Here is a 108,730-nt window from a genome sequence, read left to right as displayed (position 1 = left end):
CAGCGTCGCGAAGATGATGCTGACGGCGACCAGCGTCAGCACGGCCGCGATCGCGGTCCGCTTGATGAGGAATCGTCGGAAGCTCATCTGTCAGGAGAAGTCCTGCTGGTCCAACTCCGAGCGGGTGGCGTGGCCGTGCTCGACGCGCTCGGCGAAGGCGTCCCAGGCGTCGCCCTGGGGCCAGACGAGCATGTCGTTGCCGTCGAAGGTGTACCCCGCCTGCCGGAGCATCGTCCGCGCCCGGTCGACGTTGTACTCGTAGGGCTCGGTCTCGGCGACGTACGGCGTCAGCAGCGGCGAGAGGAGCCGCTGACCCTCGATGGCGGAGCCCCGGCCGCCGAGCACGTCGTCGACGAAGCCCTGCTTGTCGACGGCGTGGCTGAACGCGACGCGGAACGTCTTGTCGCGGAACAGCGGGACGATGTGGTTGAGGTGCACGTCGGTCGGGACGTAGTTGTCCGTCGTCTGCTTCTCGACGCCCTGGGCGTTGGCGGCGCGCTCGGCCTGCTGGTTGGAGACCGTCGTCCCGATGGCGTCGATGTCGCCCGACTGCATCGCGCCGATGAGCGTCGAGACGTTGCCGACGTTGGCCTCGACCATCTCGTCGATCCCGTCGCCGGCGACGAAGTGGTCGCCGAGGATCTCCTCGCGGGTGTCGTCGTCCCACAGCCAGTGGTTCTCGTGTTTCGAGAGGCGCAGTTCCTCGCCCTGCGACCAGTTCTCGAACTGGAAGGGGCCGGTCCCGACGGGGTTGTCGGGGTTGTACTCCCCGGGGCTGTCAACGTCGCTCCAGCGGTGCTGGGGGATGATCGCGCTACGGACCGCCCGCTGGGTGAGAAACGAGGCGTCGGGCTCGGTGAGGTTGAACCGCACGCGCCCGCCGCCGTCGTTCGAGAGCACCTCGACGCCCTCGATCGGCGTGTAGAACGGCCCCTGCTGGGGCGCCGTGTACTGCTTGTACATCTCGACGCTGAACTTCACGTCCTCGGGGCCGAACGACTCGCCGTCGTGCCAGGTGACCCCCTCGCGCAGGTCCATCTCGACGGTGGTGTCGTCGACGACCTCGTGGCCGGTCGCCAGCGCCGGGACGATCTCCAGTTCCGGCGAGGCGTCGTAGAGCCCGTCGTAGACGTTCAGCAGCCGCTTCTCCTCCTGGCCGCCCGAGGACCACGGCAGGTTCGTCCCCTGCATCCCGGAGGTGACGCCCTTGACCCACGTCGTCGAGTCGCCCTGGGGCTGGAGGTTGACCTGCGTCCAGATGAACGAGTCGCGGGTCGTCCCGTTGCCGGGCGTCGGGACGTACCCCTCCCAGTCGGCCGTGTTGGCGACCGTGATCACGTCCGGGAAGTTCGAGGCGATGAGGTAGGCGTCCTCGTTGAGCAGCTCCTGGACCTCCCGGCAGATCTCCGCGCGGGCCTCCGTGTCGCCGATTGTCTGGGCCTGCTCGTCGAGCAGCTCCGTGATCTCGTCGTTCTTGTAGTTGTAGTAGTTCCCCCCTGTCTCCGGGTGCGCGCGCATCAGGAACGGGTTGGGGTCGAGCCCGCGCTGTGGGTCGGGTCCGTGGAGGTTCATCGTCACCGGCACCGGGTGGCCGATGTCGGCCCGCCAGTACTCACCGTACCGGGTGCTGGGCTGGACGTTGATCAGGTTCGTCGGGACGCCGACGCTGTTGAACGACTCCTGGATCATCAGCGCGTGCTCGCGCATCCACGGCGTCTCCGACTGCGCGAAGTGCATATCGACCTCCGCGACGGACTCGCCCTCGACGGCCGCGTACTCGAACTGGACGGCCTCGTCGTTGACCGACGAGCCCTTCGTCTCGACGGGCCACTCCTCCCAGAACTGTGACTCGATCGAGCGGCCGTCGCCGCCACCACCGCCGCCACCGCCGCCACCGTCTCCGTCATCGCCACCGCCATCGCCGCCATCGCCACCGTCGCCGCCGTCGCCGCCCTGGTTCCCCGGACAACCGGCCATCCCCGCGAGCCCCACTGCGCCCGCGATGCGGATGAACCGTCGCCGCGATGTCTCACCTGTCTCGATCTCGAAGGGTTTGTCACGCGCCATGACATCACCTGCCTTTCCCCCTTACCCGCCTGAACCTACCCCCGATGCCGGCCAATCATAATCATTCTTTATGTGGGTGTGGATACCACGGGCCCCGATCACCCGATCCACACCCGAGAAAATAACGTACGATAGTTATAGAAACATACTTACATAAATTTCGATACCACTGTGTCGGGGTGGGCGAAACGGGCCCGGCGAAACTGGCGATTACCGGTCCCCGGTGTCCCCGGGGCCGGTTCCCTCGCCGGAGAAGACCAGGTCGAACAGCTGTTTCTCCGCGAGGCGGAGCCGTTCACTGAACGTCGACTGTGCGATCTCCAGCTCGGCGGCGATCTCGTCGGCGGAGGCCTCCCGGGGGGCGGCGAAGTACCCCATCGCGTGGGCGGTCCGGAGGACGGTGAGCTGCTCCCGGGAGAGTTCGTTCCGGACGACCCGTCCGAGCTGGCCGCTCCCGAGCGGTGCGCCGGTCGTCTCGACCTGGTTGACGCTCAGCAGTTCGAACCGCCCGAACTGTTCCTGGATCCGGTCGGCGAGCGTCCGGAAGTTCTCCCACTCGGCGACGGTGGCGACGCCGTCGAAGTGCCCGTCCGACAGCACGAGCCGGTTGGGGATCGCCTTGCCGCGCAGGATGACGCCGAGCAGGAACGGGTACGGTTCGTGAGCGACGACGGTCAGCCGGTCGGTCCGCTGGGCGGACCCGTCGTCGGAGATCCGCTCGTGGTGGAACAGCTCGACGCGCGACAGCGCCGCCACCGCCGTCTCGGGGTCGACGGTGCTCTCGGAGGTGACCAGCAGCGACTCGATCCAGTCGCCGTCGTCGGCGTAGAAGGCGTTCTCGAACTCGATACGCCGCACCGCCGGCAGTTCCGTAGCGAGTTCACCGACGACGCCCGACGGGACGGTCTGGAATTCGATGCGGAGTATCGTTGATCACCCGGTTCCCCGTGGCGCCTCTGTTACCACGACGGTCATTTAAGGGTTTGTTCACGTCGAGTGACTGGACCGGCGGATCGGAACCGCTCGCCCGCGAAAACCGAGGCACTGAGGCCGGCGGGCCGGCAGTAGGCACCTCCTAACGGACCGGTATAGACCGTCGCCGTCGAGCCCTCACAGCCGGTCCCGGAGGTCGGCGACGACCGCGTCGGTCCCGGCGTCGCCGCCCAGATCGGCCGTCCGCGGGGCGGACGCGTCGGCGAGCTGGTCGGCCACCCCGTCCCACACCGCGTCCGCCGCCCGCTGCTCCCCGACGTGCTCGAACAGCATCGACCACGACAGCGCCGCGGCCAGCGGGTTGGCGACGCCCTCGCCGGCGATGTCCGGGGCGCTCCCGTGGACCGGCTCGAACATCGAGGGGTACGCGTCGCCGGGGTGGACGTTCCCGGACGGCGCCAGCCCCATGCTCCCGGTGACCTGTGCGCCGATATCGGTGAGGATGTCGCCGAAGAGATTGGAAGCGACGAGCACGTCGAACGCCTCCGGCCGGCGGATCAGGTCCATGGCCGCCGCGTCGACGAGCAGCCGCTCGACCTCGACCGACGGGAACTCCGCGCTCACCTCCTCGACCACGTCGTCCCAGAACACCATGCTGTGGGCCTGGGCGTTCGACTTGGTGACGCTCGTCAGGCGGCCCTCGCGGTCGGCCGCCGCCTCGAACGCCGCGCGGACGATCCGCTCGGTCCCCTGGCGCGTGAACAGCGCGGACTGCACGGCGGTCTCGTGGTCGAACCCGCGGTGCTCCCGGCCGCCGACGTCGGCGTACTCCCCCTCCGTGTTCTCCCGGTAGACCACGAAGTCGATGTCGCCGCCCGTGTACCCCCGGAGCGGGCTCTCGATGCCCTCGAAGAGGACGCTCGGCCGCTTGCAGACGTACTGGTCGAACCCCTTCCGGATCGGCAACAGGAGCCCGTGGAGCGTCACGTGGTCCGGTACCTCCGGGTGGCCGACCGCGCCCAGGAAGATCGCGTCGAACTCGGCGAGCCGGTCGAGCCCGTCGTCGGGCATCATCGCCCCGCGGTCGAGGTACCGTTCCGTGCCCCAGTCGAACGTCGTTGTCTCGATCCCGAAGTCGAACGCCTCGGCGGCGTCCCTGACCAGCGGTGCCGTCGCGTCGACGACCTCCGGCCCGATCCCGTCGCCGGGGATCACCGCGATGTCGTACGTGGACATGACCGGCCGGTTCGGCAGGCGCCGGTTTGAATCTTGGTACCAGAAGCCACGTCCGAGAGAACGGCGCCGCGACGCTGGCCCACCGGTACGCGACCGCGCCCGTGGGTCCGGAATCCCGCCTCGCCCGGCTGACCAGGCTGACCGACTCACCGGGCCAGTGTCGATACCCGGGACAGCCGAACCACGCAGCTACCGGAACCAGCTATCCCGGCCAGCCAGTCCGAACAGCTGACAAACATAGCCAACCGGCTTAGCCAACAAGTATAGCCAAGTAGCTGAGCTAATCCAGATAGCTCACTCGTCCCGAGCACCCCACAGAGAAGCGCACCCGAGCAGCGCACCTGAGTAACTTATCTAATTGGCTTATCTAATTAACTTATCCACTTAGCCTATCCACTTAGCTCATCCAATTAACTCATCTGTCTAGCTCAGCTCGTCCACGACTGCGAGCTGAGCGGCAAGCGTTCGACGACGATCCAAAACCCCATAGAACACCGACTTCATAGCCCATCGAGCGCAGTTAGTGCTTCTGCCGGTCGGTTCCGATACATGCGACCGGACGGGATAGCCCCCCAACTTAGCTAAGCCGCTCAGCTATACCGTCTGACTAAGTTTTATAGCTGATTGGGACGACGGGCCGGATATGCTGGCCTACACGGTGTACTCGGAGGCGGGCGGTGTCGGGAAGACGACGCTCGCCGCGAACCTCGCGAAGGCGGAGGTCCGCGCCGGTCGCGACGTGCTCGTCGTCGACCTGGACACCCAGGAGGCGTCGCTGTCGTACCTGCTTGACGTGGCCGACGACCGCGACGACGACCAGGCCGACAGCCTCCTGCGACACATGATCGACCGCCCGCGCGGCGACTTCGCGGACCTGATCCGGACGAGCGAGGGGATCGACATCGTCCCGTCGCACAACATCCTCGAGTACGCGTCGAAACACCTGCGCCGCCGTGAGGAGGAGGCCGCCGACTTCGGCGAGTCGTGGAACCCGAACAAGCAACTGCTGCGCGTGCTCCGGGAGGCGGGCGTCCACGAGGCGTACGACACGCTCATCGTCGACCCGCCGGCGACCGCCGACATCAAACTCCACAACGCGATCCACGCGACCCGCCACCTCGTCATCCCCTTCGAGCCCAGCGGGAAGGGCTACGAGTCCGTCCAGGGCCTCGACCAGCTGGTCGGCGGGCTCGAAGACCAGCTCGGGATCGAGGTGGGCGTCCTCGCGGTCGTCCCGAACCGCTACAAGGGGATGAACGACCAGGACCGGTTCCTCGAGGAGATCGAGGCCGACGGCTGGGAGATCCCGATCCGGCTGCGCGAGCGGTCGTCGCTACTGGAAGGGTGCTGGGCCGAGCAATGTACCGCATTTCGCTATATCGACGAGCACCGCGAGCGCGAGCGCGACCACGAGCTCGAGACGATCGAGAAGGTCGAACGGCTCGCCGAGCGCATCCGCGAGACCCAGGCGGTGGAAGCATGAAACAGGGGTCGACCGACGACCCGTTCGCCGAGGAGCCCGACGACGGCACCGACGCCGACGAGACGGACACCGCGGCGTCCGAAGCCGGGACCGGTGCGAACGAGACGACCGGAGTGGCCGGTGAACCCGAGACAGCCGGCACGACCGACACCGCAGCCGTCGACTCGACCCGCGAGAGCGTCCAGCGCGGGTCGCTCCCGTACATCCACGCCCGCGACGGCGTCAAGGACGGCCGGACCCAGCGGCCGGTGTTCCTGCGCGACCACGTCGAGGCCGGCATCGACGACCTCGTCGCCGAGATGGAGGCCGAGCTCGGCGAGGACGTGTACAAGACGGACGTGACCGAGGCCGCGATGGCCGTCGCCCAGGAGAACCCGGAACTCGTCCTCGCGAAACTCGAGGAGTGGGGCTACGGCTGGAGCTGAGCCGCCGAACGGGTCACCTCACCTCGTTTTTCAGTTTTCGTCGGCCGCGGGCGTCAGTTCACCGTGTTCGGCCTCGACAGCGTCCATCGGGACCGCCAGCGTCGTCCGGTCGCTCCCGGCGAACAGCAGGTCCGTCGCGCGGAACCCGTCCTCGCCCTCGACCCCGATCAGGCTGCCGCTGTCGCCGGCGGCGCTCATCGGTCCGAACACGTCGATCCCCGTGAACAGCGTCGGCTCCTCGTGGTACCCCCGCACCCTGATGCGGGCGTCCCGACCGCGCAGGTCCCCCGTCGTCACGCCCGTCGTCCGCCCGCTCTTCGTGAACGTCGCGTCCGTCGACGGCTCGGTGAACCCTGCGAACTCGCCGATACCCAGGATCGAATCCTCGAAGTCGTCGGGGTCGACCTCCACGATGGCGCTGTCCGTCGTGTTCGGTTCGCCGGCGACGATCTCGCTGCCCTCGACGAGCGACCCGACGACGTCCTCGTCGGTCCCGCCGTCGGCCGGGCCGGGCTGGAGCACGTCGTCGCCCGGCTGGGCGACCCCGATCGGGGCCGCGACGTGCGCGTTCGTCAGGACGACCGTGGTCCCGTCTTCCGTTTCGAGGGGGGGACTGCCGAGCGTCCCCGCGGTGGTCTCGACGTGGCCGAACGAGACGCCGGCCGGCGCCGGCCGCCAGCGGCACTCGCGGTCGTACCGCTCCCCGGGTTCCGCGGCCGCCTGCGTCCGCACGTCGCCGACCTCCTGCACGTCGGTCTTGCACGTCGTGTCGTCGAACTCGATCTCCTCCGGGATCCGGTCGCGCTCAGAGAGCTGCGCCTCGGGGAGTTTCCGGGAGACGAGCACGATGAGCGCCTCCTCGTCGGTCTTCCGGTCGCCGACGCGCTTGGGACCGACCGCCGTCCCGACGACGTTCGCTCGCGACTCGATGTCGTCCCGGACCGATTCGGGGATCTCCATACGGAGTGTCCGCTCGGCTGTCACAAAACGGTTGCGACGATAGTATTACACGATGCCAGGAACAAACGGATTACATGTCAGGTGATTCGCCGGACGAGGGGAACGTCGAATCGCTGCGGATCGCTCGGGAAGAGGCCCAGCGGACGCTGAACTCGCAGCTGTCGACGCTCGACGACATCGACGCGAAGGCGCTGTCGGTGTTCCGGCTGAACGTCGCGGTCGTCGGCGTCCTGTTCTCGGTGCTCTCCGTCGCGGGCGCCAGCGACGTGACGGCGGTCGGAAGCGTGTTGAACCCGCCGGTCGGGGCGGGCGTCGCGCTGTTCGTCCTCTCGGCGGCCGCCGCGGGGTTGACCTACGCCACCGCGGGTCAGCGCGTCGGCGCCGACCCCGACGGACTGTCGGGGATGTGCGACGCCTCGGAGGCCGCCGCGCTGGAGCGGCTCGTCGACAGCTACGCCGACTGGATCCGGCACAACCAGCGGACCAACTTCCGGAAGGCGCTGCTGGTGACGCTGGCCATCCTCGGGACCGTCGCCGGCACGCTCGCCCTGAGCGTCGGCGTCGTCGCCGCGTTCACGGACCTGCTGTACCTCCCGGCCGGCGTCGCCGTCGCCGCCGTCATCCTCCTCGCCGCCGTCGTCAACCTCCCCAGCCAGATCGCCCGGATCACCCGCGAATCCGACGCCGTCGCGGGAACCGTCGCCGTCGAACGGACGGGCGACTCGGTCATGGCCGGCCAGCGCGCGTTCAGGGGTCGCGAGAGCGAGGAGTAGTCCACCGGGCGACGCTCGTCACGGCCGAAACGCTCTTTGTACCATATATCCGAATATACGACATGGTCAAGACGATTCGCGTCTCCGAGGAGTACCACGAGTGGCTCTCGGCGCACAAGCGACCCGACGAGACGATGGAGGAGACGCTCCGCCGGATGACTCGCGGGCCGAACCCCGACGACGTGGCGGGACTCCTGACGAGCGAGGAGGCCGAGCAGGCGAAGGCGGCCGTCGACGACCTGCGCGGCCGCGACGCCGACCGCTTCGCTGCCGCGCGAGCGGCCTTCGAGGACGACGACGAATGATACTCGACTCCTCGTACCTGTTCGACCTGATGGCCGAGGACCCCGACGCCTTCGAGAAGGGGAGCGAACTCGTCGAACGGGGGGAGATGCAGTGGCTACCGGTACCAGTGGTCGCGGAGACGTACTACGGCGTCACGACGGCCCGCAGCGATACGACCGAAGCAGAAGTCCGCAACCGGCTGCTCGGTTATCCGCGGATCGATATCGACGAGGAGGTGGCGCGCACGGCAGGCGAACTGCTTGCAGCAGCCGACGACGAAGCCGGGGCGCCGACGGGGATCGGCAGCAACGACGCATATATTGCGGCAATGGCGGAAATCCTCGACGACGCCGTCCTCACCGACAATGTGGACGACTTCGAGACGCTCGGCGTCCCGGTCGAGACGTACTGACAGGCCGGGCAGGACTCACTCTCGTCGTTCCAGCGTGACCTCGACGGGACCGTCCGGATGAACGGTCGACCCGACGGCGACCGCGATGTCGTCGGGGGCGTCGACGATCCGACACCGCTTCGCGACGGTCGCCAGCGCGAGTCGCAGTTCCATGCGCGCGAAGCGCATCCCGATGCAGTGGCGCGGGCCGCCGCCGAACGGGAAGTACGCGTACTCCGGGCGGTCGCCGGGCGGGTCGTCGACGTCGTCCCACCGGCTCGGGTCGAATTCGAGGGGGTCCGCCCACCACCGCTCGTCGGTGTGGACGTGGAACTGCGGCAGGGTGAGGAACGTGTCGGCGGGGATGCGGTAGCCGTCGACGGTGACCGGTCCGTCGGTCTCCCGGAAGATGGCCGCCGCCGGCGGGTACCGCCGCAGCGTCTCCCGGAGGACCTGCTCGGTGTATTCCAGGTCGGACAGGTCGGCGAGGGTCGCGCAGTCGCCGTCGAGGACGGTGTCGACCTCCGCGCGGAGCTGTTCTGCCACGTCGGGCCTCCGGCCGAGTTCGGCGAGCGCCCACGTGAGCGCGGTCGCGGTCGTCTCGTGGCCCGCGAACAGGAAGGTGACGAGCTGGCTGCGGATCTCCGACTCGTCCAGGTCGCCGTCGCTCCCCATCTCGACGAGCAGCGACAGCAGGTCCTCGCGACCGGAGTCGGGGTCGCGCTCGGCGAGCAACTCGTCGATCACCGCGTCGAGCCGCTCGATCCCCCGCCCGTAGCGGCGGTTCGCGGGCGTCGGCACCCACTGGGGGATCTCGGTGGCGACCGGGTTCCGGCTGGTGCGTTCGAGGATGGCCTCCGCGCCCGCTCGCACCGCGTCGCGGTACTCGTCGGCGTCGATCCCGAACAGCGTCTTCCCGAGCACCCGGAGCGTGTACGTCGAGGTCACCTCCGGGAGCTCGACGGCGTCGGCGTCCGCCCACTCGTCGGCCGCGGCGGCCGCGTAGGTCGCCATCGTCTCGGCGTAGGTCTCGACGCGCTCGCGGTAGAACAGCGGCTGCAGGCCCGTTCGCTGCCGGCGCCACTGTTCGCCGTCCGAGAGGAGCAGGCCGTCGGCGAGGGCGTCGACGCCGCCCGCGAGGTCGGGTTTGCGGAAGCGGTCGAAGTCGTCGACGAGCACCTGTTCGATGCCGTCGGGGTGGAGGACCGTCGCCATGTCGTACGTGCCCATCGAGAACCGCACCACGTCGCCGTGACTGGCGAGGTCATCGTAGAAGTCGTAGGGGTCGCGGGCGAACACGACCGCGCTCCCGACCAGCGGCACGCCCGAACGCTTCGGCGCGAGCGGCGCGTCTCCCGTCGTCCTGCTCATATCCGGTCGTCGGACCGCCGGCCCAATCGGCGTTGCCGCGTGGATACTCGGCGATTTAAGTGGACGGGGCCGAGCGGTCGGCGCGGTCCGTCCGAACGGCCGTCGCTCCGTACATCCCAACGTACTTGCCGCTCACGGCGGAGGATCCGACCGATGACCGAGCGCGCCGACACCGGTCCCGACTCGGGGCCGAGTCGCGTCTCCGAGCGGGCCCGGGCGGTCGAACCCCAGGGGATCCGCGAGATGTTCGACCTGGCGGCCGAGCAGGACGGCGACCTCGTCCACCTGGAGTTCGGCGAGCCGGACTTCGACACCCCGGACCATGTCGTCGCGGCCGCTCACGAGGCTGCGACCGCCGGGCACACGAACTACACCGCCAACGCCGGCATCGGGGAACTCCGGGGCGCGGTCGCCGACCACCTCGCCGACGACGGCGGGCCGAGACCCGACCCGGGCTCGGGGGTCGTCGTCACGACCGGCGGCGTCGAGGCGCTGCACCTCGCCATTCACGCGGTCGTCGATCCCGGCGACGAGGTCGTCGTGCCGACGCCGGCGTGGCCAAATCCGATCTCGCAGGCGAAACTCGCCGACGCCACGCCCGTCGAGGTGCCGATGCCCGCCGGGGCGGGGTTCGCGCCCGACCCGGAACGGATCGTCGACGCGATCGGTCCCGACACCGCGGTCGTTCTCCTCACCTCGCCGTCGAACCCGACGGGACGGGTGTTCCCGGAGTCGGCGGTCGAGCGCGTCGTCAGGGCGGCCGCCGACCACGACGCCTTCGTCCTCGCCGACGAGGTGTATCGCCAGTTGACCTACGCGGAGCGGCCGCCCCGGACCGCGGCAGTCGCCGACCGCATCGACCGCGAGTCGTGGGTGCTCACCGTCGGCTCCGTCTCGAAGGCCTACGCGATGACCGGCTGGCGAGTCGGCTGGCTCGCCGGCCCCCGGGACGTGGTCGGCCAGGTGACGAAGATCCGCGAGAGTACGACCTCCTGCGTCAACACGCCCGCCCAGTACGCCGCCCTCGGCGCGCTGACCGGCCCGCGCGAGCCCGTCGACGAGATGCGCGAGGCCTTCGCCGAGCGGCGGGCGTACGTCCTCGACCGCATCGACGGGATCCCGGCGGTTTCGGTCGCCCCGCCGGAGGGCGCGTTCTACGCGTTCGTCGACGTGAGCGCGCTGTCCGGGACCGACACCGAGATCGCCGAGCGGCTGCTCACCGACCGCGGCGTCGTGACCGCGCCGGGCTCGGCGTTCGGCGCCGGCGGCGAGGGACACCTCCGCCTGAGCTTCGCGAACGGGCTCGACCGGCTGGAAGCCGGGCTGGACCGCTTCGCGGCGATGGTCGAGGCCGACGCGACGGATCGGTAGCGGTCGGGCCGTCGACCCCCGAACCGTTTTGCACAGGGGCTTCGACACACCGACGATGCCGCTGCGCGTCCTCCACTACGCCGACGTCGAGGCGGCTTACGACGACCCCGAGCGGATCGGCCGACTCGCTGGGCTGGTCGACCAGCTGCGCGACGACGCGACGCTCGTCTGCGGCGGCGGGGACGACACCGGCCCGGGCGTCCTCTCGGTCGTGACCGACGGCCGGCAGTCGCTCGACTTCTTCCGCGGGGTCGACCCGGACGCGGAGGTGTTCGGGAACCACGACTTCGACCACGGGCTCGACGCCCTCCTGTCGGTCGTCGCCGACTCACCCCAGCCCTGGCTGTGCGCGAACGCGACCCGCGACGGCGCCCGGTTCGGCCGGGACGCGGGCGTCGAACCCTGGACCGTGGTTGAGGCCGGCGGGGAACGCGTCGGACTCGTCGGCGTCGCCCACCCCGAGACCGCCGCGATCAACCCCGCGGCTGCCCCCGTCGAGTTCGCGGACCCGATCCCGGCCGCCCGGACCGCGCTCGACGCGCTGCGCGACCGCGGCGTCGACCGGACGGTCGTCGTCTCCCACTGCGGCGACGACACGGCCCTCGCGCGGGCGGTCGACGCGGACCTCGTCCTCGGCGGCCACGACCACGAGCCCCGCGCCGACCGCGTCGCGGGGACGCTCGTCTGTCGCCCCGGCGGGGAAGGCCGCACCCTGCTGGAAGTGACCTTCGAGGGCAATCGCCCGACTGCGACCCACCACGAGGGAGCCGGAGCGCCCGTCCACCCGGGCGTCGCCGGGGCGATCCGCGACCGGATGGCGGCGACCGGACTCGCTGACGTAGCGGGGACCGCCGACGACCCGATCGTCTGCGACATGGCGGCGTGCAAGCGGGGCGAGAGCCGGCTGGGGAACCTGATCACCGACGCCCACCGCTGGAAGGCGGACGCCGACGTGGCGGTGAACTCGGGCGGCGGGTTCCGCCGCCGCGAGCCGCTCTCCGGGGACGTGACCGCCTTCGACCTCGTCCGGGTCGTCCCGTATTCGTCCGATCTCGCTGTAATACGCCTCGGGGGCGAGCGACTCCGCGACGCGCTCGCTGGGCTGGCGCTGGCCTCCGCACCCGACGACCTCCCGGAGTGGCACTTCGGCCACGTCAGCGGCGCCAGCGTCGTCTGGGACGACGCGGCCGGGGAACTCCGGGAAGCGCGCGTCGACGGCGCGCCGGTTGACCCCGACGGGACCTACACCCTCGCGACCACCGAGTTCTTCGCGGAGATCGAGACGCTGTTCCCCGCCATCGGCCCGGGAGACGTGGTCGAGACGCTCGGCCCTCAGTACGAGGCCGTCGTCGAGTACGTCCGGGAACACGGTCTCGAGGTCGGGACCGACGGACGGATCCGCCGGCCGACGCTCGACCCCGGCGCCGTCCCGGAACGCGACTGGCCTCACAGTCCCTGACGCGGCGGGCGAACGGGAGGGGCGCCGACCGGGCGAGTTCGGCAGGATCGAATCTCGGCGAGCCGTCAGTGATGATCCGCGTGAACACGGTCTTCTTGAGTGCGTGTCCCGATAGCACGACGTGGGGACGAGCCGTTCGACACGAGTCAGCCCCGTGTCCCGATCTCGTCCCATTCGAACGCGACCCCGTCGCCGGGGGCGTCCCGCGTCGAGCGGAGCGATGGCGTTAACTTGCGAGACCGACACCGCCCCGCTATGGATCCGGAGGACAACAGGCGGGGCTGGGCCGACCGCTCGGAGAAGTACTCCCCCGAGTACTACGCCGAGATCGGCCCCAACGAGGTGAGCGAGACGATCGCCGACGCGTTCGACTACTACCTCGACGACGGGGCGGCGATCCTCGAGGTCGGCTGCGGCTCCGGCCGCCACCTCGCCCACCTCCGCGACCGCGGCTTCGAGAACCTCGCCGGGATCGACATCAACGCAGACTCCTTCGACGTGATGGCCGACCGCTACCCCCGGCTGGCGGAGACGGGCGACTTCCGGACCGGCGCGGTCGAGGACCTGCTCCCGGAGTACGACGACGGCGCCTTCGACGCCGTCTTCTCGGTCGAGACGCTCCAGCACATCCACCCCGACGACGAGCGGGTGTTCGAGGAGCTGACGCGGGTCGCGGGCGACCTGCTGGTCACCGCCGAGAACGAGGGCAACAGCCCCCGGCGCGGCCGCGGCGAGGCCGAGGTGAGCCGCGTCGACGACGAGTTCCCGCTCTTCCACCGCGACTGGCGGGCGGTGTTCACCGACCTCGGCTGCGCCCAGCTGCTCTCCGAGCCCACCAGCCGCGACACCATCCGCGTCTTCCGCGTGTCGTCGGCGACCCGTCGCTGACGACACGCGGGGTCGGGTCACTGGCGACTCAAGGGGAGCGGGACGAGCGTGACGGCGAGGGCTGTCAGGCCAGCCGGAACGTCTCGAGGTTCTTCGGCGCGACGGTCCGCATGTTGAACTTCTCGTAGAGCGCCGACGAGAGCTGGTCGGTCGACGATTCGTCGCCGTGGACACAGAGGACCGTCTCCGGGCGGGGGTTCATCGTCTGGACGAACGTCTCCAGGCCCTGGCGGTCGGCGTGGCCGGAGAAGCCGTCGACCGTCTCGACGCCCATGTTCAGGGCGACCCGGTCGGCCCCGCGGCCCGACGTGTCGTTCAGCGAGATCTCGTCGCGGCCCTGCTGGATCTGGCGGCCGAGCGTCCCCTCGGCCTGGTAGCCGACGAACACCAGCGTATTGTCCGGCTCGCCGCCCAGCAGGCGCAGCCAGGACATCACCGGGCCGCCGGTGATCATCCCCGAGGTCGTCAGGATGATGGCCGGCTCGTCGTCGGTGATGTCCCGGCGCATCTCGTCGCCGCCGTCGACCTGGTGGAACTGCTCGGCGAGGAACGGGTTGTCGTCCTCGTAGAGGATCCGGTCGCGGAGCCGCTTGCGGAGGTGGTCGGGGTAGGCGGCGTGGATCGCCGTCGCCTCGCGGATCATCCCGTCGAGATACACCGGCATCGTCGGGATCCGGCCCTCGCGCATCGCCTCCTCCAGGACGAGCATGAGCTCCTGCGAGCGGCCGACCGCGAACGCCGGGACCAGGATCTTCCCGCCCTTCGCGTGGGCCTCGTTGATGACCGTCTCGAGCTTGCGCTCGGAGTCCTCCTGGTCGGTCTGGTAGTCGTCGCGCCCGCCGTAGGTCGACTCCAAGATTAGTGTCTCGACCCGCGGGAAGTCGTTGACGGCGCCGTCGAGCAGGCGCGTGTCCCGGTAGTGGATGTCCCCGGAGAAGGCGACGTTGTAGAACCCCTCGCCGACGTGGAAGTGCGAGACGGCCGACCCGAGGATGTGGCCGGCGTTGTGCATCGTTAGCTTCACGTCGGGCGCGATGTCGGTGACGTTGCCGTACTCGACGGGGATCGTGTGTTTGAGCGCCTTCCGGACCATCGCGCTGTCGTACGGGGGCGTCCGACCCTCCTTCGACGCCACGTCGAGGTAGTCGAGCTGGAGCAGGCCCATCAGGTCGCGGGTCGGCTCGGTCGTGTAGATGGGGCCGTCGTAGCCGTACTTGAACAGGATCGGGATCAGCGCCGAGTGGTCGAGGTGGGCGTGGGTGAGCACGACGGCGTCGATGGAGTCGGGGCCCGCCGCGAGCGCCTCCGGCGCCTGGAGGTAGGGCACCTCGCCCTCGGCGCCGGGCTTGTCGCCGCAGTCGATGAGCACGCGGGTCTCCGGCGTCGACAGGAGGAACGAGGCGCGGCCGACCTCGCGACAGCAGCCCAGCGTGGTGACGCGGACCCACTGCTCGTCGGCCGTCGGCTGGCGGTGGATCTGCCGGCCGACCTCCTCGAGGATGTCGCGGCGGTCGTCGCGCTCCTGCTTGAGGAAGTTGCGGACGTTCGAGACGGTCGAGGACTCGATGGGGGGCGTCCGGACCACCTCGGGCGTCCAGCCGACCGCGGCCCGGATCTCGTCGAGCGTCTCGCCGTGGCGGCCGATGACCATACCGGGCTCCTCGGCCTCGATGAGCACCTCGCCGGTCGACCCGTCGAAGTCGAGCGACTGGACCCCGGCGTCGTCCGGGATCGTCTCGCGGATCACTCCCTCGGCCTCCCGCTCGGGCACGAGCGCCTCGGCGGTCGGCCGGACGGTGATGCGTTTCTTGAACGTGCTCGCCAGGTTCGGGACGAGCCGGTCGCGCTCGGCGAACGCCTCCACGTCGGGGGTGTAGACCACCAGGTCCGGCCCCTCGAACTGGACGCTGTCGATCGCGATGTCGTCCGGTGTCTCTTCGTCGACCCGTGCGCGTATCTCGTCGAGTGAATCGTGTGTCGTTTTCATGCGTTTCCTTCGGATCTGCGCGGACACGCCGCAAGAACCGCGGAACTCCCGACGGCTGTCGGGCTGATACATAGACCCTGTTCGAGCGCGAGTAAGAATCTTCCCTTCCTGTCCGACGGCGGCCGGCCTGCCGTTCGAGCGGGCGCGCCCGCCGGCGTAGCAGTGTCGGCCGCGACCGGGACCGCTAGGCCTCCGCCGGGTCGACGACCTCGTAGCTGAGGTTCTGGTCGCGGAGTTTGTCGGTGTGCGCCGAGACCAGCTCCGTCGACGCGAGCAGCAGGATGTCCAGTCCCTTCGCGGCGGCCTCCCGGACGGCCGCGGGGCTCCCGAACCGGATGTCGGGGTCGAGGTCGGTCGCCTCGGCGACGGCGACGGCCTCGGCCCCGCCGACCGCCAGCAGGTCGTGGTCCCCGGCGAGTTCGACGACCCTCTCGGTGTCGACCGCCGAACTCCCGCCGTTCTGGACCTGCGGGACCGAGACGATCGTCACCGACCCCAGGTCGTAGTCGACCACGCCGTCGAAGTTCGTGATCCCCACGTCCCGACCGGGCTCGGCGTCCGTCACCGCGACCGCGGTCGCGCTCCCGGCGTCGCCGGACATCGCCCGCAGGACGCCGTCCCGCATCGTCAGCGAGACGGTCTCGCCCTCGTCGATTTCGGTCGTGGCGATCGCCGTCTCGACCTCGACCTGCCCGATGACCTCCTCGGAGACGTGCTGGACGAAGTGGCGCAGTTCGTCCGTCTGGGAGATGAGCCAGTCGACGCCCTCCTTGGTCACCTCGTACCGGCCGCGTCCGTGCTTCTCGACGTACCCGTGCTCGACCAGGTCCTGGAGGTAGTCGCTGACCGCCTGGGCGGTGATCCCGATCGCGTCGGCGATCTCCTGCTGGTTGACCGCCGGCTGGCGCTCGGCGATCTCGACCAGGATCTGGTACCGCGTGGCGTTGCGCTTGCTCCGGAGCACCCCGAACTCCTCCGGGTCGGCCGCGTCGTTCGGCATCGTCCCCACTCGGGTCCGGTAACTAAAGTAACTTTGCCCTAACTCGACCGAGATTGCGGACGCCGGCCACTGAGTGGGAGATCGAGCAATCTCACTTTCCCTAAAACAACCAAAATTGTTTTACGCCCTACGGTGGTTGTATTCGGCGATGGCACAGGTATCGCTGCCACACGACGCGAAGGCCGGCCCGACCAAGCGGGAGGTCAGGGCCGTCCTGCTCGACAGACTCGACCTCGGGCCGGCCGACCACTTCGCGGAGGTCGGTTCGTGTACCGGCGCCGTCACGGTCGAGGCGGCGCGGCGCGCCGGGCGGGTCACCGCGCTCGAACGGAAGCCCGACCGGCTCGAGACCACGAGGAAGAACCTCGCCGCCAACGACGCGGCCGACGGCGTGACCCTCCGGGCGGCCGAAGCCCCCGAGGGGTTGCCCGACGACGCCGACGCCCTCTTTCTCGGCGGGAGCCGAAACTACGGGGCGGTCCTCGACCGCGCGGTCGAGACCGGGGTCGACCGCGTCGTCATGAACGTCTCGCGGCTCGAAGTCGCGGGCGCCGCCACGGAGGCGTTCCGCGAGCGCGACCTGCTGGCGGAGGTCGTCCAGTTCCAGGTGAGCCACGGCTACGACCTGGCCGGCGCGACGAGTTTCGACGCGGACAACCCGGTGTACATGCTGGTCGGCGGCGTCGACGTGTCGGACGACGAGAGCGGCGGCACCGATGGCTCCGGGGACGGAGGGCCACAGTGACGCTGTACGGCGTCGGGCTCGGGCCCGGCGACGCCGACCTCGTGACCGTCCGCGGGCGGGAGGTCCTCGAAGCGGCGGACGTGGTCTACTCGCCGGGGCGGCTCTCGCGGTCGGTGGCGACCGAACACGTCTCCGAGGAGCGGGTCGGCGACGTGGACTTCCCGATGACCCGCGACGAGGACGAACTCCGGCGCGCCTGGAGGGCGGCGGCCGCCGAGATAGCGCCCCGCGCTCGCGACGGCACCGCCGCCTTCGTCACGCTGGGCGACCCGAACGTCTACTCGACGTTCGGCCACCTCCGGCGGACGCTCGACGCCTTCCACCCCGACGTGGCCGTCGAGACGGTCCCGGGGGTCAGCGCCGTCACCGCGTTCACGACGGCGCTGGACGTCGAGGTGACGGCGGGTGCGAGCCTGGCGCTCCGGGAGGCCGCCCGCGGCGCCGCCCCGACCGGCCCCGACCGCATGGTCCTGTTCAAGGTGACCGACGCGCCTGCGACTCACGAGCAACTGACCGAGGCGGGATACGACGTGGTGTTCGGCCGCCGCCTCTACATGGAGCAGGGCGAGACGGTCGTCACGGCGGACCCGGGCGAGATCGACGACCGGGACTACTACACGCTCGCCTACGCCGAGAAGCGCGACCTCGACGACGAGTCCGCGACCGCGGCGTTCGCCGACGCCGAGGACCCGACGGGTGAGGTCCGCACCGACGGCGGCGTGCCGGGCGGGGACCTCGATCGGGACGACGCGAGCGGCGACGACCGCCGGCCGGTCGAACTGGTGGAACTGGCCGAGGGCGAGTCCGGCGGCGACGCGTTCCCCGGGGAGGTGGCCCGGTGACCGACCCCCAGGCGGCCATCGACGCCGAGGCAGCCCGGCGAGCGACCGAGCGCGACGCCCGCGTCGCGGACCACACCGCGGGGGAGGTCCAGGAGGGGATCCCGTTCATCGGCGCCGGCCCCGGCGACCCCGGACTCCTGACGGTCACGGGCAAGGAACTCGTCCAGGGGGCGGACCTGGTCGTCCACGCGGGGTCGCTGGTCAACAGCGAACTCCTCGACGAGTACTGCGACGACGCCGAGCAGGTCTCGTCCATCGGCAAGGATCTGGAGGAACTGGTCCCGCTGATGCGCGATGCCTACGGGGACGGCCGCGAAGTCGTGCGACTGCACAGCGGCGACCCCGCCGTCTACGGCGCGGCCGTCGAGCAGATGGACGCGCTGGAACACGAGGGGGTGCCGACCTACGTCGTCCCGGGCGTCACCTCGGCGTTCGCCGCCAGCGCGACGCTACGGACCCAGTTGACCCTCAACGGCGTGGCCAACCACGTCGCGTTCACCAGACCCCAGGGGGAGACGCTGGACCCGGAGGACGACCACATCGGCGAGTTCGTCGGGATGGGCGACGTGACGACCTGCATCTACCTGGGGACCCACGCCGTCGCCGAGACGATGGACCGCCTGGTCGAGGCGGGCCACGACCCCGACACGCCCGTCGCGGTCGTCTACCACGCCTCCTGGCCGGACGAGGACGTGATCGAGGGGACCATCGGCACCATCGGCGACCGCCTGGAGGAAGCGGGCTACCGCGCCTCGGCGATGGTCGTCGTCGGCGACGCCGCCCGGAAGGCCGGCTACGAGCGCTCCTACCTCTACGACGGGTGGGCATCGGGCGGGGGCGCGGACGGGAGCGGCGACGACACGACCCAGGAGGCTGACGACTGACAATGAGCACCGACAGCGACGACACGACCGACGCGGACGCATCGAGCGGCACGAACGATACGGCCGAATCGAACGGGTCGAGCGGCCACTGTTCGACCCCCGACTCCGACGGTGAGGTGGCCGAAGACATCGCCATCATCGCCTTCGAGCGCAAGATGGACACCGCGGAGGACATCGTCGACGGCATCGGCGACCGCTACGAGTCCGTCGAGATCCTGGAGTACCACGGCGACGTGTTCGAGGAGTACTGGGGCGAGTACGACTGCTTCGTCGGGCTGATGGCCAGCGGCATCGCGATGCGCAAGACGGCGGGCCTACTCGACGACAAGTGGGACGACCCCGCCATCGTCGTCGTCGACGAGGAACTGACGTGGGCCATCCCCATCACGGGCGGCCACCACGGCGCCAACCAGGTCGCCGACGACCTCGCCTCGATGGGCGCGGTGCCGGCGATGACCACCGCCAGCGAGGCCGCCGACGAGCAGGGCGTCGAGAAGCGGGCCAAGGCCCTCGACGCCCACGTCGTCAACGGCGACTCGACGGTCGCGACGAACCTCGCCGTGCTGGACGACGAACTCGGTCCCGTCGAGCGACTCGTCGGGCCGAAGGCAGTGCTCGTCGAGGACGACGTGACCGTGCTGAAGCGCAACCGGGACGCCGACGACGGCGGTGTCGTCCTCGGCACCGGCACGGTGTCGGGCGTCGACGCCGACCAGGTGGTCGACGCCTGGGAGCGCGCGCTCACGGACCTCGACCTCACCGTCGAGGACGTTGCATTCGTCGCCACGGGCACCCGCAAGGAAGGCGAAGACGGTCTCCACGAGGCGGCCGACCGGATCGGCGCGGGCGTCGTCGCCTTCGAGAAGGAGACGCTGGAGCGCTTCGAGGGGCCGTCCCCGTCGCGCTCGAAGGAGCTGATCGGCTGGCCCGGCATCGCCGAGGCGTCGGCCATCGCCGGCGGCCGCGACCACGAACTCGCCCGCGAGAAGGAGCGGTTCGACGACGCCGTGACCGTGGCGGTGGGGCGGTAGCGTGGCCGCCGACACCGCCGACGGCGCGATGGGGACGCTCTACGTCGTGGGTATCGGCCCCGGGCTGCCCCACGCGATGACCCAGCGGGCGAAGGACGTGGTGGCGACCGCCGACTGCGTCGTCGCCTCCAACCTCTACCAGGAGTTCCTGCGGCGCGACGGCACGCTCCCGCCCGAGAGCGCCGCGGTCGAGGCCGCGACCGACGGCGGCGCGACCGCCGAGTCGGAGAGCCCGGGGAGCGAGGCGGGGACCGTCCTCGAACGGCCGGACGGCCGCCGGCAGGAACTCGTCCGGTCGTCGATGGGTCGGCAGGTCGAACTCGCCCGCGAGGCCTTCGAGCGGGTCCGCGCCGGCCAGGACGTGGCCCACGTCTCCGGCGGCGACCCGAACGTCTACGGCAAGAGCGACCTGCTGTTCACGATGGCCGAGGCGGAGGGCGCCGAGGACGTGCCCATCGAGGTCGTCCCCGGCGTCACGGCGGCGCTGGGCGGCGCCGCGAACCTCGGCGCGCCGCTGTCGAACGACTTCTGCACGGTTTCGCTGTCGGACAAGTGGCGCGGCTGGGCGGAGATCGAGGAGAAACTGCGCGCGGCCGCCATCTCCGGGTTCGTGGTCGTCCTCTACAACTGCTGGCGCGACTACGAGCGGGCCATCGACGTGCTGCGCGAGGAGCGGGCCGACGACGTGCCCGCCGGCATCTTCAACGACGCCGGCCGCGGCGACGCCGGCCGCAATCTGGACGACGAGACCCACACGATCACGACGCTGGGCGAGGCGACCGACCACGACGACGAGGTCGGCGGGATGGGCACCTCCATCCTCGTCGGCAACGCGGAGACGGCGGTCTGGGAGAACGACCACGGGAAACACCTCGTCACGCCCCGCGGCGGGCGCGACGTGGAGGACTTCTGATGAGCACCGACGACACCACCGACACCACGACGGACGCGAGCACAGACACCGAAACGAAGTGCGGCGCCGCCTCGACACCGGACGGGGAGGCCGCGGCGAGCGAGGACTCGTCCTCGAAGTGCGGCGGGTCCGCGTCCTCCACCTCGTCGTCCGGGTCGTCCTCGGGGTGTGGCGCCTCGTCGACAGACGAGGAGGAGGAAGTCGGCGCGACCGTCGACGACTTCGACGCCGACCCCGGCCAGCTTGTCGCTGTCGGGCTCGGCCCCGGCCAGCCCGAGGGCATGACGGCCCGCGCCCGCGAGGCGCTGCTGGACGCCGAGCACATCGTCGGCTACACGACCTACGTCGAGCTGCTGCCCGAGGGAGTTCGGGAGGACGCCGAGGAACTCTACGACACGCCGATGTGCGGCGAGGTCTCCCGCACGGAGGAGGCCATCGACCGCGCACTGGCCGGCAACCACGTCGCGATCATCGGGAGCGGCGACCCCAACGTCTACGCGCTGGCCGGGCTCGCGCTCGAAATCCTGGAGTCGAAGGGCGCCACCGCCTCGATGGTCGAGTTCGACGTGGTGCCGGGGGTCCCCGCGGCTCAGTCCTGCGGCGCCCGCCTCGGCGCCCCCCTCGTGAACGACACCGTCAGCATCTCGCTGTCGGACCACCTCACGGACATGCCGACCATCGAATCGCGGCTTCACGCCGCAGCCAAGGAGGGATTCACCATCTCGATCTACAACCCCTGGAGCCGCAAGCGCCGCGCGAACTTCGAGAAGTGCTGCGAGATCCTCGAAGAGCACCGCGCCGACGACACGCCGGTCGGCATCGTCCACGGCGCCGGCCGCGAGGACGAACGGGTCGAGATCGTCGAACTCGGCGACCTCGAAGAACTCGGCGAGACGGACCTGGTCGACATGACGACGACGATCATCGTCGGCAACGAGGAGACGTACGTCTGGGACGACCGGATGGTCACGCCGCGGGGCTACGAGTCGAAGTATGACTACTGAGTACCGCGTGTCCCTCGACCGGGCGGCCTGCGACGGCGTCTTCGCCTGTCTCGTCCGCGACGACCGGTTCGTCGAGGCGGCGGACGGCCTGGCCGCCATCGACGGCGACGCGGAGCGCGCGGACGGGCTCCCGGACGACGGGTCGAGCGAGGTGGCACCGGACGGCGGCGAGACGGTGGCCGCTCCCTTCGACGACGACAGGATCGATGCGGCCCGACAGGCCGCCGCGGCCTGTCCGGTCGACGCCATCGAGGTGACGACGGTCGAGGAGGGAGCGACGCCGGCCGACGCGACGACCGTGGAGGCCGCCGATGAGTGACGCGGCCGACCCGCCGCGGCCCGACCCCGCCGAGGACCTGCTGGCGGCGACGCCGGCCACGGCGTACTTCTGGGGTCGCGTCGCCGGCGACGGCGAGGTGACGGGCGACGGGATCACCGTACGCACGGGCGACGAGACGGCGGCGGACGCGCTGGGCGCCGTCGCCGGCGCCGACGGGGCGGTCGCGAACCGCCGGACGCGGGCGCGCGAGTCCGCCCACGACGCCTCGGTCACGCGCTTCGAGGACGAGTACGAGGTGCAGGTGTTCGGCGCGCCGGGCGAACGCGCCGGCGCGGCGCTGGGTCTCCCCATCGACGGCCAGCCCGGCGGCTACCGCTTCGACGCGCTGGCCGAGCACCGCCCGCAACTGGTGCGGGGCCTGCTGGAGGCCTGCGGTACGGTCTGTTTCCGCGAGTCCTCCGAGTCGGTCGGCGTCTCGTTCGTCCACGACGACGAGCGCCTGCTCCGCACGGTCCGGACCCTACTTGCCGACGCCGACCCGACGGTTCCGACCGACGACCTCTCGGAGACGAGTTCCGGCGGCCACTGGTTCGGGCTGGCCGACGACGCCGACGCGGCCGCGTTCGCCGAGTGGGTCTACGCCGGCAGCGGCGACTCGGGCCTGTACGCCGACGATCGGCGGGCGAAACTCCGCCGGAGCGTCGAACGGGCGACCGGCCGGAAGGTGGGTGAGCTGGGGTGACCGCCACCCAGTCCGCCCCGGCGAGTCTCGACGACGAGGCCGTCCTGCTGGTCGGCCACGGCTCGCGCCGCGAGAAGTCCAACGAGCAGGTCCGGACGCTCGCCGCGGACCTGGAGGAGCGGCTGGGCGTCCCCGTCGACGCAGGCTTCCTCGAACTCGCCGAGCCGGCCATCGACGAGGCCGTCGCGGGGCTCGCGGCCTCGGTCTCGACCGTGACCGTCGTCCAGCTGTCGCTGTTCGCGGCGAGCCACGTCAAGACGGACGTGCCGCTGGCCGTCCAGCAGGCCCGTGCGGCCCACGAGGGGACGACCGTCCACAGCGGCGCGCACCTCGGGGTCCACCCGGCCATCGTGGACCTGCTGGACGACCGCGCGGCCGCGGTCGAGGAGCGGCTGGGCGTCGACCGCGAGACCGACGACGTGGCCGTGGTGCTCTGCGCCCGCGGCTCCTCGGACCCCGACGCCAACGCCGACGCCCACAAGCTCGCCCGCCTGCTCTACGAGGGCCGCGCGTTCGACCGGGTGGAGGCTTCGTTCGTCGGCGTCACCGAACCGGTACTCGCGGAGACGCTCCACGACCTCGCCAAGACCCGTCCGGACGCCGTCGTCGTCCTGCCGTACATGCTCGGCGACGGCGTCCTGACCGGGCGCATCAGGGACGGCGCCGACGAGTTCGACGACGAGTACCCCTACGTCGACGCCGCGGCGGGCGACCCGCTCGGGACCGACCCGCGGCTGCTGGACGTGCTCGGCGACCGCTGGCAGGAGGCCCGCACCGACAGCGTCGACATGTCCTGTGACACCTGCAAGTACAAGGTCGAACTCGACGGCTACGAGGCCGACCAGGGCGGCGCCCGCGCGATGCTGCGGGCGCTGACCCACCAGGCCGAACACGCCGACCGCGAGAACGTCGACGACGACCCGCACGTCCACGACGCGCCCGAGAAACACGTCGCCGTCTGCACCAACCAGACCTGCGCCGCCGACGGCGCGCCCGCAGTCCTCGAACGCCTGCGACAGGCGGCCCGCGACAGCGACGAGTGCGACGCCCGCATCACGCGGTCGTCCTGTCTCGGCCGCTGCGGCGAGGGGCCGATGGTCGCCGTCTACCCCGACGGCGTCTGGTACGGCGGCGTCGACGCCGACGACGCCGGGCGGATCGTCTCCGGCCACCTCGACCGCGACCGCATCGTCTCCGAACTCGTCGACCAGACGCTCTGAACCGCCCGCGAACCACACCGCAACACGACTCCACCACACACCCATGAGCTGTTACGAGATCGAAGCGCTGCGACTCGGACTGTTGAACGTCCTCGGTACGGACGACGACCACGCCCGCGAGCACGCGGAGCAGGAACTGGAGGGCCACCTGGAAGGGCCGATCGAGGCGCTGGCGAACGCCGAGACGCTCGCGGCCGTCGAGCGCCACCTCGACGCCGCCCTCGTCGACCTGGAGGCGGAGATCGCCGCGACGGACGCCGACGACCCCGAGTACGACTACCTTCGGGGTCGCCTCGTCGCCGTCCGCGACGCCGAACGTGCGGTCCACCGACTGACCGCGCAGGGCGGGAGCGTCTTCGAGGGTCTCAGCGAGGCTCACGACGTGCTCCACGAGGCGTTCCCGGTCGAAGAGTGAGCGACGGCGTCGGTCCGGCCGGGTTCGGTTCGCTTATGTGACACGACCGCGGAGTTCGAGACGAGGATGTCCGCCCTCCGACCCGCGGAGACGCTCGAAGACTCGTTCGCGCCGGTGTTGCTCGCCAACCTGGCGCCGCTGGTCGGCGTCGTCGCGCTGGGCTGGGACGCGGCGGCACTCGCGGTTCTCTACGCCGTCGAAGTTCTGTTCTCGCTGGCGCTGGCGGGGTTCGAGGCGCTGTTCGCTCAGCGTCACCCGCCGGAGGAGCGCGACGGGGTCGTCAGCGTCGGCGACGCCGAGCTGATCGACAAGCGCGGCAGCGTCACCGTCGTCGAGTGGCTCCCGCCGGTCTACCCGCGGACGGTTCCGTTCGTCGCGGGCGTCGTCACCGGCGTCGGCTGGTTCACCCTGTTCGTGGGAGTGGTGGCGGTCTCGACGGTCGACGCGGGCGCGGCCCTCGCCCGGACGGACGTGCTCCTCAGCCTCGCCGGCCTCGTCGTCACCGGCGTCGGCGGGTCCGCTCGGCGCTACTTCGCCCGGCGGGAGTACGAGGAGGTCTCGCCGTACGGCGTCATCGAGACGCCGGCCCGGCGGGTGTTCTTCCTCGTCTTCCTCGTCTTGCCCGTCGCCCAGTCGGGCGGCCTCGTGCTCCTGGCGGCGCTGGTCGTCGGCAAGGTCGCCGTCGAGTACTCCGCCCACCGAGCGGACGACGGGGAAACCGGGGGACTCACCGGCTGGCTGGCCGGTCCGGACGGGGGCGGCGAACGGCCCGAGCCGGTGACCGTCCCCGACGGCGACCCGGTCGCCTCGTTCCCGACCGACCGGCGGACCGTCCTGGTCGCCGCGTCGCTGCGGACGCTGAGACGGGCCGCGCCCGGCTACGCCGTGCTCTGCTTTTTCATCTGGGTGTTCGGCACCGCGTTCGTCGGGGGCGACGACGCACCGCTGGCGGTAGTCGCCGGCATCACGGCGGGGGTCGTCCTGCTGTACTTCGGTGCGCTGGCCGTCCGCGTGGGGTCGTCGTACCTCCGGTTCGCCCCGCTTGAGTACCGCCGCTACGACGACCGGATCGTCGCCCACGACGCGTGGCTGGAGGAACCGCAGTGGTCGGTCTCGGTGCGGGAAATGCGGAACCTGAACGTCCTGACCGACCGACTGGCCGACCGGCTGACCGGGACGCGAACCGTCCGGTTCACCCACGGCTGGAGCGACGACGAGACCGAGCGGCAGATCGGCCCGGTCGCGGACTACGAACGACTCGTCGACGCCTTCGAGTTGCCAGTCGCGGACACCGAGTTCGACCCGCTGGACCGGCGGGCCGTCGCCGCCGCCGTCGCGCTCGCCGTCGTCTACGCCGCCGGCGTCGTCGCCGTCCTCCTGTCGCCCGGCCTGGACGCCGACGCGGTCTTCCTCGCGGTCTTCGCGCTGCCGTTCGTCGCGATGTTCGTCAACGGGATCTGGCGGCGCTCGTACCCCGACAGGGTCGACCGCAGCCCCGACCCCTCCTGGCGAGACTGACACTCGGCGAACCGCGCCGGCGACCCCCTCGGGGCCGCTCAGCACCCCTCGCAATCACAGTAGGCCTCGCAGACGGCGTTGTCGCAGTCGGGGTCGCGGGCGCTGCAGTAGGTCCGGCCGTGGCTGATGAGCAGGACGTGCAGCGAGTAGGTGAGCCCGTCCGGGACGACCCGGTCGAGTTCGTCGTGGGCACGGGCGTTCGACGCCGACTCGGGCACGAGCCCGAACCGCTTGGAGACCCGTTCGACGTGCGTGTCGACCGCCATCGTCGGCTTGCCGAAGTGGAAGTTCAGGACGACGCTGGCCGTCTTCGGGCCGACCCCCTTGATGTCGGTGAGCCAGGCCTTCGCGTCGTCGGCGTCCATCGCGTCGAGGAACGCCAGCGAGTAGGCGCCGCCGGTCTCCTCGCGGACCGCCGCCAGCGCGCGCTGGATGCGCTCGGCCTTGGTGTCGGCCAGCCCGGCGACGCGGATGACCTCGGCCAGTTCCTCGCGGGGCGCCGACTCGATGTCCCCGAACTCCTGGTAGGTCTCGAAGAGGTTCGCCGCCGCTCGGTCGGTGTTCTCGTCGGCGACGTTCTGCGAGAGGATGGTCGTCAGGAGCTGTCGCACGCCGTCGCCGGGCGCGGCGTCGGTCCCGTGTTCGCCGTCGCGCTCGGCGGGACCGTGGAGCGAGACCAGCGCCTCGTGCAGTTCGCGGACTCTCGCGGGCGTCCACTCGTCGACCGTCATGGCGGTGCCTGCGGCGGCTGCCACATCAGCGTCTCGATACGACGGTGACGACACTACGGCTCGGGCGCCGCGACCGAGTCGTCCGCCGGCACGCCCAGCCGCGAGGCGCCGGGACCGAACTCGGCTTCGAGGAGGGCGGGCACGTCCGCGGGGACCACGTCGGAGTACCAGCGGCCCCGCGGGTGGACCGCGACGGCGGTCCCCTCGGCGGAGCAGAGCCCGAGACAGCTCGTCTCGGCGACGTGGACCGACGACCAGAACACGTCGCGCTCGCGGAGCCACGCCGCGACGGCCTCGTAGACCTCGTCGCCGTGGGCCTCGGCGCAGGCGGCGTACTCGGAGTCGCGGTCGTTCGTGCAGACCAGCACGTGGTCGGTGAAGCCCCGCTCGCGGACCTCGTCGGTTCTGTCGCGCATCAGTCGACGGTGACCGCGTAGTCGGCCCCGCTCGTCGCTCCGCCCGAGGCGTCCGCGGTCGAGCGCCGGGAGAGTCGGACGTGGGCCGCGGCGAGGACGAGCCACAGCGCGGCCTGGCCGACGACGACCTGGCCGACGAACCCGGCCGCGAGCCCCGCGGGCAGGTCGTGGGCGACCGGGTTCGACGGCGCGAGCGCGGCGGGAACCGCCAGCAGCGCGAGCGGAACGGCGGCGGCGACCGCCGCGACGACGGGGCCGCGGTCGGCGCGGACCCGCCCGTACGCGGCCACGGCGAGCAGGCTAGCGAGCGCGCCGGCACAGATCATCCCCGCGTAGACGGGCAGGCGCGTCTCGGCCGGCAGCGCCTGCTCGGCGCCCGGCGGCCGCGGCGGCAGCGCCAGCCACGGCGCGCCGGAGACGGTCAGGAAGCCCAGTCCGGCCAGCACGTAGCGCCCGACCTCGCCCCCTCCGGGGAGCGCGGGCTCGAGGAAGTAGAAGCCGACGCCGAAGACGACGGCCCCCAGCAGGAGGCCCCAGAGGACTCCGGCGGCGACGCTGACGCCGTTCGTGACCGCGGCACCGACGGCGGCCCCGTGGCCGTGTTCGGCGCCCTCGTGAGCGTGGTCGGTGTCGTGCCCGTGACCCGCGTGGTCGCCGCCGGCGAGGCCGTCCGCCGCGGCCACGAGCGGGTTCGTGACGAGCGCGACGACGAGTCCGAACGCCAGCCCCGCGACCAGGCCGGCCTTCATCCCGCGGGCCACGTACTCGACGAGCATCGTCAGTGGCAGGTGACGCCGGCGCCGTGTCGGAAGTTGTGCATCGCGTCGTGGGCCGTCGGCTCGCCCAGGAAGAGGAGGGCGAACCCGAGCGCGGCGACGAGGCCGAGCCCGACCGCCACCTGCGTCGGCGTCAGCTCCACGCGGGCCTGTTCGATCCGTCCGTCGACCGTGTCTGTGGCGAGCGTCATTCGAAAGTATGTTTGTACAAAAACAACTGAGTTTGTAAAACTTGCGGACGAGCTAAAGCTCGCTTTCCCGGGCGACCGCGGCGTCGATCCGCTCGGCGGTCAGGTCCGCCAGCGAGACGCAGACGCCGTCGGTCTCAGCGGCGATGGTGTCGGTGAGGCCGTCGACTCGCTCGTCGGCGTCGACGACGACCACGTGAGGGTCCCGCTCGGCGAGTCGACGGGCCGCCTCGCGGGTCTCGCCGACCGGGCTCTCGGCGGCGACGTTCGCCCGGCCGTCGGTGACGAGGACGACGACGCCGGCGTCCGGGTCTGCCCGGTCGAGCACGTCCGAGGCGGTCCGCAGTCCGGCGGGCAGCGGCGTCCGGTCGCCGGTCGGGAGGTCCTTGAGGTGGCGGGCGGCGCGGGCGACGCTGTCGGTCGGCGGGAGCAACACCTCGGCGTCCTCGCCGGCGAACGCGACGAACGCGACCTCGTCACGCCCCTGGTAGGCGTCCCGGAGCAGTTCGAGCACCGTGCCCTTCGCGGCGCGCATCGCCGCCCGCATCGACGCGCTCGTGTCGACTGCGAAGACCACCAGCGCCGCCGTCTCGCTGCGGCGGACGGACTCCCGGAGGTCCCGTCGCTCGACGGCGGACCCGCCGCGGGCGGCGGCCGCGCGGACCGACGCGGCGGCGTCCACATCGCCCGACGGGTCCGTCCGCTGGGTCCGCAGGCGCGGGCCGTCCGCATCGGTCGTCGCGCGCGCTCGCGCTCGCCCCTCCGCGGTCGACCCCGCCCGGTCGACTGCGTCGGGTATCGAGAGGTCGGGCGCGTCGGCGTCGCCGACTCCCGCACGCCGCTGGCCGGGGACGACCGGGCTCCCGGGCTCCGCCTCGTCCGCGTCGGTGTCGTCCGGTTCGGGGTCCGACTCGCCGTCGCTCCCGGATCCATCGGCCTCCCGCTCGCCCGATTCGGCCCCCGAGTCGGTCGTCGATCCGCCCCTCGCCGAACCCCCCTGACTCGCCCCGCCGTCCCCGCCACCGGGTCCGGCCTCGCCGTTCGAGCCGTCTCTCTCCCCCGGGTCGTCGGACGGGGCGTCACCCGTCTCCGCTCCGCCGTCTGTTCCGTCGCCGTCGGTCTCCCCCTCCGCGGTCGGTTCGTCGTCGGCGTCGGCCCCTCCCTCCGTGTCGGACCCGTCGTTCCCCTCGGATCCGTCGTCCCTCCCGGACCCGCCGTCGAACCTCTCGTCGATGCGCTCCTCGGGGTCGGGCGCGTCCTCGAACGGGCGCGACTTCAGCCGGTGGGGCAGGGCCAGTCGTGCGGCGGTGCGCACGTCCGACTCGATCACTGTCGGCCGGTCGGCCAGCGCCGCGAGCGCGCGGGCCGCGCGGGCCGTCGCGATGTCGCCGCGGTGGCCCTCGACGCCCGCCTCCCGGCAGAGCCGCGCTATCTCCGCGGCGAACTCGGTGGGCAGGTCGACCTCCGGGAGCCGCTCGCGAGCGGTCGTGAGTTGACGACGACGCTCCCGGTCGGTCGGACCGTCGTCGCCGTCAGTCGTGGTTCGACCGCGCTCCCCTCCGAGGGCCTGCTCGATGATCGCGACCCGATCGTCGACGGTCCGGCAGCCCTCGACGGTCGCCTGCAGTGCGAACCGGTCGCGGAGCTGCGGTCTGAGGTCGCCCTCCTCGGGGTTCATCGTCCCTACGAGCGTGAACTCGGCCGGGTGAGCGACGCTCACCCCGTCGCGTTCGACCCTGTTGACCCCGTTCGCCGCCGCGTCGAGGAGCACGTCGACGAGGTGGTCGTCCAGCAGGTTCACCTCGTCCACGTAGAGGACGCCGCGGTTGGCGCGGGCGAGCAGGCCGGGCTCGAAGGAGAACTCGCCGTCCAGCGCGTCCGCCGTCGAAAGGGACCCGACCACCCGCTCGCGGGTCGCCCCGAGCGGGAGCGTCACCAGCGGGACCGGCCGCCGTTCGACCTGCGGGTCGGTCCGCTCGCGACAGGCCTCGCACTGGCGGGCGGGCTCGTCCGGCGGACAGCCGTACGGACAGTCCGCGACGACCGACTGCTCGGGCAGGAGATCCGCCAGCGCCCTGACCGCCGTCGACTTCGCCGTCCCCTTCTCGCCCCGCACCAGCAGCCCGTCCAGCCCGTCGTCGACCGCGACCGTCAGTAAAGCTCGCTTGAGTTCCTCCTGTCCCACTATCTCCGAGAACGACGGCCCGTCCGGACCGCTGAGCGAAGCGTTTATCCGCCCGCCGAAACCAATCATAGTTGAATTAGTGCAATGGAGGTTTAACAACGTTATGCCAACCATCGGCCTGTACACCGCGACGGAGAACGAACTGGGGGCGGTCCAGCGCGCCGCCGGGGAGTGCGAGGCGGAGGTGGTCGCCCGCTCGGAGAGCGACCTCTCGGACGGGACGGATGCCGAGGCGTTCGTCGACGAGATCGACGACGCCGCGGCGGCGGTCCTCTGGCTGCACGGCGCCGAGGAGAGCATGCCCGGCTACGACCACGCGGTCGAGCGCCTGCGCGAGGCGGGCGTCCCGCTGGTCGTGAAGTCCACCGGCGACGCCTACGCCGTCGAGGACACGTCCGTCGACGCGGCCGTCCGCGACCGCGTCTACGAGTACCTCGACCGCGGCGGCACGAGCAACGTCGCCAACTGCCTCCGGTTCCTCGTCGACGAGTACGCCGGCGAGAGCCGGGCGTACGACGACCCCGTGGCGCTGCCGACGGAGGGCGTCTACCACCCCGACCACCCCGGCGCGACCTACGAGGAACTGCGCGCGACCCACGACCCCGACCGGCCGACGGTCGCCGTCTGGTTCTACGAGTCCCACTGGACCCACGAGAACACCCGCTACGTCGACGCGCAGGTCCGCGCCATCGAGCGGGCGGGCGCCGACGCGCTCCCGGTGTTCTGCGAGCCCGCGACCGACACGGACGGCCAGTGGGACGCAGAGCGGGTGACCGAGGAGTGGCTCCTGGCGGACGGCGAGCCGGTCGTCGACGCCGTGCTCTCCTCGTTCATGTTCTCGCTGTCGATGGACGAGCGCGGCCGGTCGGCCGCCGACGAGGGCGACGGCGCCGAGGACGTGTTCCTCGACCGCCTCGGCGTCCCGGTGCTCCAGACCGTGACGACGATGCGGTCGCGCTCGCGGTACGAGGGCAGCGACACCGGCGTCATGGGGTTCGAACTCGCGCTGTCGGTCGCGCTCCCGGAGTTCGACGGCAACGTGATCACCCACCCGATCAGCGGGAAGGAGCGCACCGACGACGCCGCCGACATCGGCACCGCGCCGAAACAGCACTTCCCGATCGACGACCGGGTCGACCACGCCGCGCGCCTCGCGGTCAACTGGGCGAGGCTGCGCCACACCCCCGACGACGAGAAGCGCGTCGCGGTCGTCCTCCACAACTACCCGCCCAGCGACGACGGCATCGGGACCGCCTTCGGCCTCGACAGCCCCGCGAGCACCGTCAACCTGCTCGACGAACTCCGGGCGCGCGGCTACGACCTCGGGGGCCGCCGGCCCGAGAGCGGCCAGGCGCTCGTCGAGCGGCTGACCGACCAGCTGACGCTCGACGACCGCTGGGTCGCGCCCGAGGACGTGCGCGAGCGCAGCGTCGACACCGTGTCGCCGAGCCGGTACCGCGAGTGGTTCGGGGGGCTCGACGACCGATTCCGCTCGAACGTCGTCGACGAGTGGGGCGACCCGCCCGACAGGCCGTTCGCCGTCCCCGGCGTCGAGTTCGGCAACGTCCTCGTCACCGTCCAGCCCCCGCGCGGCTTCGGGATGGACCCCTCGAAGGTCTACCACGACTCGGACCTGCAGCCACCGCACGACTACGTCGCCTTCTACGGCTGGCTCCGGAACGCCTTCGAGGCCGACGCCGTCGTCCACCTCGGCACCCACGGCAGCCTGGAGTGGCTCCCCGGCAAGACCGTCGGCCTCGACGGCGAGAGCGCCCCCGACCAGCTGGTCGGCGACCTCCCGAACGTCTACCCCTACATCGTCAACAACCCGGGCGAGGGCACGCAGGCCAAGCGCCGGTCGTACGCGGCGGTCGTCGACTACCTGACGCCCGTGATGGACACGGCCGGGACCTACGACGACCTCGCCGACCTGGAGGACCTCGCCGACCGGTACCGCGAGGCCGGCATGGAGGACGCGCGCACCGACGACGGCGAGCACCTCGCGGACCTGATCCGCGAGACGGTGGCGGACCTCGACCTGGCCGTCGAGCTCGGGGTCGAGGGCGAGATCGACGAGCGGGCGGACGTGCGCGGGCCCGAGGAGGCCGGCGCCGAACTCGCCGAGGGCGCCGTCGACGGCGACGACCTGGACATCGACGACCTGGTCGAGCGGGTCCACGAGTACCTCACCGACGTAAAGACGACCCAGATCCGCAAGGGGCTACACACGATGGGCGAACCCCCAGAGGGCGACCGCCTCACGGAGTACCTCGTCGCGCTGACGCGCCTGGAGAACCCCGGCGGCCCGAGTCTCCGGGAGAGCGTCGCGGGCGTCCTCGGCGTCGACTACGACCGGATGCTGGACGAACCGGGCGCCTACGACGAGGCGCTCGGAACGACCTACGCGCAGGCCGCCGACGCGGTCTACGAGACCAGTCTCGACCTCGTCGAGACGCTGGCCGACCACGGCTTCGACCTGCCCGCGAGCGAGCGCGAGGCCGCCCCCGGCGAGACCACGATGAACCTGCTCGTCGTCGACGTCGACCCCATCGGCGACGCGCGGGCCGAACCCGGCGCTCACGACGACCTGCGGAAGGCGCTGACCTTCATCTGCGAGGAGGTCGCGCCACGTGTTCGGGGCGCCAGCGAGGAGATCCCCCGGACCGCGGACGCGCTCGCCGGCGAGTACGTCCCGCCGGGCGGCAGCGGCGCCCCCACCCGCGGCGGCGTCGACCTGCTCCCGACCGCGCGGAACTTCTACACGCTCGACCCCCGGAAGGTCCCCGCGAAGTCCGCCTGGGCGGTCGGCAGCGAGGTGGCCGACGGCGTGGCCGAACGGCACCGCGACGAGGAGGGCGAGTACCCCGAGGAGGTCGGCGTCGTCGCCTGGGGCACTCCGACCGTCCGCACCCGCGGCGAGACCGTCGCGCAGGTGCTCGCGCTGCTGGGCGTCGAACCGGTCTGGACCGACGCCGGCCGGATCGACGACGTGGAACCGATCCCGCTGGACGAGCTCGGCCGCCCGCGCATCGATGTGACGACCCGGGTCTCGGGCCTGTTCCGCGATGCGTTCCCAGCCGCGGCGTCGGTGATCCACGACGCGGTCGACGCCGTCGTCGGCCTCGACGAGCCTCACGACCGCAACTACGTGAAGAAACACGTCGAGGCGGACGCGGCCGAACTAGAAGCCGAGGGGATGGATCCCGACGACGCCGCCTCGGCCGCCAGACACCGCGTGTTCACGACGAAACCCGGCGGCTACGGCGCCGGCACGAACAAGGCCGTCGACGAGGGCGAGTGGGACGACCGCTCCGACCTGGCCGAGGTGTACGTCCAGTGGGGCGGCTACGCGCTGGGCTCCCGCGGGACGACGACCGAGGCCCACGACGCCTTCGAGCGCCGCCTCGGCAACGTCGAGGCGACCGTCAAGATCGAGGACACCGCCGAACAGGACGAGTTCGACAGCTCCGACTGGTACGCCTTCCACGGCGGGTTCGTCACCGCCGTCGCGGAGACCGCGGGCGAGGAGCCCGCCTCCTACGTCGGCGACTCCAGCGACCCCGACAACGTCGCCGTCTACACCAACGAGGAGAAGGTCCGGAAGGCGATGCGCGCCCGCGTGCTCAACCCCGACTGGCTCGACTCGATGGAAGAGCACGACTACAAGGGCGCCGGCGACCTCGCCTCGACGGTCGACGTGGTCCTCGGCTGGGACGCGACCACCGGCGTCGTCAGCGACGCGCTCTGGGCCGACGTGGCCGAGCAGTACGCGTTCGACGAGGACCGCCGCGAGTGGCTGCGCGACGTGAACCCGTGGGCCCTGGAGCGTATCAGCGACACGCTCCTGGAGGCGGTCGACCGCGGCCTGTGGGACGCCGACGGGGCGACCGCCGACCGGCTCCGGGACATCAACCTCCGGGCCGACGGCGACATCGAGGCCCGCGCCGGGAGCGCGAGCCCTGCGGAGGTGTCGGGCGATGACGACTGACGACGGCGGCGACGGCCGTCAGCCGGCTGGTACCGGCGCCGAAGATGAGACCGAGACCGGGGCCACCGGCGACTTCGACGAGTACGCCGACCTCGGTGCGACCACCGAGAACGCGATGGCGATCGCCGAGACGAGCATGGAGCGGGTCCGCGAGCTCGTCCCGGACGAGACGCTGGCCGACCGCGTCAGACAGAAGAGCGTCCACGCGACGGGCGACCCCGAGTTTCAACATCTCGTGCGGTTCACCGGCGAGCGCGAGTCGGAGCCGGTCGTCGCCGGCGCGCGGGCGGTCCTCGACGAGCGCCCCATCGTCGCCGACATCACGATGGCCGCGGCCGGCATCACCGGCCGGGGACACGACTGCTCCGTCCGGAAAGCCATCGGGAACGGCGCCGACCTCGCCGAGGAGACCGGGATGACGCGGACGGCGGCGTCCGTCCTCGAACTCGACCGACAGGGGGCCTACGACGGCGCCGTCGCCGTCGTCGGGAACGCGCCGACCGCGGCGCTGGCCCTCGCGGACTGCATCGCGGACGGCACGCGCCCCGCCGTCGTGGTCGCAACCCCGGTCGGCTTCGTCAAAGCCGCCGACAGCCGGGAGCGACTCCGGGAGGTCGCCGGAGCCCACGGCGTCCCCGCGATCACGAACGTCGGCCGCCGCGGCGGGAGCGGGCTGGCGGCCGGTCTGACGAACGAACTCGTCCACGTCGCGAGCGACGCGCGACGCGGCGAGGTCGAACTCCCCTGAACGACGGGACCGACCAGCGACATCGGGTTCGTCCCGACCGGTGGCCCGGCGGCTCCGGGGTCACCAAAACTTATTTGCCGGTTGCTCGCAACCCGTAAGACAACCCTGGTTGGAATAGACCAAATCAGTTTGAACACGTGGCCGACCAATGACAACCGACGCACTCCTGCTCATCGCCCGCGAGACGAGAAACGCCCGCGAAGTACTCGAGACACACGCCGACCGGCTCCGCCGGCGCGGCGTCGTCGACGCCGTCGAGGTAGCGACCTACGGGAGCGAACCGGTCCGCGAACTGCGGGAGGGGTTCGAACGGATCGCCGCCGACACGGTGTACGCCGTCCCGATGTGCGCCGCCCACAGCCACGACACGATCGACGGGATCCCCGCCGCGCTCGCCGGCGTTCCGGGGGAGGTCCACTACTGCGAACCGATCGGGGGGAGCCCGGCGGTCACCGAGGTACTGGAGGAGCGTGGCGCGCGCCTGGTCCCGGCCGGCGACGACGCCTCGCTCGTCCTCGTGGGGTTCGGGAGCAGTTCGAAGCCGTACCACCGGCAGACGGCCGACTACCACGCCGCCCGACTGCGGGAACAGTCGGAGTACGGGGAGGTGGTGACCTGCTATCTCCTGCAGAACCCCACCGTCGACTGCGTGCGGTACAACACCACCGGGGACCGGGCGGTCGCCGTCCCGCTGTTCCTGTCCCGGACCGAGGCGACCGAGCGCCGCATCCCCGCCGAGCTCGAACCCGAGCGCGGCGGCGTGGAGTACGCCGACCCGCTCGGCGTCCACCCGCGGGTGACGGACGCCGTCCAGGCGGAGGTCGAGAAGCAGCGCGCACTCGCCGCCGACGAAACCGCGTCGGCCGCCTCCTTCGAGGCGCAACTGACCCGGACGAACCGGCCGGTCGTGACCGACGGGGAAGGCCCGCGGCGGTACTGATCCGGGCCCACAGCGCGGCGGCACTGGGCCAGAGCCCACAGCGACGGACCCCCCTGGCGATGGGGTGAGCGCGGACCAGTCCCGTAGAGACGGAGGGAGACAGGGAGAAAGTCGCCTACTCGCCGGGCGCCCCGACGTCCGTCGACGTTCCTTCGCCGCCGTCGTCGAAGCCGGCGTCCGGCGAGGGGGTCCCGGTAGAGGTCCCCGCCCCGTCGGTCGGGGTGGCCGTGCCGTCCGCGGCCGTCCCGGCACTCACCTCCATGTCCCCGACCATGGTCGTCGGGTGGACGGTACAGACGTACTCGACCATCTCCTCGGTCGCGGTGAACGTCAGCGAGCGCGCGGCGCCCCGCTCGGACATCGTCTCCGTCGCGGCGAGTTCGTTCCCGTCCGCGTCCAGGATCGGAAGTCGTGGGGCTGGCCGTCGAGGTTCTCCCACGTTATCTCGTACTCGACGCCGGCCGTCAGCTCGAGCGGCGGGTTCTCCCGGTCCGCGATGGCGGCGGGCTCCTGACCGATCCGGGCCGCGATCTCCCCGCCCAGCCGGAAGGTCTGCTGCTGGCCCGCGACGGCCAGGCTCCCGATCCCTCCCAGGATACCCATGGCCGCGCCGGCCTCCAGAACGCGACGACGCGACGGCCGCCAGGTCCCGTCCGATTCCTCTGTCCGTTCGCTCGACGTCGCCGATTCGTCGGGATCTCTGTCATAGCTGATCCGCGTCTCGATCCGAGATCATTGCAGAAGAGTAACAGTCGTCATTCAGTGAATAACCCGAACGATCCGGTCAGTGAGCGCCCCTACTCAGATATCCGATCGATTTGACCGGAACTACTGCACGGAACGTCTCGGGGGATCACCGGCCGTGGCGACCGCGGCCGTAGCGGGAGACCGCCCGTGGTCACGCCGGACATAGCGCAGTCAGGACGAACCGTCGGGACACCCGCTCTATCGGTTACGCCCGACCGTCACGGACCTAGTCCGGCGTTACCGGGAATAGAGGACTCCAGGGGCCACCACCGCTCAAGGCCGGGGCTGGGTGCCGACCGCTGAAAGACGACGGTAACCCCGGCCGGGAAGTTGAGACCGATCGTTTCAATGCATCCAGTGACGGCATGTGGCGTCGCGAGGTTGTTTCGGCTGCCGGCCGGTCAGGGGACGATCGGTCTCTCGCGCTGGTTGCCGAGCGTCGACGCCAGGAGCTGCCGTTCGGCGCGTCGCAACAGGTCAGACATCGACGGCTGCGGAATGCCGAGCTCGTCGGCGAGTTCGTCTGCCGACACTGCTCGCGGCGTCTCGTAGTACCCTCGGGAGAGAGCGAGCGTTGGTGCCTCCTCCTGGCGGTCTGTGAGTCCAAACGCGGACCGTCCATCGTCGGCGACGAGCCCGTTGGTGATCGACTGGAGGTCGGCCGTGATGCCATTCTCCTCGCAGACCGACTGAAACTCCGAGAGTGTGGCGTAGCTCTTGAACGCCTTCGTCTCGTGCCAGCCGTCCCGCTTTACCGTGGGCGGCTCGATCGTCGCGCCGTCGAGGTCAGTATCGTAGACCCGCTGGAGACCCTCGCCGACCTCGCCGTCGAGGGGAACGGAGAAGTGGTACGTAGGACGAGTTGGCGGTGAGTACCCCACCTGCGTAAGACGAGCTTGCGCGGAGGAACTACGGGAGAAACGATTGCTGGGGGGTAGTTCGTTCGGAGTACCGGAGGACGGCGCGTGCGTCGCGGGCCAGTTCCGGAAATGCGGGCGAGACGCCGCGACCGGACGGATGAACGCGAAGGATCTGGCGCGTGCGTGATAACGCGGCGTTTCCCTCGCCGGCGTCGAAACACCCTGTGATTTCTTATTGCCGACTCGGGCGAACGCCGGGTGGAGATGAGCGACCAGCAACCACCAGAAGAACCCGAACAGAGCAGTGAGTACGAGGTACTCCCGACCTCGCGGCGGCGATTCCTCAGCGTCGCGGGCGCAGCCGGACTCCTCGCGGGGGCCGGCGGCCTCGCCTATGGGTCCCAGCAGACCGCCTACGAGTTCGGCGGGGAAGTCGCCGGCTGGCAGGGGCAGTCGCCGGACGAGATCGCGGACGAGACGAACCCCACGCTCGAACTTCAGGCGGGCACCGAGTACGAGATAACGTGGGAGAACCTCGACGGCCAGCCCCACGACTTCGTGATCCGCGACGAAAACGGCGAGGAGCTCGTCGGGACGGACGTGTTCAGCGAGGAAGGCGAGACTCACTCGTTCACCTTCACGGCGAGCGAGGAGATGGCCGAGTACATCTGTACGGTCCACCCGACGAGCATGGTCGGGGACATCGAGGTGAGCGCCGGCGCGGGCGGGACGCCGACCGAGGACGGCACGCCGACCGGCGACGGAGAGACGCCCGCTGGGGCCGACGGGTTCGTCCCGGAGGGGCCGTCCGTGGGCGTCGAGCAGGTCGCCGACGGGCCCCTCGTCAACCCCGTTACGCTCCGGTCGGTGCCCGGCGAAGAGAACACGTACGTCCTCGTGGACCAGCCCGGACAGGTGTACGTCCACGGGGAGGACGGTCTCGAGGACGAACCGGTCCTCGACATCGCCGACAGGGTGCTCATGGAACCCGAGGAGCGCGATGGGTTCGACGAACGGGGGTTCCTCGGTCTGGACTTCCACCCGAACTTCGAAGAGACCGGCCAGTTCTACGTGCGGTACAGCGCGGCGGAACCCGCCGGTGACGGTCTGGTCGGTCCCGGTGACCGGGAGTTCCCCGACGACTTCGACCACATCGAGGTGCTCTCGGTGTTCGAGACCGACGGAGACCAAGAGTTCACGTCTGTGGACCCCGACTCGGAGGAGGTCATCCTCGAGGTTCCCTCGCCGCAGTTCAACCACAACGGCGGCGAGGTGGTGTTCGGACCCGATGGGTACCTCTACACGACCATCGGTGACGGGGGCAACGCTCACGACATCGGGCTGGGCCACGTCGAGGACTGGTACGACGAGAACGAGGGCGGCAACGCCCAGAACGTCGAGGCGAACCTCCTCGGGAAGGTTCTCCGTATCGACGTGGGCGCGGCCGGAGAGACGACGGGGACGGCGACGGGCACCGAAACGGCGACTGCCCCGCCGACGGATGGCGAGGGGACAGCCACGACCGCCGGCGGCGACCTGCCGTACGAGATACCGTCCGACAACCCGTTCGTGGGCACGAGTGGCTACGATGAGATATACGCCTACGGCCTTCGGAACCCGTGGCGGATGTCGTTCGATGGCGACACGCTCATCGCCGCTGACGTCGGGCAGGCGCTGTTCGAGGAGGTCGACGTTATCGAGAACGGCGGCAACTACGGCTGGAACGTGAAGGAGGGGTTCCACTGCTTCTCTCCCGAAACCCCGACCGAAGTGCCCGCGGAGTGTCCGGACAGCGAACCGGACGAGGCTCCGTACGACGGGAGCGAGTTCGTCGACCCGGTGCTCGAGTACCCCCACCAGTATCAGAACCAGTCGGTCGGCATCTCCATCACCGGGGGGTACGTCTACGACGGCGATGCCATCAGTGAGTTGTCTGGCCAGTACGTCTTCGGCGACTGGAGCGCCAGCTTCGTCGAGCCGCAGGGCCGACTCTTCGCCGCGATGCCCTCGGAGACGGCTGCTGACGGAGAAGAGACGACCACCGGTACTGCGACGCCGGCCGAAACGACAGCGACGGAGACTCCGACCGAGTCGCCAACCGCCACGCCGACGGCCGACGGAACCGCGACGGAGACGGCCAGCGAGGGGGCAGGGGAGAACACCGAACCGGATGTCGAGGTCACGCCGCCCGATGAACAGCCTTGGCAGTGGTCGGAACTCGTCGTCGAGGGCGGCGAGAACGGCGAGTTGAACCGGTACGTCCAGGCGTTCGGGCGCGACGCCGACGGCGACGTGTACGTACTCGCCAGCCGGACCGGGCGCCTCCTCCAGGAGGCGGGCGAGGTGTTCCGTCTCGTCCCCGCCGGCGAAGGCGAGGAGGTCGAAGTCCCCGATATCGAAGTCCCCGAGGGCGACGACGAGGAGACGGACACGCCTGAAGACAGTGGAGAGACCCCGGGAACGGAGACTCCGACGGACACGCCCGAATAGGCGATGCCAGGAGACAAGACGCTCGGAGACGGGTCTGACGACGAGACATCGGCCGGAGAACACGCCGGGGACCGTGCCGAACCCCGGGAACGCGGACGGTGCTACCCACTGTCACCGTTCTCTCTATCTGCGCTGGAACTTATGCAACAGAGGCTGTCCACATTCCATATAGCGGTATAATATTTATAAATCCAAGAAGTCCCAGGATTCGCCTTGACGAGGGTTGAAGACCCCGTTTTCTAGCGAAACGTAGAATTATAGAGTGGTCGTGATTACCCCAATAATCACGACCACTTTGAAGTATCCCGCCGCCGTCGGGGGAGCACGAAACGTGGAACCGCGCGAGGAGGTCCCCAGCCCTGGGAAAAACCAGCGAACATCACCATCCACCAGTCCGTGTCGAGAGCACTGCCAATAAGACATAATAGCTTCTGATACAAACCGATACTCAAGATGCCGATCTCGAAAGACGAGTTCCGGTCTATCGACGAGGACGGACCGTCGCTCCCCGACCTCGCGCCGGACACCACGCAGGGTGCGGTGTATCGCTTCCTCCTCGAGCACGCCGACCAGGCGTTTCGCCAGCGGGAGATCGTCGACGCCGTCGACGTGCCTGAGGGGAGCGTCGGCCCCACACTGAAGCGACTCGAGGAACACGGGCTCGTCGACCACCGCGACCGGTTCTGGACGATCGCCGACGCCGAGCACGCGGTCGCGTCGGCAGGGTTTCACGGCGCCGCCACGGCCGACGCCATCGACGGCGGGTTCTCCGTCGACGACGTCGAGACCTGGATGGAAACCGCGGTCGACCCTGTCGATTCAACGGCCGACCAGGACGACGAGGAGTCGTGATATCGGATGGCTGACCGCGGAACTGTAGTCTGGGCCCCCGATCCGTTCGAGACGGACGGCGGCAACCCCCGCCCGTGGCTGGTCGTTTCCGGCGAGCGAATGCCCTACCCCGACGAGGAGTCGATCGCCGTCGCATTCACCACGCAGTCCCACCACGCAGGCAGCTTCGCCGTGCCGAGCGAGGCGTGGGTCCGTGGCGAACCAGGGCAGCAGAGCTACGTCTTGCCCTGGACGGTCGCCACGCTGAAAGACGGGATCCACGTCGTCGGCCGGCAGGGCTCGGTCACCGACGAGTTCACCGAACAGGTCACGGCGGCCACGATCTCCTACCTGGACAACCCGGAGGCCGTTGACCCCGCATGATCGACGAGACAACCGGACGAGAGCCCGCAATGCGACCGTTGCGAAGCTCCTTCGACCGCTATCTTCAGGACAAGGGGAAGGGTCGCGGCGGCGAGGGCGGGAACTACCGGCGGAACGCCGCCCGCGAACTCGGACGGTTCGCCGAGTGGGCCGCCGGCGACCGCGGCGACGACTGTACCGGGATCGTCCCCGACGACGCCGACCGGGAACCGACGTTCGAGGACCTCGACGAGCGCGTCTTCCGCGAGTACGCCCGCCACCTTTCCGGCGACCGCGGACTCAAGCAGAACACGGTCCAGACCTACTACCGGTACATCTCGGCGTGGTGCGGCTGGTGTGTCAACGAGGGCTACCTGGAGGCCCACTACGCCCAGCGGGCGAGCGCGACCGCGCCGATTCCGGAGGACGACGGCCGCAAGCCGGGCGACCAGCAGGCCTGGACATCGGAGCAGCGTCACGCGCTCACCCGCCACGTCGACGAGCAGGCGCGCGAGTCCATCGAGGCATACACGACACTCCCGGAGGACACCGACCCGTTCGACAGGCAGCGGGCGCGCTACGAGGCGCTGAAGGCGGCCCGCGACCGGGCGCTCGTGGTCGTCCTCGCGTACACCGCTGTACGGGTGGGTGAACTCCTCCGGGACCCCGACGACCCCCGCCGGCGCGGCGTCCGGTGGGAGGACATCGACCTCGAGGACGGGAGTATGGACGTCTACCGGAAGAAACAGCAGTGGGACGCCGCCAGCCTCCCCGACCCGGCCATCTCGCCGCTGCGGAGCTACCGGACGCTGACGTCCCCGCCGACGGAGCGGTGGCCGGTGTTCCCGACGTTCGACCGGCGGACGCTGTCGGAACTCGTACGGGAGGGGCTGGCGGACCGGGGGCTGGGACCGGACGCGATCGCCGAGCGGCGCGGGGCGCACGCTCGCGACCTCCTGCTGGCGCTCGACGAGGACGTCCGGCCGCCGTCGATCACGACGGACGGCGCGCGGTCGATCCTGCGGCGACTCTCCGACGAGGCGGACGTCGACGTCGACCACCCGAAACACGACTACCTCGCACCCCACGGCGGGCGCCGCGGGATGGGCGAGGTCCTCGTCCGCGCGTTCGGCTACACGGTCGCGGCCCGCTACCTGGACAACTCCGAGGAGATGGTCCGCGAACGCTACTCCCACATCGAAGCCGGCGAGCTGGGCGACGTGGCGACGGAGGCGCTCGACGAGATCGACCCGACCCCGAGGGACGACACGTAGCACCCGCTCCCGGGGGAGCGACGACCCGTCGTCTCGGGAGGACACACCGACGCCATCGGCCGCGAGCACCGGACCGCGACCCCCGGAAACGCTTTTGACCGTGCGGTGTGATACCAAGACGATGGAGACCTCACACCGGACGGACGATCCCCTCTCGCGGACGTTGCGGGAACACGTCCTGGAACCGCTCTCGACGGCCGAGGAGGTGGTCGAGGCGGAGCGTGCGGAGGTCGAAGCCGAGCGGCGGGCGTACGTGCGGTTCGCCGATCGAGTCGGGGGAATCGACACGGTGAGCAGGCAACCTGCGGGAGCGAACCGGACACGACAGCTGACCGACTCGTCGCCGCGGCGGGTCGAGCGAGTCCGTAGCGCCTTCAGGGAGACGGTGATGAGCGTCGACCACTACGAGGAGGTGTACGGCGAGTCGCTGGTCGAGCACGCGGCGGCCGAGCTCTCGGCGGACGTGGCGACCGGGTTCCGCCGCGAGGGCGGCGCCCGGTTCACCGAGTTCTACAAGTCGACGCTGGTCTCGGCCGTCGAGGAGGCCGTCGGGTGGCGCGAGCGCCTCGTCGACCAGCTCGACGAGGAGCTGGCGTCGCTCGACCGGAGCCGCGACGCGGTCGCGGACCTGCTCGACCGCTGGGAGGGTCCCGGACCGGCCGAGGGCGTCGAGTCGGACCTGGACGACCTCGCCGAGCGGCGCCAGGACCTGGTCCAGCGCCGCGACCCGCTCTCGGGCACGGACGGCCACGAGCTCTGTCAGTACGTCTACGCCGACGCCGAGTGGACCTATCCCGTGCTCACCGCGGTCGCCCGTGTGCGGACGGCCGCGCTGTAGCCGCGGGGACGAGCGGCCGTCGCCGGCGGTCGGCCGGCGCGGTCGCCCGCTCGGTCACGGGAAGCGGAAGACCGGCTTGCAGGTCTCGCCGGCGAGGAAGGCCTCGAACGCGGCCGACGGGTCGTCCGCGTCGAACGACCGGTCGGCGACCGCCTCGACCGGGACCTCGCCGCGCTCCATCAGCCGGAGCGCCCGCTCGAAGTCCCGCCACAGCGAGCCGTAGGAGGTGGTGATGTCGACCTCGCCGCGGACCGCCTCCGTGAGCGCCACCTCGCTGGTCTCGTTGGGGATGCCGACCACGACGACCTGGCCGCCCTTGCGGACGTGCTCGACGGCCGTCCCGGCGCCGCTGTGGTGGCCCGTCGCGTCGAACACCACGTCGAACCCGCGGCCGTCGGTGACCGCCTCGGTCCGCTCGCCGAGGTCCGCATCGTCGAGGTCGACCGTCGCGATCCCCAGGTCCTCGACCAGCGGGAGCCGGTAGTCGGCGTCCCGGCCGAGCCCGGAGACGACGACGTTGGCGCCCAGCGAGTCCGCGACGGCCGCGACGAGCACGCCGATGGGACCCGGTCCCTCGACGAGCACGTCGTCGCCCGGCCGGGTCGCCGACCGTTCGAGGACGGCCCGCGTCGCGATGCTCGTCGGCTCGGTCACGGCCGCGTGGCCCAGCGGCACGTCGGCCGGGACGGCGTGGAGGTGCTCGGGGTCGACGGCGACGAACTCCGCGAAGGCGCCGTCGCGGTGCATCCCCGTGATCGAGAAGTTCCGGCAGACGTTGGCCTGGCCGTTCTGACACTGGAAACAGGCCCCGCACTCGTGGATCGGCTCCTCGACCACGGGGTCGCCCGCCCGGAACTCCTCGATCTCGCTCCCGACCTCGACGACCCGCCCGCTGTACTCGTGGCCCATGACCCGGGGCAGCTTGATCCACTCGTAGCCGCTGTCGTAGACGTAGGCGTGGGCGTCGCTCCCGCAGACGCCCGCCGAGTGGACCGCGACGAGCACCTCGCCGGCGCCGACCGAGGGGCGGTCGCGCTCCTGCAGTTCGACCGAACGGGCGTCGGTGTGGACGATTGCCTTCATTGGTCCGACCGAGAACTACACGCAACGACCCCTCGGAACGGCTAATACCTTGCGGGTGAACCGGGACGCCAGTCGTCGGGGCCGAGGCAGTACATGCCGGTCCCGGCCAGCCGTTCACTGGAGGACGTGCCGGCGGAACGACCGGCCGGCGAGCCAGGTCCGGTCCGCTTCGGAGAGGCCGTCGACGCGGTCCAGCCAGCGGAGGCTCTCGCCGTAGGTCGCCACGTCGCTGACGTTCGGGTAGTCCGAGCCCCAGATCACCCGCTCGCGGCCGAACTCCGCTACGAGCCACCGGACGTGGTCGTGCACGTCCGCGTAGGGGAACGCCGCGTCCGAGACGTGGGGCGTCTCGGAGACTTTCACCGCGACGCCGTCGTACTCGGCGAGGTCGGCGAAGCGGGCGAACGACCCCTCGTCGGTCGGCGTCGCCGGGCCGGCGCGGGCGAAGTGGTCGAAGAGGTAGGTCAGCCCGGGGTAGGCCTCGACCAGTTCGAGCGCCTGGTCGAGCTGGCGGTGGTTGCAGAGGATCTGGACGGCCGCGTCCGTCTCGACCGCGGCCTCCCAGAAGGCCCGCTCCTCGACGGCGTCGCGCAGCCACGTCGCCTCGGGGTCGAACGTCTCCCACATGCGGTCGTAGGGACAGGCCGCCCCGAGGCGGACGCCGACGACGCCGTCGACGGCCATGCACTCGCGCAGGTGGTCGGCCGCGCCCTCGGCGAAGGGGTCGACCATCACGACCCCGTACAGCCGGTCGCTGTCGGCGACGACCCGGCGAGTGTAGTAGTTGTCCGTCCACTCGGGGAGGGGGTAGCCGACGACGACCGCCTCGTCGATCCCGGTCCGGTCCATGTCGCCGAGGAGTCGGTCGGCCGTGTAGACCGTGTGGGTGTCGAACCCGTCGACGTCGTCCACCAGCGCCGCGTTGACCCACGGGTGGGCCTCGCTCGGCGGCCCCCAGGCGTGCGTGTGGGTATCGAGCACCATACCCGCCGGGACGGCCGACCGCGCCCTAAAGGTTGGCCCGCTTCCTCACCTTGCAGGCCCCAGCGGCGCGGTTATCCCGGCGTGCACCGTACGCGGTGCATGGTTCGACTACGAACGGTCGCGGGCGGTCTGGCCGGGCTCGCCGCCGCGGCGGGCGCCTGGACGCTCTACCAGCGGTCGGTGACGGACACCGTCCCATACACGACGGTCGCCAGCGTCGACGACGTGGAACTCCGGCGCTATCCGGCCGCGGTCGCGGTCGAGACGGTCGCGCCCTCGCGGAGCGACGCGTTCCGGCGGCTGTTCGGGTACATCTCGGGCGAGAACGAGGGCGACGCGGAGATCGCGATGGCCGCGCCGGTCGAAGTGGCCGACCCCGAGGCCTCTACGGACACGGGGCCACGGGCGGTCGGGCGGAGCGGTGGCCGGACCATCTCCGTGACCGCGCCCGTCGAAGCGGTGCGGACCGAGGCGGGCGTCCGGATGGCGTTTTTCCTCCCCGCCGAGTACGACTACGAGTCCGCGCCGCTGCCGACCGCCGACGCGGTGGAACTGGTCGCCGTCCCCGAGCGGACGCTGGCGGTCCGGCGGTTCCGCTGGCGACCCACGGACGAGCGGGTCGCCCGCGAGGCCGACCGGCTCACTGCGACGCTGGAGCGGGCCGGCGTCCCGGTCTCGGGCGACCCCTTCTTCATGGGCTACGACGGTCCCGGCGCGCTCCCGATGCTCCGGCGTAACGAGGTCGCGGTCGTCGTCGACGCCGACTAACCCAGCCGCTCGACGAGCGGGTCGAAGTGGCCGAGGCCGACGACGGCGACCACCTCGCCCTCCCGCCGGAGCGCCCGGATCCGGTCGGCCATGTGCGCCTCGCGCGTCTCCGAGCGGATCCGCGAGGCGGGCGGTTTCTCGAAAGCGTCGAGGACGGCCGTCGCCGCCCCGGCCTGGCGACGTTCGTCCTCGGCCTGTCGCTCGGGGGGGTCCGCGGCGGTGATGTCGTACTCCGTCCGGGAGCCGACGGTCGGCGACAGCGGCGTCCGGCGCGCGACGGCGGCCGCGACCCGGCAGGCGACCGCCGTCCGCGTCACCGACGCGACGCCCCTGAGCGAGCGGGCGACCGTCCCCGCTGCGGGACGCTCCCGCGCGAACCGCGCCGCGAGCTGCCGGCAGAACCGGCGCGAGGGGCCGTCGATCCCGACCACCCGGTCGGTCTCCGCGGCCGCGATCGCAGCGCTCATCTCCCCGCCGAAGGCCAGCGGGTCGGTCCCGCCGGCCGCGTGGGCCTCGTACAGCCCGACCGCCAGCGGCGGGAGTTCGAGCGCGAGCACGTCGGGGCGGCGCCGCTCCACGACCCCGCTCACCCGCGCCACGCTCGCGGGGTGGTCGTGGACCACGCCGACCAGCGTCACCCCCTCCTCGAGCGTCGTCTGATACGCCGATCCCAGTCGCGGGTCCCCGGACGCGTCGTCGGTCATTGTCCCCTCATCGGTTCGGTAGCGTCGGCGTACTCTCCGAAAGGTGAACGTAATAGTGTTGCGTTTCCGCTCGGACTGCTGTAATTATTCGAACACAGGTATCGAATATCGAAAGTACGGTTCGTTACGTCTGTGTGCGCGTTTTTATGTATTTAGTTACCAGCTTCGTTTCTGATACTAACTCGTAACAGGCGTATTCGTCGTTCGATTCTGAATACGACACCGGGTCTGAGCGGTCGGTGTAGCTGGGATACGGTCGGGTGTCGACGCGCGGGAACGGTCCGGGGAGGAGTTACCCGGATATCGACCCCTCAGCCCGATAACACGCCGTTATGTTCGATATAAGCTCTATTACAAAGAGGGCGACGCGAGTAGCCCGAGGTGAAGACCCATGTACGGACTCACTGCGGTCGGCGCCACGGCAGTCGGAATCGGGACGATCCCCTTGCAGTTCTTCACGGGGAACTTCATCACGCTGGCCATCGCGTTCTTCCTGCTCGCCATCGTGGCGGCGGTCCTGGGCGCCCGCGGCGTCGCGGGGCTGAGCATGGAGATCGCGAAGTGGCTGGTGCTCATCTTCCTCGTGCTGGCGGTCGCCTCGCTCGTGCTGTGACGGGGGTTACTCGGCGGCCCGCGTCAGGGTCCGCCGGCGGAACGTCGCGAGCCGGTAGCGCGTCACGAGGGCGGAGTAGACGACCGTGGCCGCCGCGACGGCGGCGAGCAGGGGAAGATACGACCCGTGGACGAGCGCGTTCGCCACCTGCGCCGCGCCGACGACGAGCGGTCCGAAGGTGAAAAGCGCGGTCCGGAACGGCGTCTCGTGGCACATCTGCCGGAACGACGGCTGCTCTCGCGCGGCCATTAAGGGCGGCTTTCGAATCGACGCGTAAAACGGCTTCGGTCGCCCCGCCTCAGATCCGGGGCGACTGTTCTCTCACCGTGGTCGCGAGCTTGTCGAGTTCGCCCGTCAACAGGACCAGCGCGTCGTCGAGCGTGACGATCCCCTGGAGCCGGCCGTCGTCGTCGACGACCGGGAGCCGGCGGATTCCCTCGTCGCTCATCAGCTGCAGCGCCTCGAAGATGGTCGTCGAGGTGTCGACGGTGATCGGGTCGCCGTCGGTCAGCTCCTCGGCCGACCGGTCGGCGACGTCCGGCGTCTCCGCCAGCGCGAGCGCGACCGAGCGGTCGGTGACGACTCCGACCGGTCGCCCCTCGTCGACGACGACGACCGACCCCACGTCGCGTTCGCCCATCTCCGAGACCGCGGTCCGGACCGGCGTGTCGCGCTCGACGGTGACCACGTCCTCGGCGACCACGTCGTCGACAGTGACCGGCCTGAGGAGCGGTCGCCCCGGCCGGGCCCGGGGGCGAGACTGCGGCTGGGACTGGGGCTGGCGCTGGGGTGTCCCCGGCTGTGTCCCGGCCGTCCCCCGGGAAGCGGCGGCCTGCTGGGACGCCGCGGGTTGCCGAGGTGGAGCAGCCTGCTGAGGCGGTGCGCCCTGCTGGGGCTGTCCCGACTGGGGCCGGCTCCCCTGTGATGGTGGGCCCTGCCGGGCCCCGTACTCCGGCCCCGGCGGCTGTTGGCTCCCCGACTGCTGAGGCCGCTGGGGTGACTGCGGTTGCTGGGACTGCTGATGGGACTGCGGTTGCTGGGGCTGCTGGTGGGACTGCGGTTGCTGGGGCTGTTGGGATCGCTGGGGCGGTTGTCCGAGCGGGAAGCCCTGGGTGAACTGCGGCGGTCGCTGTGCGCTGCCTCGCTGCTGTCGTGCCCGCGGGTCTGACGGGTCGCGGCCCTGATTCGGTGACATAGTGATCGTCGGCGCGGACGCTCGCCGGCCGACGGGAACCCGTCCGCCCGGCCGGTCAATAAACCCCGAAGACCGTCCGCAGGCCGCCCCCTCTCGGACCCGCACCCGACGGATCGATCCGGCCCTGCTTACCGGCGAGTACGCGGTCGAAACCAACGGACGGCGACAGGTCAGGACCCTGCCAGGGGAGTTGCTTATACCGGTCGATCCCCTAGGGACCTCGACCGGCGACCGCCCCCGAGATCGGCGGTCCGCCGGCGTCCACCGTGGGATCGAGAAACATGAGCACCCACAACAACGCGGTCAGATCCGTCGCACCGTCCTACCCCGACGCCGAGCCGGTCGGCCCCCACCTCGTCATCGACAAGACCGAGTGGGTCCCCGGCCGCCACCCCGAGTCACACCGCGGGTTCGAAGACCAGCGCGGCTACCGGGAGTCGTACTACCGCTGTGTCGTCTGCGGCGCCGAGCGGCTCACGAGAGACGACCTCCCCGAGGAGTGTCCCGGCCGGCGCTGAGCCGACCGTCCTCGACCCCGACCACCCGTCGACCCCGACCGCTAGGGTTCCGACCGCTCGGCGGCGCTGTGCGGACGCCGACACCGAACGCATCCGGTAGGGGCCGACAAACCGGTCGAATCGTCACGCTATTTTATGCGTCACGGCGGGCAACCGATCCGTGTCAGCGCGCTTCACGGCTGGCGCTCACCCATGAGTTCCGACGACACCGACCCCGGTCGCGGCGCGGAGCGCGAGGCCGGCCGGTCCGAAGCGGACGCCGACGACGACAGCGGCGGCCAGCCCCGCGACCCCGAGACCGGACAGTTCCTGCCGAAAGACCAGCGAGAGGACACCGAGGACAGCGACGAGTCCGATACCGGGACGGCAGGGGCGGAGCCGAACGGGGACGACGCCGCCACGGAGCGGGAGCCGCCGGGCCGAGACTCCGCCCCCGACCACGGTTCCGGCTCCGTCTCGGACCCCGGGTCCCGGCGGTCCGGGGCGGGTCCGCGGACGGAGCCGCGGCTCCGCATCACGCGGGTCGCCGTCGGGGACGACAGCGGTCGGCCCCCGGACCGATCGGGAGCGTCCGGCGCGTCCCCCCTCCCGCCGTCGCTCCACCTCGTGCCGATGCAGGTCCAACTCACGGGCGAACGAGTCGATACCGGGCCGGCAACCGGCGTTCCCGTCGAACACGGTGGGGGCGCCGGCCGGCCGCGACAGCCGTGACTCGTCGGAGGGGGAACGAGCGATCCGGAAAGCCGGGAACGGGCGACGACCAGCCCGCGCTCCGCGTCAGGCCGAGCCGACGTGGGCCTCGATGGCCTCGACGTTTCGCACGTTCGACTTCCAGGCGGCGTCGACGAGCGTGCCGAGGACGGGGATCGACCCGACCGCGAGGTCGACGCCGATCCGGCCGAGCATCACGGCGACCGTCCGCTTCGGGACGCCGACCGCGACGGCGGCGTAGACGACGTACAGCGAGGCGACCGCGGCGACCAGGTCGCCGGAGAACGGCACGATCCCCAGGATCGGGTCGAGCCCGACCCGGTAGCCCACCACCGGGATCCGGACCGACTCGTCGAGCAGCGTCGCAACCGCCCGGGCGCGTTCGATCGTCGCTTCGTCCGCCGCGCCGGTCACGGCCGAGCCCGACTTCGGGATGGCGCTTGCCATGGGCGCGGTTGGGGCCGGACCCGATTAGGTGTTCCCCCGGCCCCTGCGCCGCCGGGACGGAGCGCGGTTCGGAGCGGGCGACCGACGCCCCGGCGGTGGCAGAGTGAACACCGTGCGGAGGAAAGCGCCGTCGTCAGTCGGCCTCGTGGCGGATGCGCGGCGACACGTCGTGGTCGCGGCGGTGGATCTTGTGGTACAGCGCGTTCGTGATGACCGTCTCGTGGGCCCGGCGCAGCCGCTCGGAGAGCGCCTGGTGGGACACGTCGAAGTGCTCGGCCAGCTCCTCCTGGTTGACGGTCCGGGGCACCTCGTAGTAGCCGGCCTCGTAGGCGTCGACAAGCGTCTCGTACTGCCGCTCGGTCAGCCCGAGGTGGCCGTACTCCGAGGCCTCCGAGAGGCGGTTGACCCGTTCGAGCTCCAGGTCGATGCCGAAGTCCTCGCAGAACTCGCGGGTGGCCGAGACCAGCTCGTGGTCGGGGAAGAAGACCTGGAGGTGCCAGGTGCCGTCGCGGCCGCAGGCGTCGAGGATCGTCGCGTCCTCCTCGGCGACGATGGAGACGAACACCCGCACCTTCGCCGCCCAGTCGACCCTGAACAGCGCCTCGCCGTCGAACTCCGAGAGCAGCGTCACGGACTCGGTGGTCGGGTCGTCGGCCAGCGCGTCGCGGACCCGGGCGGCGTCGTCGCAGCCGGCCCAGACGAACGGCATCACGTACTCCGACCCGTGCGCGACGAGTCGCACCATGCGGATCTCCGTCGTCGGGACCCTCGACAGCGCCTCCGCGAGCGCGAACTGGTCCGCCGGGACTGTCGCCTCGACGATCGTGCTCATCGGGTAGGCATTCGCAGGCACCAAGAAAAGAACACGGCGCCTACGCAAGCCGGAATCGATCGGCCCGATTCGCCCGCCCGTCGCGCGATTCCCGCCGAGCCGGTGCCGGACGATAGGGCCGGCTTACCCGCGACGCTGGGCCGCGGCTCGCCGGCGGGATCCGGTCGCACTGTGACCGTGCTGGCGCGAGACGATCGATGGGCCGACCGCCGGAGACCCGGGGCCCACAGCCGGACGGCGCGGCCCTCGTCGCTGGCGCGTGCAAGCCGGCGGGCTATCCGGCGAGCGCCCGAACCGTCCACGAATGGACATCTCGGAGGCCCTCACGACCGAGTACCGCGAGTTCGACCCCGAGACGCCGGTGTCGAAACTGCTCGGCGCCTTCCAGACCCACCGGGACCCCGCGCTCCTGATCGGCGGCGGCGACGGGGTCGCGGGCGTCGTCACGCGGAAGGCGCTGGTCAGCTCCCGCCACGACCCCGAGGAGAAGGCCCGGTCGGTCATGCGCGATGACGTGCCGGGCGTCGACCGCCGCGACGACATCCGCGAGGTCGCCCGCCGGATGGTCGAGAGCGAGTACCCGCTCGTCCCGGTGTACGACGGCGAGGTCTTCGAGGGCGTCGTGACCGCCGAGAGCGTCGCCGCCGCGACCGAACCGTTCCTCGACGCGCTCGACGTGAGCGACGTGTACACCCGGGACCTGCGGTCGGTCGAACCCGAGACCACCGTCGGCGAGGTGATCCACCGGCTGCGCGTCGAGGGGATCTCCCGCGTCCCGGTCGTCGACGAGGCCGGCGACGCGGTCGGGATGGTGAGCTACTTCGACCTCCTCGAGTTCGCCGTCCGACAGACCGACCAGCAGCAGGGCGGGTCGGTCGAGGGCTTCGGACGGGGCGGCGCGAACTCGACCGACGCCGAGCGGGCCGACCAGGGCTACGGCGAGCGCGCCGGCGTCGAGCACCGACTGCTCGACATCCCCGCCCGCGACGTGATGAACGAGCCGGTTGCGACGACCGGCCCGACGACCGGCCTCGACGACGCCGTCGGCGAGATGCTCGACGACGACTACTCGTCGCTGGTCGTCGAGGTCCCCGCCGAGGGCGTCGACGGCATCGTCACCCTGACCGACGTGTTACGCTCGCTCACCTGGACCCCCGACGAGGGGACGCGCCTGCAGGTGTTCGGCGCGCGCTATCTCACCACCATGACCCGCGAGGAGGTGGCCGACCTGATCGACGGCGTGACGGACAAGTTCGAGGAGATGGACGTGATCGAGGCCTACGTCGTCCTCCACCGGCACAAGGAGCGCCAGCGCGGGTCGCCGCTCATCCAGGCGACGATCCGGCTGTTCACCGACCGCGGCCGCTTCGCCGGTACCGGCGAGGAGTACGGCGACGCCCCCGCGATCCGGAGCGCCCGCGACAACCTCGAACGCACGGTGCTCGACGAGAAGGGCAAGACGATGGGCGAGCGCCGCGGCGAGCGCTCCGCCGAGGACGCCGAGCGGCTGCTCGGCTGGTGGCTCGAAGCCTGACGACCGACTCGCGCCTCGTTCCGCACACAATCACATTCGGGCCTCGACGACTCGATTCGCCCGGTCGACGACACTCAATACACCAATGGACACAGTATCTAAGATGCGCGGCCTGCACCCGAACAGCGAGATGGCTATCATCGGCTACGTCATCGGGGCGCTGATCGCTCTGGCGATGCTGCCGCTGCTGCCCTTCTTCCTCCTGTACCTGCTGGCCGACTGGCTGACCAGCGTCGGCCGCGACCCCGAGTACTGAGCCGGCGCCCGTCGCCTCACTCGCCGTCGGCGATGTCCTTCGCCACACGGAGGTCGCGTTCGAGCATCGGCTCGATACCGTCGTCGTAGAACGTCGCCGCGGGGTGGTACGTCGGCAGGACCAGCCGGCCGTCGACCTCGTAGGTCTCGTCGCGCAGGTCTCCGACGGCCTCGTCGGTGTCGAGGACCGCCCCGCTGGCGACGGCCCCGAGCGTCACGACGACAGCCGGGTCGACCTTGGTCAGTTCCGCGTCCAGCAGCGGCTTCCAGACGCGGCGCTCGTCGGCCGTCGGGTCGCGGTTCTCCGGCGGCCGGACCTTCACGAGGTTGGTCACGTAGACGGTCTCGCGGTCGATCCCGACCGTCTCCAGCAGGCCGTCCAGCCGGCTCCCGGCGCGGCCGACGAAGGGTTCGCCCTCCGCGACCTCCGTGGCGCCGGGCGCCTCGCCGACGAAGGCGATCTCGGCGTCGAGCGGGCCCGCAGCGGGGACGAACCGCTCGTCGTCGCGGTGCTCGTCGGGCACCACGTCGAGTTCCGCGGCGAACGTCGCCTCGAAGTCGAGCTCGGACACGTCCCCGGTTGGGCGTCGACGGTAAACGGGCTTTCGCCGGCGGGAGCCAGTCGTTCCGTCCCCTCCCGTCGAGCGCGGCGACTGCCTCGCGGACGGTCGCGCCCCGTCGCCGCCGACCGCCGCGCCACGCCGTGGCGATGCCCGGGACCAGACCTTTCCGCGTCGCTCGGCTAGCCGGATCGATGCCAGACGACGGCGACTCGTACGACCCGGACCCGGAGCGCGTCCAGGAGAGCGCGGTCGACCGCCGCCGCGAGCGCGACGAGATCGTCGAGGACGAACTCGGCCGCGTCGGCGACATGCTGGGCGAGGCCAAGTACCCGACCACCTCGGAGGAGCTGGCCGTCGAGTACGGCGACGAGCAGATCGACCTCGCCAACGAGACGGAGTCGCTGGGCTCCGTCTTCGACCGCCTCGTCGACGAGCGCTTCGAGTCCGCCGCGGAGGCCCGCGAAGCGATCTACCACGAGCTGACCGGCGAGGCCGCCGGCCCCGAGGAGTACAACGACGAGCGGCCGATCGGTCCCATCGACGACGACGAGCGCGACGGCGGCATCGAGCGCGAGGGGACGACCCCGGTCGACCCGCGGGCGGACCCCGAGGACGAGAGCGCCGAAGGCGGGGGGAACGCGGGGGACACGAGGGAGGGACAGTGAGCGGCCGCGACCACCTCACCGAGGCGGACGTGGGCAAACCGGTCGTCCACGACGGCGAGCGGGTCGGCAGAGTGGTCGACTACGAGAACGAGACCGCGTTCGTCGACCCCAACCCCGGGGTCGCCGAGACCGTGGCCGCGAAGCTCGGCGTCGAGGACCACGGGAAGGAGGCGTTCCCGCTCCAGCGCGAACTCGTCGCCGGGATCGGCGACGAGGCGATCCGGCTGAAAGCGGAGATCTGACGCGACCGGTCACGACCCCGTCCGCGTCAGGCCGCCTCGCCGCCGTAGTCCTCCTCCGCCGTCTCCTCGTCTTCGAGGACGACGGGGCGGTTCTCGTCGACGGCCGCCTCGTCCTCGCGGTAGATCGCGGCCAGGTCCTTGCCCTCGAACTCCTCGCGGAACTGCTCCCACGAGATCTCCTTGAGGTCCTCGTCGCGGTCGCGGAAGCCGACGCGGAGCAGTCCGCTGTCGCCCTCGCCCTCGCTCCCGGGGACGTGGGCGGGGTAGCCGTCGCGCTCCTCGATGACGCTGCGGGCGAGCGTCGGGTCGGTCGTGTGCCGGACGGCCGACTCCTCGGAGTGGTCTGACGCCATGTCTCGACGGTGGGGCGGCGGCCACTTAGGGCCACGGCCGAGCCCGAGGGTCGGCGTAGAACGGACGACTCAGGGATGTCGGAGCCGGAACCGTGGTGACCGCGGTAGGTGATCGCGGTACCCCGCCGCTCGCGCGGCGCTCGGGGCTTGCACACCCACCGTCAATGTTGATGACAGGTCGTTACGTAGCGGGCGAGTGCCTATGAGCCAGAATATCCAGCACCAGCAGTCAGGCCAGTCCGGCAGCAGTTCCGGGCAGACACCCGCCGGCGGCCAGTCGGCGGCCGCCGGCCCCGTGGGACAGGTGTTCCCGACGCGGAACTACCTCCCCGAGGCCGTCCGGACGACGAGCATCAGCGCGCTCACCCAGTGTCTCGCGGACCTGACGGCGATCAACATGCAGCTCAAGACGGCCCACTGGACGGTCAAGGGCCACGAGTTCTACCAGCTCCACGAGCTGTTCGAGGAGCTGATCGAGACGTTCGATCCCCACATCGACGCGGTGGCCGAGCGCGTCAGCGCGCTGGGCGGCCGGCCGCCGGGCACGGTCCACGAGGTCGCACAGGCGACGGCCGTCCAGCCGTTCCCGCGGGACACCTACGACGGGATCGCGCTGGTCGCCGCGCTGGCCGACCGGATGGCGACGCTCGACGCCAACCTCGCCGAGCAGATCCGGATGGCCGACGAGGGGGGCGACCTCGACACCGCGGACCTGCTCAACGAGGTGTCCCGCGACGTGTCGAAGTCGCTGTGGTTCCTCGAGGCGCACCTCCAGGGGGCGCCCGGCACGCACGAGCAGTACGAGCAGGCGTCCGGGATCTCGACGGGCGCGATGACCGGCCAGCCCTCGCCGAACTCCCAGTAACAACCCGACTGCGACTGGGCCCTCACCGCCGCTCGAACCGGGCCGTCGCTCGAATCGCCCCGCCGCTCGAACCGCACCCCTTCCCGAACCGAACAGCCACCGACACCGATGCACCCGCCGTCTCACAGCACGCGACCGCACCGCCGACCAGCCACCGGGCCGCCCGCACGGGAGGAGTGCCGTGGTTGACCTCGGGTACGCGCTGTCCAGCGAGGAACACCCGCCGGACGACCTCGTCGACCACGCCGTCGCCGCCGAGGAGACCGGCTTCGAACACGCGCTGGTCTCCGACCACTACCACCCCTGGGTCGAGCGCCAGGACGAGGCGCCGTTCGCCTGGAGCGTCCTCGGCGCCGTCGCCCGCGAGACCGACGACCTGCGCGTCGGGACCGGCGTCACCTGCCCGTACCAGCGCTACCACCCCGCGGTCGTCGCCCAGGCCGGCGCGACTGTCGCCGACATGTTCGACGGCCGCTTCTTCCTCGGGGTCGGGACCGGCGAGAACCTCAACGAACACGTCACCGGCGAGGGGTGGCCGGCCTTCGACGTGCGCGCCGAACGCCTCGAGGAGAGCGTCGAGGCGATACGCGAGCTCTGGACCGGCGAGAACGTCACCTACCGCGGCGACCGCGTCACCGTCGAGGACGCGAAGCTGTTCACTCTCCCCGACGAGACGCCGCCGATCTTCGTCTCCGGCACCGGTCCGAAGTCGGCCGCGATGGCCGGGGAGATCGGCGACGGGCTGGTCAGCACGGCGCCCGTCGGCGAGTTCGTCGAGCGGTTCCGCGAACACGGGGAGGGACCCCGCTACGGCCAGGTGACCGTCTGCTACGCCGACGACGCGGCGTCGGCCCGCGAGACGGCCGCCGAGTACTGGCCCAACGGCGCCTCGCCCGGGTCGATCAACTGGGAACTGCGGACGCCGAAGGACATCGAGGGAGCCACCGAGCGCGTCGACGAGGACCTGATCGCCGAGGAAGTCGTCTGCGGGCCCGACGCCGACGACCACATCGAGCAGATCGAGGGGTTCGTCGACGCCGGCTTCGACCACGTGTACGTCCACCAGGTCGGCCCCGACCAGTCGGCGTTCTTCGAGTTCTACGAGTCCCAGGTGCTCCCCTCGTTCCGGTAATCCCCCGATTACGCCCGGTCCCGCACCCGAACGGACACAAGGAACTTGACCGAGGCGCGACAGCCACCGGGCATGGCAGAGGCCTCAGACGGCGACAAGATCGTCCACCGCGAGTTCGACACCGACCAGGACGACCCGGCGACGGCGGTGGCCGAGACGGTCGCGGACCTCCGGGGGGAGGAGACGACCGACCTCGCGACGATGTACGAACAGGTCGACCACATGATCGACCACCTCTTCTCGACGCCGCCCTCGAAGGACGCGCAGGTGCAGGTCGAGTTCACCTTCGAGGGCTACCGGATCACGGTCGACCAGGACGGCACGGCGCGGTTCGTCGCGGTCGACTGACCGCGATCCGGCGGCGGTCGCGGGCGACGTGAGTGGCCCGCAAACAGAGTTATCCACGCGGGACTCCAACGGGACGTATGAGCGGACGAGGAGAGACACCGACGGAAGAATCGGACGCCGAAGCGACCGAGGAAGCCACCTCGCTGTCGTTCGGACAGACCCTCTACGACAAGGGGGGCCAGCCCGTCGGGAACGTCCGCGGGATGGAGGAGGGCGGGGTCTTCGTCACCACCCGCGAGGGCGTCGAGGGGCTCAGCGTCGAGCACGCCCGCTCGGGCCACTCGTTCGGCGAGGCGGAGCTGATGTGGCGCTGCACCGTCTGCGGCGAGATGGGCGAGATCGACGAGGGGCTGCCCGACCGCTGTCCCGGCTGCGGCACCGAGAAGGAGGCCCTGATGTACTGGACGGAGGACTGACCGGCCGGAGCGAGCTATCGATTCGACGCCGTTCTCCGACGTTCCAGCCCCGTCAGCCGCGCCGTCGCTCGAAGACTCGCGACAGGAGAACTCGAAACGAGGGTCGAACCCGGACCGTGATTCTGGTTCGACGAGCGCGTTTCGGACCGGCGGTGTCGTCTACTGGCCGCCGGGTCCGTAGGGGTCGCCGGACTGACCGCCGGGGAACCCCTGGACCTGCTGTTGCTGGGCCATCCCGCCGCCCTGGCCGGTCGGGGCGCCCGGCGGCGCGCCGCCCCGACCGGACTCGGGCGCGGGCGCCCGCTGGCCCCGGCCGCTCGCCTGGAGCATCTCGTCGGGGACGACGAACCGGAGTTCGGTGATCGGGACGAAGCCGGCGGCCCGGCGCTCTTCCTCTTCCGCCTCTTCCTCGTCCTCGCCGCGTGTCTCGCGGCCGGGCGAGTCCTGGTACAGCAGGACGCCCGAGTCGATCGCCTCGAAGTCGGTACACTGGATGGCCGTGCCGTCCTTACAGACAACTTGCATCGTGAGACACCACCGGCGCTTGGCCGGCGCGACGCATAAGTATCGGCGAGCTAGCACGCCCGTCGCCGACGGGTATCGTCGGGTTACTCTATTCGCCCCGAGCCGATGGCGGTGGGACGGCCCTCAGGGCGCCCTATCGGCCGTGAGACTGCCGAAATGCACTCAGGCGTTGTCCGCCGGCGGCTCCGCCTCGCGCTCGCCCTCGCCGACGACCGCGGGCCGGGCGGCGGGCCGCTGGCTGTCCTGCATCGTGCCGCTCGGCGGCTGCTCGGCGGCCGGCTGCTGCTCGGCGACCTGCCGGGGATCGGCCGTCGGTGCCCGCCCGGCCGGCGTCGGCGTCTGTCCCGTCGCCATCGGCGATCGCGGCTGGGGTGCCGGCTGTCCCACCTGGGTTACCTCCTGTGAGGGCTGTCCCGCCGGCGCTCGCTGGAGTGGGACCTGCTGGCTCGGCCCCTGCTGGCTCGGCCCCTGCTGGCTCGGCGGTTGTTGCGGCGTGCCCTGAATCGGTGTCTGCTGGGCGGGTGCCTGCCGAGTTGGCGGTCCCTGACCCGGCGGCCCCTGTGTCGGCAGCTGTCGGGACGGGATCCACTGCGCCGGCGACTGTTCGGGCTGATACGACTGTGAGGGCTGCGCCGGGGGCTGTGGCGGCTGTGCGGGGGGCTGGGATGACTGGGCCGGTGGCCGCGGGGCCTGAGCGGGCGGCTGGGCGTATCCCGCCGGACCGGGGGCGTCCGCGGGCGGTCCCGCGTTCGGTGATCCCTGCGGAGCCGGCTGCGGGTTCGACGCCGCGACCGACTCCGCCGGCGTCCGGTAGCCGGGCGGCGCCCCCGCCTCCGCCCCGGCGTTCGCCGTGGCCTGTCCGTCGCCGGCCATCCCGGACGCGAACTGCTGGGTTGAGTCGAGGCCGCGCTGGCCGGCCGTCTCCACGTTTCGGATCCCGCGTTCTGTCAGCTCCGAGGTGTCGCGGGCGGCGCTCTCGACCGTATCGAGGTAGGAGTCGAGCGCGTCGCGCGTGAACTCGACGCTCCGGGTGCCCATCCAGTTGCCGATTTCCAGCCCGTCGAGGACGAGCTGGGCGGCGTTGCGCTGGAGCGCCACCGACTGCTGGAGCGGCAGCTCGACCGCCTGCTCCATGGCCCGCTGGCTGTTCTCGAGTGTGTTCCGCTGGAGTTCGATCGCTTTACTGACGAGTTGGTCTGTCTGGCTCATGGGTAGATCTGGGCGAACGTGCAGTACCGACGGCGAGCTCGGGCGTTCGGAACCACAGCGCGACCCCGCGAGCGCCGCCGTTGCACTCGGGGCGAACCGCGGGCCACCCATAAATCGCGCCCACCGTTCAGCGACGCCGCCGCGTTTCGGCGGGGCTACGCGCCGGAAACGGGACTGTTCCAAGCGACGCGACGGTCGAAACGACCGACACGCCGGAGACGCCGTTCGCGGCGCGGGCGGCCGGGGCCCCGGAGTAATCGAACCTGAGAGAAAGACCGCGGGGCGAGGGAGTCGTTACCGCCCGCGACCCGGGCCCTGCTGGGGGGCCGGCGGCTGGTTCGGCGGGACGATGGCGATCTGCCCGTCGCTGTAGACGGTCACCTGGTAGCCCCAGATCGTAAAGGAGAGGTGGCCGTCGACCCGGGCGGTCCCGTCGTCTTTCGGCTTGAACAGGCGGTCGAGCGCCTCCGGGTCGACGTGGTCGTTGAGGGTGAAGCCCGTGTCCGTCACGTCGACGCCGGTCACGTCCGAGATTGCGTGTGCAAGCGTCGTCGTCAGCTCCGCGGCCCCCCCGAAGTCGTGTTTGACGTAGTACGTCCCCGCGTCACCGACCGTCTGCCCGCGCTGGCCGGTCGGTTCGACGTACGATTGGTTGCGATACATTGGTTGTGACAGCCTCTCATTATCCATCGACTACTAAAAGCCTTTCTCCTGCTGGAGCGTTCGGTACAGAGTGCCAAATCGGGGACGGGACGGGGATGGCGGGCTCTCTCGGCCGGGTTCGCACCGTTCGGCCGGCCGCCGGTAACCCGCCGCTATCGAGGGTACGACAGTCTTACCTCCGGCGGACCGCGTCCACGACTGCGCTCGGCCTCCGCGGGGCGCCGAGGACAGCCGCGTCAGCGGAGCGGCCGATGGGCGACCGCGGGGAGACGGGGCCGTTTCGGTCCCCTGTATCCGCAAGCCGAACGGTATCGGGCGCAGCGGTACTCGACGGGAACGCATGGCAACAGAGCAGTCAGCCGCGAACTCGAAGCGCGAGGCGATGACCGACGGCGCGCGCTACGTCGTCGCCGAACTGGTGCGCGAACCGGTCAAGGAGGCCGTCCGGGAGGCGCTGGCGGAGGAGGCCGTCGCCGTCCGTGACCGCGAGGGCGAAACTGAGGCCGGGCGGTCCGGACCGGACGACCGCACGGAGCCCGCCGATCGCTCGACATCCGACGGTAGCGACGACGGCGGCGGGTCGAAGGTCGGCCTGCTCCTCCTGAGCGTCGCCGCCACGGGCGCCGCCGCCTACCTCGTCCGGAAACGGCGCTCGGACACCGAGCAGTCCACGTGGTCGGAGTTCGAGGAGGAGCAGCAGGGCGGCGGACGGGCGCGGACGGAAGACGGACGAACGGAACACACCCCGGGGTCGACCGGAACCGGGAGCGCGCGGGCCGGCGAGTCGGCCGCTTCGCCCGGCGCCGACGAGTAGGACCCCGCTCGGCCCCGGCCCGTTCGCCGGCGGCTACGGACTGACGACGTTCTCGATGAGCGCGAGGTGCCCCCGGCGGAGCCGCTCGGAGAGCGCCTGGTGGGACACGTCCAGTTCGTCCGCCAGCTCCTCCAGCGTCGTCTCGCGGGGGACCTTGTAGTAGCCCCGTTCGAGCGCGGTCCGGACGGTCCTGAACTGCTCGTCGGTGAGGTGGAACCCGCCCAGCGAGGGCGCGTCGTCGAGGTGGTAGATCTGGGTCACGTCGATGTCGACGTCCTGGTCCTCGCAGGCGGCGTAGGTCGACGAGACGGCGTCGTGCTCCGGGAAGAGCACGCGGAACGTCCAGCCGTCGCTCGTCCCGCGGGCGCTGACGACGGCGCCGTCCTCCTCGACGAGGACGTGCGTGACGAACCGGACGTCGGCGGTCCAGCGCATCCGGAACAGCGAGTCGTGGTTGCGCCGGGAGACGAGCGCCACCTCGTCCGTCGACTCGTCGGCCGCCAGCGCCTCCGCGACCGCCGTCGAGTCGGCGTCGGTCGCCCACAGCAGCGGCACGACGCGGTCGGTGCCGTGTGTCACCAGCCGCACCGCGTCGAACTCCACCGCCGGGACGGCGTCGAACGTCTCCGCGAGCGCGAACTCCTCGACCGGCAGCGTGGCTTTCACGATGGTACTCATTCGGGTGTCTCGGCGTTGCTCGTCCGTCCCCAATAGTATACACAGCCCACCGTTGCAAGTGCCGGGTTACGTCCCCGAAAAGGTCGGGCTACCATACGGCGTCGACGGTAAAGGTGTTCCTTGCGCTCGCAGGTACTCGGCGGAGGCCGGGAGCGGTCGCCCGGATCGCCGCGCGCCCTCGGGGTCGCGGATGTACGGATCCCTCTCGGCCGCGATCCCGCCGTCACTGGCCGTCGACGACGGCGGCTTCGCCATCGCGGCCGTCCCTCTCGTTCGGCCGTTCGCCGCCGCCGCGTTCGGGCGGCCTGTCGCCGCGGTCGGGCCGCTCCAGCCGGGCGAGCGGGAACCGGTACCGGCGCGGCGGTCGGTCCGTCGAGACGGCTCGCGGGTACACCACCTCGACGACGGGCTCGTCGGCCGCGTACCCGTCGTTGCCGGGGTAGTCCGCGACCGACCGGTCGTCGTCCGGCAGCGCCACCACGTCCGCGGGTCGACCGGGTTCGGACACCACGAGCAGCGGCGTCTCCCCGTCGCCGGCCTCGTCGACGACGAGGTCGCCCGGCTCCAGCCGACAGTCGGCGCACAGCGGCGGCGGCGAATCCGCCGCGGAGACGGCGACCTGACGGCCACAGCCCGCGCAGGGGACCGTCCGCTCGGCGGGCGGCGGCACCCTGCCGAGGTTGATCTCGATGGCCACCCGGCGGACGTGCACACAGCGGTCCTCCGCGGGCGAATCGCCGCAGGAGCACGTGCTCGGTCCCAGCCGCACGTAGTGTGTCCCGTCGTCGCAGTCGACCAGGTAGGCGTCGCCGAACGGCCGGACGGTCATCGCCTCCGACCACGCCCGGCGGGAGGCCTCGTCGAGCCGAGCGCCGTCGGCCCGGTCCGCCGATACCAGCGGTGAATCAGACAGTGACGCTTGCGTGTTTCTCGAACGCGTCATGGGTGTGCGGTCGCCCGCGGTCGACGGCGGCCGAAGGTCTCACAGCCCGGTCGCGCTCGGCCGCTGAATTCGACTGTCATCGGGCGATTCGTTCTCCCTGGGTACGACCGCAACCCGCCTAAACCCTTCGGGGGTAAGTCCGCCCTACCGGCCGATATCACCGTCGACGGCCGGGACCCGGCTCCGGACCGCCCTACAGGTACGAGGCGTCCCAGCGGGTCGCCTTCCGGCGGTTGCCGCAGTCGTTGCACTCGATGTGGCCCATCGAGTCCATCGCCGTGCTGACCGACTCGCAGTTGCTGCAGTACCAGCCGTACTTCTCCTCGAGGTCGCGAGTCCGGTAGGCGGCGTAGAACGGCGCCTTCGACCCGCGCTCGCCCTCGCTGAAGTTCACGAACAGCTCCCCGGCCGGCGTCTCGACCGGCTCGACGACCAGGTCCTCGGCCGCCTCCCCCATCGCCCGCTCGTAGACGTACTCGTCGTAGGCGTCGCCGGCGACGGTCACCTCGCGCTCGTCGACGCGCTCGAAGCCGTCGGCCTCGTAGAACGACCAGCCCGCCTCGTTCCCGGCGAGGACGGTCCCGCGGAGCCGGCCGGCGCCGCGCTTCTCGAAGGTCTCCTGGACCTGCCCGAGCAGCTGCCGCGCCAGCCCCTCCTCGCGGGCGTCCGGCGCGACGTGCAGCCAGTGGATCTCGCCCACCGGCGGCTCGGCGTCGACCAGGACGCCCTGGACGAACCCGACGACCGCGTCGCCGTCCTCGGCGACGAGCCACGCGCTTTCCTCGTCGTCGACCGTTTCGGCGACGCGTTCGCCGTCGTACCACTCCGCGACCACCTCGTCGATCGTCCCGTCGGCGAGGAAGTCGTACGACTCCCGCAGCGACGCGCGCGCCGTGTCGGCGATCCCCTGTGCATCGCTCGCTCTGGCGTCTCTGATCTCCATACTCCCGGGTTGGACCGCCCGCCCCGTAAACCTCGGGTCGACCGGGCCCTTTTCCGGCGGGGGCCCCAAGCGCAGTCACGATGACCGACAGCGAGAGCGCCAGCGGCGACGCGCCGAGCGGCGCCCGGATGACGCTCGGCCCCGACGCGATCCACGAGGACGAGGAGGGTATCGCCCTCGACTGCCCGGCCTGCGGGACCACCGTCACCGTCATGCAGGTGATCGAGGACGGCCACTGCCCGAACTACCTCGACGAGGACGACGTCGAGGTCGAAGAGAACGCCGGGGAGGTACGGGGACCGGGGTGTACGGCCGACCTCTCGCTGGAACTCGTCTGGGAGGACTAGCTCGTCCGGTTCGGGTCCGGTCCGTGTCCGGTTCGGGCCCGGCCACATCGACGGTAAGCGGCCGTTACACCGGCGGCTCGCCGGTAACCGACGGGGACTCATTTATCGGAGGCCGCCCACCCGGGGAGTATGTCGAACGGAGTCCTCGCGGAGTTGCGCACGCAGGGCCGCGGCGTCGCCGGCGCCCTGCTGGTCGTCGGCGTCTCGATGCTGGTGACGATGGAGACGTGGTGGCTCAGCTGGCGGCTCCCGATCGCCCACCTCGTCGCGTTCGCGGCCGTCGGACTCGCCCTTGTGTTCCTGCTCGTGCGCAGCGTCGGCTTCCGCCGACTCGACGGCGACGAGCGGGAACCCACGCTCCGGGTCGTCACCGACTTCGCCGAGCTGGTGGCCCAGAGCGTCGTCGCCGCGCTGGTGGTGGTGCTCGCGTTCGGCGTCGTCACGCTCGGCGACTCCCCCTCGACCGTCGTCCGGATGGCGCTGGTCCTGGTGGTCCCGTTCGGGTTCGGCGCCGCGCTGGCCAACCGCCTGCTCGGCCAGACCGACGCCCCCATCGAGGAGGAGGCGTTCCCGCACAACCTGACCGTGTTCGCGCTCGGCGCCGTCTTCCTCTCGGTCCCGGTGGCGCCCACCGAGGAGGTGGTCGTCATCGCGCGCAACGCCGGCTGGCCGCGCCTCGCGCTCGTCGTCGTCCTCTCGGTCGGCGTCGTCCACCTCGTCCTCCACGAGCTGGAGTTCCGCGGTCACCGCGACCGCATCGAGGGCCGCACCCACCTGCTGCAGGTCGGGACCGCAGCGACCGCCTACGCCGTCGCGCTGGCCGTCTCGGTCGTCCTGCTGGCCGGGTTCGGCCAGTTCAGCGGCCGCGGCGTCGCCGAGTGGGTCCAGCTCACCATCGTCCTCGGGTTCCCCGCCGCGACCGGCGCCAGCGCCGGCGAGGTAGTGCTCTGATGTCCGAGCCGGACCGCGGCGGTGACCGGGAGCGCGACCGCGCCAACGGGGACCGGGGAGCCGACCGCGGCGGCGACCGCGAACACGACGACCGGGACCGCCGGGCGGCCGGCGACGACGACTACGAGGGGTACGGGGACGCCGCCGACGCCGACGACAGCGGGCCGGGCCCCGACGCGGACGCCGACGACACCCCCGAGGAGGCCGCCGTCTCGACGATGGAGCGAGTCGTGATGGTCCTCGCGGTCGCGCTGACCGTGGGACTGTTCGGCTTCGCCGTCTGGTCGGCGTTCGCCGGCGCGTCGGCCGCCGAGCCGACCGCGAGCGTGGCCGGCGAGCGCGGGACGAGCGCGAACGCGACGTACTACGGCGTGGTGCTGCGCAACGAGGGCGACGCCGGGCTCGTCTCCGCGACCGTCAGCGTCGCCTGTCCCGAGCCGCGCCGGCGGGTCACCTTCGAAAACGTCCCGGCCAACGCCCGCCGCAACGCGACGGTCGGCTGTCCCGCCGGCGCCGGGCCGCCGTCGGCGGAAGTCGTCTCCTGGATACCCGCCTGACAGCCTATCCCTGCCGGTCGACGCCGAGGACGACCTCGTCGTCCTCGATGCGGGCGACGTGGTCCTCGTCGACTGGGTAGGTGTCGTCGTCGTCGTTGCCCCACCCCAGCGCCGTCCGGATGCGGTCCGTGATCGAGGGGTGGGGGTCGACGTACATCCGGTCGTTCTCGACGGAGGCGACCATCCCGACCTCGTCGCCGCTTGCGTTGACGACCGTCTTGCCCACGTCGTCCTCGGTCGGTTCGATCCGTGCCGTCTCGTCGGCTGCGCCGGACCGTTCGGCGGCCGCCGGCTCCTCGGTCGCCGGCTCGTCCGCCTCCAGCGTCTCGGTGTCCTCGACGCCCGCCGCGCTGCCGGTCGCCTCGCGGTCCTCGACGACCAGCTCCCGTTCGTACTCGGCGGGTTCGACGATGTCGCTCTCGACGACCGCGTGGGAGATGGTCTCCGAGGAGAGCGTCTCGGCGTCGGAGATCTCCCCGGTGATCATCCGGCGGACCGACAGGTCCTCCTCGATCACCTGCGTCCTGAAGAGGTGGGTCTCGATAACGTCGTCGTCGCGGAACCGGCTCTCGACGTGGCCCTCCTCGACGGCCTGCTCCGCGGCGTGGGGCGAGGCGACGAGTTCGCCCTCCAGGACCGTCTGCTCGACGCCCTCGAGGTCGACGGTCTCCCGCATGGTGTCGGTCTCCACGGTCTCGGTCTCCTCGACGTCCGTGTCGACGACCCGGCTCTCGATCGTGACCCGCTCGACGTTCTCCTTCGTGACCGTCCAGGCCTCGTCGACGGTGACCTCGACCTCGCAATCGACCTCGGTGTGCGTGCCGCTCCCGAAGGTGTTCAGCGCCTCCATCCCCACGTCGGTCGTGTCCAGGTCCGTGACCTCGCAGTCCTCGACCTCGCGGGAGATCATCTCGACGTCGACGGTGTCGGACTCGACCATCTCGCGGTCGGAGACCTCGCTCTCGACAGTCACCTCCTCGACGACCGTGTGCTCGACGACCGCCCGCTCGGTGAACTTCGATTCGACGGTCTCGCCCTCGAGGAGGGTCTCCTCGACCTCTTGGTCGCTGACCGCGGCGTGGCTGGCCACCTCCGAGCGGTCCATCACCTCGAACTCCCCCTCGTCGCCGTGACGGACGACGACCATGTCGTGTTCGCGCATGTGCTCGTCGAACTCCTCCCAGTCGAGCCGGCTGTGGCGCTCCTCGACCTCCGACTCGGGGTACAGTCCGAGCCGTGTCTCGCCGCCCTCCTCGTAGCGGACCGGGACTCGCCCGTGGCTGTCGCCCCAGTCGCGGACGGTATCCGTGTCCGTCGTGATCTGACTCTGTCGTGACGCGTCTCGTTTCTCGGACATCGGTGGAACGTCGGCGCGGACGCCGGAAAAGGCCACAGTCAGTTCACCGGGCGCGCGCTCGGTATCGGCGGCATACCGGCCGTTTGGCCGTGGATTCCGGCAGGCGGGTTGCGAGTGCAGCCTCCCGCTTTTCGGGTCGCGCGGCCGAACAGATCGGCGGTGTCACTCATGACGAGCTATTCCCACACCGTCGCACAGATCGAGATCCCAGCGTTCCTCGAGGAGACCGTCGCCGATATCATCGCGTTCCTGCCGCGGTTGCTGGGCGCGTTGCTCATCCTGGTCGTCGGCTGGCTCGTCGCCGCCGCGGTCGGGAAGGCCGTCTCGTCGCTCACCGACAGGGTCGGACTGGACACGATGGCGATGGACACCCCGCTCGGACGTATCATGGGCGGGTCGAGACGCGCGGTCTCGGATACCTTCGGGGCGCTCGCCAAGTGGTTCGTCATCGCGCTGGCGATCCTCGCGGCGGCGAACGTCATGGCGATCGACCTGCTCTCGCAGTGGGTCCAGACCGCCGTCTCGTACCTGCCGGCGTTCATCGCCGGCCTGGCCGTCATCGTCTTCGGCTTCATCGTCGCGGACTTCATCGGCGACGCGATCATGCGGACCCGGGCGGCCACCGAGACCGCATACACCTCGTGGTTCGCCGCCGGGACCCGGATGTTCCTCTACTTCACGGCCATCGTCATCGGCCTCGACACGATGGGCATCGACGTGGGCATCCTCTACACGTTCGCCGAGGCGTTCGCCTGGGGCCTGGCCGCGGCCGTCGCGATCGGCGCCGGCGTCGCGCTGGGCTGGGGCGGCCACTCCTACGTCGCCGAGAACATCGACCGCTGGATGGGCACCGCCCGCTCGGCGACGCCCGAGCCCAGCGGCTCGGCCGCCACCGACGGCGGAACGGTGACCGACGGCGGGGCGGCGACCGACGGCCGGTGCGAGACCCCGGCACCGACCGACCCGTCAGCGACCGAGGGCGGAGGCGGCGACTGACGCGGGTCCACGCGGGGAGTCACGTCGAGTCGGCCCGCTCGTCGGTCGAGTCGACCCGGTCGTCGCCCGTCGGCGCCGTCCAGTCGGCGGCCGACTCGCGGCGGAAGGCGTCGAGCTGGTCGCGCGCGGTCGAGAGGTGCGACACCGTAAGGTCGTCCACGTCGTCGGCCAGCGTCCCGAGCTGTCGCTCGATCGATTCGAGTCGGTCCCCGGCCTCGGGGTCGGCGACCTCCCCCTCGTCGGCCGCGTCGTCGGCGAGCGCGTCGTCGACGCGCTCGATCCCCTGCCGGACGGAGGCGAGCTGCTCCATGGCGGTCGCGTCGTCGGTTATCTCCCTGGCCTCGTCGACGGCGTCCCTCGCTCTGGCGAGTCGGTCGTGCACGAAAACGGGTACGCGCTCGGGCCGGAAAGACCCCAGGCCGCCGGTAGACCGGCTGGAGCCGACCCGTCCGACAACCGCCGGACGCGACGGGGGGCTATTCCTTTAGGCGCCGCCCTCATGGGTGTCGGGGCGAAACGTGTCTTGCATGACTCACGGGGCTGACGAAACGGCGGTAGTCGACAGACACGGGACCGACGCGGAAGCGCGTAGCGAGCGGATCGCCGATATGCTCGACGACCCGCACTGCCGGTACCTGCTCGCGTACCTCCGGGAGACCGACGAACCTGCGAGCGTCGCCGAGGTGGCGACGCACGTGGTCTCCCAGATCACCGACGACGACCCGGAGAACGTCTCGGACGACGTGAAACAGCGCGTCCAGACCTGGTTCTACCACGGGCAGCTGCCGATGCTCGACGACCACGGCGTGATCGAGTTCGATCCCGACTCCGGGACCGTCCGGCTGGCCGACGAGGCCGTCGTCTGATCCCGCGCAGCGCGGGAGCGGATCCCGCGCCGTCCCGCGACGACCGACGCGGGCGCCCGGGAGGAACGGGACGGGAGACTAAGCGCCGGCTAACTATGCGCGTCCGGCCGCTCGTCTCACACGGGCCGACCGTATCGACGGACGGGCCCGTCATCCACTCATGAACGGACACAGCGACCAGTACGACCGACGTTCGAATCGAGCACAGCACCAGCAGGGCGGTCACCGGGGACAGAGCCAGCAGGGAGACCAGCAGCACCAGCACGGCCAGCAACAGCACGAGTTCCAGCACCACCGCCGCGCCCAGCAGCAGTACAACCGGGTGAACCAGCAGGGACAGCACCACGGCCAGCAGGGCCAGTCCCAGCACCAGGGTCACCGACAGCGCCAGGGCCAGCAGCGCCGACAGAGCCACCAGCAGCAGGGACAGCAGCAAGGCAACCAGCAGCAACGCCAACAGGGACAGCACCGAGGCCACCAGCAGGGGACACAGCAACAGGGCCCCGAACAGTCCCAGCAGCGGGGCGAACGCCGCCAGCGCGGGATGCAGGGCGGCCAGCGCGACCAGTACGGCCGACAGGACTACGACAAGGGCCCGTACGGCAGCCAGCAGGACTACGGCGGCCAGCAGGGAGACGAGCAGCAGGGCCAGCACCGACAGAGCGAGCAGCAGCAGGGCCGACAACACGGCCAGCGGAGCAACCAACAGCAGCACCGACAGCGTCCTCGACAGCAGCGGGGACACCAGCAGCAGGGTCACAACCAACACGACCAGCAACAGCGCCAACAGAATCCCCAGCAGCAGGGACGCCAGCAGCACCGGCAACAGGGACAGCAGCAACAGGGACACCAGCAGCACCAGCAACAGGGACACCAGCAGCAGGGACGCCAGCAGCACCAGCAACAGGGCGGCATGAACCAGCAGCCCCGGCAGGGTCAGGAGAGCCTCTATCAGCGGCGCCGGGAGGGCGATGATCGCCACGAGCGCCAGAGCGAGCACTACAGCTCCGGGGGGCGGTGACGATGGCGGACGGGACCACCCTCTCCGACGACGACCAGGGCAAGCCGGTCGTCGACGACAACGGCGAGAAAGTCGGCGTCGTCTCGGACGTTCGTGGCGGGACCGCCCACGTCGACCCCGACCCCGGCGTGACCGACAAGGTGAAATCCCGGCTCGGCTGGAGCGACGCCGACGCGGACGACTACCCGCTGGCCGACGACGAGATCGCGACGGTCACCGACGACGAGATCCGGCTCGCGTAGCCAGCCCCGTGGCGCGCTCGGTGCCGATCTCCGGGCTTCGGCCTCGCTATTTTCGCGGTACGTTCGGCCAGTGACCGCACCTTCGGGCCAGTCAGCGGTCGACGCTCCCGAGGACGATGTCGAGGCTGCCGACGGCGGCCACCAGGTCGGGGACGAGTTCGCCCTCGGCCATCTCGGGGAGCGTCGCGAGGTTGTGGAAACAGGGGCTGCGGATCTTGAACCGGGCCGGCGAGTCGGTACCGTCGCTGCGGATGTAGACGCCCATCTCGCCCTTGGCGGACTCGACGGCGCGGTAGACCTCGGCGTCGGGATCGGGTCGGAGCGTCCGCGGGACGTTCGCCTGGATGGTCCGCTCGTCGTCGGGCCAGTCGGCCAGCAGGTCGAGACACTGCTCGACGATGCGGGCCGACTCCTCGACCTCCTGGAGGCGGACGAGCACCCGCGCGTAGTTGTCGCAGCCGTCCTGGACGGCCACGTCCCAGTCGAGCTCGGGGTAGTAGCCGTAGGGGTCGTCCCGGCGGAGGTCGTAGTCGACGCCCGACCCGCGGGCGACCGGGCCCGTCGCGCCGTAGGACTTCGCGACCTCCGGCCCGAGGACGCCCGTGTCGACGGTCCGCAGCTGGAAGATCTCGTTGTTCGACAGCAGGTCGTGGTACTCCGCGACCCGCCGGGGGAGTTCGTCGGTGAACTCGCGGATCTTCTCGAAAAAGTCCTCGCGGGGCTCGGGCAGGTCCCAGGCGACGCCGCCGACGCGGAAGTAGTAGAACATCATCCGCTGGCCGGTGAGATCTTCGAGGATGTTCTGGATGATCTCCCGGTCGCGGAAGGCGTACTGGAACGCGGCGGTGAAGTCGCCGTTGATGTCCAGCGAGAACGTCGCGACCGCGAGGAAGTGGCCCATCATCCGGCCCAGTTCCGCGGCCATCGTCCGCAGGACCTGCGCGTACTCCGGCACCTCGATGTCGGCGAGGCTCTCGATGGCGCGGGCGACCGCCCACTCGTTGGGCATGTTCGCGGTATAATCCCACCGGTCGGAGTAGGGGATAATCTTGTGGCGGTAGGTGCCCTGCTCGCACATCTGCTCCTCGCAGCGGTGGAGGTAGCCGATGTCGGGGTCCACGTCGTCGACCTGCTCGCCGTCGAGGACGGTCTTGAGGTGGAGGACGCCGTGGGTCGCCGGGTGGTGGGGTCCGATGTTGATGAACATCGTCCCGGGGTCGGCCTCCCACTCGTCGTCCGTCGACTCCGGCGAGGTGGTCGCCGACTGGATCGGCTGGTGTTCGTTGAACGGGACCACCTGCGACTGCGTCTGGTCGTAGTCCATCGACAGCGGGTGGCCCTGCCAGGTCTCCGGCAGGAGGATCCGCCGCAGGTCGGGGTGGCCCTCGTACTCGATGCCGACGAGGTCGTAGGCCTCCCGCTCGTGCCAGCCGGCGGTGCTGTAGACGGGCGCGGCCGACTCGTTGCGCGGGTCGTCCTTCGGCGACGGGACGACGATGTCCACCTCGTCGGTCCGCTCGTCGTAGCTCGTGAGGTGGTAGATGGTCTCGTAGCGGTCCTGGTACTCCTGGGCGGTGACGCAGCTGAGGTGGTCGTAGCCGGCCTCGTCGCGAAGGTCGAACAGGACCGACTGCACCTCGTCCGGGCGGACGACGAACCCCGGCGCGTTCACGTGGTCGTCGCGGCCGACCGCGCGGTCCCCGATCAGCCGTTCGACCTCGTCGGCTGTCCGTTCGCTCGCCCCCTCGGTCGCCGCCAGTTCGGTCTCGGAACTCATCGGTCTATCAGGTAGCTGTCGTGTGCATCTGTCTCGGTGGTCCTTGCTCCCCCGTCCGCGCCGTGCCGTCGACAGCCCTGCGGGCCGCCAGCGTCGGCCGCGGCGGGGGTTCACTGCGAGTCGCGGCGGGCGGTCACCCGGAGGGTTGCCTGTCCTCGTGGACCGGGAACGCCACCTCGACGGTCGCGCGGTACTCGGTCACGTCGCCGTCCTCGACGTTCGCCGTCCAGTCCTCGACCTCGACGCCCCGGATGTCGTCGATGGTCCGGCTGGCCTGCGCGACGGCCTCCTCGGCCGCGTTCGGCCACGACTCCTCGGAGGTCCCGAGCACTTTGACGATCTTGACTGCGGTCATGTGACCGCCTTTGGACGGTCCCGCGGGAAACCGCACGGCAGGCCATCGCAAGCGGCCCGGGAGCGGCCTCGCAGCGACCGAACGCCCCTGGCCAGCGCGTCAATCGGCCTCCTCCGGCTCCGTGAACCCCTCCTTGTGCTCGGTGCGCCACTCGTCGATAGAGTTCATTACCGGGGCCGCCGAGACCCCGTGGAGCGTCAGCGACGCGACGACGACGAACCCGAGGAACGCCCACAGCTCCTCTGCGGCCACGACGATCTCGGTCTCGGCGAACGACGCGGTGTTCAGGGCGTACGCGAGGTAGAAGAAGGAGCCGATCCCCCGGACGCCGTAGGCGGAGATGACGGCCCGTTCCTGCCACAGCGAGTCGGACCCCACCATTCCGATAACGCCCGCCAGCGGGCGGATGACGAGCAGCAGCGCCAGCCCGATCAAGACGTGCTCGACCGTCAGCGCCTGGAGGAGCCCGCCGACGAGGGTCCCGCCGAACAGGACGAGCACGGCGGCCATCAGCAGGCGCTCGACCAGCACCGCGAAGTCGTGGAGCTTCTGGTAGTACTCGTGTTCCCACTCGTAGTGGCGGAGCACGAGCGCCGCGACGAACACCGCGATGAACCCGTAGCCGGCGACGAGTTCAGTCGCCGCGTAGGCCAGAAGCGTCGCCGCCAGCGCCTCCGCGCCCTCCATGACCCGGGCGAGGTCGGTGCTCGACGGGCGCCCGAAGATGAACCGCGCGATGACGTACCCGACGACGACGCCGCCGACGACCCCGACGGCCATCTTGTAGACGACGTAGAAGCCGAACCACTCGGAGAGCCACGGCCACACCGACCCGAGCGCGGCCTCGGCGCTCCCCGCCTCCCCGGTCGCTCCGAGGCTCGCGCCCGCCATGACGATCGCCAGGTAGGTGAACGGGAACGCGAGCCCGTCGTTGAGCCCGGCCTCCGAGGTGAGCGCGAACCGGATCTCCCCCTCCTGGTCGTTCGGGTCGATCTCGGCGTCGGTCTCGGCGGTCGGCGGCGTCGCCTCGACGGTCGAGGCCAGCACCGGGTCGGTCGGCGCGACCACCGCGCCCATCAGGACGGCGGTCGCCGGGTGGAGGTCCAGCACCGCCCAGCCCAGCCCGGCGACCGCGAATATCGTCAGCGGCATCGTGATCCCGAGCAGCCGCCAGGTCGGTTCCCACGCCCGCCAGTCGAACGGCCTGTCGAGTTTCAACCCCGCGCCCATCAGCGCGATGATGACCACCAGTTCCGTCAGGTGTTCGGTCAGCGCCGGTGACTCGACCGGGTCCGGCGTCGGGATCCCCAGCGGGAGCGAGAAGATCGCCGCCCCCGCGAGGACGTAGATGAGCGGGAACGACATCGGCTTGTCGGCGAAGACGCGCGGCAGAACGACGGCCCCGAGGATCGCGACGCTCACCACCAGGAGGACGATGTCGTACACGGCCATACGACGTGTTGGGGACGCTCACGAAAGGGGCTTTTGCCGGTCAGATCGGTGTGTTCCGCCCGATCTATCGGATTCCCGGGCGGCGTCTCCACCCGGCCGCGCCGGCGTCACGTCTCGGACCGGTTCTCGGCGCCGCCGTCGGCGGCGTGTCGCCCGTCGTCGTCCGCACTCGCCGGCTCGACGCCGTCGTCGTCGGGCTCCGGGCGGCCGCCCGTGTCGTCGGTGTCACGGTCGGGGCCGGCGTCGGTGTCACGGTCGAGGCCGGCGTCGGTGTCACGGTCGAGGCCGGCGTCGGTGTCACGGCCGGAACCGGCGTCGGTGTCCTCGTCCCGTTCGTCGTCGACCTGTTCGTCCCACGAGTCCGGTTCGATCTCGACCTGCAGCTCGACGATGTCGTCGTGTTTCGGCTGGCGGACGAGGAACGGACCGGCCGCCAGCGTCTTCAGCGTGATCGCCGCGACACGGACGACGTAGGCGGTCAGCACCACGTACGGCGCGATCGAGACCGTGTACGCGAACATGATGAACAACGGGAGCGACGTGAGCGGGCCGACCCGGAAGATCGGGATGATACCGGTGTTCAGCGCCAGCAACAGGTAGGAGATGAAGACGACGACCGGCAGGGAGACGTACAGGAGGTTGCTCGACAGCCGGGCGACCTCCCGCTTGTAGTACAGCGACTGGAAGTACTCCCGGCCGGTGGCGAAGAATTTCAGCGTGTCGATGAGTTCCTGTAGCGCGTCGGTCGTCCGGTCGTCCAGTTCGTCCTCGTAGCGGTTGCGGATCCGCCTGGCGGTGTTGAGCTGCCAGGAGTAGTCATAGTGCAGCCCCGCCGAGAGCACGTTGAACGTACCGAACCGCGCGCCGTCCAGCGTCTCCGCGGCGTTCCGGGCCTCGTCGACGATCTCGTCGGTGAGCGCGTCGATCTGCTCGCGACACTCCTCGTCGTCGCAGTGGTCCGCCGTCCGCTGGAGCGCGCGCGCCTCCCGGTAGATCGAGTAGAGGATCACCTCCAGGAACGCCGCCGGCTGGCTCGGGCTGCCCTCGACCTCCGCGAGGCTCTCCGCCCGCCGCCGGAACTCGATGGAGGCGTCGATCCGCGACTGCTCGGTTTCGATGTCCGTGATCTCCTGAGAGAGCACGATCGAACTGATCGACGAGACGATCGAGACGATGAGGATCGCGCCGCTCAGTAGCGTCGTGAACAGCGTCTGGAGCGTGTTCGTGTCCGTGAGCAGCTGCTGGATGTCGACCGGCCGCAGCAGCGCCAGCACGACGAGGAAGGCGAAGACTCCGGCCAGCAGCACTGCCGTCACCGCTGGCCGCGACCCGGTGAACAGAACCCACGAGACGGGGCGGCTGGACTTGATCCGGCGGTAGAGCGTGTTGACCCTGTCCGCCGCGGTTGCGACCCGCCGGCCGGACAGCCCGAGGGGGTCGGTCACCCGTGCGGACCCTCCGGGAGCGGTCCGCGCTCCCCGGACGAACGAGGGCGACGCTCCGGGGGCGACGGGAGTCGGCAGTCCCGGGTCACGTCAGCTCGACGCCCCGTAGCCCGGGATCCGGTGGCGTCCCGAGAGCACCACGTTCGTCGCCCCGCCGAGCAGGATGACCACCGACCCGAAGTAGAGCCAGGTGATCAGCAGGATGATCCCGCCGAGGACCCCGTACAGTTCGCCCGTCGAACTCATCGAGACGTACACCTGAAACAGCGCCTGCAGGAGCGTCCAGCCGACGGCGGCGACGGTCGCGCCCGGCAGCGCCCGCGTGAGCGTCATCTCGACGTTCGGGAAGACGTAGTACATCGGGAGGAAAGCGACGATCAGCCCGACTATCAGCCCGACGAACCCGATGATCTGCACCACCGGGAGCCGGGTCTCGACGCCGGGCGAGAACGTCGGCGCGTAGGCGACGACAGCCCCGGCGGCGACCATCGCCAGGAACGCGACCCCCATCCCGCCGAGCACGAGGAGCCCGTCCGAGATCTGCTCGACGATGCCCACGTCGGTCTCGACCGCGTAGAGCTCGGAGAACGCGGTGTCGAGCGAGCGGAACACCTTGAGCGTCGCCCACAGCAGCGCCGCCCCGCCGATGATGGAGAACTGGGTGCGGCTCTCGGCCTGGTCGAGCGACTGGCTGACGAGGTCCCGCGCCGTGGGCGTGAGGTACTGTTCCGTCGCGGCGAGGACGGACCCCTGCAGGGACTCCCCGCCCAGCACCGAGGCGGCGACGAGCGCGAGCAACAGCAGCGGGACCAGCGACACGAACGCCGCGTACGCGATGCTCCCCGCCATGAACGGCACGTCCCGCTTCCGGTACACCGAGACCAGACTCCGCAGGAACGTGACGGCCCGACCGACCGGCCGCCCGGTTGCGAGGCTCATCGGGGAGCCACACCTCCCGCGGCCGGATCGGTCCCGATCCGAGACATGGGAGTCGTTGGACCGGGACACACTTAACGCCGTGGCCGGTAGCCGACCGTTACCCGGCTGTGAGCCGCTTTTGCGTCGTAGCCGGCCGCCCTGCTCAGCCCTGTCCGGTCTTTACGTCGACCCCCTCGAAGGTGACCTCGACGGGCTCGCCGTAGCGGTCGCCGTTCTCCTCGTCGTGGCGGTGCATGGTGGGCGGTTCGACGCGGATCTCCAGCGTGTACGTCCCGTCGCCCGGGAGGCGGACGTTGGCGCCGTAGTGGTACAGGCCCGGGTGCCACAGCAGCGGGAGCGTCGCCGCCTCGACCTGCTCGCCGTCGCGGTCCGAGATCCGGAGGCTCACCTCCGCCCCGGGGACCATCCGGCCGTCGTCGGCGTCTGCGACCGCCACCTCGATGTGGGCGTTCTCGTCGTCCGGTTCGCGCCACTCGAACTCGCCCTCGCCGACGAGTTCGTAGAGCCCCTCGGCCTCCTCCTGGGCGAAGCCGACGACGTAGTCGCCGGCCTCGCGGGTGTCGCCGGTGTGGGCGACCTCCTCGATCATGTAGTCGACGGCCGCGCGGTAGGCGTCCCCCGCCTCCCGCGCCAGCCGCAGCTGTCGGTCGTCGACCTCCTCGCTCGGCTGTTTGCCGTGCTGGCTCATGGACCCGAGAGTACGGGCGGCGGGTCGGTAGTCGTTCGGCCGGCGTTCGAAGGCGCAATGTCGCCGTCGAGGGCGGGCGTCCCGGATTCGGCCACCCGCGCACGTCCCGGGTGAACCTTCATGCCGCCGCCGGGCGTGTCTCTTCCGATTCGGAGGAACCCTCGATGACACCCGACCCACCGACCGACGGGACCAGTCCGCCGACCGGCGGGACCGACCCCGCAAGCGACCGGACCGCGACTGTCGGTGACCCCGACACCGCCGGCGACGTCGTTCTGCCCGACGGCGGCGAGCCGGCCGGTCGCCACGAGTCGCTGTGGACCGCCACGTCCGAACCGACGGACTACGGGCCGCTCGACGGCGACATCCGCGTCGACGCGGCGGTGGTCGGCGGCGGCATCGCCGGGATCGCGACCGCGTTCGAACTCGTCGAGCGGGGCCGGACCGTCGCCGTCGTCGAGCGCGAGCGGATCCTCGACTGGACGACGGGCCGCACGACCGCCAAGGTGACCGCGCTGCACGGCCTCGTCTACGACCACCTGATCGACCACTTCGGCGTCGAGCGCGCCCGGCAGTACGCCGACGCGAACCGGGCCGCCATCGAGCGCGTCGCCGACACCGTCGACCGGCTCGGCATCGACTGCGAGTTCGGCCGCGCGCCGGCGTATACGTACGCGGAGTCCCGGGACGACCGCCGCGACGTGCGCAGGGAGGTCGACGCCGCCCGGCGACTCGGTCTCCCGGCCTCGTTCGTCGAGTCGACCGAACTCCCCTACGAGGTGGCCGGCGCCGTCCGGTTCGACGACCAGGCGTACTTCCACCCGCGGAAGTACCTCCTCGCGCTCGCCGAGCGAGTCGCCGACCAGGGGACCGGCGAGGGGGGTGGCGCCGGCGGCCAGTCGGGTTCCGCCGGCGGCGGGCTCTACGAGGAGACGGTGGTCACGGAGGTCGACGACGGCGACCCCTGCCGGCTCGAAACGGACCGCGGCGAGGTCGTCGCCGACGACGTGGTCCTCGCGACCCACTTCCCCGTCTCCGACCACGCGCTGTACTTCTCGCGGCTCTCGCCCAAGCGGTCGTACGTCCTCGCCGCCCGGCTGTCCGGCGACACGCCGGACGGGATGTACTACGACCCAAGCGAGCCGTACTTCTCGGTTCGTCCCCATGCCGGCTCCGAGTCGCTGGTCCTGATCGGCGGCCAGAACCACCGCACGGGCCACGCCGACAGCACGACCGACCGCTACCGGAAGCTCGAACGGCGGGCCCGCGAGCGGTTCGACGTCGAGGCGATCGAGTACCGCTGGGCGACCCAGGACTACGTCTCGGTCGACAGCGTGCCGTTCGTCGGTCGGGCGGCGCCGCAGCTCGACGGCGTCTACGTCGCGACCGGCTTCGGCGGGTGGGGGATGACGAACGGCGTCGCGGCGAGTGTCGTCCTCGCCGACCAGATCACCGGCCGGTCGAACCCCTGGAGCGACGTGTACGACCCGACGCGCTTCGAGTTCGGCGCATCGAAGTCCGACCTCGTCTCGCACAACAGGCACGCGATGGAGCACTTGCTCTCCGACCGCGTCCGCGGCCGGCCGGACCTCGACCTCTCGGGGCTGGCTCCCGGCGAGGCGACCGTCGCCGAGAAGCGCGACGACCCAGTCGCCGTCTACCGCGACGAGGACGGCGCCGTCCACGCGGTCTCGGCTGTCTGCCCGCACATGGGCTGTCTCGTCTCCTGGAACGACGGCGAGCGCTCCTGGGACTGCCCCTGCCACGGCTCGCGGTTCGACGTCGACGGGAGCGTCCTCGATACCCCCGCCGTCGACGACCTCGATCCCGTGGACCTCGGTGCCGGCGACGGCGGTCGGGGGAACGGAAGTCGATCGGGCGAGGACGACCCGCCTCCCGAACGGTGAGACTCGCGCGGCTGTCCCGGTACGGTCGGTGACGCAGCGCGCGTCCGAAAAATACGAACCGGTCGTCAGCTCCTCACCGGACCGGTCGTCGGATCTGTACCGGGCCGGGCATCGGATCTGTACCGGGCCGGGCGTCGGACCCGGTCGTCGCCGCGACGTGACTGTCGCGAGGCCGTTCCGTCAGGTCCGGGCCGTCGGCGTCGCCACGTCGGTGTCCCGCGCCTCGTAGGCGCTGTAGGCGCCGAGGACGAACACCAGGAGTCCGACGACGATGTCGTTCCAGAACTCCAGATCCGTCTCGACGGCCGCGAACCCCTCGGTCGAGCCGAGGATGAACGGCGTCGCGATCAGCCAGAGGCCCAGCAGCGCGACGAACGCGCCGACGCCGACGCTGCCCAGCTGCTCGTTCGAACGGCGGTAGAAGTTGTACCCGCCGAGGACGACCAGCGCCGCCCCGACGATGATGTCGCTCCAGAAGTTCCCCGCGACCGGGTTGAGGATGAACGCCTCGGCGAGCATCCACAGCCCGAGCAGGGCTACCAGGGCGGACACCCACTTGCCGGCCTCCGTCGGGTTCGTGTCGACTTCCCGCCTGTCGTGGTCGTCCTCGCGTTGCTCCTGTTGGTCGTAGACTTCACTGTCGCTCATTGGAGATCGCCACCCGATCGTTCGATCCCGACGCGTAAGTATTGCCGACTCGCTCCATCGAACCGGTCCGCGGAAAGGCCGCCCTAGACGGTAAGGCATTGAAATACCCGGGAACCCCCGGACATCGCGCGCCGTGCGCTTACCCACACTGTTGCCATGTATGAGACAGAACATGGGTCGAACGTTCACCGCACTTGGCGACCGGCATCGAGAGGGAACCGACGCGAACGACGCTGCCGCACCGGAGGGTTCGGACGTGACTGGCCGGATCCGTCGCGGTATGGAGGGCGGCGCGCTCGCGACGCTCGTGATGACCGTCTACCGCCTCCCGGTGACTCGGTCGCTCCCGCCGTCGGCGGAGTTCTGGGCGACGTTCGTCGCGGGCGGGCGACCACAGGACCACCCGCTCGCGGCGCTCGTACTCCACGTCGCCTACGGGATCGGTGCCGGCGGCGCCTTCGGCGCGCTGGTCTCCGGCCGCGCGTCGCTCGACCGCGAGCGGACGCAGTCGTTCCTGGCCGACAGCGTGAGCGGACCCCCCGAGCGCTCGGGCGAGATCACCGTGACGATGGCCGGACTGCTCTACGGCGTCGCGCTGTCCGTCGTCGGCGAGCGGCTCGTCCTCGGTCGGCTCCTGCGCACCGAGCCCGACGACAGGTTCGCCTTCCACGTCGGGCACGTCCTCTACGGGATCACCCTCGGCGCGTGGGTCGGGACGCGAACCCGTCGCGAAAAGAGGGAGTGAACGCGGTAGCTGCGGCCCCCTCGAGAGGGAGAGAACGGATCAGAGAGAACGGATCAGGCGGAGACGACCCCGCGTTCCGCGGTGTCACATCCGCTGCTGTGAGCCCGCGCCGGTCAGCTGCTCTGTCGCGGTGAGCGTCTCTCCGAGGACGGACGCACACTCCTGGCAGTGCGAGTGCTGGTGCTGACTGCACTCCTGGGCGCACGCCTGGGCCGCCCGCTGGAAGGTCTCGACGAGTTCCCCGGCGAACCGCGAGTTGCGCGGTACCGTCGCGAGCACGGCCTCACCGAGCTCGACGACGTCCTCACAGAGACGGATGCACTCCGTCATCATCGGGTCCGCCTCCTGGATGCACTGGTCGGCACACCAGCCGCAGACCTGTACCGCCTCGGCCACGCTCGCGAGCGACGTACGGTACTGCTGGGGCAGCGTCCCGCCGGTCTGCATCCCGCCCGACTGCATGCCTGTCGACTGCATCCCGGCCGATCCCATCGATCCGCCGGCGGACTGCATCGACCCCTGTGTCGGTTGCATCTGCTGTGTGGTGGGCTGCTGATTGGCCGACTGTGCGTACTGCCCCTGTTCCGTCTGTGAGAGGTGCTGTGTCATGGTTCTGTCCGGGTCGCTACCCGTCCGACGGTTCACCGATCGGCCACAAATACCGGTCGATAGTTTCCTCCGCTAACCCGGCCTTACTTCGGTTTTTCGCCGTATTCGACCGCGAAGCGCCCGTATTCGGCCGGAAAACGCGACCCTACTCTCGAGGTAACCCTCCCCGATCCGGCGTTGGGCCGTTCCTGGTCGCCGGGATTCTTATGTAACAATATTCTTGGTTCTGGAGGGCATAATGTTACATAAGACATGGCGGGCGATATCTCACCCCCACCGTCGTTGCCGAAGTACCTCGCCGAGGGGCTCCCGAAGCAGGACGCGTCGACACTGAAGGCGACGCGAGAGTTCGTCGAGGAACTGATCGCCGAGCGGGAGCGGCCGGTCGAGTCGGACGATCTACCCGACGACGCGACGGTCGTCGACGACGGCCCGGACGGATACGTCGTCGAGGAACTCGTGAAGTGCGGGAAAGACGGCTGCAAGTGCGCCTCGGGCGCGGAGAGCGATATGCACGGCCCGTACGAGTACAGATACTACCGCGACGACGATGGGACCCTCCGGAAGGAGTACGTCGAAAATCAGTAAGTCGGGCGAGCGCCGTCGACCGGTTAGTTCGCGCTACCGTGGCGACGAGTCTTCGGTAGGGAGTCATCACGAACGGGCCACGGTGACGAGTCTGACGAGGTCCAGATCCTGGACCCCTGACGAGTCGGTTACAGGACGAGACACACACACCGGGTTTCCGGTGAAACGGGGGAGCAGGTGGGGTTAGCTTGGCGGGCTGCGAAGGGGACGGGGGAGTTCGAGTCGTTTCCACGGGGTCCCGAATCTCGCTAGACAGCGACTCTACAGACGTGTTGTGGGATGGAGACGGGTCGACCGACAATCGACGCTCCGCCTGACCGTGAGCGGCCCGTGAAAATACTCGAATGACTGTGACAACACCGGATAGAGTATAAAGGACTGACCTATCTCTTAGCGGTTGCTGAAAACGCCACCTTGAGATACTCTACTCACACACTAACTAACACTATAGAAAGGTTTAATAATAATAATATAATAATGTGGAGTCCAGAGGGCAGTCCACGGGAAACGAGGTAGAACAGCCCATCGAGATACAGTTAGACCAGTCTTCGACTCCCTGTCGGTCTCTCTCAGCTGAGTGCTCGGTGTCGCTATCTTCCTCTTCCTCGTGTATCACTCTCTCGTGGTTTGATTCCATCAATCGTGATACCGTAGCGGTTGAGTGGTGGCACACCGGGTTTCCGGTGAACTGCTCTTCACCTATCGCCGGATCGTCGTCGATGCCTATTCCGTCGATCTCGGAGATTCAACTTCTATTCGAGTTGATCTCCGCCACCAGTTCCGGTGTTCCCTCGCAGTCCCTCTTCTTGCTCGCAGTCCCTCTTCCTGCTCGCAGTTCCTCTTTTTACTCGCAGTCCCTCTTCTTGCTCGCAGTCAACACTGCGGCATTCACTGGAATGCTCTCGTTTTACCGTCCCCACGGATGTTCAGCCACCGCTGACGATTGTACTGGCCGAATCTATTGTACTCGCGTAGCCGTCGTGGAGTTCGGTCGAATCCATGCTGTCCTTCGCGTCGCGCGTCGTGCTGTCCTTCGCGTCGCGCGTCGTGCTGTCCTTCGCGTCGCGCGTCGTGCTGTCCTTCGTGGACTTCACGGACCTGTTCGGGTCCGGGCCCGGTCCCGAACCCCCGTTTCAACTGCACCCCTCCCCCACCCCGATCCCCCGTTTCACCGGAAACCCGGTGTGTGTGTCTCACCACTCTCCTCACCCATCCCCCACCGAATTTCCGCGCTCTAGGAAAGAATAAAGTGATTTCACCGGAAACACGGTGTCACAATCGCATGTCAGGCTCCGACGATCTGTTCATCAGGGAAGACCCGATTTTCGTCCAGAAGGAACTGCTCGAGATCAACCACCTTCCGGACGAGGGCCGGATCGTCGGCCGCGACGAGGAGATCCAGAACCTCGCGAACGCCGTCAATCCCGCCATCTTCGGACAGAGCCCGAGCAACGTACTCATCTACGGCAAGACGGGCACCGGGAAATCCCTCTGTGCGAAACACGTCTCGCGACGGCTCACGTCGACGGCGAACGACGAGGGAGTGGCCGCGACGTTCGCCTACGTCGACTGCGCCCAGGACTCCACGGAGACGCAGGCGGTCCAGACCATCGCCGCGACGCTCAACGACCGGTCGCGGACCGACATCAAGATCCCCGACAAGGGGATCGCCACCTCGACGTACTACAAGCGGCTCTGGCGGATCCTCGACGAGTGCTACGACGTGGTCCTCGTCATCCTCGACGAGATCGACAAACTGGAGGACGACGACATTCTGATGCAGCTCTCCCGCGCCGGCGAGGCCGGCAAGATCGAGGGCTGCAAGATCGGCGTCATCGGCATCAGCAACAAGATCAAGTACAAGGAAGAGCAGCTCAACGAGCGGGTCAAGTCGAGCCTCTGCGAGCGGGAGTTCGTCTTCCCGCCGTACGACGGCACCCAGCTCAACCGGATCATGGAGGCCCGGCGGGACGCCTTCCGGGACGGCGTCCTCGAGGACGGCGTCATCCCGAAGGCGTCGGCGCTCGCCGCCCGCGAGCACGGTGACGCCCGGCAGGCTATCGATATCCTGCGGTACGCCGGCGAGATCGCACAGTCACGCGGGGCCGACCGCGTCACCGAGGAGTTCGTCGTCGACGCCCGCGAACGGGCCGAGACCGACCGGTTCCGCGAGCTCATCCGCGGCTCGACGCCCCACTCCCGGTACGTCCTCCAGGCGCTGACGGTCCTCTCGCTCAACGAGGACAACCAGGACGGGTTCCGAACGACCGAAGTCTACGACGTCTACAAGGAGATCTGCCGCCAGGAGAGCTCGGACACGCTCTCGCTGCGGCGAGTTCGCGACCTGCTGAAGGAACACGCCTTCCTCGACATCATCGAGCAGTCCCGCCACAGCGGCGGGAGTGCGGAAGGCAGTTACACGAACCACAAACTCCTGGAGGACCCCGAGGTCGTTCGCGACGTGCTGGCCGACACGATCGAGTGAGGCACCGGCTGTCTCTGTGCACCCGTCCTGTCCCGTCGGCTCCCCTCCTTGGTCCCGTCCACTGACTGTCCGGCCTACCACCCGTTCGTTCCACTAATCCCACATTACTGCCCGATTCACCGGAAATCCGGTGTGTTTCGGTCGAGTAACGGGCTGTTACTCGGGTTTCACCGGAAATCCGGTGTCCCCGAACGGCGGTTCGACTATCCTCACCCTCGGTTCACCGGAAACACGGTGTCCGTGAAGTTGGCGTCGGTCCTCCGGAGCGGTCTGGCGATTCCCCCCGGGGGCCGACAACTGCACGGACGGCTGTCGAGCTAAGAGTCGATGTCGGGTGACCGGTCAGGTGTTCGACGGGCCGTGATCCCTGCGCGTCGGGTCCTTCCTACTCGTCGCCGGAGTCAGCCCTGAGCACACGCACGTCCGTTCGCTGGCGGATCGCGAGAAACCAGGAGGCCTGTGCACACGCCGGATCGTAACCGTCGGAATCTTGCGCCTCGTCGGCGCGGGAGGACTGCAACCGGGCGATCTCCGAGGGGAGTCCCGAGGAAGGAGCCGACGAACGGTCGGTCGAAGACCGTCCCATCTGGGACTGCATTCCGATGCTCTCCCGGGCGCCGTCCGGTTTCGAACGCTCGTACTCCTCGAGCGGATGGACGTACGCGACGGGTTCCGTCGGGCCCGCGTCGGCGGAGCGTCCCTCGGCGGTCGCCGGTCCGGGCTCCCGCTCGTCGGCCGCGTCGGGAGTCGCTCGTTCGCCGGCGCTGACGGTAGACTCCCCGGTGTCGGCTCCGGTCGATCCGTCGGGTCCACCGCTCGATGGCGACCGGTGGCTGGCCGCTTCCGGAGCGGCGGCGCGGTCGCTCTGACCGCTCGCCTCCGGGCTGTCCCGAGGGAAATCGTTGCGTTCGCGATTCGAATCCCGTCCGCCCGAGATTTCGTGTAAACTCATGGTGTGTCTCGCTGGGGCGCGTCGCCTGCGTCGCGGTCCATCCTACGAGGCGGGTCGTGATAAACCGGCGATACCGTTCTTTCGCTCCCGACGGGGAAAGTCACCGTTACTCGCAACAGCGGAGCACACGGTCCGATTACTCGCTCCGAGACTCCGGTTACCCACTGTCGTCGAGCGTTCGTCCCCGTCGCATTCGCCCCTTCTCCTTCGCGCGAACTCCCCGAGCGATCCGCCGGTACCCGAGCGACCGGTCGCCCGGATCGCGGAGAGACGACCGTAAATTACAGAGATACGACTGTAAGGGGGGCGATGCCGGGCAGGGAACGGCTCTCGGAGGATCACCCGGTCGTGACTGTCGCGTATCCGATCCCTGTCTGATACTATATTCAGATACCGACAGACATCTATCCGGCGTGGTGACCTAGATCGGCAGCTATCGAGGGAAGAAAACCGCAAATCGACGGGGAGAGTGCCGATCGGAGGGTTCGGGTCGAGTGATCGCGTGTGAACCGACTGTATCGGCCGCAGCTGGTCAGACCCGGACATTCTCGTCCTTACAGCCCGAACACGGGTCGATCGCTCGCCGACGAACCGATCGGATCGTCGGCCGGAACAAACGATGCGTTTCCCTTCATTTCGAAGGACAGAAATCTGATATATAGTTCCCGGAACGATCGTCGGAGCCCCGGTTCGAGGAGGTGTCCCGTCGCTCCGTTCGCGACACCACAGATTTCATGCCGGTCCGCGGAGAGGGCCGGGCATGGAGTACGTCTGGATCGCCGCCGGGACGGGCCTCGTGGTGGTGTCGCTCGCCGCGATCGCGGTTCGGCGTCGTCGGTCGTCGGAGAGTCGAGCGTCCGAGCGGGCCCACGAGGCGGCACAGGAGCGGGAGCCACCCGTCGAGATCGGTGAGTCATACACGGTCGGGGTGACCGAGTTCTCGGACCACCACTCGGGCGGGACGGTCGCGGTCGGCAAAGTCGAGGGGTTCGTCCTGTTCGTCGAGGACGTTCCCTCCGGGGTTTCCGTCGGCGACCCCATCCGCGCGAAGGTGGTGTCGTTCAACAGGGGACACACGTCGGCCGACGCGGTGTTCGTCGAGCGCGGCTGAGGCCCGTTTCCCGACGGGTCGTCCGGTTCGGTCGGTGTCGACCCCGTCTTCACTGGCGCTCGGTCTCGGTCCGGACCCGGGGGTCGAGCGAGCCGTAGAGCACGTCCTGGAGGAAGTTGCCGGTGATCCCGATGAAGACGACGACCAGCGTCGTCCAGATGACCAGGGCGGTGTCGCTCTCGCGGATGGCGCGCAGGCTCGCCTCGGCGAGGCCGGGGATCCCGACGACCGCCTCGATGATGTAGATGTTCAACACGAGGACGGCCAGCAGCTCCGTCATCGACAGCGAGACGATCGGGATCGCCGCGTTCCGGAGGACGTGACGCGCCAGGCGGAGGCGGTCGGCGCCTTTCGCGCGGAGCATCTTCACGAACGCCCGACCGGTCTGTTCGAGCGCGGACGCGCGAGCGAACCTGACCTGTCCGGCCAGCAGGCTCGCCGCGACGGCGGTCGTCGCGAGCGCCCAGCGGCCGAGGCCGACGGGGATGATCCCCTCGCCGGAGAGGTACCGGAGGTAGATCACGAACATGAACACCGGGACGCCGAACAGCGCGTAGGCGACCAGGCGGACCGACCAGTCGAAGGCGCCGTCCTTCGCGAGCGCGGCGAACAGCCCCAGCAGCACGCCCGCCAGGACCGCGACGGCGACGCCCGGGAGGACGTAGCCGAGCGTCGCCTGGACGCGGCCGTCGAGGACCGCGATCACCGGGCGGCCGTAGGCGAACGAATACCCCCAGTCGAGGGTGGTCACGTCGACCAGCCAGCCGACGTAGCGCTCGTGCATCGGCGTGTCGAGGTCCCGCGCGGCGACGAACCCCTCCCGGATCGATTCGAGTTCCTCCTCGGTCGCCCCTCCCCACGACGCGAGCGCGAGGCGCTGTTGCAGCCGCAGCCTGACCGTACTCGCGATGACGAAGAAGGTGATCGTCACGACCAGATACGCGGACAGGACGGCGAAGGCGGCGCGCCGGAGGAGATACCGTGCGTAGCTCATCGGACCCGTCCCTCCTCCGAGGGGAACACCGGGGGGACGGGCCGATTCGCGGCGAAACCGGGGCAGGAGGGACCGTTGCGTGCGGACGGTAGCGGGGCCATCTGTCGTGCCGTGTTTTGTCATCACACGGTATAAAATTTGATTTGGCCGGGTGTGCCATGAGTGGGCATGCCCTCCAGCGATTCCGATCCCCCGGAGTTCGCGCGGGTCGACTGGGACGCGACGGCGCCCGGCCGGCGGCGGCCGTCCGCGAGGACGACCGGGTTCGCGCTCGCGTTGCTGGCGGTTGTCGGCCTGCTCGCCTACGACCTGGTGGTCGAACCCGAGAAGACGATCCCGTTGGTCGGGTGGGACGTGAACCGGTCGGGCTGGCTGGTCGTCGCCGCGCTGGTCGTCCTCGCCCGGTACGTCCTCGTCCCGCTGGTGGCCGACCGCGACCGGACCGCCCGGCACGTCCGGGCGTTCCTCGCCCGGCCCGCGGGCGTCCTCGCGCTCGGGTACCTCGTCCTGTTCGCCCTGCTCGGCGTGCTCGGGCCGGAACTGTTCCAGTTCACCTACGCGAAGCTCGACGCGCGGCTCCAGCCGCCGGTGTTCGCCGGTGTAAACATGGGCGCCACCGACGGCTACTCCTGCGTCGGCCCGGTCGTCGACGGCGTCTGTCGGGGCACCTGGCAGTACCCGCTCGGGACGAACCGCATCGGCGAGAACGTCGTCGAGGGACTCATCGGCGGGATGCACGTCGCGGTCAAGGTCGGCGTCGCAACCGCGGTGGTGATGGCCGCCGTTGCGACGACGGTGGGGACGGTCGCCGGCTACTACGGCGGGTGGGTCGACGACCTGGTGATGCGCTACGTCGACGTCCAGCAGACGATCCCGGCGATCGTCGTCTACATCGTCCTCGCGACGCTGTTTTTCGGCAACGTCGAGGGCATCTCCGACGGCGGCGCGTTCGCGTTCGTGCTCGTGTTCGGGCTGCTCGACTGGGGCGGGATCGCCCGGCTGGTCCGCGGCGAGGCGATGCAGCGGCGGAGCGAGGGGTACGTCCGCGCCGCGAGGGCGGCCGGCGCGAGCGACCTGCACGTGGTCCGCCGCCACGTCGTCCCGAACTCGACGGCCACCATCGTCACCGCGCTCACGCGGCGGATCCCCCTGCTCGTGCTCGCGCAGGTCGGCCTCGCGTACCTCGCGCTCAACTCGACGCGGCCGGCCTCGTTCGGCGAACTGCTCCGGGTCAGCCTGCAGGGCCGGCACATGCCCTGGCACGTCCAGTGGTGGACCTCGGTCCCCGCCGTCCTCCTGCTGGTCGGGCTGGTCGTCTCGTTCAACGTCTTCGGCGACACGGTCCGGGACGTGCTCGATCCCCGGGAGGAGGTGCGGTAGATGGCCGACCCGCTCCTCGACGTCCGCGACCTGCGGGTCCGCTTCGACACCGACGAGGGCGTCGTCCGCGCGGTCGACGGCGTCGACTTCGACGTGGGCGAGGGCGAGACGGTGTGTCTCGTCGGCGAGTCCGGGTCGGGCAAGACCGTCGCCTGCGAGTCGATCACCCGGTTGCTCCCCGACTCCGCCGCCGTCGACGGGGAGATCCGCTTCGACGGGACCGACCTCACCGACTGCTCGGTCTCGGAGCTCGAATCCTACCGCGGCGGGCGCATCGGCCACGTCTTCCAGAACCCCCAGGACGCCCTGGACCCCGTCTACACCGTGGGGGAGCAGGTCGTCGAGGCGATCCGCATCCACCGCGACGTGTCGAAGGCGGCCGCCCGCGAGGAGGCCGTCGCGCTGCTCGACCGCGTCGGGATCGGCGAGGCCGCGGCGCGGTTCGACGACTACCCCCACCAGTTCTCCGGCGGGATGAAACAGCGGGTCGTCGTCGCGATGGCCCTGGCGGCCGACCCCGACCTGCTGATCGCCGACGAGCCGACGACGGCGCTGGACGTGACCATCCAGCGCCAGGTATTGAACCTCCTCGCGGACCTGCAGGCCGAGCGCGGGATGGCGCTTCTGTTCGTCACCCACGACCTGGGCGTCGTCGCGGAGATCGCCGACCGCGTCGTCGTCACGTACGCCGGGAAGGTGATGGAGACGGCCGGCGTCCACGACCTGTTCGACGACCCGGCCCATCCGTACACGCGGGCGCTGCTGGCCTGTCTCCCGGGGCGCGGCGCGGCGCTGGAGACCATCGGCGGGTCGATCCCGGAGCCGACCGACCCGCCCGACGGCTGCCGGTTCCACCCGCGCTGTCCGCACGCGGTCGACGACTGTATCGGGGGCAACCAGCCCGCGTTCCGGGCCGTCGACGGGGGCCGTGCCGACACCGACAGCGGAGGGCAGGGAGGTCCGGAGGGGGACACCGATGCGGGTGCGACCGACCACGGGGTCGCCTGTCTGCTCTACGGCGAGGACCACGCGCTCCCCCCGGAGCTGGGGGTGAGCGATGACTGACGCGCCGCTCCTCGAAGTCCGGGACCTCGAGAAGCACTACCCGGTCCGGTCGGGGCTGCTCCGGCGGGTGACCGGCCACGTCGAGGCCGTCGACGGCGTGAGCTTCGAGGTGCGCGCGGGGGAGACGGTCGGGCTCGTCGGGGAGTCGGGCTGCGGCAAGTCCACGACCGCGACGACGCTGCTGGGCCTTGAGGAGCCGACGGGCGGCGAGGTGCGCTTCGACGGCCGGCCGGTCGCCGACCTCGCGGGCGACGACCGCGACCGCTTCCGCCGGCGCGCCCAGGTCGTCTTCCAGGACCCAAACTCGGCGTTCGACCCGCGGCTCACCGTCGGCGAGTCGGTCGCCGAGCCGCTGGCGATCCACGGTCTGCGCGACGCCGACCGTCGCCGGGAGATCGTCGCCGACACGCTCGAACGCGTCGGACTGACGGCGGCCGACGCCGACCGCTACCCCCACGAGTTCTCCGGCGGGCAGAAACAGCGGATCGCCCTCGCCCGGGCGCTCGTGCTCGACCCCGACCTGCTGGTCGTCGACGAGCCCGTCTCCGCGCTGGACGTGAGCGTCCAGGCGGAGATCCTCTCGCTCCTCTCGGACCTGCAGGACGACCTGGGCCTCGCGATGGTGCTCATCAGCCACGACCTGGGGGTCGTCCGCCAGGTCTGCGACCGCGTCTGCGTCATGTACCTCGGCGAGGTCGTCGAGCGCGGGTCGGCCGAGGCGCTGTTCGCCGACCCGCGCCACCCCTACACCGAGGCGCTGCTGTCGGCCATCCCCGAGCCGGACCCGGACGCCCGCGACGCGGCCGTCGAGCTGACCGGCGACGTGCCCGACCCGTCGAACCCGCCCGCCGGCTGCTCGTTCCACCCGCGGTGTCACCGCGTGATACCCCCCGAGGGGTTCGAGTTCCGGGACGGCGAGTTCCGGGGGGTGCTCGACCTCCGGCTCGCCGTCGAGCGCGGTGACGTGGGCGCCGACGAGTTCGACGACCCCGAGGCCGTCCGCGAGGCGTTCGGCGTCCCGGACCCGCTCTCCGACGGCGAGGCCGAGCGGCTCCTCGACGATGCGGTCGACGCGGCCGCGGCCGGTCGGACCGACGAGGCGGCCGACCGGCTCGACGCCTTCGAGAGCGTCTGCGAGCGCGAGGACCCCGCGCTCGAACCGACCGACGGAGACGGGGGCGGGGACGAGCGCGCGGATCACCCTGCGGCGTGTCTACGGAACGGCGAGTCGGCCGAGTCGGCACCACCGACGACCGAGTGATCGACTGTTCGTGTGGCCCCCGCCGCGGGTCGAGGCGCCGTCAGAACGGGAGCCGTCCTTTCACACGTCCGTCCGCCTCGTCGGACAGTGTTTGAGCTCTCGAAACGAGGTAAGTACCACGAAGCCAGTCGTTCTGTGCTCGGATTCCAGTCGGATCTATCGAACGGTCGCTCACTCCACTATCTCTCCCAGCGCAGACCGCAGTGCCTGCTCGACGATGCGCTCTTTGACCGTCGCGCGCTCGCCCTCGAAGCGGTGGTGTTCGACGGTCGCGTAGGGGTCACGGCCGTCGCCGCCGGCGTACGCGATGCCGATGTAGACGGTGCCGACCGGGGTGTCGGCGTCGCCGCCGCCCGGGCCCGCGTAGCCGGTCGTGGAGACGCCCCAGTCGGCGCCGGTCTCGTCGCGGATGTGCCGCGCCATCGCGCTGGCGACCGTCTCGCTCACCGCGCCGTGGCGCTCCAGGCTCTCCCGGGAGACCGCGAGCAACTGGCGCTTTGTCCGCTCCGTGTAGGCGACGACGCCGCCGACGAAGTAGTCGCTCGACCCGGCGACGCCCGTGATCGTCGACCCGAGCAGTCCCCCGGTACAGGACTCGGCGACGGCCAGCGTCTCTCCGCGCTCGCCCAGTATGTCGCCGATCCGCGCGGCGGGTGCGTCGTCGTTCATGCGAGCGAGTACGACGCCGGGCGGGAAAACACTCTCCCCGCTCCGATCCCCGCGTGCGGGCCGAGGGCCGATCCCACGACTCGGATGCCGGATCCCCTCCAGACGACTTGACCGTCCCGGCGCGGGTCTTATGTAACACTAGCCCGGAGCACGCCTCCGATTGTTACATAAGATCAGCCCGTGAGCAGTGCGGGCCGAACCGGGCTTCCGAGTACTACTCCGCGCTCGGCCGCTCACATCGCTGGACCCTGCGGTAGCCGCGATGACCCGGACGACGGGGATCAGACGAGGAGCTGGATGTCGGCGTCGGCCATGTCCTGGAGGGCGGTGGCGGCGCCGACGCCCGCGGTGACGCCGTCGTAGAAGTCGTCCTCGTCGTAGTCCATCAGGTCGATGGTCATCTGACAGGCCTGGAACTCCACGCCCATGTCCAGGCTCGTCTCGACGAGCTCTTCGATGGTTGCGGTGTCGTTGTCGTCGATCTTCTTCTCCATCAGCTTCGTCGTCACCCGATCCATCCCGGGCAGGGCGGCGACCGCGTTGGGCACGGGCATGTTGGGGTTGCCGACGGAGCTCAGCTTGAGGTCCTTCGAGCGCTCCTCGTGGAGGATATCCAGGCCCCAGAACGTGTGGAAGACCGTCACGTCGTAGCCGAACGCGGCCGCGGTGCTGGCGAGGATCAGCGGCGGGTAGGCCATGTCCAGCGTCCCTTTCGTCGCAATGATCGACATCTTCTTCGGGTCGTCGTCGTCCTCCGACTCGGCGAGCGACTCCTCCAGCTCGGCGACGCGTGCGGCCAGCTCCGCGCGGGAGGGGGCGTCACCCTCGGCCGCGTCGGGGGCGTCCTCGGCTGTCGTGTCTGAGGTGTCCGTGCTCATTTTCACTCCGTCTTGCGCACGTAGTGTTTGTACACGTCACCGCTCTCCTCCTGTGCGAGCAGTTCCACGCCGTCCGTGCCGTCGGCCCAGCCGTCGATGTCGCTCATGCTGCCCGAGTCGGTCGCGAGTACCTCCAGAACCTCGTCGGCGGCGAGGTCGTCGATGGCCGATTTGGTCTTGACGACCGGCATCGGGCACGATGCGCCTTTCACGTCGAGCGTCTCCGCGATGTCGTATTCTGCACTCATTGTTGTGTCCGCTCCGTTGATTTGTCTTGGAGCTAACGCACAATATTGACTCCGTAGTTAAAAGATTGCTGGTTCTTGTGACTGACGCCAACTACTGGTCAGTGGCGAAATCGTAATTTCCCTCAGTATCGGGTATGTAGTCGTATACACCGCTCCAGACAGAGTCGCAGGGGGATACTATATTGTGCATAAGATGGAATACTATGCAAACCCTTTAGTACGTCCATCCGATAGACGGGGGTGCACGACATGAACGCGGAAGACTTCCCAACTCCGGACGCCGACGTGGAGACGGTCGCCCCGGAGACGCTAAAAGAGCGCATCGACGCGGGCGAGGACGTGACACTGCTCGACGCGCGAATGAACTCGGACTACGAGGAGTGGCGCATCGACGGCGAGAACGTCACGTCGATCAACGTCCCGTACTTCCAGTTCCTCGAGGACGACATCGACGAGGACGTGCTCGACCGGATCCCCGACGACCGCGAGGTAACCGTCCTGTGCGCGAAGGGCGGCGCCAGCGAGTTCGTCGCGGGGACGCTCGCCGAGCGCGGCTACGACGTGAACCACCTCGAAGACGGCATGAACGGCTGGGCGCGCATCTACGAGGCCGTCAAGGTCGAGAACTACGACGGCGCGGGGACGCTCGTCCAGTACCAGCGCCCCTCCTCGGGCTGTCTCGGCTATCTGCTCTACGACGACGGCGAAGCCGCAATCATCGACCCGCTGCGGGCGTTCACCGACCGCTATCTCGCCGACACCGACGACCTCGGCGTCGACCTGCAGTACGCGCTCGACACGCACATCCACGCCGACCACATCTCGGGCGTGCGCGACCTCGACGACGAGGGCGTCGAGGGCGTCGTTCCCGAGGCCGCGGTCGACCGCGGCGTGACGTACGCTGACGAGCTGACCACGGCCGCGGACGGCGACACCTTCGAGGTCGGAGACGCGACCGTCGAGGCGGTGTACACGCCCGGCCACACGACCGGAATGACCTCGTACCTCGTCGACGACAGTCTGCTCGCGACCGGCGACGGACTCTTCGTCGAGAGCGTCGCCCGCCCCGACCTCGAAGAGGGCGACGAGGGCGCGCCGGACGCCGCGCGCATGCTCTACGAGTCGCTGCAGGACCGCGTCCTACCGCTGCCCGACGACACGCTCGTCGGTGGCGCGCACTTCAGCGACGCCGCCGAGCCCGCTGCGGACGGTACCTACACCGCGCCCATCGGCGAGCTCGTCGATGAGATGGACGCACTCACGATGGACGAGGACGACTTCGTCGAGCTGATCCTCTCGGACATGCCGCCGCGGCCGGCCAACTACGAGGACATCATCGCGACGAACCTCGGGCAGAACGCCGTCGACGACGACGAGGCGTTCACGCTGGAGCTCGGGCCGAACAACTGCGCCGCCAGTCAGGACTCGCTCGCGGGTGACTGACGACGCCGATGGTCACTGACCCAGTACTGCTCCAGGCGGCCGCCGACCTGTTCCCGAACGGGATCAGTCGCTACGCCGTCGGCGGCCTGCTCGTCGGCCTCGGGACCGTCCTGATCTACGTCGGGACGGGTATCCCGGCCGGGGCGAGCACGTTCCTGGAGTCGACGCTGTCGTACGTCTCCGACCAGTCGCGGTTCCAGCAGTACGTCGCCTCGCGGGACTGGCGGCTCGTGTTCACGGCCGGCATCGTGCTGGGCGGGCTAGCGTTCGCGGCGACGGTTCAGTCCGGCCTGGTCACGAGTTCGCTGTACGAGCCCGGAACGACCGGCCAGCTCTACGAGGTCGCCGGCGTGACGCTCTGGCAGACCGACGTCCAGCCGTGGCGGCTGTTCGTCGGCGGTATCCTGGTCGGCATCGGAACCCGGATCGGCAAGGGCTGTACGTCCGGCCACGGCGTCTGCGGCGTCGGTTCGGCGTCGAAGACGTCGCTGGCCGGCGTCCTGACGTTCCTGACCGTCGCCATCGGGACGGCACAGGTCGTCGCCGCGCTGGGGGTGAGCCCATGAGCGACCGGCACCCGCTGTTCAAGCCGCTAGTCTTCGTCGGCGGCATCGTGTTCGGGTTCGGGCTCGGGTTCAGCCACATGGCGCGCCCGGAGGTGGTGCTGAACTTCCTCCAGTTCGAGGATCTGGGCCTCCCGTTCGTGATGTTCGGGGCCGCCATCGTCTCCGGGATCGCGTTCGCCCTGTTGCCCCGTATTCGGGACGCGGCACCCCTCACGGGCGACCCCTACGAGCGCCGCCTGAAGCCCTTCGACCGGAACGTCCTGGTCGGCGGCGCCGTCTTCGGCGTCGGCTGGGGCCTCTCGGGCATCTGCCCGGGCGCGGCGTACGCGAGCCTCGGCGTCGGCAACGTCACGATCCTCTGGGCGCTCGCCGGGATGTTCCTCGGCGCGTACGCCCAGGGCTACTGGCGGAGTCGGAACCACGCGCGAGATACCGCCCCCACGGGCGCGGACTGACCCGCTTCAATGGACCCCGCTCTCGTCGTCCTCTTCGCCGGTGCAGCGCTCGCCAGCCTGTTCATGGCGTGGGTGATCGGCGCCGGGTCGAGCGGCGCGACCCCCTTCGCTCCCGCCGTCGGCGCGAACGCCATCGCGACGATGCGGGCCGCGCTGCTCGTCGGCATCTTCGGGTTCGCCGGCGCCGTCACACAGGGCGGCAACGTCTCGGAAGCCGTCGGGAGCGGCCTCGTCGGCGGCATCAGCCTGCCGATCGCCGGCGTCATCCTCGTGCTCGTGCTGGGCGCGGGGCTGATGGCGGTCGGCATCACGACCGGCTATCCGATCGCGACGGCGTTCACCGTGACCGGCGCCGTCATCGGCGTCGGCCTCGCCCTCGGCGGCACGCCGGTCTGGTCGAAGTACCAGCAGATCGCCGCCGTCTGGGTATTGACGCCGTTCGTCGGCGGCGGCATCGCGTTCACCATCGCGAGTCTCCTTCCGCGCCCCGATGTCCCCGAACGGTACAGTATTCCCGTCCTCGCCGGCCTCGTCGGGGCGGTCCTCGTGAACGTCCAGTTCAGCTTCCTGGGTGAGGGAGGCACGTCAGGAACACTCCGCAGTATCGGACAGCAGGTGCTCGCAGTCGACGGGCTTGCCTCGGCAGTCAGTATTACCGGCCTCGCAGCGCTAGCGGTCGCGGCGGTCGTCTGGTGGGATGTCAGTCGCGACGAACCCGGTGGCTTGCGGCGCGTGCTGCTGGCGCTCGGGTCGCTCGTGGCGTTCTCCGCTGGGGGGAGTCAGGTCGGACTCGCCGTCGGACCGCTGCTCCCGCTCCTCGACGAGGTCGGGATGGTCTCGACGTTCGCCGTGCTCGTCGGCGGCGGGCTCGGGATGCTTGTCGGCTCGTGGACGGGTGCGCCCCGGATGATAAAGTCGCTCGCCCAGGACTACTCGTCGCTCGGGCCGCGCCGCTCCATCTCGGCGCTCGTCCCCTCGTTCCTGATCGCGCAGCTGGCAGTCCTGCTCGGCGTCCCGGTCTCGTTCAACGAGATCGTCGTCAGCGCCATCATCGGGAGCGGCGCGGCAGTCGGCGGTCGGGAGGCTGTGGATGCCCGAAAAATCATCCTGACGGTGGGAGCGTGGGCAGGGTCGTTCGGCCTCTCGTTCGCGCTCGCGTATGCCGCCGGCGTCGCAGTGTTGTAGACGCCGCCCGGCGGGCTCGACGCCGGCTCGGCCTGAGATGACGGGCTCCACCCCAGGTGGAGGGACTTTCGTTCGTCGATACGGACCGGGAGTCCGGGTCACGATCTGCCCGATATTGTGCTGTCGTTGGAGTGCTACAACATTCTATTCATTGTTATCAGCCCCCTCTCACTGTTCTATGAGGCGACGCACCTATCTCGCCGGGCTGTCGACGGCAGCGGCGGGAGTCGCGGGCTGTGCAGCCGGTGACGGGAATCCCGACGTGGTCCTGTCCGAACCGGACCGGGAGTTCGAGAGTGCCGACCTGCCGTACCCCGCGTGGGGCGAACGGGTGCCGGACGTGTCCCTCCCGGCCGTCCGCGCTGACGGGACTGTCGACCTCCGGGCGGTCGAGCGCCCCGCACTGTTGACGTTCTTCTACAGCCACTGCAGGACAGTCTGTCCGGTACTGGTCGGGACGCTCCGGAACGTCCAGACGCACGCGCTGAACGAGGGGTACGGCGGCGCGGTGCGGTTCTACCCGGTGACGTTCGACCCCGCTCGCGACGACGCCGACCGCCTCCGCGCGTACGCCGACGAACGAAACGTCGCGCTCGGGGCGGCAAACTGGCAGTTCCTCCGGCCGGCCTCCGCCGAGCGGGCGGAGGCGGTCGTCGCGGACGCGTTCGGCGTCGCGTTCCAGCGGACCGAGCCGCCGGAGACGGACGGCTACATGTTCACGCACACGGCGATGACGATACTGGTCAACGCCGACGGCTACGTCGAACGCGCCTACCGGACGAAATCGCCCGATCCGGACGAACTGATCGACGACCTGGCGGCGGTCCGCGAGGCATGAACCGGCGAACGGCGGTCGCGACCATCGCGGGCGTCGGACTCACCGGTGGCAGCGCGTTCGCGCTGGGCGGCGCCGGCCCGTTCAACGACGGCGACGGGCTGCCGGTCCGCGTCGAGGGGATCGACGCGCCCGGATCCGACGCCGGGCGACTGCGAGTCCCTCGCCCGGACCGACCGACACTCGTGGACTGCTTCGCGACGTGGTGCGGTCCCTGCGACCGACAGATGGAGACGCTGACGGCGCTGTATCCGGAGTACGAGGGCCGCCTCGACTTCGTCTCGGTGACGAACGAGCGCGTCGGCAGCGGCCTCTCGCGGGCGGACATCGCCGACTGGTGGGCGCGCCGCGACGGCGACTGGGCGGTCGGAGTCGACCCCGAGAGCGCCGTCATGTCGGCGATCGGCGCCGACGGCCTCCCGTACCTGGTGCTGACGGACGCCGAGGGCGTGGTTCGGTGGCGACACTCGGGCGTCGCGTCCGGCGAGCGCCTGCGGTCGGCGTTCGAGGCGGTGCTGGAGGGATGACGGGCGCGCTCGGCGGCGCGGTGGGGTTCGCGGCCGGTGCCGGCGTCGCGACGTTCTTCGCGCCCTGCGCGTTCCCGCTCGTCCCCGGCTACGTCGGGTACTTCCTCGAACGCGGCGGCGACGATGCACCGGGAGCGGCGGCCGCCGCGGCCGCACTCGGCTCGCTCGGTGCGTTCGCGCTGGTCGCGGGGGCCGTCTACGCGCTCGGACGCCGGCTCACGTCGCTCCTGCCTGCGTTCGAGCCGCTCGTGGGCCTCGCGCTGGTCGCGTTCGGCGCGGCGGCGCTGTCCGGCCGCGGGGCGGCGACGGTCCCGCTCCCGAACCGGCCCGACTCGGTGGTCGGGTTCGGTCTCTTCGGCGGCGCGTACGCGCTCGCGGCGGCCGGCTGCGTGGTCCCGGTCTTCCTCGGCGTCGTCGCGCAGGCGCTGACCCTCCCCCCGGCGGGGGCGACGGCGGTACTGGCGGCGTATGCAGGCGCAGCGACGGCACCGCTGGTCGGCGTGACCCTGCTGGCGAGCGCGGGTGTGGACGCCTGGCGGTCGCTCGGTCGCTACGGGGGCGCCTTCGAACGCGTTGCGGCCGTCGTCATGATCGCCGCCGGCCTCGGACAGGTCGCGCTGTCGGTCGCCGTGCTGGACGTGGTCTGACCGGTCGAGCGGACCGATGCGCTCGCGCTCAGAACGACTGCGCGAACGTCAACAGGTCCACGGCGACGATGAACAGTACGACGAGGACCGCGACGAGGATGATCGCTTTCAGGAACCACGGCATCGATCGGTCGGCTGCGGGCGTATCGCTCATACGATCAGTAGTCGTGGCGGTCCCCTCAACCCACCGTTGGCACACGACAACGGCGGAGACAGATCGCGGTACGAGCGGGGCGCGACAGCGCGACCGAAACTGACTGGCTACTGGCCGAACAACTTCGGGGTAGATGCGGGAGTTCGTCTTCACGCTGACGTACGAGACGGGGGTCGACCCGCTGATGGACACGCTCGCGGGCGCGCCGGACGCGCGCTCGACGGCGCTGGTCTGTCCGGTCTCCGAGTCGGAGGTCCGGCGGCTCGACACGGTCACGGGACCGCCGGAGACGGTCGAGCGGGCGGCGGCGCTGATCGCCGACGAGGAGCGGGACCTGCTGTCGGTCAGCGACCGCGGCTGCGCGGGGCGGCGATACAGCGACGTGCTCGCGGCCTCGGCGCGGCGGGCCGTCGTGTACACCCGCGTCTCAGAGGCCACTCGCTGCGACGCCGTCTCGCTGATCGCCAGCCGATACCTCGAGGGCGGCGTCTTCGCGGAGGTGACCCGCCGCGAGTCCGAGGCGCGCTGGCGGGTCCTCGCGGAGAGCGACGAGAAGGTCGGGATGCTCTACGACACCCTCGGGGGGACGCTCAGAGGGGGGATCTCCTTCCGGTTCGAGCACTTGGAGGACGCGACCGAGCCGCCGTCGAACCCGTTCGCCTCGCTGTCGCTGCGGCCCGAGCAGCGGCAGGTGCTCGAACTGGCCGCGGAGAAGGGGTACTACGAGACGCCGCGGGAGACGACGCTCGACGACCTCGCGGCCGAACTCGACTGTCCGCGCTCGACCGTCTCCTACCGGCTCAGGCGCGCCGAGGCGGAACTCGTCGCGGGGTTCCTCTCGGCGACCTGAGGCCGGTCGTCGCGGGGGAGTCACGGAATGACGGAGTCGACGAAACCGCACTCCTCAGCCGAGGAAGACCCCGAGCGCCGCGTCGACGACGCCGACCGGGACGGGCGGCGCGGCGGGGTCGAACGGCCCGTCGGCGACCATCGAGAATATCGGGAAGCCGTAGGCGATGGCGACGAGGACGACGGCGATGGCCGCCCACAGCCTGAAGTTGTCGAGCACCCGCGGGGCGTCCTCGGGGCCGGAGATCGGTTCCGGGAGGTGGCTGTCGACGCGGAGGCGCCCGCGGCCGCGGTCGGCGAACCACGTCGCCAGCATCACCGCGGCGAACAGCGCCGCGCCCAGCGTCAGCAGCGCCCCGCCGACGGCGATCTGGAGGCGCATCTCCGGGATCGACCCGAGCGCCGCCTCGAAGGAGACCTGGTCGTACTGGGGTTCGGCGGTCCGCCGGGGGACGCCCGCCAGGCCGGCCCGGTGCATCGCGTTGGACATCAGCGCCATCCCGATGAACCAGACGTACGGCTGGACCTGCGCGACCCCGTAGAGCTGGAGGCGCTTGCCGGTGACCTGCGGGTACAGCCAGTAGCTGAGCGCCATCATCGTCAGCGCGCTGGCCGTGCCGACGGTGAGGTGGAAGTGGCCCGGCACCCAGAGGGTGTTGTGGACCAGCGAGTTGATGTTCATTCCGGCGTTGACGATGCCGGAGAACCCGCCGGCCGCGAACATCAGCCCGGCCAGCGCCATGCCGGCGAAGGCGGGGTTGGCCCACGGCAGCGCCTTCATCCACCCGAAGTAGCCGCTCCCGCCGCGCCGGCGGGCGCCGTACTCCATGCTGGCGACGACGGTGAAAGCGGTGAGGAAGCTCGGCAACAGGAGGAACATCGTGTTCGTCATCGCGACGAACTTGAAGCCCTCCGCGACCCCGGGGTCGGCGTACTGGTGGTGGAAGCCCACGGGCGTCGAGAGGATCAGGAAGAGGACGAAGACGACCCTGGCCAGCGGGTCGCTGAACAGCCGGCCGCCGGCGAGTTTCGGCAGGATAGTGTACCACGCGAAGTACGCGGGCATCAGCCAGAAGTAGACGACCGGGTGGCCGAAGTACCAGAACAGCGTCCGGGTCAACAGCGGGTCGACGCTCTCGATGAGCCCCATCGACAGCGGCAGCAGGAAGACGAGCACCTCGACGGCGACGCCGACCGTCGAGATGTACCACATCAGCATCGTCGTCAGGACCATGAACGTCTGCAGCGGCACGCGCTCGCCGCGGTTGTCGCTCCGCCAGCGCAGATACGAGCGGATCCAGTCGGCGCCGGCGAGCCAGGTGCCGACCAGCCACGCCGCGAGGCCGGCGTAGAACAGCGGATGGGCCTGCAGCGGCGCGTAGAAGGTGTAGAGCACGTCAGCCTCGAAGGGGATCTGCCCGACGAAGCCGCCGAAGATGGCCGCCGCGACGGCGGCGGCGCCGCCGAGCTGGAGACCGAACCAGGCCAGCGAGAACCGCGGGTTCGGGAGGTCCCGGCCGAGGCTGCGGCTCGTCCCCCAGGTGAACGCCCCCGAGAGGAAGAATATCGTGAAAAACAGCGCGAGCAGGACGCCGTGGCCGGTCAGCACGGAGTAGTAGTCGCTCGAACTGATGACGCCGCGGAAGACGTTCGTCCGGTGAAGCGCCTGGACGATGCCCAGTACCGCCCCGATCAGCAGTGCGGTGAACGAGACGCCGAAACAGAGACGGGTGACACGGGCGGCCGCAGGGTACTGGTCGACGAACGCGAGGCGCTCGCCGGCGGCCAGTTCGCGCCCCTCGGCGGTCCCGGTCGCCCGCTCGTCGTGTGCGTGGGCCATCTACGCGCTCACCTCCGCGGTCGCGTTGAACTCGCCGGGCGGGACCACTTCGAGCGACCCCGCCATCGTGTGGTGGCCCTCGCCGCAGTACTCGTTACAGACGATGCCGTACTCGCGGGCCTCGTCGAACTCGGCGGTGACGACGGCCTTCTGGCCGGGGATCGCCATCGTGTTGATGTTCGTGCCGGCGACCTCGAAGCCGTGGAGCACGTCGACGCTGACGACGTGGAACGTCACGGTGCTGCCGGCGGGGACGCGGATGGGCTCGGCCGTCCCGGGGACGAACGCGAACCGGCGCGTCTCGACGTACACGTCGTAGTGCCCGGGCTCGCTCCCGTTGTAGACCCCCGGCTCGCGGAAGTTCTCGCCGTCCGTCGGGTCCGTCGCGTCGACCTGTCCGCCCTCGGCGTCGACCATGCCGTACCCGGCGACGACGGCGCCGTACGTGACCGTCCCGACGAACAGGACGATCATCCCGAGCGCGGCGACGAGCCAGATCCGCTCGAACCTGTGGACGTGCATCTCAGCCCACCACCGTCGGGCCGTTCCCCAGGAACTCGACGAAGTACATGAACAGCCACGTCAGCGTGACCACGAGAAAGTAGACGGCCAGCAGCGCCGCCGCCCCGACCGGGTCGAACGCGTCGTGGTCCACCGACTCCGTCTCGGCCTCGGGCACCTCCGACTCGTACATCGGGCCGCCGCGATTGGCGACGACCGTGGCGGCCGGATCCGCGCTCTCTTCGCGTCGTACCCCTTCGAACGCCGGTTCCGGCGGCGTTCGCCACCCGTAGAAGTACACGGCGCCCGCCGCGAGCACGGTGACGAGCCCGCTCACGACCGTCGCGGCCAGGAGCGACCCGCTCCCCGACCCGGTCGCGAGCACGAAACTGGCTTCAAGACCCTGCATATTGGGTGTCGTTCGGGTGCAGTCGGTTGTAATCTGGTTTGTCGCAGGACAACCGGCGAGCGCCCCCCGCGAGGGTTGTCGCGGGACAAGCTGGTACTTATTCCCGGTAGTTCCGTCGGTGAGTGACACCTCGCGGCCGCCGGCGCGGAACGGCCTGCGGTCGCCGAACACCCATGACCGGCAACACGCTGCTATCCGAGCGGTCAGACGCGCTCGTCCCCCCGGAGTGGGTCGCCGAGCGGCTGCCCGAGGCCCGGTCGGACGACCCATCGTTGCGACTCGTCGAGGTGGACCTGAACACCGCGTTCTACGACGAGGGGCACCTCCCGGGAGCGGTCGGGCTCGACTGGCGGTCGGACCTGCGACACGACCGGCGGCGGGACGTGCCGTCGGCACGCGCGTTCGCGGACCTGCTCGGCGCGCACGGCATCACCGAGGAGACGACGGTGGTCGCGTACGGCGACAACGCCAACTGGTTCGCCGCGCACTTCTACTGGCTGTTGCGCTACTACGGCCACCAGGACGCGTACCTGCTCGACGGCGGGCGCGAACACTGGGTCGAATCGGGCCGACCGACGACGACGGAGGTGCCGTCGTTCACGCCCCGCAGGTACGAGCCGGCCGGTCCCTTCGAGCACGTCCGCGCGTACCGCGACGACGTGCGGCGAGCGATCGACGACCGGACTGCGCTGGTCGACGTGCGGCTGCCCGAGGAGTTCGACGGGACCGTCGTCGCGCCGCCCGGGATGGACGAGTTCGCCCAGCGCGGCGGCCACGTCCCCGGTGCGGTCAACGTCGTCTGGTCGGCGAACGTCGACGCGGACGGCCGGTTCAAGCCGCGAGCCGACCTCGCCGCGCTCTACCGCGACCGCGGCGTCACCCCCGACCGGAGCGTCGTCGTCTACTGCCGCATCGGCGAGCGCTCGTCGCTGACGTGGTTCGTCCTCTCGGAGCTGCTCGGCTACCCGTCGGTCCGGAACTACGACGGCTCGTGGACCGAATGGGGCAGTCTTGTCGGCGCTCCAATCGAGACCGGCGGACCCGGGTCGGACGACCGTGGCGGCTAGTCGCCGACCGGGCGCGTCGAGTTGAGGACGACCAGCAGGCTGCTGGTCGCCATCGCGACGGCGGCGAAGAGGGGATTGAGGACGCCGGCGACGGCCAGCGGGAGCGCGACCGCGTTGTACAGGAACGCCCAGCCGAGGTTCTCGCGGACGCGTCGGCGGGTCCCTTCGGTCGTCGCGAAGACGTCGGGCAGCGGGCCCAGCGAGTCGCGGGTGACGACCACGTCGGCGGCGTCGACAGCGAGGCGCGTCCCGCGTTCCATCGCGATCCCGAGGTCGGCGGCGGCCAGTGCCGGCGCGTCGTTGCTCCCGTCGCCGACCATCGCGACCGGCCCCTCCGCCGCGAGGCGGTCGACGACCGCGGCCTTCGCCTCCGGCGGGACGCCGGCGAACACCTCTTCGACGCCCGGGTGGGACTCGAACCGGCTCGCCGCCGACCGGTCGTCGCCGGTGATCACGACTACGCGCCGGTCGGCGGTCAGGTTGTCGACCACCGCCGCCCAGTCGTCGCGCACTTCGTCGCCGACCACGACCGCCCCGTGGACGCGGCCGTCCCAGCCGACGTAACTCGGGACGGCGTCGGCCGGCGCGTCCTCGTAGGTGGTCGCGACCCCGTCGGGCACGGGCCAGCCGCGCTCGTCGAACAGCCCGGCGTCCCCGACGAGGACGCGCCGGTCGCCGACGGTCGCCTCGACGCCCTGTCCGGGGTGGGTCTCGAAGTCGGTGACGGCGTCGTCCGGGAGCGTCCCGGCCGCGACGACGGCCTCGGCGACCGGGTGAGTCGCGAACTGCTCGACGGCCGCCGCGAGCGCGAGCGTGTCTTCGTGGCCGACCACCTCGCGGACGGTCATCGACCCGGTGGTCAGGGTCCCCGTCTTGTCGAAGGCGACCGTCTCGACCTCGGGGGCGGTCTCCAGCGCCGAGCTGTCGGTGATGACGACGCCCGCCGCGAGCGCGTCGCGGATGCCGGCCGCGACGGCCATCGGCGTCGCCAGCCCGAGCGCGCACGGGCAGGAGACGACGAGGACGGTCAGCCCGGTCAGCAGGGCGGCCGTCGGCCCGTCCCCGAGCAGGAGGTGGACGGCGGTCGTCCCGACCGCGAGGACGAAGACCAGGGGGACGAACGCGGCGGCGATCCGGTCGACGAGCCGCTGGGCGCCGGCCGAGCCGCTCTGGACGGCCCACAGCGTCTCGACGAGGCGGTCGGCTGTGCTCGTCGGGTCCGCGTCGGCGCGGACCACGAGCCCGCCGTCAGTGACGGTGCCGCCGCCGACCACCTCGTCGCCGGGTTCCTTCGAGACGGGCAGCGACTCGCCGGTGACCAGCGACTCGTCGACGGCTGCGGTTCCCTCGACGACGGTGCCGTCGACGGGGACGCGTTCGCCCTCGCGGACGACGAGTTCGTCGCCGCCCGCCGCCGCGTCGGTCGACACGGATTCGGTCCCGCCGGCGGTCCGGCGTCGCGCCGTGTCGGCCCGTTCTTCGGCTGCCTCCGAGAGCCGGCCGGTCGCACGCCGGCGGACCCGGTCGCGGTAGTAGTCGCCGACCGTCACCGCCAGCACGACGACGACGGCCACGTCGAAGTAGAGATCCGTGTGACCCAGCACCATCGCGAGCGTGCTGTATGCGTAGGCGGTGACCGCGGCGACGGCGACCAGCAGGTCCATGTTCGGCTCGCGGACCCGCAGGCTCACCGCGGCGCCGCGGAGCAGCGGGTAGCCGGTGTAGCCGACGACCACCGTCGCCATGGCCCAGACGTTCGCGAAGAGGAACCCGCCGGCCGGTCCGTCGAGGTCGACCAGCAGGGAGTCGGGCGCGACGCCGAGGTAGACGGGGTAGAGGAAGAGGACGTACCACGCCATGACCATCATCCCGAAGAAGCCGCCGACCAGCAGGCGCCCGACTGTCCCCTGGTCGTCGTCGCCGGCGTCGTGCCCGGTCGGCGCCGCCTCGTACCCGTAGTCGGAGACGCTGTCGGCGACGCCCGCCTCGTCCGTCAGGTCGTCGTCGTAGACGACGCGCATCATCCCGGAGGTGTAACTCGCCTCGGCCGCTCGCACGCCGGCCGCGTCGGTCGCTGTGGCTTCGAGGAACGACTCGCAGGTGGCGCAGTGCATCCCGGACACGTCGAGGTAGGCCCGCTCGCCGTCGACCTCCTCGACCGCGGGGCCGCCGTCGATCGCGTCGGGGTCGGCCTCGGCCGGCGCCTCGTCGAGCGTGCGCGCGACCTCCAGACAGCCGCGACAGCAGAAGGCGCCGTCCACGTCGTCGTCGGCGTGGGGCGAGTCGGGCGTCGGGAGCCCGCAGAGGGTACACTCGGCCATCGTCACCCCAGCGGCTGGTAGGCGGGCAGCGGCGGGTGGGGCAGGTGGATACCCAGTAGCATCAGCCCGTGGGCGAGCGGGAGGTAGCCCATGAGGAGAAAGGCGACGCCGAGCGCGCGATGGAGCGGTCCCTGGACCCGCGGCGAGACTGACTGGAACGCGACGCCGTAGGCGAACACCGCCGGGACGGTCGCCAGTCCCAGCGTCGCGAGCGAGAGCGCGCCGTAGACCGGCGACCCGGCGGCGAAGGCGTAGAGGAACGCGGGATACAGCAGCGGACAGGGGAGGAGCCCGTGGACGGCGCCCAGCGCCGCGATGCGCGGGCCGCGGACCCAGCGGTCGACGCGGGCCAGCAGCACGCTGCTGACCCGCTCGAAGGCCGAGGGAGTCCAGCCGCCCCCGAGGGCGCCGGCGGTCGACCCGGTGAGCGCGTACCGGGCGCCTGTCAGCACGATGAACCCGCCCACCAGCACGCCGGCGACCGCGCGCACGTCGTCGGCGACGGCCGCGACCCCCGCGGCGTCGTACAGTACGGTACCCAGCGCGCCCATCACAGCCCCGACGAGCGCGTAACTGACCGTCCGGCCGAGGTTGAACAGCAGGTGCTGGCGGATCTCGGAGAAGCCGACCGGCCCCTCGCCGCCCAGTCGGTCGGCGTACAGCGTCACCAGCGGCCCGCACATCCCCAGACAGTGGGCGCCACCGAGCAGGCCGACGAGCGCGAAGACGGCGAGTCCCGCCTCCGCGCCGCCGACCGGTACGGCGGCCTGGAGCGGCGCCATCACTCGCCGGTCAGACGAGCCGGGAGGTACCGCTCGTCCGTCGACCCGAACATGATCCGCACGGCGACCACGATGAGGACCGTGTTGAGAATCGCCAGGGCAGCGACCGGCTCGAGCCCGAGTGCGAACGCCAGCGCCGACGGGACCGCGAGGAGCCCGACCAGCGGCAGCCACGATAGCGGAATAGCGTCCATGAATCACGCTGTCCTCCTCAGCTGATTAAAATACGGGTTGTCACAGGACAACTTCCCGGAACCGGGAGCTGCCCGCCGACCGGCCCAGTTCGACCCCGGCCCGGCCCGCAACCCACCCGTGCGCTGCGGCGAGTTGAGAAGTTCTCGGTCGTGGGCACAGTCCGGACCCAAGGACCACACGAATCCAATCGTGGAAGGGGTCCCCACTGTCTCTCCGGGAGCCGTTCGGATGATGCGACTCTCTCTGTGGGAGTATCCCCCTGTTTCCGGAAGTCTGTCGACTTCGAATACAGCCCGCTCCCCGTGTGTTTGCTATAACGTACGGCGCACTGCTCTAAATAGAATTGTACTATAGTCCCAAAACCGTTAAGTGATGTAATGGATTAGGCGGGTTTGAGCAGAAACCCATGAACTACACAATACCAGTTGAGGTGCTGACGGATGTTCGGGCTTGAGAACGCCAGCGGCATCGACGGCGCCGTGCTCGTCGTCGGTGTCGTTCTGGTCGAGGCGATCGTCCTGTACGTCGGTTACGGGCTCCTGGAACGGGTCTTCGGACCGGCGATCGTCGACGCGGTGAGTGGTAAATGACGATGGAGCTGTTCGGAGTCGCCGCCTCGCTTCTCGCGCTGTTCGCGGGGTTCGGCGTCCTCATCGGGCTGCTGTTCGGCTTCTTCGGGATGGGGGGGTCGTTCCTCGTCACGCCCGCGCTGATGGTGATGGGCTACGAGACCGACGTCGCCGTCGCCTCGGGGCTCGCGTTCGTGTTCGCGACCTCGGTCATCGCGACGCTCAAACACCGCGACCTCGGACAGGTCGACTACAAACTCGGCGTGCTCATGATCGCCGGCACCACGGCCGGCATCGAGGTCGGGAAACTCGGCCTCCACGCGCTCCAGGCGATGGGGCTCGCCGACACCGTCGTGAGCGTCATCTACGTCGGCCTCCTGGGTGGCATCGGCGCGTTCATCACGTACCAAGCTACGAAGGGCGACGGTGGCGGCGGCGTCAGCCACGATGCGGACGCCGATGCTGATGCGGAGGACATCCCCGATATTGCGGAGAAGATTCAGTCCTACCGGGTGCCCCCGATGATAAGTCTCAGGGGCGGCATCACCGTCTCGCTGTGGATGATCCTCGCGGTCGCGTTCGCGACGGGCCTCCTCTCGGGGTTCCTCGGCGTCGGCGGCGGGTTCATCCGGATGCCCGCGCTGTTCTACCTCATCGGCGTGCCGGTGCCGGTCGCGGTCGGTACCGACCTCTTCGAGATCGTGTTCTCCGGCGGGATCGGAAGCTTCCTCTACGCGATGGACGGCGCGGTGAACCTCTCGATCGTCGTCCCGCTGCTCGCCGGGAGCGCGCTCGGCGCACGACTCGGCGCGGCCGCGACGAGTCTCGTCGACGAGGACGAGATCAAGGTCTACTTCGGCGTCATGCTGCTGCTGGGCGCGCTCGCCGTCGCAGTTCGCAAAGTCGGGAATTTCATGGATATCCCAGAGCTGCAGACCGTTTCGCTGGTCATCATTCTCGGTGCCGCGACGCTCGTCGCCGGTGCGGTCGTCGTGAGCTCGATCCGGGCGCTCCGCGCGGAAGGGCCGCCCGCGGCCAGCGCGGCGGACTGACGACCGCGTTCCCGACTCCACGCCCCGGTTTCCGACGACTCGTGCGTGCATTTGTGCGATCCGTACACAAATCTTTTAACGGCGTGGTGCCTACGTCGACCTGAAAACGATGCCAGATTCGATGTCAGAACAACTCCGCCGGGACATGGAGTGCGAGGGGCTGCTGGAGTGTTTCCACGGGCTCAAGGAACTCGACAAGGAGTGTTTCCAGGCGCTCGTCGAGGCCGAAGAACCGCTGACCGTCGACGAGATCGCCGAGGCCGTCGACCGCGAACGCTCGACCGCGTACCGGGGCGTCCAGCGCCTGCTCCAGGCCGGATTCATCGAGAAAGACCAGGTCAACTACGACCAGGGCGGCTACTACCACGTCTACTCGCCGGCGGACCCGTCACAGATCGCCGACGACATGCAGCGGCTACTCAACGACTGGTACGCGAAGATGGGCCAGCTCATCCAGGAGTTCGAAAACAAGTACGAACAGTCCGAACCCTCGGCTCCGCCCGCTGAAAGCTAACGCTGCTGTTTCTCTGCGTGGATCCCCGGTCCGCTCACCGATGAGCTGATCTGCGCCGGCCGTTCGTACCCCTCTCGGAATCCTGGTTTCAGTTTGTATTGGTTAGTATTGTAAGCATCATCCAAAACTCTTAATTGGTACTGGTACGTACAGTATGGTGATGGCAACCGATACTGCGACCGATGCCGGCACCGGGTCTACGAACGAACCGCTCCACGTTGATGGCGAAGCTCATCTCGACGAAGTCGTTGCTGAAAACGGGGTCGTCCTCGTGGACTTCTACGCCGACTGGTGTGGCCCCTGCCAGATGCTCGAGCCGGTCGTCGAGACGCTGGCCGCGGAGACCGACGCGACCGTCGCCAAGGTCGACGTCGACGCCAACCAGCAACTCGCTCAGTCCTACGGCGTCCGGGGCGTGCCGACGCTCGTCCTGTTCGCCGACGGCGAGCAGGTCGAGGAGGTCGTCGGGTTGCAGGGCGAGGAGCAGTTGCGCTCCCTGGTCGGGAGGTACACCGAGTAAATGACCGAGGAGAGACGGGACCTCGTCATCGCCGGGTCCGGGGTCGCCGGCCTCTCGGCGGCCGTCTACGCCGCCCGGGCCGACCTCGACCCGCTCGTGCTAGAGGGCGACGAGCCCGGCGGCCAGCTGACGCTGACGACCGATGTCGAGAACTACCTCGGGTTC

General features: G+C 70.2%; 121 protein-coding genes (1 of these 121 cut by a window edge). 68 read left to right on the top strand and 53 right to left on the bottom strand.

Annotated features, from left to right (window positions below):
* The 4 genes from E3328_RS20815 to E3328_RS20800 all read right to left on the bottom strand — a co-directional run.
* Positions 1-87, bottom strand: partial view of an ABC transporter permease gene (locus E3328_RS20815; RefSeq protein ID WP_135366577.1) — the 5' end (the start) only. 897 nt of this gene lie to the left of the window's left edge; 87 of the gene's 984 nt are visible here — the first part of the coding sequence; it begins with the start codon at positions 85-87; its stop codon lies beyond the left edge, outside the window.
* 3 nt (positions 88-90) lie between these two features.
* Positions 91-2,067 (bottom strand): ABC transporter substrate-binding protein, encoded by a 1,977-nt coding sequence (locus E3328_RS20810; protein WP_209452255.1) that lies wholly within the window; start codon positions 2,065-2,067, stop codon positions 91-93.
* A 210-nt stretch (positions 2,068-2,277) separates the two neighbouring features.
* Positions 2,278-2,925 (bottom strand): helix-turn-helix domain-containing protein, encoded by a 648-nt coding sequence (locus E3328_RS20805; protein ID WP_342775123.1) that lies wholly within the window; start codon positions 2,923-2,925, stop codon positions 2,278-2,280.
* Between the two features lie 252 nt (positions 2,926-3,177).
* Positions 3,178-4,236 carry an isocitrate/isopropylmalate dehydrogenase family protein gene (locus E3328_RS20800; protein ID WP_135366575.1) on the bottom strand — a complete coding sequence of 353 codons (1,059 nt, stop codon included), beginning with the start codon at positions 4,234-4,236 and terminating at the stop codon, positions 3,178-3,180.
* A gap of 643 nt (positions 4,237-4,879) precedes the next feature.
* Between E3328_RS20800 and E3328_RS20795 the strand changes: the two genes are divergently transcribed.
* Positions 4,880-5,719, top strand: coding sequence for a ParA family protein (locus E3328_RS20795; protein ID WP_135366574.1), 840 nt, complete (start codon positions 4,880-4,882; stop codon positions 5,717-5,719).
* A complete protein-coding gene (locus tag E3328_RS20790; protein WP_135366573.1) occupies positions 5,716-6,144 on the top strand; it encodes a DUF7970 domain-containing protein in 429 nt (142 codons plus the stop codon). The genes E3328_RS20795 and E3328_RS20790 overlap by 4 nt, the downstream gene beginning before the upstream one ends.
* A 30-nt stretch (positions 6,145-6,174) precedes the next feature.
* Here the strand turns inward: E3328_RS20790 and E3328_RS20785 are convergent, their stop codons facing one another.
* Positions 6,175-7,104: a hypothetical protein gene (locus E3328_RS20785; protein WP_135366572.1), complete on the bottom strand. Its 930-nt coding sequence runs from the start codon at positions 7,102-7,104 to the stop codon at positions 6,175-6,177.
* A gap of 74 nt (positions 7,105-7,178) precedes the next feature.
* Here E3328_RS20785 and E3328_RS20780 point away from each other — a divergent pair, with 74 nt between their 5' ends.
* From E3328_RS20780 to E3328_RS20770, 3 genes are all read left to right on the top strand, one after another.
* Positions 7,179-7,877 (top strand): hypothetical protein, encoded by a 699-nt coding sequence (locus E3328_RS20780; protein ID WP_135366571.1) that lies wholly within the window; start codon positions 7,179-7,181, stop codon positions 7,875-7,877.
* Between the two features lie 62 nt (positions 7,878-7,939).
* Positions 7,940-8,182 (top strand): hypothetical protein, encoded by a 243-nt coding sequence (locus E3328_RS20775; protein ID WP_135366570.1) that lies wholly within the window; start codon positions 7,940-7,942, stop codon positions 8,180-8,182.
* Positions 8,179-8,574 carry a PIN domain-containing protein gene (locus E3328_RS20770; protein ID WP_135366569.1) on the top strand — a complete coding sequence of 132 codons (396 nt, stop codon included), beginning with the start codon at positions 8,179-8,181 and terminating at the stop codon, positions 8,572-8,574. The genes E3328_RS20775 and E3328_RS20770 overlap by 4 nt, the downstream gene beginning before the upstream one ends.
* A 15-nt stretch (positions 8,575-8,589) precedes the next feature.
* On the opposite strand, the gene E3328_RS20765 is transcribed toward E3328_RS20770, so the two are convergent.
* Positions 8,590-9,924: a cytochrome P450 gene (locus tag E3328_RS20765; RefSeq protein ID WP_135366568.1), complete on the bottom strand. Its 1,335-nt coding sequence runs from the start codon at positions 9,922-9,924 to the stop codon at positions 8,590-8,592.
* A 153-nt stretch (positions 9,925-10,077) separates the two neighbouring features.
* On the opposite strand from E3328_RS20765, the gene E3328_RS20760 reads away from it, so the two are divergent.
* The 3 genes from E3328_RS20760 (at position 10,078) to E3328_RS20750 (ending at position 13,642) form a co-directional block, all read left to right on the top strand.
* Positions 10,078-11,295 carry a pyridoxal phosphate-dependent aminotransferase gene (locus tag E3328_RS20760; RefSeq protein ID WP_135366567.1) on the top strand — a complete coding sequence of 406 codons (1,218 nt, stop codon included), beginning with the start codon at positions 10,078-10,080 and terminating at the stop codon, positions 11,293-11,295.
* Positions 11,296-11,350: 55 nt separating this feature from the next.
* Complete coding sequence (locus E3328_RS20755) at positions 11,351-12,754, top strand: bifunctional metallophosphatase/5'-nucleotidase (protein WP_135366566.1); 1,404 nt, start codon at positions 11,351-11,353, stop codon at positions 12,752-12,754.
* Positions 12,755-13,009: 255 nt separating this feature from the next.
* The gene (locus tag E3328_RS20750) at positions 13,010-13,642 is read left to right on the top strand and encodes a class I SAM-dependent methyltransferase (RefSeq protein WP_135366565.1); all 633 of its coding nucleotides are present in this window, start codon (positions 13,010-13,012) and stop codon (positions 13,640-13,642) included.
* Between the two features lie 64 nt (positions 13,643-13,706).
* On the opposite strand, the gene E3328_RS20745 is transcribed toward E3328_RS20750, so the two are convergent.
* Together E3328_RS20745 and E3328_RS20740 are read right to left on the bottom strand one after the other, a co-directional pair.
* Positions 13,707-15,629: a beta-CASP ribonuclease aCPSF1 gene (locus tag E3328_RS20745; protein WP_135366564.1), complete on the bottom strand. Its 1,923-nt coding sequence runs from the start codon at positions 15,627-15,629 to the stop codon at positions 13,707-13,709.
* A 184-nt stretch (positions 15,630-15,813) separates the two neighbouring features.
* Complete coding sequence (locus tag E3328_RS20740; protein WP_135366563.1) at positions 15,814-16,629, bottom strand: DUF7839 domain-containing protein; 816 nt, start codon at positions 16,627-16,629, stop codon at positions 15,814-15,816.
* 148 nt (positions 16,630-16,777) lie between these two features.
* Here E3328_RS20740 and cbiT point away from each other — a divergent pair, with 148 nt between their 5' ends.
* The 11 genes from cbiT (at position 16,778) to E3328_RS20685 (ending at position 26,223) form a co-directional block, all read left to right on the top strand.
* The gene (gene cbiT, locus E3328_RS20735; RefSeq protein WP_135366562.1) at positions 16,778-17,374 is read left to right on the top strand and encodes a precorrin-6Y C5,15-methyltransferase (decarboxylating) subunit CbiT; all 597 of its coding nucleotides are present in this window, start codon (positions 16,778-16,780) and stop codon (positions 17,372-17,374) included.
* Positions 17,371-18,216 carry a cobalt-factor II C(20)-methyltransferase gene (locus E3328_RS20730; protein ID WP_135366561.1) on the top strand — a complete coding sequence of 282 codons (846 nt, stop codon included), beginning with the start codon at positions 17,371-17,373 and terminating at the stop codon, positions 18,214-18,216. The genes cbiT and E3328_RS20730 overlap by 4 nt, the downstream gene beginning before the upstream one ends.
* Complete coding sequence (locus E3328_RS20725; protein WP_135366560.1) at positions 18,213-19,100, top strand: cobalt-precorrin-4/precorrin-4 C(11)-methyltransferase; 888 nt, start codon at positions 18,213-18,215, stop codon at positions 19,098-19,100. Before E3328_RS20730 ends, E3328_RS20725 begins: the two co-directional genes overlap by 4 nt.
* 2 nt (positions 19,101-19,102) lie before the next feature.
* Positions 19,103-20,131: a cobalt-precorrin 5A hydrolase gene (gene cbiG, locus E3328_RS20720; RefSeq protein WP_135366559.1), complete on the top strand. Its 1,029-nt coding sequence runs from the start codon at positions 19,103-19,105 to the stop codon at positions 20,129-20,131.
* Positions 20,132-20,159: 28 nt separating this feature from the next.
* Positions 20,160-21,044, top strand: coding sequence for a precorrin-3B C(17)-methyltransferase (locus tag E3328_RS20715; RefSeq protein WP_135366672.1), 885 nt, complete (start codon positions 20,160-20,162; stop codon positions 21,042-21,044).
* Positions 21,044-22,048: a precorrin-3B C(17)-methyltransferase gene (gene cobJ / locus E3328_RS20710; RefSeq protein WP_135366558.1), complete on the top strand. Its 1,005-nt coding sequence runs from the start codon at positions 21,044-21,046 to the stop codon at positions 22,046-22,048. Before E3328_RS20715 ends, cobJ begins: the two co-directional genes overlap by 1 nt.
* Positions 22,038-22,367: a ferredoxin gene (locus tag E3328_RS20705; protein ID WP_135366557.1), complete on the top strand. Its 330-nt coding sequence runs from the start codon at positions 22,038-22,040 to the stop codon at positions 22,365-22,367. The genes cobJ and E3328_RS20705 overlap by 11 nt, the downstream gene beginning before the upstream one ends.
* Positions 22,360-23,070, top strand: coding sequence for a cobalamin biosynthesis protein (locus E3328_RS20700; protein ID WP_135366556.1), 711 nt, complete (start codon positions 22,360-22,362; stop codon positions 23,068-23,070). Before E3328_RS20705 ends, E3328_RS20700 begins: the two co-directional genes overlap by 8 nt.
* Positions 23,067-24,290 (top strand): CbiX/SirB N-terminal domain-containing protein, encoded by a 1,224-nt coding sequence (locus E3328_RS20695; RefSeq protein ID WP_135366555.1) that lies wholly within the window; start codon positions 23,067-23,069, stop codon positions 24,288-24,290. The genes E3328_RS20700 and E3328_RS20695 overlap by 4 nt, the downstream gene beginning before the upstream one ends.
* A gap of 43 nt (positions 24,291-24,333) precedes the next feature.
* A complete protein-coding gene (locus tag E3328_RS20690; protein WP_135366554.1) occupies positions 24,334-24,705 on the top strand; it encodes a DUF3209 family protein in 372 nt (123 codons plus the stop codon).
* Between the two features lie 66 nt (positions 24,706-24,771).
* Positions 24,772-26,223, top strand: coding sequence for a DUF6498-containing protein (locus tag E3328_RS20685; protein ID WP_135366553.1), 1,452 nt, complete (start codon positions 24,772-24,774; stop codon positions 26,221-26,223).
* A gap of 38 nt (positions 26,224-26,261) precedes the next feature.
* Here the strand turns inward: E3328_RS20685 and E3328_RS20680 are convergent, their stop codons facing one another.
* The 5 genes from E3328_RS20680 to E3328_RS20660 are packed head-to-tail and all read right to left on the bottom strand — an operon-like array spanning position 26,262 to position 30,588.
* Positions 26,262-26,954 (bottom strand): endonuclease III domain-containing protein, encoded by a 693-nt coding sequence (locus tag E3328_RS20680; protein WP_135366552.1) that lies wholly within the window; start codon positions 26,952-26,954, stop codon positions 26,262-26,264.
* Between the two features lie 53 nt (positions 26,955-27,007).
* Positions 27,008-27,370, bottom strand: coding sequence for a (2Fe-2S) ferredoxin domain-containing protein (locus E3328_RS20675; protein ID WP_135366551.1), 363 nt, complete (start codon positions 27,368-27,370; stop codon positions 27,008-27,010).
* On the bottom strand, positions 27,370-28,146 hold the full coding sequence (locus E3328_RS20670; RefSeq protein ID WP_135366550.1) for a CbtA family protein: 777 nt from the start codon (positions 28,144-28,146) through the stop codon (positions 27,370-27,372). The genes E3328_RS20675 and E3328_RS20670 overlap by 1 nt, the downstream gene beginning before the upstream one ends.
* Positions 28,147-28,148: 2 nt before the next feature.
* Complete coding sequence (locus E3328_RS20665) at positions 28,149-28,337, bottom strand: CbtB domain-containing protein (RefSeq protein WP_135366549.1); 189 nt, start codon at positions 28,335-28,337, stop codon at positions 28,149-28,151.
* Positions 28,338-28,389: 52 nt separating this feature from the next.
* Entirely contained in the window at positions 28,390-30,588 is a 2,199-nt protein-coding gene (locus E3328_RS20660; RefSeq protein WP_135366548.1) for a VWA domain-containing protein, read from the bottom strand.
* 34 nt (positions 30,589-30,622) lie between these two features.
* Here E3328_RS20660 and cobN point away from each other — a divergent pair, with 34 nt between their 5' ends.
* The 3 genes from cobN to E3328_RS20645 all read left to right on the top strand — a co-directional run bounded on the left by cobN (position 30,623) and on the right by E3328_RS20645 (position 36,195).
* Entirely contained in the window at positions 30,623-34,507 is a 3,885-nt protein-coding gene (gene cobN / locus E3328_RS20655) for a cobaltochelatase subunit CobN (protein ID WP_135366547.1), read from the top strand.
* Positions 34,497-35,255 carry a precorrin-8X methylmutase gene (locus E3328_RS20650; RefSeq protein ID WP_135366546.1) on the top strand — a complete coding sequence of 253 codons (759 nt, stop codon included), beginning with the start codon at positions 34,497-34,499 and terminating at the stop codon, positions 35,253-35,255. Before cobN ends, E3328_RS20650 begins: the two co-directional genes overlap by 11 nt.
* Positions 35,256-35,403: 148 nt before the next feature.
* Complete coding sequence (locus E3328_RS20645) at positions 35,404-36,195, top strand: CbiX/SirB N-terminal domain-containing protein (RefSeq protein WP_135366545.1); 792 nt, start codon at positions 35,404-35,406, stop codon at positions 36,193-36,195.
* 115 nt (positions 36,196-36,310) lie between these two features.
* Here the strand turns inward: E3328_RS20645 and E3328_RS20640 are convergent, their stop codons facing one another.
* From E3328_RS20640 to E3328_RS22275, 3 genes are all read right to left on the bottom strand, one after another.
* Positions 36,311-36,556: a hypothetical protein gene (locus E3328_RS20640; protein ID WP_135366544.1), complete on the bottom strand. Its 246-nt coding sequence runs from the start codon at positions 36,554-36,556 to the stop codon at positions 36,311-36,313.
* The gene (locus tag E3328_RS20635; RefSeq protein ID WP_135366543.1) at positions 36,526-36,798 is read right to left on the bottom strand and encodes a hypothetical protein; all 273 of its coding nucleotides are present in this window, start codon (positions 36,796-36,798) and stop codon (positions 36,526-36,528) included. The genes E3328_RS20640 and E3328_RS20635 overlap by 31 nt, the downstream gene beginning before the upstream one ends.
* Before the next feature lie 545 nt (positions 36,799-37,343).
* Entirely contained in the window at positions 37,344-37,823 is a 480-nt protein-coding gene (locus E3328_RS22275; protein ID WP_167837504.1) for a helix-turn-helix domain-containing protein, read from the bottom strand.
* Between the two features lie 243 nt (positions 37,824-38,066).
* On the opposite strand from E3328_RS22275, the gene E3328_RS20625 reads away from it, so the two are divergent.
* The 5 genes from E3328_RS20625 (at position 38,067) to E3328_RS20605 (ending at position 43,598) form a co-directional block, all read left to right on the top strand.
* Positions 38,067-40,292, top strand: a complete 2,226-nt coding sequence (locus tag E3328_RS20625; RefSeq protein ID WP_135366541.1) for a PQQ-dependent sugar dehydrogenase — start codon at positions 38,067-38,069, stop codon at positions 40,290-40,292.
* A gap of 453 nt (positions 40,293-40,745) precedes the next feature.
* Entirely contained in the window at positions 40,746-41,144 is a 399-nt protein-coding gene (locus E3328_RS22410) for a helix-turn-helix transcriptional regulator (protein WP_209452254.1), read from the top strand.
* Between the two features lie 6 nt (positions 41,145-41,150).
* Entirely contained in the window at positions 41,151-41,507 is a 357-nt protein-coding gene (locus tag E3328_RS20615) for a type II toxin-antitoxin system PemK/MazF family toxin (RefSeq protein ID WP_209452253.1), read from the top strand.
* A 29-nt stretch (positions 41,508-41,536) separates the two neighbouring features.
* Positions 41,537-42,760: a tyrosine-type recombinase/integrase gene (locus tag E3328_RS20610; RefSeq protein ID WP_246023076.1), complete on the top strand. Its 1,224-nt coding sequence runs from the start codon at positions 41,537-41,539 to the stop codon at positions 42,758-42,760.
* 121 nt (positions 42,761-42,881) lie between these two features.
* Positions 42,882-43,598, top strand: a complete 717-nt coding sequence (locus E3328_RS20605) for a DUF7260 family protein (protein WP_135366539.1) — start codon at positions 42,882-42,884, stop codon at positions 43,596-43,598.
* A 54-nt stretch (positions 43,599-43,652) separates the two neighbouring features.
* Here E3328_RS20605 and E3328_RS20600 read toward each other — a convergent pair whose 3' ends face one another.
* Both E3328_RS20600 and E3328_RS20595 read right to left on the bottom strand, forming a co-directional pair.
* Positions 43,653-44,681 carry a zinc-dependent alcohol dehydrogenase gene (locus E3328_RS20600; RefSeq protein WP_135366538.1) on the bottom strand — a complete coding sequence of 343 codons (1,029 nt, stop codon included), beginning with the start codon at positions 44,679-44,681 and terminating at the stop codon, positions 43,653-43,655.
* Between the two features lie 114 nt (positions 44,682-44,795).
* Positions 44,796-45,662 carry an amidohydrolase family protein gene (locus E3328_RS20595; protein ID WP_135366670.1) on the bottom strand — a complete coding sequence of 289 codons (867 nt, stop codon included), beginning with the start codon at positions 45,660-45,662 and terminating at the stop codon, positions 44,796-44,798.
* A gap of 102 nt (positions 45,663-45,764) precedes the next feature.
* Between E3328_RS20595 and E3328_RS20590 the strand changes: the two genes are divergently transcribed.
* A complete protein-coding gene (locus E3328_RS20590) occupies positions 45,765-46,433 on the top strand; it encodes an SOUL family heme-binding protein (RefSeq protein WP_135366537.1) in 669 nt (222 codons plus the stop codon).
* On the opposite strand, the gene E3328_RS20585 is transcribed toward E3328_RS20590, so the two are convergent.
* Positions 46,430-47,137, bottom strand: coding sequence for a hypothetical protein (locus E3328_RS20585; protein ID WP_135366536.1), 708 nt, complete (start codon positions 47,135-47,137; stop codon positions 46,430-46,432). The two genes, E3328_RS20590 and E3328_RS20585, sit on opposite strands and share 4 nt — an antisense overlap.
* 391 nt (positions 47,138-47,528) lie before the next feature.
* Between E3328_RS20585 and E3328_RS20580 the strand changes: the two genes are divergently transcribed.
* Positions 47,529-47,750, top strand: a complete 222-nt coding sequence (locus E3328_RS20580; protein ID WP_135366535.1) for a DUF1328 domain-containing protein — start codon at positions 47,529-47,531, stop codon at positions 47,748-47,750.
* A gap of 6 nt (positions 47,751-47,756) precedes the next feature.
* Here the strand turns inward: E3328_RS20580 and E3328_RS20575 are convergent, their stop codons facing one another.
* Both E3328_RS20575 and E3328_RS22270 read right to left on the bottom strand, forming a co-directional pair.
* A complete protein-coding gene (locus E3328_RS20575; RefSeq protein ID WP_135366534.1) occupies positions 47,757-47,999 on the bottom strand; it encodes a hypothetical protein in 243 nt (80 codons plus the stop codon).
* Positions 48,000-48,048: 49 nt separating this feature from the next.
* Positions 48,049-48,453, bottom strand: a complete 405-nt coding sequence (locus E3328_RS22270) for a CBS domain-containing protein (protein ID WP_167837503.1) — start codon at positions 48,451-48,453, stop codon at positions 48,049-48,051.
* A 773-nt stretch (positions 48,454-49,226) separates the two neighbouring features.
* Here E3328_RS22270 and E3328_RS20565 point away from each other — a divergent pair.
* Together E3328_RS20565 and E3328_RS20560 are read left to right on the top strand one after the other, a co-directional pair.
* Complete coding sequence (locus tag E3328_RS20565) at positions 49,227-49,463, top strand: hypothetical protein (protein WP_135366532.1); 237 nt, start codon at positions 49,227-49,229, stop codon at positions 49,461-49,463.
* A 192-nt stretch (positions 49,464-49,655) separates the two neighbouring features.
* Positions 49,656-50,174, top strand: a complete 519-nt coding sequence (locus E3328_RS20560) for a hypothetical protein (protein WP_135366531.1) — start codon at positions 49,656-49,658, stop codon at positions 50,172-50,174.
* Between the two features lie 66 nt (positions 50,175-50,240).
* On the opposite strand, the gene E3328_RS20555 is transcribed toward E3328_RS20560, so the two are convergent.
* Complete coding sequence (locus tag E3328_RS20555; RefSeq protein WP_135366530.1) at positions 50,241-50,621, bottom strand: DUF4112 domain-containing protein; 381 nt, start codon at positions 50,619-50,621, stop codon at positions 50,241-50,243.
* A gap of 133 nt (positions 50,622-50,754) precedes the next feature.
* Positions 50,755-51,453, bottom strand: a complete 699-nt coding sequence (locus E3328_RS20550; protein WP_135366529.1) for a helix-turn-helix domain-containing protein — start codon at positions 51,451-51,453, stop codon at positions 50,755-50,757.
* 304 nt (positions 51,454-51,757) lie between these two features.
* On the opposite strand from E3328_RS20550, the gene E3328_RS20545 reads away from it, so the two are divergent.
* Positions 51,758-52,987 (top strand): CBS domain-containing protein, encoded by a 1,230-nt coding sequence (locus tag E3328_RS20545; RefSeq protein ID WP_135366528.1) that lies wholly within the window; start codon positions 51,758-51,760, stop codon positions 52,985-52,987.
* Positions 52,988-53,021: 34 nt separating this feature from the next.
* Positions 53,022-53,243 (top strand): DUF7535 family protein, encoded by a 222-nt coding sequence (locus E3328_RS22265; protein ID WP_449404993.1) that lies wholly within the window; start codon positions 53,022-53,024, stop codon positions 53,241-53,243.
* A gap of 16 nt (positions 53,244-53,259) precedes the next feature.
* Here the strand turns inward: E3328_RS22265 and E3328_RS20540 are convergent, their stop codons facing one another.
* Positions 53,260-53,814, bottom strand: a complete 555-nt coding sequence (locus E3328_RS20540; RefSeq protein ID WP_135366527.1) for a uracil-DNA glycosylase — start codon at positions 53,812-53,814, stop codon at positions 53,260-53,262.
* Positions 53,815-53,996: 182 nt separating this feature from the next.
* Between E3328_RS20540 and E3328_RS20535 the strand changes: the two genes are divergently transcribed.
* Together E3328_RS20535 and E3328_RS20530 are read left to right on the top strand one after the other, a co-directional pair.
* Positions 53,997-54,470, top strand: coding sequence for a DUF5789 family protein (locus E3328_RS20535; protein WP_135366526.1), 474 nt, complete (start codon positions 53,997-53,999; stop codon positions 54,468-54,470).
* Positions 54,467-54,712, top strand: coding sequence for a PRC-barrel domain containing protein (locus E3328_RS20530; protein ID WP_135366525.1), 246 nt, complete (start codon positions 54,467-54,469; stop codon positions 54,710-54,712). Before E3328_RS20535 ends, E3328_RS20530 begins: the two co-directional genes overlap by 4 nt.
* 26 nt (positions 54,713-54,738) lie before the next feature.
* Here E3328_RS20530 and E3328_RS20525 read toward each other — a convergent pair whose 3' ends face one another.
* Positions 54,739-55,065 (bottom strand): hypothetical protein, encoded by a 327-nt coding sequence (locus E3328_RS20525; protein WP_135366524.1) that lies wholly within the window; start codon positions 55,063-55,065, stop codon positions 54,739-54,741.
* 202 nt (positions 55,066-55,267) lie between these two features.
* Between E3328_RS20525 and dps the strand changes: the two genes are divergently transcribed.
* From dps to E3328_RS20505, 4 genes are all read left to right on the top strand, one after another.
* Positions 55,268-55,930 carry a DNA starvation/stationary phase protection protein Dps gene (dps, locus tag E3328_RS20520; protein ID WP_135366523.1) on the top strand — a complete coding sequence of 221 codons (663 nt, stop codon included), beginning with the start codon at positions 55,268-55,270 and terminating at the stop codon, positions 55,928-55,930.
* A 181-nt stretch (positions 55,931-56,111) separates the two neighbouring features.
* Complete coding sequence (locus E3328_RS20515; RefSeq protein ID WP_135366522.1) at positions 56,112-57,062, top strand: TIGR03557 family F420-dependent LLM class oxidoreductase; 951 nt, start codon at positions 56,112-56,114, stop codon at positions 57,060-57,062.
* 72 nt (positions 57,063-57,134) lie between these two features.
* Positions 57,135-57,410: a HalOD1 output domain-containing protein gene (locus E3328_RS20510; RefSeq protein WP_135366521.1), complete on the top strand. Its 276-nt coding sequence runs from the start codon at positions 57,135-57,137 to the stop codon at positions 57,408-57,410.
* Positions 57,411-57,487: 77 nt separating this feature from the next.
* Positions 57,488-57,826 carry a DUF7130 family rubredoxin-like protein gene (locus E3328_RS20505; RefSeq protein ID WP_135366520.1) on the top strand — a complete coding sequence of 113 codons (339 nt, stop codon included), beginning with the start codon at positions 57,488-57,490 and terminating at the stop codon, positions 57,824-57,826.
* A 159-nt stretch (positions 57,827-57,985) separates the two neighbouring features.
* Here the strand turns inward: E3328_RS20505 and E3328_RS20500 are convergent, their stop codons facing one another.
* The 3 genes from E3328_RS20500 to E3328_RS20490 form a co-directional block, all read right to left on the bottom strand.
* Positions 57,986-58,351 carry a hypothetical protein gene (locus tag E3328_RS20500; RefSeq protein WP_135366519.1) on the bottom strand — a complete coding sequence of 122 codons (366 nt, stop codon included), beginning with the start codon at positions 58,349-58,351 and terminating at the stop codon, positions 57,986-57,988.
* A gap of 162 nt (positions 58,352-58,513) precedes the next feature.
* Positions 58,514-59,560 carry a hypothetical protein gene (locus E3328_RS20495; protein ID WP_135366518.1) on the bottom strand — a complete coding sequence of 349 codons (1,047 nt, stop codon included), beginning with the start codon at positions 59,558-59,560 and terminating at the stop codon, positions 58,514-58,516.
* A 294-nt stretch (positions 59,561-59,854) separates the two neighbouring features.
* Entirely contained in the window at positions 59,855-60,223 is a 369-nt protein-coding gene (locus E3328_RS20490) for a HalOD1 output domain-containing protein (protein ID WP_167837501.1), read from the bottom strand.
* 340 nt (positions 60,224-60,563) lie between these two features.
* Here E3328_RS20490 and E3328_RS20485 point away from each other — a divergent pair, with 340 nt between their 5' ends.
* Positions 60,564-61,037 (top strand): hypothetical protein, encoded by a 474-nt coding sequence (locus E3328_RS20485; protein ID WP_135366517.1) that lies wholly within the window; start codon positions 60,564-60,566, stop codon positions 61,035-61,037.
* A gap of 33 nt (positions 61,038-61,070) precedes the next feature.
* Here the strand turns inward: E3328_RS20485 and E3328_RS20480 are convergent, their stop codons facing one another.
* From E3328_RS20480 to E3328_RS20470, 3 genes are all read right to left on the bottom strand, one after another.
* Entirely contained in the window at positions 61,071-61,715 is a 645-nt protein-coding gene (locus tag E3328_RS20480; protein WP_135366516.1) for a helix-turn-helix domain-containing protein, read from the bottom strand.
* Between the two features lie 223 nt (positions 61,716-61,938).
* Positions 61,939-62,544: an SWIM zinc finger family protein gene (locus E3328_RS20475; RefSeq protein WP_135366515.1), complete on the bottom strand. Its 606-nt coding sequence runs from the start codon at positions 62,542-62,544 to the stop codon at positions 61,939-61,941.
* Positions 62,545-62,851: 307 nt separating this feature from the next.
* Positions 62,852-63,601 carry a GNAT family N-acetyltransferase gene (locus E3328_RS20470; protein ID WP_135366514.1) on the bottom strand — a complete coding sequence of 250 codons (750 nt, stop codon included), beginning with the start codon at positions 63,599-63,601 and terminating at the stop codon, positions 62,852-62,854.
* Between the two features lie 80 nt (positions 63,602-63,681).
* On the opposite strand from E3328_RS20470, the gene E3328_RS20465 reads away from it, so the two are divergent.
* From E3328_RS20465 to E3328_RS20455, 3 genes are all read left to right on the top strand, one after another.
* The gene (locus tag E3328_RS20465) at positions 63,682-63,948 is read left to right on the top strand and encodes a hypothetical protein (protein WP_135366513.1); all 267 of its coding nucleotides are present in this window, start codon (positions 63,682-63,684) and stop codon (positions 63,946-63,948) included.
* 129 nt (positions 63,949-64,077) lie between these two features.
* The gene (locus E3328_RS20460) at positions 64,078-64,899 is read left to right on the top strand and encodes a DUF2391 family protein (RefSeq protein ID WP_135366512.1); all 822 of its coding nucleotides are present in this window, start codon (positions 64,078-64,080) and stop codon (positions 64,897-64,899) included.
* Positions 64,899-65,456 carry a hypothetical protein gene (locus E3328_RS20455; RefSeq protein ID WP_135366511.1) on the top strand — a complete coding sequence of 186 codons (558 nt, stop codon included), beginning with the start codon at positions 64,899-64,901 and terminating at the stop codon, positions 65,454-65,456. The genes E3328_RS20460 and E3328_RS20455 overlap by 1 nt, the downstream gene beginning before the upstream one ends.
* A 4-nt stretch (positions 65,457-65,460) precedes the next feature.
* On the opposite strand, the gene E3328_RS22650 is transcribed toward E3328_RS20455, so the two are convergent.
* Positions 65,461-66,813, bottom strand: coding sequence for a hypothetical protein (locus tag E3328_RS22650; protein WP_135366510.1), 1,353 nt, complete (start codon positions 66,811-66,813; stop codon positions 65,461-65,463).
* A gap of 168 nt (positions 66,814-66,981) precedes the next feature.
* Here E3328_RS22650 and E3328_RS20445 point away from each other — a divergent pair, with 168 nt between their 5' ends.
* Positions 66,982-67,809 (top strand): mechanosensitive ion channel family protein, encoded by an 828-nt coding sequence (locus tag E3328_RS20445; protein ID WP_135366509.1) that lies wholly within the window; start codon positions 66,982-66,984, stop codon positions 67,807-67,809.
* A gap of 19 nt (positions 67,810-67,828) precedes the next feature.
* On the opposite strand, the gene E3328_RS20440 is transcribed toward E3328_RS20445, so the two are convergent.
* Positions 67,829-68,191 carry a DUF7553 family protein gene (locus E3328_RS20440; RefSeq protein ID WP_135366508.1) on the bottom strand — a complete coding sequence of 121 codons (363 nt, stop codon included), beginning with the start codon at positions 68,189-68,191 and terminating at the stop codon, positions 67,829-67,831.
* A gap of 145 nt (positions 68,192-68,336) precedes the next feature.
* Here E3328_RS20440 and E3328_RS22920 point away from each other — a divergent pair, with 145 nt between their 5' ends.
* Both E3328_RS22920 and E3328_RS20430 read left to right on the top strand, forming a co-directional pair.
* Positions 68,337-68,675 carry a DUF7344 domain-containing protein gene (locus E3328_RS22920; RefSeq protein WP_449404990.1) on the top strand — a complete coding sequence of 113 codons (339 nt, stop codon included), beginning with the start codon at positions 68,337-68,339 and terminating at the stop codon, positions 68,673-68,675.
* A gap of 1,023 nt (positions 68,676-69,698) precedes the next feature.
* Positions 69,699-69,938: a PRC-barrel domain containing protein gene (locus E3328_RS20430; protein WP_135366506.1), complete on the top strand. Its 240-nt coding sequence runs from the start codon at positions 69,699-69,701 to the stop codon at positions 69,936-69,938.
* A gap of 91 nt (positions 69,939-70,029) precedes the next feature.
* Here the strand turns inward: E3328_RS20430 and E3328_RS20425 are convergent, their stop codons facing one another.
* The 6 genes from E3328_RS20425 to E3328_RS20400 form a co-directional block, all read right to left on the bottom strand.
* The gene (locus E3328_RS20425) at positions 70,030-71,715 is read right to left on the bottom strand and encodes an NADH-quinone oxidoreductase subunit D (protein WP_135366505.1); all 1,686 of its coding nucleotides are present in this window, start codon (positions 71,713-71,715) and stop codon (positions 70,030-70,032) included.
* A gap of 133 nt (positions 71,716-71,848) precedes the next feature.
* Positions 71,849-72,070 (bottom strand): dodecin family protein, encoded by a 222-nt coding sequence (locus tag E3328_RS20420; protein ID WP_135366504.1) that lies wholly within the window; start codon positions 72,068-72,070, stop codon positions 71,849-71,851.
* 99 nt (positions 72,071-72,169) lie between these two features.
* Complete coding sequence (locus E3328_RS20415) at positions 72,170-73,522, bottom strand: cation:proton antiporter (protein ID WP_135366503.1); 1,353 nt, start codon at positions 73,520-73,522, stop codon at positions 72,170-72,172.
* Between the two features lie 107 nt (positions 73,523-73,629).
* The gene (locus E3328_RS20410; protein ID WP_135366502.1) at positions 73,630-74,967 is read right to left on the bottom strand and encodes a DUF7972 family membrane protein; all 1,338 of its coding nucleotides are present in this window, start codon (positions 74,965-74,967) and stop codon (positions 73,630-73,632) included.
* A gap of 90 nt (positions 74,968-75,057) precedes the next feature.
* Positions 75,058-75,906, bottom strand: coding sequence for a YihY/virulence factor BrkB family protein (locus E3328_RS20405; RefSeq protein WP_135366501.1), 849 nt, complete (start codon positions 75,904-75,906; stop codon positions 75,058-75,060).
* Between the two features lie 142 nt (positions 75,907-76,048).
* Complete coding sequence (locus E3328_RS20400) at positions 76,049-76,594, bottom strand: iron transporter (protein WP_135366500.1); 546 nt, start codon at positions 76,592-76,594, stop codon at positions 76,049-76,051.
* A gap of 164 nt (positions 76,595-76,758) precedes the next feature.
* On the opposite strand from E3328_RS20400, the gene E3328_RS20395 reads away from it, so the two are divergent.
* On the top strand, positions 76,759-78,501 hold the full coding sequence (locus E3328_RS20395) for an FAD-dependent oxidoreductase (protein ID WP_135366499.1): 1,743 nt from the start codon (positions 76,759-76,761) through the stop codon (positions 78,499-78,501).
* A gap of 180 nt (positions 78,502-78,681) precedes the next feature.
* Here E3328_RS20395 and E3328_RS20390 read toward each other — a convergent pair whose 3' ends face one another.
* The gene (locus E3328_RS20390) at positions 78,682-79,149 is read right to left on the bottom strand and encodes an SPW repeat protein (protein WP_135366498.1); all 468 of its coding nucleotides are present in this window, start codon (positions 79,147-79,149) and stop codon (positions 78,682-78,684) included.
* 280 nt (positions 79,150-79,429) lie between these two features.
* On the opposite strand from E3328_RS20390, the gene E3328_RS20385 reads away from it, so the two are divergent.
* Positions 79,430-79,894 (top strand): hypothetical protein, encoded by a 465-nt coding sequence (locus E3328_RS20385; protein WP_135366497.1) that lies wholly within the window; start codon positions 79,430-79,432, stop codon positions 79,892-79,894.
* 84 nt (positions 79,895-79,978) lie between these two features.
* Here the strand turns inward: E3328_RS20385 and E3328_RS20380 are convergent, their stop codons facing one another.
* A complete protein-coding gene (locus tag E3328_RS20380) occupies positions 79,979-80,503 on the bottom strand; it encodes a four-helix bundle copper-binding protein (RefSeq protein ID WP_135366496.1) in 525 nt (174 codons plus the stop codon).
* Positions 80,504-80,755: 252 nt separating this feature from the next.
* Between E3328_RS20380 and E3328_RS20375 the strand changes: the two genes are divergently transcribed.
* Positions 80,756-81,091, top strand: a complete 336-nt coding sequence (locus E3328_RS20375) for a DUF6788 family protein (protein ID WP_135366495.1) — start codon at positions 80,756-80,758, stop codon at positions 81,089-81,091.
* 926 nt (positions 81,092-82,017) lie between these two features.
* Here the strand turns inward: E3328_RS20375 and E3328_RS22260 are convergent.
* On the bottom strand, positions 82,018-82,185 hold the full coding sequence (locus E3328_RS22260; protein ID WP_167837500.1) for a hypothetical protein: 168 nt from the start codon (positions 82,183-82,185) through the stop codon (positions 82,018-82,020).
* Between the two features lie 188 nt (positions 82,186-82,373).
* On the opposite strand from E3328_RS22260, the gene E3328_RS20370 reads away from it, so the two are divergent.
* Both E3328_RS20370 and E3328_RS20365 read left to right on the top strand, forming a co-directional pair.
* On the top strand, positions 82,374-83,576 hold the full coding sequence (locus E3328_RS20370; protein WP_135366494.1) for a Cdc6/Cdc18 family protein: 1,203 nt from the start codon (positions 82,374-82,376) through the stop codon (positions 83,574-83,576).
* Between the two features lie 1,712 nt (positions 83,577-85,288).
* Entirely contained in the window at positions 85,289-85,639 is a 351-nt protein-coding gene (locus E3328_RS20365; RefSeq protein WP_135366493.1) for a TRAM domain-containing protein, read from the top strand.
* A 49-nt stretch (positions 85,640-85,688) separates the two neighbouring features.
* Here the strand turns inward: E3328_RS20365 and E3328_RS20360 are convergent, their stop codons facing one another.
* A complete protein-coding gene (locus E3328_RS20360) occupies positions 85,689-86,633 on the bottom strand; it encodes an ABC transporter permease (RefSeq protein WP_167837499.1) in 945 nt (314 codons plus the stop codon).
* Between the two features lie 168 nt (positions 86,634-86,801).
* Here E3328_RS20360 and E3328_RS20355 point away from each other — a divergent pair, with 168 nt between their 5' ends.
* Genes E3328_RS20355 through E3328_RS20345 form a run of 3 tightly spaced genes read left to right on the top strand, consistent with a single transcriptional unit; the run spans position 86,802 to position 90,339 of the window.
* The gene (locus E3328_RS20355; protein ID WP_135366491.1) at positions 86,802-88,013 is read left to right on the top strand and encodes an ABC transporter permease; all 1,212 of its coding nucleotides are present in this window, start codon (positions 86,802-86,804) and stop codon (positions 88,011-88,013) included.
* The gene (locus E3328_RS20350) at positions 88,014-89,078 is read left to right on the top strand and encodes an ABC transporter ATP-binding protein (protein WP_135366490.1); all 1,065 of its coding nucleotides are present in this window, start codon (positions 88,014-88,016) and stop codon (positions 89,076-89,078) included.
* The gene (locus E3328_RS20345) at positions 89,071-90,339 is read left to right on the top strand and encodes an ABC transporter ATP-binding protein (protein WP_135366489.1); all 1,269 of its coding nucleotides are present in this window, start codon (positions 89,071-89,073) and stop codon (positions 90,337-90,339) included. Before E3328_RS20350 ends, E3328_RS20345 begins: the two co-directional genes overlap by 8 nt.
* 171 nt (positions 90,340-90,510) lie before the next feature.
* Here E3328_RS20345 and E3328_RS20340 read toward each other — a convergent pair whose 3' ends face one another.
* From E3328_RS20340 to E3328_RS20330, 3 genes are all read right to left on the bottom strand, one after another.
* Entirely contained in the window at positions 90,511-91,008 is a 498-nt protein-coding gene (locus E3328_RS20340) for a CinA family protein (protein WP_135366488.1), read from the bottom strand.
* 281 nt (positions 91,009-91,289) lie between these two features.
* Positions 91,290-91,886, bottom strand: a complete 597-nt coding sequence (locus E3328_RS20335) for a DsrE/DsrF/DrsH-like family protein (RefSeq protein WP_135366487.1) — start codon at positions 91,884-91,886, stop codon at positions 91,290-91,292.
* 2 nt (positions 91,887-91,888) lie between these two features.
* The gene (locus tag E3328_RS20330; RefSeq protein ID WP_135366486.1) at positions 91,889-92,134 is read right to left on the bottom strand and encodes a sulfurtransferase TusA family protein; all 246 of its coding nucleotides are present in this window, start codon (positions 92,132-92,134) and stop codon (positions 91,889-91,891) included.
* A gap of 249 nt (positions 92,135-92,383) precedes the next feature.
* On the opposite strand from E3328_RS20330, the gene E3328_RS20325 reads away from it, so the two are divergent.
* The 7 genes from E3328_RS20325 (at position 92,384) to E3328_RS20295 (ending at position 97,792) form a co-directional block, all read left to right on the top strand.
* Positions 92,384-93,577 carry an MBL fold metallo-hydrolase gene (locus E3328_RS20325; RefSeq protein WP_135366485.1) on the top strand — a complete coding sequence of 398 codons (1,194 nt, stop codon included), beginning with the start codon at positions 92,384-92,386 and terminating at the stop codon, positions 93,575-93,577.
* 8 nt (positions 93,578-93,585) lie between these two features.
* Complete coding sequence (locus tag E3328_RS20320) at positions 93,586-94,143, top strand: YeeE/YedE family protein (RefSeq protein WP_135366484.1); 558 nt, start codon at positions 93,586-93,588, stop codon at positions 94,141-94,143.
* Positions 94,140-94,598 carry a YeeE/YedE family protein gene (locus E3328_RS20315; RefSeq protein ID WP_135366483.1) on the top strand — a complete coding sequence of 153 codons (459 nt, stop codon included), beginning with the start codon at positions 94,140-94,142 and terminating at the stop codon, positions 94,596-94,598. Before E3328_RS20320 ends, E3328_RS20315 begins: the two co-directional genes overlap by 4 nt.
* A 9-nt stretch (positions 94,599-94,607) precedes the next feature.
* Positions 94,608-95,783, top strand: coding sequence for an inorganic phosphate transporter (locus E3328_RS20310; protein ID WP_135366482.1), 1,176 nt, complete (start codon positions 94,608-94,610; stop codon positions 95,781-95,783).
* Between the two features lie 178 nt (positions 95,784-95,961).
* Positions 95,962-96,621, top strand: coding sequence for an SCO family protein (locus E3328_RS20305; RefSeq protein WP_135366481.1), 660 nt, complete (start codon positions 95,962-95,964; stop codon positions 96,619-96,621).
* Positions 96,618-97,145, top strand: a complete 528-nt coding sequence (locus E3328_RS20300) for a TlpA family protein disulfide reductase (RefSeq protein WP_135366480.1) — start codon at positions 96,618-96,620, stop codon at positions 97,143-97,145. Before E3328_RS20305 ends, E3328_RS20300 begins: the two co-directional genes overlap by 4 nt.
* Positions 97,142-97,792: a cytochrome c biogenesis protein CcdA gene (locus E3328_RS20295; RefSeq protein ID WP_135366479.1), complete on the top strand. Its 651-nt coding sequence runs from the start codon at positions 97,142-97,144 to the stop codon at positions 97,790-97,792. The genes E3328_RS20300 and E3328_RS20295 overlap by 4 nt, the downstream gene beginning before the upstream one ends.
* A gap of 28 nt (positions 97,793-97,820) precedes the next feature.
* Here the strand turns inward: E3328_RS20295 and E3328_RS22780 are convergent, their stop codons facing one another.
* Positions 97,821-97,946: a hypothetical protein gene (locus tag E3328_RS22780; RefSeq protein ID WP_281275821.1), complete on the bottom strand. Its 126-nt coding sequence runs from the start codon at positions 97,944-97,946 to the stop codon at positions 97,821-97,823.
* A gap of 133 nt (positions 97,947-98,079) precedes the next feature.
* Here E3328_RS22780 and E3328_RS20290 point away from each other — a divergent pair, with 133 nt between their 5' ends.
* Complete coding sequence (locus E3328_RS20290; protein WP_135366478.1) at positions 98,080-98,796, top strand: helix-turn-helix domain-containing protein; 717 nt, start codon at positions 98,080-98,082, stop codon at positions 98,794-98,796.
* Between the two features lie 54 nt (positions 98,797-98,850).
* Here E3328_RS20290 and E3328_RS20285 read toward each other — a convergent pair whose 3' ends face one another.
* Genes E3328_RS20285 through E3328_RS22860 form a run of 3 tightly spaced genes read right to left on the bottom strand, consistent with a single transcriptional unit; the run spans position 98,851 to position 101,329 of the window.
* On the bottom strand, positions 98,851-100,635 hold the full coding sequence (locus E3328_RS20285) for a b(o/a)3-type cytochrome-c oxidase subunit 1 (protein WP_135366477.1): 1,785 nt from the start codon (positions 100,633-100,635) through the stop codon (positions 98,851-98,853).
* Positions 100,636-101,157, bottom strand: coding sequence for a cupredoxin domain-containing protein (locus tag E3328_RS20280; RefSeq protein ID WP_135366476.1), 522 nt, complete (start codon positions 101,155-101,157; stop codon positions 100,636-100,638).
* Position 101,158: 1 nt separating this feature from the next.
* Complete coding sequence (locus E3328_RS22860) at positions 101,159-101,329, bottom strand: cytochrome oxidase (RefSeq protein ID WP_135366669.1); 171 nt, start codon at positions 101,327-101,329, stop codon at positions 101,159-101,161.
* 389 nt (positions 101,330-101,718) lie between these two features.
* Between E3328_RS22860 and E3328_RS20270 the strand changes: the two genes are divergently transcribed.
* Positions 101,719-102,612, top strand: coding sequence for a sulfurtransferase (locus E3328_RS20270; RefSeq protein ID WP_135366475.1), 894 nt, complete (start codon positions 101,719-101,721; stop codon positions 102,610-102,612).
* Here the strand turns inward: E3328_RS20270 and E3328_RS20265 are convergent.
* The 3 genes from E3328_RS20265 to E3328_RS20255 are packed head-to-tail and all read right to left on the bottom strand — an operon-like array spanning position 102,609 to position 105,909.
* Positions 102,609-104,933 carry a heavy metal translocating P-type ATPase gene (locus tag E3328_RS20265; RefSeq protein ID WP_135366474.1) on the bottom strand — a complete coding sequence of 775 codons (2,325 nt, stop codon included), beginning with the start codon at positions 104,931-104,933 and terminating at the stop codon, positions 102,609-102,611. The two genes, E3328_RS20270 and E3328_RS20265, sit on opposite strands and share 4 nt — an antisense overlap.
* A gap of 2 nt (positions 104,934-104,935) precedes the next feature.
* The gene (locus E3328_RS20260; RefSeq protein ID WP_135366473.1) at positions 104,936-105,715 is read right to left on the bottom strand and encodes a sulfite exporter TauE/SafE family protein; all 780 of its coding nucleotides are present in this window, start codon (positions 105,713-105,715) and stop codon (positions 104,936-104,938) included.
* Positions 105,715-105,909: a DUF8131 family protein gene (locus tag E3328_RS20255; RefSeq protein WP_135366472.1), complete on the bottom strand. Its 195-nt coding sequence runs from the start codon at positions 105,907-105,909 to the stop codon at positions 105,715-105,717. Before E3328_RS20255 ends, E3328_RS20260 begins: the two co-directional genes overlap by 1 nt.
* Positions 105,910-106,350: 441 nt before the next feature.
* Here E3328_RS20255 and E3328_RS22255 point away from each other — a divergent pair, with 441 nt between their 5' ends.
* From E3328_RS22255 to E3328_RS20235, 5 genes are all read left to right on the top strand, one after another.
* On the top strand, positions 106,351-106,500 hold the full coding sequence (locus E3328_RS22255; protein ID WP_167837498.1) for a DUF7512 family protein: 150 nt from the start codon (positions 106,351-106,353) through the stop codon (positions 106,498-106,500).
* Positions 106,501-106,502: 2 nt separating this feature from the next.
* A complete protein-coding gene (locus E3328_RS20250; RefSeq protein ID WP_135366471.1) occupies positions 106,503-107,531 on the top strand; it encodes a sulfite exporter TauE/SafE family protein in 1,029 nt (342 codons plus the stop codon).
* Between the two features lie 109 nt (positions 107,532-107,640).
* Positions 107,641-108,045, top strand: a complete 405-nt coding sequence (locus E3328_RS20245; RefSeq protein ID WP_135366470.1) for a helix-turn-helix domain-containing protein — start codon at positions 107,641-107,643, stop codon at positions 108,043-108,045.
* A gap of 160 nt (positions 108,046-108,205) precedes the next feature.
* Positions 108,206-108,565: a thioredoxin gene (gene trxA, locus E3328_RS20240; RefSeq protein WP_135366469.1), complete on the top strand. Its 360-nt coding sequence runs from the start codon at positions 108,206-108,208 to the stop codon at positions 108,563-108,565.
* The coding region (locus E3328_RS20235; RefSeq protein ID WP_135366468.1) for an NAD(P)/FAD-dependent oxidoreductase at positions 108,566-108,730 on the top strand (165 nt) is incomplete at its 3' end.

Origin of the sequence: Halosimplex halophilum (assembly GCF_004698125.1) — an archaeon.
In the GTDB taxonomy this organism is placed as follows: Archaea; Halobacteriota; Halobacteria; order Halobacteriales; family Haloarculaceae; genus Halosimplex; species Halosimplex halophilum.
This window is presented reverse-complemented; position numbering and strand designations above follow the sequence as displayed.

Excerpts from the sequence above, each read along its gene's own strand:
- E3328_RS20810 (WP_209452255.1), bottom strand. The coding sequence starts at position 2,067 with ATGGCGCGTGACAAACCCTTCGAGATCGAGACAGGTGAGACATCGCGG.
- E3328_RS20800 (WP_135366575.1), bottom strand. The coding sequence starts at position 4,236 with ATGTCCACGTACGACATCGCGGTGATCCCCGGCGACGGGATCGGGCCG.
- E3328_RS20795 (WP_135366574.1), top strand. The coding sequence starts at position 4,880 with ATGCTGGCCTACACGGTGTACTCGGAGGCGGGCGGTGTCGGGAAGACG.
- E3328_RS20790 (WP_135366573.1), top strand. The coding sequence starts at position 5,716 with ATGAAACAGGGGTCGACCGACGACCCGTTCGCCGAGGAGCCCGACGAC.
- E3328_RS20785 (WP_135366572.1), bottom strand. The coding sequence starts at position 7,104 with ATGGAGATCCCCGAATCGGTCCGGGACGACATCGAGTCGCGAGCGAAC.
- E3328_RS20780 (WP_135366571.1), top strand. The coding sequence starts at position 7,179 with ATGTCAGGTGATTCGCCGGACGAGGGGAACGTCGAATCGCTGCGGATC.
- E3328_RS20775 (WP_135366570.1), top strand. The coding sequence starts at position 7,940 with ATGGTCAAGACGATTCGCGTCTCCGAGGAGTACCACGAGTGGCTCTCG.
- E3328_RS20770 (WP_135366569.1), top strand. The coding sequence starts at position 8,179 with ATGATACTCGACTCCTCGTACCTGTTCGACCTGATGGCCGAGGACCCC.
- E3328_RS20765 (WP_135366568.1), bottom strand. The coding sequence starts at position 9,924 with ATGAGCAGGACGACGGGAGACGCGCCGCTCGCGCCGAAGCGTTCGGGC.
- E3328_RS20760 (WP_135366567.1), top strand. The coding sequence starts at position 10,078 with ATGACCGAGCGCGCCGACACCGGTCCCGACTCGGGGCCGAGTCGCGTC.
- E3328_RS20755 (WP_135366566.1), top strand. The coding sequence starts at position 11,351 with ATGCCGCTGCGCGTCCTCCACTACGCCGACGTCGAGGCGGCTTACGAC.
- E3328_RS20750 (WP_135366565.1), top strand. The coding sequence starts at position 13,010 with ATGGATCCGGAGGACAACAGGCGGGGCTGGGCCGACCGCTCGGAGAAG.
- E3328_RS20745 (WP_135366564.1), bottom strand. The coding sequence starts at position 15,629 with ATGAAAACGACACACGATTCACTCGACGAGATACGCGCACGGGTCGAC.
- E3328_RS20740 (WP_135366563.1), bottom strand. The coding sequence starts at position 16,629 with ATGCCGAACGACGCGGCCGACCCGGAGGAGTTCGGGGTGCTCCGGAGC.
- cbiT (WP_135366562.1), top strand. The coding sequence starts at position 16,778 with ATGGCACAGGTATCGCTGCCACACGACGCGAAGGCCGGCCCGACCAAG.
- cbiG (WP_135366559.1), top strand. The coding sequence starts at position 19,103 with ATGAGCACCGACAGCGACGACACGACCGACGCGGACGCATCGAGCGGC.
- E3328_RS20715 (WP_135366672.1), top strand. The coding sequence starts at position 20,160 with ATGGGGACGCTCTACGTCGTGGGTATCGGCCCCGGGCTGCCCCACGCG.
- cobJ (WP_135366558.1), top strand. The coding sequence starts at position 21,044 with ATGAGCACCGACGACACCACCGACACCACGACGGACGCGAGCACAGAC.
- E3328_RS20705 (WP_135366557.1), top strand. The coding sequence starts at position 22,038 with ATGACTACTGAGTACCGCGTGTCCCTCGACCGGGCGGCCTGCGACGGC.
- E3328_RS20700 (WP_135366556.1), top strand. The coding sequence starts at position 22,360 with ATGAGTGACGCGGCCGACCCGCCGCGGCCCGACCCCGCCGAGGACCTG.
- E3328_RS20690 (WP_135366554.1), top strand. The coding sequence starts at position 24,334 with ATGAGCTGTTACGAGATCGAAGCGCTGCGACTCGGACTGTTGAACGTC.
- E3328_RS20685 (WP_135366553.1), top strand. The coding sequence starts at position 24,772 with ATGTCCGCCCTCCGACCCGCGGAGACGCTCGAAGACTCGTTCGCGCCG.
- E3328_RS20680 (WP_135366552.1), bottom strand. The coding sequence starts at position 26,954 with ATGACGGTCGACGAGTGGACGCCCGCGAGAGTCCGCGAACTGCACGAG.
- E3328_RS20675 (WP_135366551.1), bottom strand. The coding sequence starts at position 27,370 with ATGCGCGACAGAACCGACGAGGTCCGCGAGCGGGGCTTCACCGACCAC.
- E3328_RS20670 (WP_135366550.1), bottom strand. The coding sequence starts at position 28,146 with ATGCTCGTCGAGTACGTGGCCCGCGGGATGAAGGCCGGCCTGGTCGCG.
- E3328_RS20665 (WP_135366549.1), bottom strand. The coding sequence starts at position 28,337 with ATGACGCTCGCCACAGACACGGTCGACGGACGGATCGAACAGGCCCGC.
- E3328_RS20660 (WP_135366548.1), bottom strand. The coding sequence starts at position 30,588 with ATGATTGGTTTCGGCGGGCGGATAAACGCTTCGCTCAGCGGTCCGGAC.
- cobN (WP_135366547.1), top strand. The coding sequence starts at position 30,623 with ATGCCAACCATCGGCCTGTACACCGCGACGGAGAACGAACTGGGGGCG.
- E3328_RS20650 (WP_135366546.1), top strand. The coding sequence starts at position 34,497 with ATGACGACTGACGACGGCGGCGACGGCCGTCAGCCGGCTGGTACCGGC.
- E3328_RS20645 (WP_135366545.1), top strand. The coding sequence starts at position 35,404 with ATGACAACCGACGCACTCCTGCTCATCGCCCGCGAGACGAGAAACGCC.
- E3328_RS20640 (WP_135366544.1), bottom strand. The coding sequence starts at position 36,556 with ATGTCCGAGCGGGGCGCCGCGCGCTCGCTGACGTTCACCGCGACCGAG.
- E3328_RS20635 (WP_135366543.1), bottom strand. The coding sequence starts at position 36,798 with ATGGGTATCCTGGGAGGGATCGGGAGCCTGGCCGTCGCGGGCCAGCAG.
- E3328_RS20625 (WP_135366541.1), top strand. The coding sequence starts at position 38,067 with ATGAGCGACCAGCAACCACCAGAAGAACCCGAACAGAGCAGTGAGTAC.
- E3328_RS22410 (WP_209452254.1), top strand. The coding sequence starts at position 40,746 with ATGCCGATCTCGAAAGACGAGTTCCGGTCTATCGACGAGGACGGACCG.
- E3328_RS20615 (WP_209452253.1), top strand. The coding sequence starts at position 41,151 with ATGGCTGACCGCGGAACTGTAGTCTGGGCCCCCGATCCGTTCGAGACG.
- E3328_RS20610 (WP_246023076.1), top strand. The coding sequence starts at position 41,537 with ATGCGACCGTTGCGAAGCTCCTTCGACCGCTATCTTCAGGACAAGGGG.
- E3328_RS20605 (WP_135366539.1), top strand. The coding sequence starts at position 42,882 with ATGGAGACCTCACACCGGACGGACGATCCCCTCTCGCGGACGTTGCGG.
- E3328_RS20600 (WP_135366538.1), bottom strand. The coding sequence starts at position 44,681 with ATGAAGGCAATCGTCCACACCGACGCCCGTTCGGTCGAACTGCAGGAG.
- E3328_RS20590 (WP_135366537.1), top strand. The coding sequence starts at position 45,765 with ATGGTTCGACTACGAACGGTCGCGGGCGGTCTGGCCGGGCTCGCCGCC.
- E3328_RS20585 (WP_135366536.1), bottom strand. The coding sequence starts at position 47,137 with ATGACCGACGACGCGTCCGGGGACCCGCGACTGGGATCGGCGTATCAG.
- E3328_RS20580 (WP_135366535.1), top strand. The coding sequence starts at position 47,529 with ATGTACGGACTCACTGCGGTCGGCGCCACGGCAGTCGGAATCGGGACG.
- E3328_RS20575 (WP_135366534.1), bottom strand. The coding sequence starts at position 47,999 with ATGGCCGCGCGAGAGCAGCCGTCGTTCCGGCAGATGTGCCACGAGACG.
- E3328_RS20565 (WP_135366532.1), top strand. The coding sequence starts at position 49,227 with ATGAGCACCCACAACAACGCGGTCAGATCCGTCGCACCGTCCTACCCC.
- E3328_RS20560 (WP_135366531.1), top strand. The coding sequence starts at position 49,656 with ATGAGTTCCGACGACACCGACCCCGGTCGCGGCGCGGAGCGCGAGGCC.
- E3328_RS20555 (WP_135366530.1), bottom strand. The coding sequence starts at position 50,621 with ATGGCAAGCGCCATCCCGAAGTCGGGCTCGGCCGTGACCGGCGCGGCG.
- E3328_RS20550 (WP_135366529.1), bottom strand. The coding sequence starts at position 51,453 with ATGAGCACGATCGTCGAGGCGACAGTCCCGGCGGACCAGTTCGCGCTC.
- E3328_RS20545 (WP_135366528.1), top strand. The coding sequence starts at position 51,758 with ATGGACATCTCGGAGGCCCTCACGACCGAGTACCGCGAGTTCGACCCC.
- E3328_RS20535 (WP_135366526.1), top strand. The coding sequence starts at position 53,997 with ATGCCAGACGACGGCGACTCGTACGACCCGGACCCGGAGCGCGTCCAG.
- E3328_RS20525 (WP_135366524.1), bottom strand. The coding sequence starts at position 55,065 with ATGGCGTCAGACCACTCCGAGGAGTCGGCCGTCCGGCACACGACCGAC.
- dps (WP_135366523.1), top strand. The coding sequence starts at position 55,268 with ATGAGCCAGAATATCCAGCACCAGCAGTCAGGCCAGTCCGGCAGCAGT.
- E3328_RS20510 (WP_135366521.1), top strand. The coding sequence starts at position 57,135 with ATGGCAGAGGCCTCAGACGGCGACAAGATCGTCCACCGCGAGTTCGAC.
- E3328_RS20505 (WP_135366520.1), top strand. The coding sequence starts at position 57,488 with ATGAGCGGACGAGGAGAGACACCGACGGAAGAATCGGACGCCGAAGCG.
- E3328_RS20500 (WP_135366519.1), bottom strand. The coding sequence starts at position 58,351 with ATGCAAGTTGTCTGTAAGGACGGCACGGCCATCCAGTGTACCGACTTC.
- E3328_RS20495 (WP_135366518.1), bottom strand. The coding sequence starts at position 59,560 with ATGAGCCAGACAGACCAACTCGTCAGTAAAGCGATCGAACTCCAGCGG.
- E3328_RS20490 (WP_167837501.1), bottom strand. The coding sequence starts at position 60,223 with ATGTATCGCAACCAATCGTACGTCGAACCGACCGGCCAGCGCGGGCAG.
- E3328_RS20485 (WP_135366517.1), top strand. The coding sequence starts at position 60,564 with ATGGCAACAGAGCAGTCAGCCGCGAACTCGAAGCGCGAGGCGATGACC.
- E3328_RS20480 (WP_135366516.1), bottom strand. The coding sequence starts at position 61,715 with ATGAGTACCATCGTGAAAGCCACGCTGCCGGTCGAGGAGTTCGCGCTC.
- E3328_RS20475 (WP_135366515.1), bottom strand. The coding sequence starts at position 62,544 with ATGACCGTCCGGCCGTTCGGCGACGCCTACCTGGTCGACTGCGACGAC.
- E3328_RS20470 (WP_135366514.1), bottom strand. The coding sequence starts at position 63,601 with ATGGAGATCAGAGACGCCAGAGCGAGCGATGCACAGGGGATCGCCGAC.
- E3328_RS20465 (WP_135366513.1), top strand. The coding sequence starts at position 63,682 with ATGACCGACAGCGAGAGCGCCAGCGGCGACGCGCCGAGCGGCGCCCGG.
- E3328_RS20460 (WP_135366512.1), top strand. The coding sequence starts at position 64,078 with ATGTCGAACGGAGTCCTCGCGGAGTTGCGCACGCAGGGCCGCGGCGTC.
- E3328_RS20455 (WP_135366511.1), top strand. The coding sequence starts at position 64,899 with ATGTCCGAGCCGGACCGCGGCGGTGACCGGGAGCGCGACCGCGCCAAC.
- E3328_RS22650 (WP_135366510.1), bottom strand. The coding sequence starts at position 66,813 with ATGTCCGAGAAACGAGACGCGTCACGACAGAGTCAGATCACGACGGAC.
- E3328_RS20445 (WP_135366509.1), top strand. The coding sequence starts at position 66,982 with ATGACGAGCTATTCCCACACCGTCGCACAGATCGAGATCCCAGCGTTC.
- E3328_RS22920 (WP_449404990.1), top strand. The coding sequence starts at position 68,337 with ATGACTCACGGGGCTGACGAAACGGCGGTAGTCGACAGACACGGGACC.
- E3328_RS20430 (WP_135366506.1), top strand. The coding sequence starts at position 69,699 with ATGGCGGACGGGACCACCCTCTCCGACGACGACCAGGGCAAGCCGGTC.
- E3328_RS20425 (WP_135366505.1), bottom strand. The coding sequence starts at position 71,715 with ATGAGTTCCGAGACCGAACTGGCGGCGACCGAGGGGGCGAGCGAACGG.
- E3328_RS20420 (WP_135366504.1), bottom strand. The coding sequence starts at position 72,070 with ATGACCGCAGTCAAGATCGTCAAAGTGCTCGGGACCTCCGAGGAGTCG.
- E3328_RS20415 (WP_135366503.1), bottom strand. The coding sequence starts at position 73,522 with ATGGCCGTGTACGACATCGTCCTCCTGGTGGTGAGCGTCGCGATCCTC.
- E3328_RS20405 (WP_135366501.1), bottom strand. The coding sequence starts at position 75,906 with ATGAGCCTCGCAACCGGGCGGCCGGTCGGTCGGGCCGTCACGTTCCTG.
- E3328_RS20400 (WP_135366500.1), bottom strand. The coding sequence starts at position 76,594 with ATGAGCCAGCACGGCAAACAGCCGAGCGAGGAGGTCGACGACCGACAG.
- E3328_RS20395 (WP_135366499.1), top strand. The coding sequence starts at position 76,759 with ATGACACCCGACCCACCGACCGACGGGACCAGTCCGCCGACCGGCGGG.
- E3328_RS20390 (WP_135366498.1), bottom strand. The coding sequence starts at position 79,149 with ATGAGCGACAGTGAAGTCTACGACCAACAGGAGCAACGCGAGGACGAC.
- E3328_RS20385 (WP_135366497.1), top strand. The coding sequence starts at position 79,430 with ATGGAGGGCGGCGCGCTCGCGACGCTCGTGATGACCGTCTACCGCCTC.
- E3328_RS20380 (WP_135366496.1), bottom strand. The coding sequence starts at position 80,503 with ATGACACAGCACCTCTCACAGACGGAACAGGGGCAGTACGCACAGTCG.
- E3328_RS20375 (WP_135366495.1), top strand. The coding sequence starts at position 80,756 with ATGGCGGGCGATATCTCACCCCCACCGTCGTTGCCGAAGTACCTCGCC.
- E3328_RS20370 (WP_135366494.1), top strand. The coding sequence starts at position 82,374 with ATGTCAGGCTCCGACGATCTGTTCATCAGGGAAGACCCGATTTTCGTC.
- E3328_RS20365 (WP_135366493.1), top strand. The coding sequence starts at position 85,289 with ATGGAGTACGTCTGGATCGCCGCCGGGACGGGCCTCGTGGTGGTGTCG.
- E3328_RS20360 (WP_167837499.1), bottom strand. The coding sequence starts at position 86,633 with ATGAGCTACGCACGGTATCTCCTCCGGCGCGCCGCCTTCGCCGTCCTG.
- E3328_RS20355 (WP_135366491.1), top strand. The coding sequence starts at position 86,802 with ATGCCCTCCAGCGATTCCGATCCCCCGGAGTTCGCGCGGGTCGACTGG.
- E3328_RS20350 (WP_135366490.1), top strand. The coding sequence starts at position 88,014 with ATGGCCGACCCGCTCCTCGACGTCCGCGACCTGCGGGTCCGCTTCGAC.
- E3328_RS20345 (WP_135366489.1), top strand. The coding sequence starts at position 89,071 with ATGACTGACGCGCCGCTCCTCGAAGTCCGGGACCTCGAGAAGCACTAC.
- E3328_RS20340 (WP_135366488.1), bottom strand. The coding sequence starts at position 91,008 with ATGAACGACGACGCACCCGCCGCGCGGATCGGCGACATACTGGGCGAG.
- E3328_RS20335 (WP_135366487.1), bottom strand. The coding sequence starts at position 91,886 with ATGAGCACGGACACCTCAGACACGACAGCCGAGGACGCCCCCGACGCG.
- E3328_RS20330 (WP_135366486.1), bottom strand. The coding sequence starts at position 92,134 with ATGAGTGCAGAATACGACATCGCGGAGACGCTCGACGTGAAAGGCGCA.
- E3328_RS20325 (WP_135366485.1), top strand. The coding sequence starts at position 92,384 with ATGAACGCGGAAGACTTCCCAACTCCGGACGCCGACGTGGAGACGGTC.
- E3328_RS20320 (WP_135366484.1), top strand. The coding sequence starts at position 93,586 with ATGGTCACTGACCCAGTACTGCTCCAGGCGGCCGCCGACCTGTTCCCG.
- E3328_RS20315 (WP_135366483.1), top strand. The coding sequence starts at position 94,140 with ATGAGCGACCGGCACCCGCTGTTCAAGCCGCTAGTCTTCGTCGGCGGC.
- E3328_RS20310 (WP_135366482.1), top strand. The coding sequence starts at position 94,608 with ATGGACCCCGCTCTCGTCGTCCTCTTCGCCGGTGCAGCGCTCGCCAGC.
- E3328_RS20305 (WP_135366481.1), top strand. The coding sequence starts at position 95,962 with ATGAGGCGACGCACCTATCTCGCCGGGCTGTCGACGGCAGCGGCGGGA.
- E3328_RS20300 (WP_135366480.1), top strand. The coding sequence starts at position 96,618 with ATGAACCGGCGAACGGCGGTCGCGACCATCGCGGGCGTCGGACTCACC.
- E3328_RS20295 (WP_135366479.1), top strand. The coding sequence starts at position 97,142 with ATGACGGGCGCGCTCGGCGGCGCGGTGGGGTTCGCGGCCGGTGCCGGC.
- E3328_RS22780 (WP_281275821.1), bottom strand. The coding sequence starts at position 97,946 with ATGAGCGATACGCCCGCAGCCGACCGATCGATGCCGTGGTTCCTGAAA.
- E3328_RS20290 (WP_135366478.1), top strand. The coding sequence starts at position 98,080 with ATGCGGGAGTTCGTCTTCACGCTGACGTACGAGACGGGGGTCGACCCG.
- E3328_RS20285 (WP_135366477.1), bottom strand. The coding sequence starts at position 100,635 with ATGGCCCACGCACACGACGAGCGGGCGACCGGGACCGCCGAGGGGCGC.
- E3328_RS20280 (WP_135366476.1), bottom strand. The coding sequence starts at position 101,157 with ATGCACGTCCACAGGTTCGAGCGGATCTGGCTCGTCGCCGCGCTCGGG.
- E3328_RS22860 (WP_135366669.1), bottom strand. The coding sequence starts at position 101,329 with ATGTACGAGTCGGAGGTGCCCGAGGCCGAGACGGAGTCGGTGGACCAC.
- E3328_RS20270 (WP_135366475.1), top strand. The coding sequence starts at position 101,719 with ATGACCGGCAACACGCTGCTATCCGAGCGGTCAGACGCGCTCGTCCCC.
- E3328_RS20265 (WP_135366474.1), bottom strand. The coding sequence starts at position 104,933 with ATGGCCGAGTGTACCCTCTGCGGGCTCCCGACGCCCGACTCGCCCCAC.
- E3328_RS20260 (WP_135366473.1), bottom strand. The coding sequence starts at position 105,715 with ATGGCGCCGCTCCAGGCCGCCGTACCGGTCGGCGGCGCGGAGGCGGGA.
- E3328_RS20255 (WP_135366472.1), bottom strand. The coding sequence starts at position 105,909 with ATGGACGCTATTCCGCTATCGTGGCTGCCGCTGGTCGGGCTCCTCGCG.
- E3328_RS22255 (WP_167837498.1), top strand. The coding sequence starts at position 106,351 with ATGTTCGGGCTTGAGAACGCCAGCGGCATCGACGGCGCCGTGCTCGTC.
- E3328_RS20250 (WP_135366471.1), top strand. The coding sequence starts at position 106,503 with ATGGAGCTGTTCGGAGTCGCCGCCTCGCTTCTCGCGCTGTTCGCGGGG.
- E3328_RS20245 (WP_135366470.1), top strand. The coding sequence starts at position 107,641 with ATGCCAGATTCGATGTCAGAACAACTCCGCCGGGACATGGAGTGCGAG.
- trxA (WP_135366469.1), top strand. The coding sequence starts at position 108,206 with ATGGCAACCGATACTGCGACCGATGCCGGCACCGGGTCTACGAACGAA.